Here is a 113,631-nt window from a genome sequence, read left to right as displayed (position 1 = left end):
GCTGCGACTGGCCACGCGTGCGCCCGGTCTCGCGGATCCGCCATCCATGCGCAAGATCTATCGGTCAGGCAATGTCGAACCGGATCGGCTGACAGACGCGCGCAGGCGGGTTTTGGAGGTTTTGCGCGACTACGGTGGCCTCGCCTTTACGTTGAGGGAATTGGCAGAGATGGCCGGGGTGACATCTTCGGTTGTCAAAGGGCTGGTCAAACAGGGGGCAGTGCGCGAGGAGGACAGTCCTCGAGATTTGCCTTACCCGATGCTCGATCCAGATAAACCGGGCAAGGTGCTGACGGAAGACCAGACTTTCGCAGCACGGACATTGCAACGAGCAATTCTGACGGGCGATTACGGTACGACGTTACTGAAGGGTGTGACCGGGTCGGGCAAGACCGAAGTGTATCTTGAGGCCGTGGCCGAGTCGGTCCGACTAGGAAGACAGGCGTTGGTACTGTTGCCCGAGATCGCCTTGACCGCCGAGTTCCTTACCCGCGTCGAAGCGCGCTTTGGGACCCGCCCGGCGGAATGGCATTCCGGCGTGACACTGACAGAACGCCGCCGTGTCTGGCGTATGGTCGGTCAGGGCGATGCGCAACTCGTTGTGGGTGCGCGCTCGGCGCTGTTTCTACCTTTTCGCGATCTTGGGCTAGTCGTGGTCGATGAAGAACACGACACATCGTACAAGCAAGAGGACGGAGTACTCTACAATGCGCGTGACATGGCCGTTCTGCGCGCTGCAATCTGCGGGGCGCGGGTGGTGCTGGCCAGCGCGACTCCCTCTTTGGAAAGTTGGGCAAACGCTCAAGCAGGCAAGTATGATCGGCTGGACCTGACAGCGCGCTTTGGCGAGGCGGTCCTGCCCGAGATGAAATCTTTGGACATGCGGGACGAACGGCTGCAGCCGGGGACGTGGATTTCACCGTCGCTCAGGCAAGCGGTCATCAGACGGATCGAAAAGGGTGAACAGTCACTTTTGTTTATCAACCGGCGCGGTTACGCACCCGTTACTTTGTGCCGCGCTTGTGGCAATCAGATAGGATGTGATCATTGCGATGCGCGTATGGTCGAGCATCGCTTTCTCAAACGCCTGATGTGCCATCAATGCGGCGAAACCAAGCCGATGCCCGATGTCTGTCCTTCTTGCGGGGTGGACGGCAAGCTGGCACCGGTCGGGCCGGGAATAGAACGGTTGGCAGAAGAAGCCGCGGCGGCATTCCCCGATGCCCGGATCGCATTGCTGAGCTCCGATTTGTTCGGGTCCGCACGCGCGCTGAAGGAAAAGATCGAACAGATTGCCGAAGGGAACGCCGATATCATTATTGGTACGCAACTTGTGGCAAAAGGGCACAACTTTCCGAAATTGACACTCGTAGGCGTCATCGACGCTGATCTTGGCCTGCAGGGGTCTGACCTGAGAGCAGCGGAGAGGACCTTTCAATTGATGCGACAGGTCGCAGGTAGGGCCGGGCGGGCAGACAGGCCGGGCCAGGCACTGTTGCAGACCTTTCAACCCGAACACCCGGTGATCCGGGCAATTCTGGCGGGCGACGAAGAGGCATTCTGGAAGGCCGAGGCTGCAGGGCGACAGGCGGCGGGCGTACCGCCCTATGGGCGGATGGCGGGGATCATTCTGTCAGGTTCCGAGATTGGCCCGGTCTTCGATCTTGGAAATGATTTGGCCCGCAACGACTTTGCCATACGTCAGATCGGCGCTCAGGTCTTTGGCCCTGCACCCGCCCCGATTGCACGCATCAGGGGACGGCACAGGGTGAGATTGTTGGTCAAGGCCCCCAAAGGCGCATCGTTACAAGACGCAATTGCCAAATGGATTGCTCCGATACGGCTCAAGGGAGATATGCGGTTGGCAGTCGATATTGACCCGCAAAGTTTCTATTGACGATCAGATCGGCACCGTCCCGGATTTCTGATCGACAAGCATGTCGGTCGCCATGGCCCCGACCCACATGCAGAACAAGGCCAGCCATGCGGTTCCGGCAAAGATCGATCCCCCGGTAACGCCCGCACCGATGGCGCAGCCCCCGGCCAGCATTCCGCCAAAGCCCATCAAGGCGGCGCCGATCATCGCCTTGCGCATGGTCAAAGCGTCATCAAATGCCTGAAACCGCATTTCGCCAGCCAGCCATGCGGCCAGCATTGCACCGATGAAAACGCCAGGAACCAGGCCAACGTCGAATTCCAGGACCGCATCGCGTTCAAGAAAAAACATCAGCGTATGTGCCGAAGGTCCGGTGAATGTCGCACTTTCGATTTGCACGGGTTCAAATGCAACTTGCGCAAGCGAGTAGGTCAGTACCCAGCCCAGAGCAACTGAAAACCCTACTCCCGACGCAAAGATCAACCGGGACACACCGATCTTTTGCCGGATCGATAGCGCCAATGCGACAAGTGCAATTGCCACACCAAGCATCAATCCACCGTATTGCGGTAACCCCAGCGCGGTCAGCATGTCCATATTGCGACCGCCGTCAGTGATCCACAAACTGGCCAGCTGATCGCGGAGCGGGGAAAGTATGCCGGTCAGGGTCATTTGGGCGACAACCGCAAAGATCAGCCCTGAAACCACTGAACGCAAATTTCCTGTTGCGGCCAGAACCAGCAAACGACCCGAGCACCCACGAGCCAAAACCATCCCGGCGCCAAACAAAAGCCCGCCTATGATCGCTCCGGACCAACTGCCGGGAACGGCCATCATGCGCGCGTCGGCCGACTCCATCAAACCCAGTAATTGTGCGGATTGGACCCAGACGACCGCCGTCGAAAATGTAAGGAACCAGACTGCAATCTTGTCCTCAATCCGTCCTCTGGCGAATTCGACTGTTGCGGCTCGCAGGCAGAATCGCGAACGCTGCGCTGCGACACCAAAAGTTATTCCGGTAATCAGACCGAACAGAGCGGCGGTTGGGGCTTCGCCGATCCGCTCGACGACGCTGACAAGGTCCATGGCAAACTCCATCGCATGCTTGGATGAGAACTAAGTAGATATTCAATTCTCTGCATTGATGCAGATCAGATGTGCGCAACCAGGTTTTCTCTCGCCAAGGTGACATATTGGGCGTAGAGGACATCTCATGCTGCAACCCGTCCCCTTGTCAGATGCGCGCGATCTGCCTTTCTGGCGCCGCCCGGTCACCTTGTTGTTTGTCATGGCCATGACCATGCCGATCGCGTTTAACGCGTGGAGCGCACTGCTGAACAATTTTGTCATTGAGGCGGCGAATTTTGATGGTGCCGACATCGGGTTGTTGCACACGGTGCGTGAAATCCCGGGTTTTCTGGCCATCGGGGTAATCGCTGTGATCATGGTGATCCGCGAACAGGTGCTGGCGATGATCTCGCTTGTGCTTTTGGGTGCTGCAACTGCGGTGACGGCATGGTTCCCAAGCCTGGGAGGATTGCTGTTCGTAACGCTCTTCAGTTCGATCGGCTTTCACTATTACGAAACGGTCAACCAGTCGCTGCAACTGCAATGGTTGCCCAAAGACCGAGCTCCGCAGGTTTTGGGATGGCTGGTGGCGACAGGCTCCACCGCAACTTTGATCGTGTATGGCCTGATCGTTCTGACCTGGAATCGTTTCGATTTGTCCTACAATACGGTTTTCATGGCCGCGGGCGGGATGACCGCGATTATGGCGCTATTTTGTCTTGTGGCGTTTCCACAGTTCGACTCCCCCACTCCACAAACAAAAAAGCTGATACTACGCCGTCGGTACTGGCTGTACTACGCGTTGCAGTTCATGGCTGGAGCGCGGCGGCAGATATTCATCGTGTTCGCCGGGTTCATGATGGTCGAAAAATTCGGTTTCGACGTACATGAACTGACCGGGCTGTACCTAATCAACCTGCTGATCAATATCTCCGTCGCTCCGATGCTGGGAAAGGCTGTAGCGTTGTTCGGCGAACGCCGAACCTTGATTTTTGAATACCTGGGTTTGGCAACGGTCTTTGCAGCTTACGGCGGTATCTATTGGTTCGGTTGGGGTGTGGTTCTGGCTGCCGTCCTTTACGTGATCGACCATGTTTTGTTCGCTCTGGCGTTGGCGCTCAAGACCTACTTTCAGAAAATTGCCGACCCCGCCGATATAGCGCCAACTGCCGCAGTTGCCTTTACCATCAACCACATCGCAGCGGTGTTCCTGCCGGCGCTTCTGGGTCTTTTGTGGGTGGTGTCTCCGGGTGCGGTATTCGGATTGGCCGCTTTGATGGCGCTGGTATCGCTTGGCCTGTCGCTGTTGATCCCACGCCATCCCGAACCAGGTAACGAGACGGTTCTCTCAAAATATGCTCCGGCTCCGGCGGAGTGAGGCCTGATGTCTGACAAAAGGCGGTTCCTGAGCGGATCGACGTTGGGGCATGTGGCGCGCATGACTCTGGCAGGTGCCGCCGGGATCACATTTGTCTTTCTGGTAGATGCGGCCAATCTGTTTTGGATTTCCAAACTCGACCAGCCTCGTTTGATGGCCGCGATCGGCTTTGCTTTCGCAATCCAGTTTCTGTCAGTCAGCGTTGGTATCGGATTGATGATTGCGGCCACCGCGCTGATTTCGCGCCGGATCGGGCAGGGTCGGCGCGGGCTGGCGCGGCGTCAAGCTACCAGCACGATGGCCTTGGCATTCTTGATCCAGAGTGTCACAGGGTTCGGTATTCTGTTGTTCCGCCACCAGATCGTTGCCATGTCCGGGGCCGAAGGCGAAACAGCCGCACTGGCAGCGCGTTATCTGGCAATGACCGTGCCGTCTTTGGGCATCATGGCCGCGGGGATGATCGCCAATGGTGCGTTGCGGGCAGAGGGTGATGCCGTGCGTTCGATGTCTGTCACTCTGGCGTCCGGCGGCGTTGCGATGATCATCGACCCCATTCTGATCTATGGTCTGGGGTTGGGGTTGGATGGCGCTGCCGCCGGAGTGGTTCTGTTCCGGTTCGTAATGCTCGGCATGGCGCTCTATTTTGCGACCATTTCGAACGATCTTCTGGCACGTTTCAGGTGGCGTGATTGCCTAGGCACAACCCGCCCCTACCTTCTGATCGCCATACCTGCAATCCTGACCCAACTGGCGGCGCCGACCGGCAACTACATACTGACGTCGGTCATGGCCCAGTTCGGCGACCAGGCCATGGCCGGGTGGGCAGTTGTGGGTCGGCTTACGGTGGTCGCTTTCGGCGGCATCTTTTCTCTGGCAGGCGCGATCGGTGGCATCTTTGGTCAGAATTATGGGGCACGGTACTATGACCGGGTCTACAGTACCTATCGCGACTCGATCCTATTCGGTCTGGGGTATACGCTGGTGATGTGGGTTGTTTTGATTTCGGCAAGTCCGGTCATTGCCAGATGGTTTGAACTGCCTGCGGCTGCGCAGGGTGTTCTTCAGGCTTTCACCCATGTGGGAGCAGGTGGTTTCGTATTTGCTTCGATGTTGTTCGTCTCGAATGCGGCGTTCAACGTCCTGGGGCGACCCAGACGTGCAACTCTGACGAACTGGACAAGGGATATGGTGCTGACCTTGCCAGCCGCCCTTTGGCTGGCTTCGATCTATGGCTCGTCAGGGGTCATTTACGCACAGGCTTTGTGCAGTTTCTTGGTGGGAATCGGTGCTGCTGCATGGGGGTGGAGATTCACAGTGTCGCTGGGTCGGGAAAAATTGCCAAACCTTGACCTCGAACCACCACGGTCTTACGCGCATGCAGACAGATTCAGGAGACGCTGATGCCCACATATACCGCATTGACCACATTGATCGGCAAAACCGCAGCCGAAGAGCTTGGCGTGGCGATGGAGCGGCTGCAGCCCGAACCGACCGGTGTCGGTGTGTTCGAAGTCGAGGATGGATCGGGGCTTTGGGAGATTGGCGGGTATTTTACCGAAGAGCCAGATGTTGCTGCCTTGGCGCTTCTATCGGCTGCGTTCGGGGCAAATCCCTTTGTTGTTTCAGAGCTTCCCGAAACTGACTGGGTTGCACATGTCCGCCGGGAACTTGCCCCGGTCGAGGCAGGGCGGTTCTTTGTCTACGGCAGCCATGATGCCGACAAGGTGCCGGACGGCAGCATTCCGCTGTTGATCGAGGCGGCAATGGCCTTTGGAACCGGTCATCACGGAACAACCCTCGGTTGCTTGCGGGCGCTGGATCGCTTGGTCGAAAACGGCTTTGAAGCGTCAAAGGTCGCAGACATCGGATGCGGGACCGCTGTTCTGGCTATGGCCGCGGCACGTGTTTGGTCCGGAGATTTTCTTGCCAGCGATATTGATGAAGTCGCGGTTGATGTGGCCAAGGCGAATCTTCGCGCGAACGGGATGGAGGGAAGTGTTCGGTGCCTTGAGGCGGCCGGGTTTGACCATCCGGAACTCAAGGCAGTGGGGCCTTATGAGTTGATTTTTGCCAATATCCTCAAAGGTCCTCTAGTCGCGTTGGCGCCTGATCTTGTGGAGAACCTTCAGCCAGGAGGATACGCCATATTATCGGGTATTTTGAATGAACAGGCACAAGATGTGGCGTCCGTCTATATCGAAAATGGAACCAATTTAGTGGAAAAAGAAGAAATTGGTGAGTGGACGACGCTCACTTTAGCAAAAAATGGCGCAAAGTAGGCCTGTTTGCGGGGTTTTTTCGGTTTTCGCCATGCTTTCGGCGCATTTCGCGCCTAGCCTGACCTCTTAGAGGACAGGAGGGCGAAGTCCCGGAGGCTGCAATGGTTGATAAACCAATGGAGTTCGATCAACGAGTAAGGCGCTTGAATAAAAAGCACCAAGCCATGTCGCGCGGCTATTTTGCGAGAATGCGCTCGGATGGTTTGATTGTAATGAAACCGCACAGAGTCCGCTCGGCGCTGCCGCTTCGAGTGCTGGTGATGTTCGGGGTCGCTTTTTTCGTGTTCAAGGCTTTTCTTTTGGCCGCCTTGGGGCACGCATCATACAGCGACCGGGTCGAGCGTCTGAGCGAAGGTACTTCGGTGGAGAAGGCTGGTGCGTGGGTGATGCAGGTCGAGCCCATCACCGAATTGATTGCAACTCAATTGGGGTCGATTTTGCGCTAAATTCAGCGACCAGTAATGAAAAACGCCGCGTCTGGGAGAATACGCGGCGTTTTCGTTTTGCCCCCGAGGGAGAAGAATGGGGCGGGATGTGAGCGGCAGGCTTAGCGCTTACCATTGGCAACAAGATCAATGTCGCCACGGCACATGCCGATATCTTCCAATTCACGATCCGACAGCCCGGAAAGTGCGTCACGGGTGACGCGGGCGTCATTCCATTCGACAAAGGTGTTGATGACCATTGCGAAAAGCTCGCCGATACGGCCAACGAGGCCGAACGAGCCAGTGGTGGTGCGGGTGGTGTCCAGTGCAGCCATATCCTGTTTCCTTCTATCTAGAATGAATCGTACGTTGTTTCGATCTGCCGGGCATCTAGTGAGGTAAGAGTGTATCCACAAGCGCGAAAAATGCATGTGTCCTATGCAGTTTCTGCAATGGTCTGATGCTGTGAAACAGCCTTGAAACATTGGTGAATTTCGCCCTTTCAGTGTGTCGAAACCAGACCGCAAAAAGTCGAATTTGAGCACCGAAGTCGTGAGTGTGGCATCAATGTCGTTTTTGTGCGTGAACGCAAACTTCTTGGAGAATGTTCTTGTTTCGTGCTAGTGGGGTAAAAAGGCATCAATAACCCGAGCGGGCCGAGGCGGAATATGCGAATTCTGGGGATTGATCCGGGGCTGCGTACCCTGGGATGGGGCGTCATCGAATCACATGGCAGTCGTCTTAGCCACGTAGCGAATGGGCTGTGTCATTCCGACGGTGATGATCTGGGTGAAAGGCTGTTGTCGCTTCATAATCAGATCGTCGAGGTGATTGCGGCCCATGCACCCGATCAGGCCGCCATCGAACAGACTTTCGTGAACAAGGATGGGGCCGGAACGCTGAAGTTGGGTCAGGCGCGAGGTGTGGCATTGCTCACCTTGGCCCAAGCGGGGTTGCCGGTCGGGGAATATGCGCCGAACCGGGTGAAAAAGACCGTCGTGGGTGTCGGGCATGCTGAAAAGGAACAGGTCTTGCACATGGTCAAACTGCAACTGCCCGGATGCCAGCCCAAAGGTGCGGATGCAGCGGATGCGCTGGCTATTGCTATTTGTCACGCCTATTACGGCAAGACGCAACCGGTGCGGTTGAAAAAGGTGCGGGGATGATTGGAAAATTGACGGGGCGGCTGGGTTATCGGGCTGCGGATCACATTTTGATCGACGTGCGCGGTGTCGGATACATTGTCTACTGCTCCGACCGGACCATGGCGGCGCTGCCCGGAGCGGGTGAAGCGGTCGCTCTTTATACCGATATGGTGGTGCGGGAAGACCTGATGCAGCTTTATGGTTTCATGTCCTTGGTCGAAAAGGAATGGCATCGTTTGTTGTGTTCGGTTCAAGGCGTCGGCGCCAAGGTCTCGCTCGCCATTCTCGGAGCCTTGGGGCCGGATGGCGTCAGCCGGGCAATCGCACTTGGAGATTGGGCATCGGTCAAGGCGGCCAAGGGTGTCGGTCCGAAGACGGCGCAAAGGATCGTCTTGGACCTGAAAGACAAGGCCCCAGGTGTAATGGCTATGGGCGGGACCGTTGTTGATGCGATGGACGGACCCTTTGCTGAAGTAGTCGAGCCGACTATTGCCGAGCCTGCACCGGCAGGGAAAAAACTGCCAAAGCAGCCCGTTGGTGCCGCGGCAGCGACCGCTGGGGCATTGTCTGCCTTATCCAATCTCGGGTATGGACCGTCAGAAGCCGCCGCCGCCGTCGCTGAGGCTGCAGCGAACAATTCGGATGCAGGGGAGGCGGAACTGATCCGCGCTGCGCTGAAACTTCTGGCTCCGAAAGGGTGACTGATTGATGGTCGATGCTGATCCAACTCTTCGCCCAGAGCCTTTGCCCGAGGACAATGACCGCGCCCTTCGCCCGCAGGGATTGGATGAATTCATCGGTCAGGCCGAGGCGCGCGCCAATCTGCGCGTGTTCATTCAGTCCGCTCGCCAGCGGGGTGAGGCTATGGACCACACCCTGTTTCACGGCCCCCCAGGGCTGGGAAAGACGACACTAGCGCAGATCGTTGCGCGCGAATTGGGGGTGAATTTCCGCATGACCTCGGGGCCGGTTCTAGCCAAGGCGGGGGATCTGGCGGCAATCCTCACCAATCTGGAACAGCGCGACGTACTGTTCATTGACGAAATTCATCGCCTCAACCCGACGGTCGAAGAGGTGCTTTATCCCGCGATGGAGGACTTTGAACTCGATCTAGTGATCGGTGAAGGTCCAGCTGCGCGCACTGTGCGGATCGAGTTGCAGCCGTTTACACTGGTCGGGGCGACAACGCGGATGGGTTTGTTGACGACCCCCCTGCGCGACCGGTTCGGAATCCCCACGCGGCTGCAGTTTTACACGGTGGACGAGTTGCACGAAATCGTCACACGGAATGCCAGAAAACTGGGCGCACCTGCGGATCATGACGGCGCGCGCGAGATTGCGCGGCGGTCGCGCGGAACGCCCAGGATTGCTGGTCGCCTGCTGCGTCGCGTTGTGGATTTTGCCGTTGTCGAAGGCGACGGGCGGATCACTCGCGACCTGGCGGATGGGGCGTTGACCCGGCTTGGTGTGGATAATCTGGGTCTGGACGGAGCGGATCGAAGGTATCTCAAGCTGATAGCCGAGAATTATTCCGGCGGCCCGGTGGGTATTGAAACCCTATCAGCGGCGCTTTCGGAAAGCCGCGATTCGTTGGAAGAAGTGATCGAGCCATTCCTTTTGCAGCAAGGGCTGATCCAACGAACCCCGCGCGGGCGGATGTTGGCTCAAAAGGCCTGGGCGCATCTGGGGATGCCGATGCCAAAGCGGCAAAGCGACCTCTTTGGTTGAAGCATTGTGCCACAATGTATTATGCCTCCGGCGGGAGTAATTCCGAAAATAAGAAGTTGTACTTGTGACACCAGAAGACGTCGAAAACCTGTTCACGCGCGAAAGCGGTGAATTTCTGTTTGCCCGTTGGGGACGCCCGATCGTTCCGATCGTTTTTGGGATCGAGGCCCAGACCCTGTCGGTCGTAAAGGGTGCGTTCGAGGCTGTCGTGGCGTTGGCCGGTCACAAAATGGCCGAGACGGATCCGGAATTGGGTGCCAATTGCATGGTGTTCTTCTTCCGCGAGTGGGAAGAGTTGCTTGAAGTGCCGGATCTTGATCGGCTGATCCCCGATTTGAAACTGCTAATCGACCGGCTGGTTACGGCAGAGGCCAACCAATACCGGGTGTTTAGGTTCGAAGAAGACGGTGCAATCAAGGCTGCATTTGTATTTTTGCGTATGGACAAGAAATTGTCCGACATCCCTGCCGAAACACTTGCTTTGAACCAAGTGGTGCAGACGATTCTGTTGTGGTCCGACACAGCCTTTCGTGTGCAGTCCCCTCTGGCCATCGCGGGTGACGCAACGATCCTGAGGCCCGACGTTGCCGCGTTGATCCGGGCCGCTTATGATCCGGTCTTGCCGGGGGCGGCGCGGGACAGCTCCCATGCGCTGAGATTGTTTGCCCGCCTAGAGCAAACGCTATGACGCATGTCTTTCCTGTCCGGGTTTACTATGAAGATACCGACATGGGGGGCATTGTCTATCACGCCAACTATCTGCGGTTCATTGAACGGGCCCGCTCGGACTGGGTGCGTCAGTTGGGCAATGACCAGAATGCCATGCGGGATGCGGGCATTGTCTGGGTCGTGCGTCGGATCGAGGCTGACTATATTTCCACGGCGAAATTTGAGGATGAACTGGTTGTCGAGACCGAAATGATTTCGTTGTCCGGTGTCCGCTTGACCATGTCCCAATCGGTCAAGCGCGGCGAAACAGAGGTGTTCCGGGCCATGGTTACAGCGGTCTGCATGAATACGGCTGGAAAGCCCGTACGCCTACCGGCAGAGATTCGCGCATTGCTGTAACATTTTTTGCTACAGAGGTGGTATTGTTGGCATTTCATTCCGATCTACGCTAGCGTTCGCCAAAACAAGGCCGAACCAATGGCCCTTCAGGCAGAAAAAGAGCAGGTTCATGGAAGCTGAGACGCTGGCGCTGGCGCAGGAGATCGATTTCTCCATGTGGGGGCTGTTTGCCCGCGCAACTTTTGTCGTGAAACTGGTGATGTTGATGTTGATCTTCGCGTCCTTCTGGTCGTGGGCCATCATCATTCAGAAACTGATCAACTACCGAAAAGCTCGGGCGGAAGCAGAGGACTTCGACGAAGCCTTCTGGTCAGGCAATCCGCTCGACGAACTTTTTGATCAGACAGGACCGCAACCGGACGGCAGTTCAGAAAAGATATTTGCCGCCGGGATGATCGAATGGCGCCGCTCTCATCGCAATGATGGCGGGATGATAGCGGGCGCACAGGCGCGCATCGACCGATCAATGGATGTTGCGATCGCCAAGGAGTCAGAAACACTGCAAAAGGGGTTGCCAATTCTTGCCACTGTCGGTTCGACTGCTCCGTTTATCGGCCTGTTCGGAACTGTCTGGGGCATCATGAACGCCTTTATCGAGATTGCCGAACAGCAGAATACTAACCTGGCCGTGGTCGCGCCTGGGATTGCCGAAGCGCTGATGGCTACGGGTTTTGGCCTGCTGGCGGCCATTCCGGCGGTGATCTTCTATAACAAACTAAGCGCCGACAGCGACCGGATCGTTTCTGGCTACGAGGCCTTTGCTGACGAGTTCGCAACCATCCTGTCACGTCAGCTGGACACCTGAGCCATGGGAGCTGCTGTTCAGCAAAAAAGTGGCACAGGGCGTCGGCGTGGCCGCCGGCGCGGAAGTGTACGGCCGATGTCCGAGATTAACGTCACACCCTTCGTGGATGTGATGCTCGTGTTGCTTATAATTTTTATGGTGGCGGCGCCGCTGTTGACGGTCGGCGTGCCGGTAGATTTGCCGAAAACGGCAGCAACGGCACTGCCAAGCGACACCGAAGAGCCGCTGACTGTAACAATGACCGCAGATGGTAGTGTGCAGATTCAGACGACGGATGTCGTCCGCGAGGAATTGATTGGAAAACTGCGCGCTATTGCGGCAGAGCGGTCGAGCGACAAGGTGTTCTTGCGCGCGGATGGTGCCATTCCTTATGCGCAGGTGATGGAAGTCATGGGGGCGTTGAATGCGGGTGGTTTTTCGAATGTCGGCCTCGTGACGGATACCGGCGGGCCGACGCTGGATGACGGTTGAGAGTGAGGACGCGGTTTGCAAACCGGTACCAAGATCTCTGGCGTCGCTCATGTGATTCTGATCGGATGGGCCTTGTTCGGCGGCACCTTCCGTTCCGAGCCATTGCCATTCGAAGTTCAGGATGTTTCCGTGATCTCGGCTGAGGAGTTCGCGGCCTTGACCGCTCCACAAGAGGCACCTGAAGTGTCGGATTCACTTGCGGCCCTTCAACAGCCCGACGTGCCAGATGACAAACCTTCCGCTCCGGAGCAGGTCGAAGGCGAACTGCCCCGCCCTGAACCAGAAACGCCGCCGGAGCCCCAGGCAGAAACAGCGCCTGAGCCGGTTCTGCCGACACCTGATCCCGAAGTATCTGAGGAGCTTCCAACTTTGCAGCAGCCCGAGCCAGAGGTTGTCGCCCTACCAGTCCCGCCGGGGAAAAAGCCAAAGCCGCGCCCGGCCGACAAGGTCGCTCCACAGCCAGTTGCGCCGCCACTGCCGGACGTGACGCCTGACGATGTGGAAACCCCGCCTGTTGCGCAGGATGAAGGTGCGGAAGAACAGCAAGAGCAGCAGGAGCAAACCGCCCAGGAGGAGGCGACGGATCAAATCGTGACCGAAGCGGAGCAAAGCAAGGAGCTTGCCCCTGACCGGTCTCCGCGCCCGGCGTCGAGGCGCCCGCAAGCGCCCAAGCCCGAGCAGGTCGCTGAAGCGGAGCAAAAGCCCGAAGCCAAACCAGAGTCCTCGTCGACGAATACGGATTCAACTGCGAGCAGCGACTCTGCGGTCGAGGATGCATTGAAGGAAGCTTTGGCAAGCGGACAGGACGGTGCCCCTGCACCGAGCGGCCCGCCGCTGACCGGCGGAGAGAAGGATGCTCTGCGCATCGCGGTTTCGAATTGCTGGAACGTCGGGTCCCTGTCGACAGAAGCGCTGAAAACAACAGTGATTGTATCAGTGGCCATGCAACAGGATGGTAAACCTGTCGCCAACAGCATTCGCCTACTTGAAAGTTCCGGCGGATCGACCGGAGCCGCGCAGCAGGCTTTCGAGGCGGCGCGTCGCGCGATCATTCGATGCGGTGCAAAAGGTTACAACCTGCCTGCCGATAAATATGGCCAGTGGCAGAGTATCGAGATTACATTCAACCCCGAGAGGATGCGGATCAAATGATGAAATTCCTGACGAGCCTCCTACTGGGTGCGGCGGTGCTCGCCATGCCCGCACTTGCACAGAACCAGCCGTTGCGGATCGAGATCACGGAAGGTGTGATCGAACCATTGCCTTACGCGATTCCAGATTTTGTGCCCGACAACGCGGCGGCGGTGGAGTATGCGTCGCAGATTGCACGGGTCGTGGCTGCAGATCTCAGTGGAACAGGACTGTTTCGCGAAATTTCAGCGGACGCTTTTATCAGCCGGGTGAGCAGTTTCGAGGCCCCTGTCCAGTTCGCGGATTGGAAGGCGATCAACGCACAGGCGCTGGTAACCGGTGCGGTCAATGTCTCGGGGAATCGTCTGACCGTCCGGTTCCGGGTCTGGGATGTGTTTTCCGGTGCAGAACTCGGCGACGGTCTGCAATTCACCGGCACCTCGGACGGCTGGCGGCGTATGGCACACAAGGTCGCCGATCAGGTCTACAGCCGTATCACCGGTGAAGGGGCCTATTTTGACAGCCGCGTTGCCTTTGTTTCGGAAAGCGGCCCCAAAGACCAGCGCCGCAAGCGCTTGGCAATCATGGACTATGATGGCGCCAATGTTCAGTACCTGACCGATAGCGCCGCGATTGTTCTGGCCCCGCGATTTTCATCGTCTGGAGATCGGTTGTTATACACAAGTTATGAAAGCGGCGCACCGCGCATCTATGTGCTGGATATTGGCAGTGTGCAGCGAAGGGTGCTGCCAACTCAAGAAGGGACAATGAGCTTTGCCCCAAGGTTCTCTCCCGATGGCGGCACAGTTCTGTATTCTCTGTCCCAAGGCGGAAATACTGATCTTTGGAAGATGGACGTTGCCTCGGGTAACAGTGCCCGGCTCACCAGCGCTCCATCGATTGAAACCGCGCCCAGTTATTCTCCGGATGGCAGCCGGATCGTATTCGAAAGCGACCGCTCGGGTTCGCCGCAACTGTATATTATGTCAGCCGCTGGCGGCGATGCCACGCGGATCAGTTTCGGCCCAGGGCGCTATGGAACACCGGTATGGTCCCCGCGCGGTGACCTGATTGCCTTTACCAAGCAGAATGAAGGCCGTTTTCACATTGGGGTAATGCGAACCGACGGCAAGGAAGAACGCCTATTGACGGCCTCTTTTCTTGATGAAGGGCCGACATGGGCGCCGAATGGGCGAGTAATCATGTTCACGCGGGAAACGCAGGGTGCAGATGGGCGGTCAACGCTTTATTCAGTGGATATTTCGGGGCGCAACCTGAAGGCGGTTCGCACGCCGGATGGTGGCAGCGATCCAACGTGGTCACCCTTGCAGAAATAGCGGCATAACGACTGCGCGATCTCGTTCACAAGGGGCGGGCAGTGTGGTAAACAAAGACAAACAACAAACAAACCAAGAGGCGACTGGAAATGAACGTATTGAGCAAAATTGCCGCTCTAGGCGCGGTGGCGCTGCTTGCGGCGTGCAGCAACAACGACCCTTCAACATGGGGCAACGGTGGGGCAGGCGGGGCCGGTGGTGTATTGGCGCCGGGATCGGTCAGTGATCCGCACTCTCCAGCATATTTCCAGCAAGCCGTTGGTGATCGTGTACTGTTTGCGGTCGATCAATCGACTCTGTCGCCCGAGGCACAGGCGACGCTGCAAGCACAGGCGGAATGGCTGATGAGCAACCCTGACTATACCGCGATCATCGAAGGTCATGCGGACGAACAGGGCACACGTGAATACAACCTTGCTCTTGGTGCACGCCGTGCCAATGCGGCACGCGAGTTTTTGGTCTCGCGTGGTGTTGCGGGCAACCGCCTGACAACTATCAGCTATGGCAAGGAACGACCGATTGAGATTTGCAGCGACGAGGCGTGCTATTCCAAGAACCGCCGGGCTGTTACGGTCCTGACCGGCGCAACTACAGGATAATTTCGATGCGCATCGCGGCTTTGGTTCTGGCAGCAGTTGTTTCCACGGCGGGCGTCGCCCGAGGGCAGGATCAGCAGACACTTGCGGATATTCGGCAGGAACTTACGGTTCTCCATGTGGAAATCCAGCGGCTCAAGCGCGAGTTTTCCACCACCGGGTCACCCTCGCCCAATCTGGCGGGCAGTTCGGTGTTGGAGCGCGTGGATGCAATCGAGGCTGAGTTGCAGCGGATTACGAAGCAGACCGAACAGCTGAACGCTCGAATTGACCGCGTAGTTATCGATGGTACGAACCGCATAGGTGACTTGGAGTTCCGGCTGGTCGAACTGGAAGGTGGCGATCTGGGAGCTTTGGGTGAGACGACCACGCTGGGCGGTGATACGGGCGGAGAGACAGCACCCGTCATTGCACCTGCACCGCCAACCTCTGTGGGTGAGCAACTGGCAATTGGTGAACGGTCCGAATTTGATGCCGCTACTCAGGCTTTGGCCGAAGGCGATTTTCAGAAGGCGGCCGATCTCCTTACAGACTTCGATCTTAATTATCCGGGTAGCCCCCTGTCGTCCGAAGCGCACCTGCGCCGCGGTCAGGCGTTGGAAGGTCTCGGTGACACTCGGGAAGCTGCACGCGCCTATCTGGCCAGTTTCACCGGCGATTCTGAAGGGCCTTTCGCGCCAGAGGCGCTATATGAACTCGGCGCGGCGCTGGGGCGCTTGGGACAAACCGAACAGGCTTGCATCACGCTGGGTGAAGTCAACGTGCGGTTTCCGACATCGATCTCGGTGGCGGACGCCAGCCAGGAGATGGCGGCGCTGGGCTGTTCTTGACGCAGAGCAGCCATACATTTTCTAAAGAAATCCGGGCCGCGCTGCCACTCGATTTGCCGACGCGCCTGGGCGTCGCGGTGTCCGGTGGCGGAGACTCGGTTGCGTTGCTGAACCTTTTGAGCGAGGCACTAAAAGCCGAGAATACCGAATTGCTTGCCGTCACTGTGGATCACGGCCTGCGCAAGGGTTCAGCCGCCGAGGCCGCTGGCGTGGCAGCCTTGGCCAAGACTATGGGGCTTGCCCATGACACCCTGCACTGGACAGGTTGGAATGGAACCGGGAATTTGCAGGACCAGGCGCGCCGGGCCCGTTACCGGCTGTTAGTCGATTGGGCCAAACGCAATGAGGTGACGGCGATTGCCTTGGGGCACACTGCGGACGATCAGGCGGAAACGGTTCTGATGCGGCTGGGGCGCGCATCGGGCGTTTCGGGATTGGCAGCCATGTCACGCGTCCGCGAGCAGGGCGGAGTACTGTTTTTGCGTCCTATGCTAGGGATCACACGGAACCGTTTGCGCCAGTATCTGTGCAGCAAAGATCTGGCATGGGTCGAGGACCCTTCGAATCGGGACGTTCAATTCGACCGGATCAAGGTGCGAAAATCGCTTCCAGAGTTTGAAACACTGGGGATCACGCCCCTGGTATTGGCCGAAGTTGCTCAAAACATGGCGCAGGCGCGCGACGCCTTGGACCATTATTTGCGCAAGGAAGCCGAAAAGCTCACAACAATTTCAGACAGGGATATTCTGGTCGACCGGCAAGGATTTGCAGCGTTGCCCGATGAAATTGCGCGGCGATTGATTGTCGCGATCGTGCGATGGATCGGCGGAGGAGATTATCCTCCACGCCGAGCTTCGGTGCGGCAGATTATGACGGCCATGGCAGAAGAAAAAACCGCTGTTCTAGGCGGTTGCCTACTTCTACCGGACGGCGGAAACATGCGTTTCTGTCGTGAATACAACGCAGTCCGTGATTGCGTTTGTTCAATTGATGCAATTTGGGATCGGCGCTGGCACATCACTGGTCCGCTGGAAGTTGGAATTGAAGTGCGTGCTTTGGGTGCCGAAGGACTGAAGCAGGTTCCTGACTGGAGGGCTGTTGGTCGCCCGTATTCCACCTTGCTTGCGACGCCATCCGTGTGGCGCGGTGAGGAATTGCGGTCGGCCCCGCTTGCCGGATTTGCCAACGGCTGGGAGGCGAAATTGCTTGCAAACGGCGAAGAGTTTTATGCATCGCTTTTATCGCATTGAACCTGCGGCAATCATCTCTATTTTAGTGGTCTAGCTGGCAACCTCCTTCAATGCCGAACGATTTGGGAGTATTTCCTTGGGCAACGCTCGTAATATCGCCTTTTGGGTCGTCCTTTTTCTGCTGATTCTGGCACTGTTCAACCTGTTCAGCGGGTCGGGCGGAACGCTCCAGAGCCATGAAAAGACCTATTCCGAATTTGTCTCTGCCGTGGACGCCGGTGACGTAAGCCGCGTGACGCTGGATGGCGAACAAATCCGATACCGGACCAATGACGGGCGCGACTATGTGACCATCAAACCGGGTGATGCCGAGGTGACCCAACTTTTGATCGGCAAGGACATTCCGGTTCGTGCGGAAAAACAGCAGCAATCCGGTTTCCAGTCATTCCTGATCACGCTTCTGCCCTTCCTGTTGCTGATCGGTGTCTGGGTCTATTTCATGAACCGGATGCAAGGTGGCGGCAAAGGTGGCGCGATGGGCTTTGGCAAATCCAAGGCCAAGATGCTGACCGAAAAGCATGGTCGCGTGACCTTTGACGATGTTGCCGGTATCGACGAGGCCAAGGAAGAGCTGGAAGAGATTGTCGAATTCCTGCGAAACCCGCAGAAATTCAGCCGCCTTGGTGGCAAGATCCCCAAGGGCGCGCTGCTTGTTGGCCCTCCGGGTACCGGTAAGACGCTTCTGGCCCGGGCCATTGCGGGTGAGGCGGGCGTGCCGTTCTTCACCATCTCGGGTTCGGATTTTGTCGAAATGTTCGTTGGTGTGGGTGCGTCTCGCGTGCGCGACATGTTCGAGCAGGCGAAAAAGAATGCGCCCTGTATCGTGTTTATCGATGAGATTGACGCTGTGGGCCGCCATCGTGGCGCCGGGTATGGCGGCGGCAATGACGAGCGCGAACAAACGCTCAACCAGTTGCTGGTCGAAATGGACGGGTTTGAGGCCAACGAAGGTGTGATCATTCTGGCAGCCACCAACCGCAAGGACGTTCTGGACCCTGCGCTGTTGCGTCCAGGCCGGTTCGACCGTCAGGTCACGGTTGGCAATCCCGACATCAAGGGCCGTGAAAAGATTCTTGGTGTGCACGCACGCAAGACGCCGCTGGGCCCCGATGTCGACTTGCGCATCATCGCGCGCGGTACGCCAGGCTTCTCGGGTGCGGATCTGGCCAACCTCGTGAACGAGGCTGCACTGATGGCCGCGCGCGTGGGTCGCCGCTTTGTCACCATGGAAGATTTTGAAAACGCCAAGGACAAGGTGATGATGGGGGCCGAGCGCCGCTCGATGGTGCTCACTCAAGATCAAAAGGAAAAGACCGCCTATCACGAAGCCGGTCACGCTGTTGTCGGTCTGTCTCTGCCGTTGTGCGATCCCGTTTACAAAGCGACGATCATACCACGTGGGGGCGCATTGGGCATGGTCGTATCCCTGCCTGAAATGGATCGGCTGAATTATCACCGGGACGAATGCAAGCAAAAGCTGGCCATGACGATGGCGGGCAAAGCCGCCGAAGTCATCAAATACGGCGAGGATCACGTTTCGAACGGCCCGGCTGGCGACATCATGCAGGCCAGTCAGTTGGCGCGCGCCATGGTAATGCGTTGGGGTATGTCCGACAAGGTCGGGAATATCGACTATGCAGAGGCACATGAGGGATACCAAGGCAACACAGCCGGATTCTCGGTGTCGGCTCATACCAAGGAGCTGATCGAGGAAGAGGTGAAGCGCTTTATCCAAGAAGGCTATGAAAAGGCTCATGAGATCCTCAGTGAACGGAAAGAGGATTGGGAGAGACTGGCGCAAGGTCTGCTGGAATATGAAACGCTGACCGGTGACGAGATCAAGCGGGTCATGAATGGTGATTCCCCGCACGAGGGCGACGATGAAAGCGATGATTCGGATAAGGGGAACGCGCCCAGCGTCACGGCCATCCCCAAGACCAAGCCCAAAAAGACTCCGCCAGAGGGCGGAATGGAGCCGGAACCTACAACTTGATCAATGAGAGAGACCCGGGGATAATCCCGGGTTTTTTTCTACCGTCCTTGACCCCACGAATCGTTTGGAAGCGAATTTTGGTTTTGCCTGATTTATGGGAAACCAACTACTCTACTGTTTCGATCGGAATGGAGCTGCAACTCACACCGTTCGAAGAAAACTGAACGATCAGAAACTGATCACGTTTCCGATTTGAAACCTCAGATTTTAGCATACGCCGCTTCATAGCGTGATTATGTCGGAATCCATATCTTGCGCAATTGTACACAACGGTATGGGTTGTCCAGCGCCGACGCTTGGCGTCGGTTTTGCACGGACTTCAATCAGGGATCACGCCCAATGGCTTATAAATCCGATATCGAAATTGCCCGCGAGGCGAACAAGAAGCCGATTCAAGAGATCGGTGCGAAGCTGGGGATATCCAGCGATGACCTTCTGCCTTATGGCCACGACAAGGCGAAGGTGAGTCAGGACTTCATCAACTCGGTTCAGGGCCGCGAAAACGGCAAGCTGATCCTTGTGACTGCGATCAACCCGACGCCGGCGGGCGAGGGCAAGACCACCACGACCGTTGGTCTTGGCGATGGTCTGAACCGCATCGGCAAGAACGCGATGATCTGTATCCGCGAAGCGTCCTTGGGTCCGAACTTTGGCATGAAGGGCGGCGCTGCTGGCGGCGGATATGCGCAGGTTGTTCCGATGGAGGAGATGAACCTGCATTTCACCGGCGACTTCCATGCCATCACCTCGGCGCATTCGCTGCTGTCTGCAATGATTGACAACCACATCTACTGGGGCAACGAGCAGGCCATTGACATGCGCCGCGTTGTCTGGCGCCGCGTTGTCGACATGAACGACCGTGCTTTGCGTCAGATCACTTGTTCGCTGGGCGGCGTGTCGAACGGCTTCCCGCGGGAAGCGGGTTATGACATCACCGTGGCCTCCGAGGTCATGGCGATCCTGTGCCTGGCAAACGATCTGCAGGATCTGGAAAAGCGCCTGGGTGACATCATCGTGGCCTATCGCCGCGACAAGACGCCGGTTTATTGCCGCGATATCAAGGCCGAAGGCGCGATGACCGTTCTGCTGAAGGACGCGATGCAGCCGAACCTGGTGCAGACGCTGGAAAACAACCCCGCCTTCGTGCATGGTGGCCCGTTTGCCAACATCGCGCATGGCTGCAACTCGGTCATCGCCACCAAGACCGCACTGAAAGTGGCCGACTATGTCGTGACCGAGGCAGGCTTCGGGGCCGATCTGGGTGCCGAGAAGTTCATGAACATCAAATGCCGCAAGGCGGGTATCGCTCCGTCTGCGGTTGTGGTTGTTGCCACCGTGCGTGCGATGAAGATGAACGGCGGCGTGGCCAAGGCCGACCTGGGCGCGGAAAACGTCGATGCGGTCAAGAAAGGCTGTGCGAACCTCGGCCGTCACATCGAGAACGTCAAATCATTTGGCGTCCCGGTTGTGGTTGCCATCAACCACTTCGTCACCGACACCGATGCCGAGGTTGAGGCGGTCAAGGCTTATGTGGCCGAGCATGGATCCGAGGCGATTGTGTCGCGTCACTGGGAACTGGGTTCCGAAGGATCCGAGGCGTTGGCCCGCCGGGTGGCGGAAATTGCCGACGCCGATATGGCCAACTTTGCGCCTATCTATCCCGACAACATGCCACTGTTCGAAAAGATCGAAACCATCGCCAAGCGCATCTATCGCGCTGACGAGGTTCTGGCTGACAAGTCGATCCGCAACCAGTTGAAGGATTGGGAAGAGGCTGGCTATGGCAATCTGCCGGTCTGTATGGCGAAAACCCAGTATTCATTCTCGACCGATCCTAACCTGCGCGGCGCGCCCACGGGCCATTCGGTTCCGGTTCGCGAAGTGCGGTTGAGCGCCGGTGCTGGGTTCATCGTGGTTGTCTGCGGTGAGATCATGACCATGCCAGGCCTGCCGCGCAAGCCGGCGGCCGAGACGATCCGTCTCAATGACGCAGGTCAGATCGAGGGCTTGTTCTAAGCGTCGAAATACGCCAATCCGTGGCCCGGGACATCCCGGGCCACAGGAGATTCCAATGCCCCCTTTGACACCGCCGCAGGATTGCACAACGATGCGCGAGTTGCGGGTTCAGATCGACCGGATTGATCGGGACTTGATCGGAATGCTGGTGGCTCGCACGCGCTATATCGACCGTGCGACCGAACTGAAGCCGACTGAGGCCATGCCCGCCCGCATTCCGGCCCGCGTCGAAGAGGTGGTTCATAACGTCCGCGCTACCGCTGCCGTTTCTGGAATGGATCCGGATCTAGCCGAGCGTCTTTGGCGCATATTGATTGATTGGTCGATCGCCCGTGAAGAGCAGGTGATCGGCGCTGACTGAAAAGCGGCCTGCGCCGAGTTGCGCCCCGGGCCGAAGCTGATGGAAGGGATCGAAAATGGTCGCGCAAGTAATCGACGGAAAAGCCTTTGCCGCCACGGTACGCGAACAGGTGGCCGGTCAGGTTGCAAAACTGAAGGCAGAACACGGTATCACCCCCGGCCTGGCCGTGGTGCTGGTGGGTGAAGACCCGGCCAGCCAGGTCTATGTCCGCTCCAAGGGCAAGATGACCGTCGAGGTCGGAATGAACAGCTATGAGCACAAGCTGGATGTGGATACCTCCGAGGCGGACCTGCTGGCGCTGATCGACAAGCTGAACAATGATCCGGCCGTTCATGGCATTCTGGTGCAACTGCCGCTGCCCAAGCACCTGAACGAAGATCTGGTGATCAATTCAATCGACCCGGCCAAGGATGTGGACGGGTTCCACATCTCGAACGTGGGTCTGCTAGGCACCGGCCAGAAGTCGATGGTTCCCTGCACACCGCTGGGCTGCCTGATGATGCTGCGCGATCACCACGGATCTCTGTCGGGTATGGATGCGGTTGTCATCGGTCGCTCGAACATCGTGGGCAAGCCGATGGCGCAGCTGCTGCTGGGTGACAGCTGCACCGTGACCATCGCGCATTCGCGCACCAAGGACCTGCCGGATGTGGTGCGCCGCGCCGATATCGTTGTAGCCGCCGTTGGCCGCCCCGAGATGGTGCCCGGCGACTGGATCAAGGAAGGCGCCACCGTGATCGACGTGGGCATCAACCGCATCGAGCGGGATGGCAAGACCAAGCTGGTCGGCGACGTACATTATGAAAGCGCATCACAAGTCGCGGGCGCCATCACCCCGGTCCCCGGCGGCGTCGGCCCCATGACCATCGCTTGCCTGCTCGCAAACACCCTCACCGCCTGCTGCCGCGCAAACAAACTCCCCGAACCAGAAGGCCTAACCGCGTAATTCTGACCGGCCGGGCCGCCTAGAGAGTTTGCTCGCCGCACCACAGATTCGAATGAAATCTCGAGAACCGCCGCTGACGCCCTGTCGGCGGCGGTATTCGTTTTCTCAGGATTGGATATTAAATTATTCACATCTGAATGATCTACGGTTATGGAACCTGCATATCCCCCAGCAGGTTGAAATCGTTGAATTTGGGTGAACGAGAAGATGCTTCGGAGTGCATATCGGAAACTACGGCACGGCCTGTATGGCGTGGTCGTTCCCGCAATTGCCCTTGTTCTGGTCTTGGCCTTTTCCTTTGAGAATTTGGGTGGCGTCGATTTATCGATCTCCCGCAGGCTCGCTTTTTGGTTTGCATTGGTGGCGGCCTCGCTCATGATTGCACGCATTTCAATCCGATACGTCGAGAATGCGCGCGTTTTGTCCGGGCGGGCAATCAAAGATGTCGCTGTTGTCTTGATGTTCATGGTTTTATTTACGCCGTGGCTTTGGATTTCGGCCAGTTTGGTTTTTTCATACGCCGATGGCACTGATCCCATGTTTACAACAGTGACGAAATTCGGGGCTTTGTTCGCGATCGGCCTGGTGGTGGTGCGGCGCGGGCTTGTGGAAGCTCAGACTATGCCTGACGAAACCCCTGAACCTGCTAAGCCCAGATTGTATCGGCGTTTGCCAGAGGCGTTTGGCGGCGACATTCTTCGGCTGACGGCCACAGACCATTGTGTCGAGGTTGTCACGAGTGAGGGAACGCACACCATTAGAATCCGGTTTGGTGATGCCATCGATGAGATGGATCCGGTTCCGGGGTATTGTGCCCACCGATCTCATTGGGTCACCTCTGCTGCTATCCAGAGTTCGGAACGACGGAATGGCAAGATTGTATTGCGCTTGACGAACGGAGATCTGGTGCCGGTCGGCCGAAAATACCGCCCAAATCTGGAAGCAGCAGGAATCCTTTAGCGGGGCATTGGCACTGGTCTGGGTTGAGGGCCAGTGAGAATTGCGATTGCGTCCAGGGCAAAAAGCGAGGTCAAAGCGCTTGTGTCGCTGCGCAGCCCTCCAGTATAGGTGCCATATGCGGGCAGGATCAGGCGCACCGCATCCACAAGGAAAGCAGGCCTTGACACGCTTCGTCCACGGACACGAAGGGTGACTTTGGGATGAAAATGACCGGAAATCTCAGCCTTACTGCCAGAAGCCGCGATGTGTCGGAAGGTCAGTGGCCCGCATGCCCAATCGGACAGATGCGCACCGCCCATGTCGACGGGTCCAGGATCGTGGTTTCCTTCGATCCAGATCCAACGGCGGCCGGCTTGCAATGCCGCAATCTGCGCCCTTTCGGCTGCCGGCATTTTTTTGGCTGCATCGAGGTCGTCGAAACTGTCTCCAAGGCAGACAACAGTGGACGCGCGAGACAGCGCAATATCGGCGGCAAGCCTGTCGACCGTATCCCGTGTTTCGTAAGGCGGCAAAAAAGCCCCGTAGCGGCGAGCAGCGCGTTCAGATTTTCCGAAATGAAGGTCTGAGACACAGAGCAATTTCTGTTCCGGCCACCATAGAGCACCGGACCCAAGGGCCACCAGTTTTTGCCCGAAAAATGAAAACTCAAACCCGTTCATGGTACGTTGCTATGCCTGACTGAAGTGAGTTTTCAACCCGAAATCGATCGCCCTCAAGGGGCGAGGCCCGCGTGCCGCAGAAGCATTTGACTTTCCTCGGCCAGCAGCCGCTCTTCGGCCTCGCCCCTAATTGCCACTTTCCCGACTTCCAGAAACAATGGAGCCGCCAGTGGAGAAATGTGGTTCAGGCGGATGAGATCAATCCTGCCGTCGACGCGTTCCAGCATCTCTTCGATCCGCGCGAAATCGACCAGTCCGCGCATGGCCTCCTCACGTGTGATCTGCAACAGCAAATGTTCGGGGTCATATTTGACCAAAGTGTCATAAAGGATATCTGATGAGAATGTGGCCTGCCGACCGGTCTTGCGTTGCCCCGCTATGTTGCGCTCGATCAGCCCTGCAATTGTTGCGCTGGTTCGAAATGTGCGTTTCATCAACTGATTGCCGGAGAACCATCGTTCCAAGCCGTTGCGCAGCACCTCTACTTCAAGCAAAGATCGAGGATCGGAAACTTTATCCAATCCCCAGATCAGAGTTGCATAGTCGTTAGCGACAAAGCCAAGTGGCGCCAATCCCTGTTCCTCCATCTGCTTCGTCAACAGCAAGCCCAAGGTTTGTTGTCCGTTTCGACCGGCAAAACCAAAAACGCAGATATGTTCGCGCCCTTCGCTGGGAAAGCTTTCTATCAGCAGTCGACCTTGCCGGGGTAACTGCGAAACCTCGCGTTGCAGTGCCAGCCATTCGGCCGTGTGCGCGGGGAGTTGTGGCCAGTCGGGCTGCGCAAAGATGTCAAGAATGCGCGAACACAGTTGGGTGGATGTCGAGAATTTGCTTCCGGAAAACACTGCGATCTTTGGCTTTCGACTAGCCTGCCGGCTGACTTCGACGACCATTTCACGCAACCCCTCGTACCGCACGATCTGGCCGCCGATCAGAAATGTGTCACCGGGTGTCAGTGAGGCGGCAAAGCCTTCCTCCACTTCTCCCAACGGTTTTCCGCCTCTGTTTCGTTTCAGGCGGACCTTGAGCATGTCGGCGTCCTGAATCGTTCCGATGTTCATGCGTATCCGCTGTGCTGCGCGAGGGTCGCGCAGCTGCCACATACCGTTTGGTTGCTCCTGCAATCGCTGCCAACGGTCGTAAGCCTGTAAGGCGTAGCCGCCTGTCGCGCAGAAATCGAGACAGGCATCGAACTCTGTTCTACTCAAGTCGGAAAATGGCCCAGCTGCCGACATCTCGGTATAAAGCGCCTCGGAATCAAAGGGGCCCGATGCGGCTGCGATCAGAATATGCTGGCACAAGACATCGCGAGGACCACGGCCGCGTGGCTCGCCATCCAGATCGCGCGCTCGCACCGCCTCCAAAGCGGCAACGCATTCCACCACTTCAAAGCGGTTTGCGGGCACCAGCAACGCCTTGGAGGGTGCATTGTAGCGATGGTTCGCCCGTCCGATCCGTTGGACCAGCCGCTTGACGTTCTTGGGAGCGCCGATCTGGATCACCAGATCCACGTCGCCCCAATCGATCCCCAGATCCAATGAGCCAGTGCAGACGATGGCACGCAACTCTCCCCGCACCATCGCGGCTTCGACCCGTTCACGTTGTTGCCGGTCAAGGCTGCCGTGGTGTATACCAATCGGTAGCCGGTCATCGTTCGCCAACCACAGATTGTGAAAGAAGATTTCGGCCTGCGCTCTCGTATTGTGAAAGATCAGCGTGGTCTTGTGTTTCCTGACCTGTTCCAGAACGGCAGGGATCGCATAAGCCGCTCCTCCGCCGGACCACGGCGGTGCCTGACCGATTTCAAGCATCGAAATATCCGGGTCCGGCCCCGGGTCGGCCAGAACGATTTCGCAAGGATCGGGGTGGTGGGCAAGATAGGACGCGATCGATTGCGGATCCTCGACCGTGGCTGACAGGCCCACACGGCGCAGGTTTGGGCGCATGGATTGAAGCCTGGCCAGCGCCAGCATCAATTGGTCCCCGCGCTTGCTTTCTGCCAAGGCATGGATTTCATCGACGATCACCCGTTCCAAACCAGCAAAAACTCTTGGTGCGTCCTCATATGACGTCAGCAGAGCCAAGCTTTCAGGGGTCGTCAGCAGGACATGCGGCGGATCGGCGCGCTGACGTTTCTTCTGCGTCACCGAAGTGTCGCCGGTTCGGTCTTCGACACGGATCGGCAGGCCGATTTCGTCCACTGGCGCGCGCAAGTTCCGTTTTATGTCCGCAGCCAAAGCCTTGAGTGGCGAGACATAAAGCGTGTGCAGCCCATAATGTGACCCATCGGCTAGTTCCGCGAGAGTCGGCAGAAAGCCGGCCATGGTCTTGCCTCCGCCAGTGGGCGCGACGAGCAATGCTCCAGGTTTCGCGGCTTTCTCGAAGAGTGCGATCTGATGCGGATGGATCGCCCAACCTTTCGACCTGAACCAGTTCAAGATAGGAGCGGGAATCATTACCATAAGATCAGACTATCCCGCACGGCCAACCGACTGAAACAACAGTCTCAAATTCTCGCTAGCCAGTGGTGCGCAAGAGCACAGTGACTGCGGCGTTTGTGCGATCTGCACCAATCCCTTTCGCGTGTTTTCGAATTGTTGGAAACATTCTCGGGACACTACATTTCCCTCTTGACCCTTCTTGGCCCCTCCCTTAAATGCCCTCTCACTTGTGGCGGAGTAGCTCAGTTGGTTAGAGCAGCGGAATCATAATCCGCGTGTCGGGGGTTCAAGTCCCTCCTCCGCTACCAAATACCCTGAAAACATTGTACGCTTTCAGATGGCTTTGCTCGCGCAGAGCCGCCGACCCATGCCTTGTCATGCAATCTCAAGGCCGGATCAGACTGACGCATTGATCTGATCGAGTGACGGGCGTGGCAAAGTGTCCAGAAAACGAAACACGTCTCTTCGGCACGTGGTTCCAGACCAATCCGGCGGGAAGAAGACAGCGGGCAGTTCCGGGTGTCTAAGGACCACGCGGCGCCATCGATGCACGATCAGAGTTCGCAGGGTTGCGGCCTGTAACGGCGTGGGTCGCCAGTTCGCAGGGCGAGCCTCAAGCACAGTCCGAATGGAGTGTTGTAGGCTGTTGCACGCCTCTCGCAGGTCCGGAGGACAGAGGCGGTTTTGGAGCCAGACCGGTGCGGCGTGCGCCGAAACCTCAAAAACGGCCAGGTCTTCGCAATTCCTTGGAGCAGGGCCGGCGCCAAGCGCAACAGTTCGACCTAAGGCGGTATAGTCACTCGCCATCATCAGGTCATCCAGCGTGTGGACGCCAGGCCCATCTTCGGCGATCAACAGGTGCCATCGGTCTGGAATCTGAAGGTCGCGGGCGTAAATGCGCGGTGTGACCTGCGCCGATTGGGTTCTGCCAAATTCGCTGAGAAAGTGTTTGGATTCGCGCCCTGAGCGGACGCTTTCAATCCAGCCGTCCTTTCGAAGTCGATGCAATGCGACGCGTATAGCTTCGGGCTTGATACCCATCGGTTCGATGATCCGGCTTAGTGCGCCGCCAGAGATCCGTGCGTCGCGCTCCTGCGCCAAATCGCCGAAAAGGGACACGATAATGGACCAGACCCTCTGGTTCTGAGGGTCCGCCAATTCGGCTGCAGCATCTTCGAACCAGGTATTCCCATTCGTCATGAAGACAGATTAAACCTGTGCGACCGATAAGAAAATCCGATTATTTGTCGCCAAACAACGCGGGTCAGATTCGCGGGCAAGCGGGTCAGGCCCGCCGATCAATACGCGTTCATCGTAAGCAACTCGTATTCCGCCACCAACTCGTCATCCTGATTGGTCAGGGTGACATGCCAGCGTATTTCGCCATAATCGTCAGTGCGGCGGGTCTTTTTCTTGACAGTTAAGCGTACCTTTATGCTGTCGCCAGCGCTGACGGGTTTCATGAAGCGCAGACCGTCAAGCCCGGTATTGGCCAGAACCGGCCCTTCGTTCGGTTCCACGAACAGGCCGGCAGCAAAGGATAGCAGCAGATAGCCATGTGCCACGCGGCCGGGAAAGAAGGGGTTCCGACCAGCGGCTTCCTCGTCCATGTGGGCATAGAATGTATCACCGGTGAATTGCGCGAAATGTTCGATGTCGTCCATCGTGATGGTGCGCGATGGAGTGTGCAGAGTTTCGCCCAAGGCCAGTTCCCCGAACTTTCGGGTGAAGGGGTGGGCTGGCCCCTTGATTTCCGCTGCTCCGGGTACCCATTTCTCCCCAATGGTGGCCAGCATTTCGGGCGAACCCTGCACCGCGGTGCGCTGCATATAATGTTTCACACCGCGCACACCACCCATTTCCTCACCGCCGCCGGCGCGGCCGGGACCGCCATGAACCATGTGAGGCAGGGGAGAGCCGTGGCCGGTCGCTTCCTTCATCGAGTCCCGATTGTTTATGTAGATCCGTCCATGATAGGCTCCCGCGCCCAGCACGATGTCTCGGGCAACCTGCGGGTCGTGGGTGATGACAGACGTTACCAGCGAACCCTGACCGCGATTTGCGAGGGCGACCGCATGATCCAGATCACGATACCCCATGATCGTCGAGACAGGGCCAAAGGCTTCGGTGTCATGCACCCGGGCGGCGTTGTCAGGATCGGCGCAATGGTACAGCATCGGCGGCACAAACGCTCCCTTGGCCGCATCTGCCCCTACCACCTCGAATGCGTCGGGGTCGCCAAATACGCGCTCGGCTTCTTGACCAATGATCGCAGCCTTGGCCAGAACATCCGCTTTTTGCCCGTTCGATACCAACGCACCCATCCGTGTGCCTTCCAGCCGGGGATCTCCGATCACGGTTTTCGACAGTCGTGCGGAAAGAGCGTCGATCACGGCTTCAACTCGCGCTTGCGGTGCGATGATGCGGCGGATGGCAGTGCACTTTTGCCCCGCCTTGGTGGTCATCTCGCGCGCGACTTCCTTGACGAACAGGTCGAACTCGGTTGAGCCGGGTTCGGCGTCCGGCCCCAAAATCGAAGCGTTGAGGCTGTCCTGCTCGGCCACGAACCTCACGGAGCTTTCAAGAATAACGGGGTTCTGACGCAGTTTCAGTGCGGTGATGGCCGAGCCGGTGAAACTGATCACATCCTGACAGTCCAAACGATCCAGCGTGTCACCCAGACCGCCGGAAACCAGTTGCAACGCGCCCGCTGGCAGAATGCCACTGTCAAGCATGATCCGAACTGCCAGTTCGGTGACATAGCAGCTGTTTGTGGCGGGCTTTACGATGGCCGGAACGCCCGCCAACATGGTGGGGGCCAGCTTTTCCAGCATCCCCCAGACCGGGAAGTTGAAGGCGTTGATGTGAATGGCAACACCTTGTAGCGGGGTACAGACGTGCTGGCCGAGAAAGGTGCCGTTGCGAGAAAGCTGTTCCACGTCGCCGTCAAGATAGACGTGCCCATCAGGCATCTCACGGCGGCCCTTGGAGGCGAAAACGAACATCGTGCCGATTCCGCCGTCGATATCGATCAGATGGTCGGACTGGGTCGCGCCAGTGTTGAAGCTCAACTCATACAGCTCCTGCTTTCGCGCGTTCAGAGCCTGCGCAAGAGCCTTGAGCATCTTGGCGCGCTCGTGGAAGGTCATCTTTCGTAGGGCCGGGCCACCCTTGCTGCGGGCGTAGTCCAGCATTGCCTGCACATCCAGGGCCGAGTTTCCTGCAGTTGCGATTGGTTCACCAGTGATGGCCGAAGCGATGATGCGTGCGCCCGCACCGGGAGCCACCCAATCTCCGGCGGCAAAACTGGAAATCTGTTGCAAGCTCATGGGACTCTCCTGTTCCTGTCACGCGGCTACGGCGGCGTATTGATTACTATATAATTAACCGAACGATCGGTCAATAAATTGTTGTTTGTACCATACCCGAATGGCGTAGGCGAAAGCTCCGGCCAACGGAAATGTCAGTGACCTAGTGCGCCCATCTGCTGAGGCAGATACAGAACCACGATGGGGACCAGAACGATCAGGGCCAGACGAAAGATATCCGCCACCCAAAAAGGCGTCACGCCACGGAAAATCGTGCCGGTCGAGACGTCGCCGACAACCCCTTTCAGGATGAAAACGTTCAGTCCGACCGGTGGGGTGATCAGTGATATCTCGGTCACAACCACAACGACAATGCCAAACCAGATTGGATCATAACCCAGCGAAGTCACCAGTGGAAAAAAGATAGGCACGGTCAGCAACAACATCGACAGGGATTCAAACACGCAGCCCAGGATGATGTATATGCCCAGGATCATCAGGATCACGACGAAAGGCGATACGTCATAGGCAGTAACTAACCCTATGAGGGCTTCAGGAAGACCCGCGAGGTTGATGAAGTTTGAGAAGATCTGCGCCCCGATCAGAACCGAAAACAGGGCCGCCGCTGTGAAGGTGGTTTCTTTCAACACCTCAAATGTGGAGCCGACGGTCAAACCGCCACGGAACAAGGCGATCAGAAATGCTCCTGCGGCCCCCATTCCCGCCGCTTCGGTCGGCGAAAAAGTCAGGTTCAGGGGGTGGAAGTCAAAGGCCCCGTACAAGCCGCCAATAACAAGGAAGAACAGCAGCAAGACAGCCCAGACAGACCCAAGCGCGCGGAGCCGTTCGCCCCAGCCGGCGCGTTCGCCTGCGGGGCCGGCCTCGGGGTTGCGCCACACGGTCCAACGCACGGCAAACAGGTAGAACAGGATGCCCAGAAGCCCCGGAATGATCCCTGCCATGAACAGTTTTCCTATCGAGGTTTCGGTCAGAAGCCCATAGATCACAAGGATGACCGAGGGCGGTATCAGGATACCCAAGGTGCCGCCCGCCGCGATGGAGGCGGTGCTCAATTCATCCGAATAACCATAGCGGCGCATCTGCGGCATGGCGACCTTGGACATGGTGGCTGCGGTGGCCAGTGATGATCCGCAGATGGCCGAAAAGCCACCACAGGCCGCAACGGTTGCCATGGCGATACCGCCGCGCATGTGGCCAAGAAAAGCATTGGACACTGCGTAGAGCTCGCGCGCCATTCCGCCCTTGTTCACGAAAAGACCCATGAGGATGAACAATGGAACCACAGAAAGACCATAGTCCTGGGCGGTGTCCGTGATCTGACGACCAACCATCGACATCGCGGCCTTGAGGCCGCGTTCGTCAAAGATCGAGCCGCCGCGCTCGTAAGCGAAGCCCAGCGTCCCGACCAAACCCATCGCGAAAACAATAGGCAGGCGCACGAGCACCAGAATCAGGACCAGTGCAAATCCGATCAGTGCTGCGGTCATTGGGTGTGCTCCGAGAGGTAGTGAGGTGCGAAGAAGTGCAGAAGGCCGGTAACGATCATCACAACTCCGGTGATTGCCACCGAGATCGTGATGAACCAGCCAACGATGTAGGTCGGAATGGCCAGGTATTCGGTCACATCCCCATAGTCGCGCGCGCGCTCGGCCAGAATCCAGACACGTTGCGCGGGCCAGTACATCATGATGCCGCTCGCCAGATAGATGATGCCATCACGTATGCGATCAAGCCGGAACCGGTGAAAAAAACTGTCTGTCAGATCCACGGCGATCTGGCCGTTGGTTACCGAGATGATTGGCAACACGGAAAACACCAGAACAGCCATAAAGATGCGGGTAAGTTCAGTGGCGGCTTCGATGGGCGAATTGAACACCGAGCGCAGGATCACGTCGCAGAAGGTCATCACCATCAGGATGAACAGGGCGATGCTGGCCACTATCACCGGCAGGATGCTGGCTCGGCGCACAAGGTGAATAAGGGATGTCATGAATGGTCTCCCGGAGGTTCAGGGGCGGCCGACTGCCGCCCCCGGTGATGGGCTTAGTTGCCCGCCATTTCCGACTTGATCATGTCATAGGCGGCCTGCGCATCTACGCCGGTTGCGTCGACTTCGGCGATGACCTTTGCGCGGATGTCTTCGGCAATCGCCGCGAATTTCTCAAGGTCTGCATCCGAGGCAGCGTTGATTGCATTGCCCTCGGCAGCTTCGGTTTCCTCGCGGCCAATGGCGTCGATCTCATCCCAGATCTTGCCGATCTCGCGGCTCAGCGGCTCGCCGAACACCTTCTCTTCCAATACGGCCTGAATATCTTCAGGCAGATCTGCAAAAGTGTCTTCGTTCATGATGAAGGCGAAGGAACCACGGTAAAGTCCGCCGGGCATTTCATAGACGTTTTGCGCGACTTCGGTCAGCTTGAAACCTTTGCGGGATTCGAAGGGCATAACAACGCCATCGGCCGCTTTCGATGCAAGTGTTTCATAGACCTTTGGGGCCGGAACCTGAATGCCGGTCGCGCCTAACGCCGTACCGACATCGCCACCGACACCGCCGGGAATACGGACCTTGAGGCCCGAGAACTGGTCAAGGCCGGTCACGGACGAGTTGGAATGGAGTTGGGCGGGACCATGCGTGTGCAGGGCGATCACCTTGACGCCGCGATGCTCGTCTGCGGCCTTCAAGTACTTGTCATATGTGCGCCAATAGGCAACCGAAGCCGCCTCGGCCGAGCCTTCGTATCCGGGCAGTTCGATCAGCTTGGTGACGACAAAACGCCCCGGCTGATAACCGTGGAAAATGATCGAGGCATCGGCGGCGCCATCCTGGATCAGGTCCATCTGCGCGGGCGGTGGTGCGATGCCAAGCTTCAGCTCGGCGGTCACCTTGCCGTCGGTTGCCTCTTCGACCATCTCGACAAACTTGGGCCACATCATTGCGTTGATGCCGTGGGTCGGCGGCGCCCAGCTGGAAATGGTCAGCGTATAGTCCGCCGCCATCGCCACGGTGCCGCTTACTGCCAGCGCGGCCGAAGCCAACAGGGATGAGAGCTTGGTGAATTTCATGACTGGATTTCCTCCTCCAAAACGTGAGTCATAAATGCGTTAATGGTCCTTTTTGTAACCATCAACAGGTTAAGTTATTCTGCATCGGATCGGCGAGTTGCCACGAATTCGGGCTTTCGATTTCGAGCTTTCGCATGATTGCGGCCATGTGTTCCGGGCCATTCTTCGCGGCCAGATGCATCGGCCCGCCGCGCCAGCGCGGAAAGCCGTAGCCGTGCAATTGAACCATATCCACGTCTTCCGGGCGTTCGGCGATTCCTTCCTGCACGATCAGCGCGCCCTCGTTGGCCAGCACAGCCAGAAGCCGATCTGCAATGTCTTTTGGGGTGAACTTTCGGCGAGTGATGCCACGCTGTGTTGAATTGGCTTCGATCAGGGTTTCAACCTCAGGGTCGCGTTGGGGGAAACGTGACCCATCGTCATATTTGTACCACCCTTCACCGGTTCTTTGGCCAAACCGCCCCATCTCGCAAAGCGTATCAGCGATGGTCTCATAGCGCTCACGCGGGTTACGGGCGGGGGCTTGCCGTTTCCGATTGGCCCAGGCGATTTGCAATCCCGTCAGATCCTGCAACTCGAATGGCCCCATCGGCAGGCCCTCCGCCCGCATGGCAGCGTCGACCTCGTGAGGCAGGGCACCATCGGCCAGCAGGTATTCAGCCTCGCGCCGGTATGCGGCAAGCATTCGGTTCCCGATGAAGCCGTCGCAGATATCAGAAAGGACCGCAATCTTGCGCAGTTTCTTGGCAAATGCAAAACCAGTTGCAAGTACCTCTGATGCGGTATCAGGCGTCTTGACGATTTCCAGCAGTTTCATCACATGCGCAGGGCTGAAGAAATGCAGCCCCAAACAGCGGGCCGGGTTGGCGACGCTGTCGAAGATCAGGGTCGGATCAAGGTAGGACGTATTGGTAGCCAGAATGGCGTCTTTCGACATCGCCATTGAGAGTTGCGAGAACACGCCGCGTTTTGTGTCGAGATCTTCGAACACTGCCTCTATCGCTAGATCGGCGTCGGCTGCATCGGTATAATCACTGGTCGTGTTCAGTTTCCCGAGCATTTCTTGATACTGTTCGGAACTGGTTTTCCCCCGTTTGACGCCCCCTTCGATCAGGCCGGATACGCGATCGCGGGCGGCCAGGGCAGCCTCTGTATCGCGCTCGATCAGGGTGACCGAATACCCGCCACTTAGGCAGGCAGTGGCGATACCAGCGCCCATCAAACCGCCGCCGACAATTGCGATCTGGTTCAGGTCACGTGGGGTAACGCCGTCGATCGCTTTGGGTTTGCTGACAATCCTTTCGGCAAAAAAAACGTACCGAAGTGCACGGCTCTCATCGGATTGGCGAAGTCTGAGATGCAGCGCCCGTTCCTTAGGCTGACCTTCGGAAAAAGGCCGCGCGACCCACTGCAGCGCTTCCAGGTTCAGGACGGGTGACTTCTGCCCCTTGGCGGCTTTTGAAAGACTGGCGACGGTCGCCTCATAGGTGTCGCGATCCAATGTGTCGGATTTACGCAGGCTGACAATTTCGGGCCGGTTCTGAAGGGTTCGGGTGAACTCCACAGCAGCTTGACGCAGGTCTCCCGACACAATCTGGTCAATTCCGCCCAAAGCGAGCATCTCTTCCGCGTCAAATATTTTACCCCTGCACGCCATGTCGGTCGCAGCCTGCATCCCGATCAGGCGCGGGGTGCGCTGGGTACCGCCTGCACCGGGGATGAGGCCGACATTAACTTCCGGCAAGCCAAACTTCGTGCCCTCGGAAGCGATACGCCATGCGCAGGCCATTGCTATCTCAAAGCCGCCTCCAAGGACGTTTCCGTGCATGACGGCGACAAATGGGGTTTTACTGTCCTCAAATAACTGGACTACATCGGGCAAATGCGGTTCCTCTGCAGGGCGATCGAATTCCGACATGTCGCCCCCGGCGATGAATGTGCGGCCCGCGCAGATCAAAATGGCCACGCGCGCGCCCTGCACGTCAGCAACCGCTTTCTTCAATCCCGCTCGAACGGCGGTCGAAGTGGCATTCACCGGCGGATTGTCAATTTCCACCCAAGCGATGTCACCTTTGCGTTCTACCGAGATCACCGGTTTGTCAGACATATCCTTGCCCCGATTGGCTGGGAATCGTTTCGTGAAGAATTTATTGACCAACCGTTCGGTTTATGCAAGAACATTGTTGAAATAATCGCAAAGCGAGCTGGTGATGACCGATACGATTCTTACCCAAAGCCATGGGAATTGGGTTGAAATCACTCTCAACCGTCCCGACAGGCTGAACAGTTTTACCGATGAGATGCACAATGCGCTTCGATCCGCATTAGAAACGTCGCGCGACGATGGTGCGCGTGCGATACTGTTGACTGGGGCGGGGCGCGGGTTTTGCGCAGGGCAGGATCTGGGGGATCGTGATCCTTCGAAAATGGATGGTCCTCCCGATCTTGGCAACACGGTTCGCACGTTCTATGCGCCGCTGGTCCGCCTGATCCGGGCGCTGGATTTTCCGGTCATCTGCGCGGTGAACGGGGTAGCCGCGGGGGCTGGCGCCAATATCGCGCTTGCCTGCGACATTGTTATGGCAGCTGAAAGTGCAAAATTCATCCAGTCGTTTTCTAAGGTCGGCCTGATCCCTGACACCGGCGGTTCTTGGCACCTACCTCGCCTGTTGGGCGAAGCTCGAGCTAAGGGGTTGGCGCTGACGGCGCAACCGTTACCGGCAAAGCAAGCCGAAGATTGGGGCTTGATCTGGAAGGCATTGCCGGACGATCAACTCATGACCGAAGCACGTGCAATGGCCGAGCAGTTCGCTAATGGTCCGACCCTTGGTTTGGGGTTGACAAAACAGTCGATCCAGGCCGCTGCGGTAAATACGTTGACGGACCATCTTGAGCTGGAAGCGGATGCCATGAAAACCTGCGGTGAAAGCGCCGATTATGCCGAGGGCGTCACAGCTTTCCTCGAAAAACGCGCGCCGAGATTTCAAGGTAGGTGAATATGACTCCCAAAGAACGCGCAGAAGAATCGGCAGCGATGATGTGGGCCGAAGATAATGCCTCGAAATGGGCAGGGATAGAAATCACTCATATCGATGAAGGTACCGCGACGGCGGAATTGACGGTCGAGGCGCATCACTGCAACGGGCATAAGATATGTCATGGTGGCGTGACGTTTCTGCTGGCGGACAGCGCGTTTGCGTTCGCCTGCAACAGCCGAAATCAGTCCACCGTCGCGCAGCACAACGTGATCAGCTACATCGCGCCGGGGCGATTGGGCGACCGGCTGACAGCGATCGCAACCGAAGTGAGCCTGACAGGGCGTAACGGAATTTATGACATCACTGTGACAAATCAGGACGGCCGAAAGATTGCGGAGTTTCGAGGTATGTCCCGCGCGATCAACGGCACTTTGTTTGACGAAGAGTAAGGCGAGGAGGATACCATGAAGGACCTGACCCCCAACAAGGCTGATCTAGACCCGATCGAGATTGCCTCGATCGATGAAATCCGTGCCCTGCAGCTGGACCGGTTGAAATGGTCCGTCCGCCACGCCTATGACAACGTGCCGATGTACAAGAATCGGTTCGACGAGGCCGGGGTGCATCCGGATGACCTGCAAAGCCTGAGCGACTTGGCCAAGTTCCCGTTCACATACAAGAACGATCTGCGCGACAACTATCCGTTTGGCCTGTTCGCCGTGCCGCGCGAACAAATCATCCGGTTGCACGCGTCATCGGGTACGACGGGCAAGCCGACCGTCGTGGGCTATACGCAGAATGACATCGACAACTGGGCAGATCTGGTGGCTCGGTCCTTGCGGGCCAGCGGTCTGCGTCGCGGTGACATGGTGCACAACGCTTACGGCTATGGCCTGTTCACAGGCGGTCTGGGCGCGCATTACGGGATCGAGCGTCTGGGAGCGACGGTGGTTCCGATGTCGGGCGGGCAGACCGAGAAACAGGTTGGCCTGATCACTGATTTCAAGCCCGACGGGATCATGGTGACGCCGTCCTATATGCTCAACATTCTCGAACAATACAGGAAGGTTGGCATGGATCCCCGCGAAAGCTCGCTGAAGGTGGGTGTGTTCGGGGCCGAACCTTGGACTGACGCGATGCGCAAAGAGGTTGAACAGGCCTTCGACATGCATGCGGTCGATATTTACGGCCTGTCCGAGATCATGGGTCCGGGAGTGGCGAATGAATGCGTAGAGACCAAGGACGGTCCCGTGATCTGGGAAGATCACTTCTTTCCAGAAATCATCAACCCCGAAACCGGCGAGGTTTGTGACGATGGCGAGATGGGAGAACTGGTGTTCACAACGCTGACCAAGGAAGGTCTGCCGATGATCCGCTATCGCACCCGCGATCTGACCCGGCTTTTGCCGGGGACCGCACGGTCGATGCGGCGGATGGAAAAGATCACCGGTCGCTCCGACGACATGATCATTCTACGCGGGGTCAACGTGTTCCCCAGCCAGGTCGAAGAACAGGTGATGGCCACCGGCGGGATCTCTCCGCATTACCAGATCGAGCTTTACAAGGCCGGTCGCATGGACGCGATGCGCGTTTTTGTCGAAGCGTTGCCCGGAGCTGCGGACGAGTTGAGCAAGACCGCCGCCGCCCGCATGCTGACCAAGCGGATCAAGGACATTGTTGGCGTTTCCACCGAGATTATTGTAGGGGAACCCGGTGATGTCGAACGCTCTCAGGGCAAGGCCAAGCGCGTTGTCGACAACCGCGACAAGGAGTGAGGTTTGGCCCGTACAATAGCGAAAGACCACGATCAGAAGCGCGAGCAGATCTTGAAATCTGCCGCGCGTGTCTTTGCGCGCGAAGGATTCGACCGCGCTTCGATGACCCAGCTTGCGCGCGAATGCGGAATATCTAAGGCGAATATCTATCACTACTACGACAGCAAGGATGCGATCCTGTTCGACATTCTTGAGACCTACCTGCGCGAGTTGCGCGACCTGATCTGCGGGATCGAGTTGGACGGGTTGAGCAAGCCGGATCGGCTGCACAGGGTGGTTCGTGAAATACTGCTGGCCTATCAGGGCGTCGATGACGAGCACAGGGTTCAGACCAGCGGAATGTCAGCCTTGCCCATCGAGCAGCAGAAGTTGCTGCGCGGCTATCAGCGCGACATGATTGTCTTCGTGAGCAACATCATCAGTGACATCGCGCCTGAAGTTTTCAATGGCGATCCGGGCAAGCTGCGGTCTGCGACGATGTCTGTGTTTGGCATGCTGAACTGGTACTACATGTGGAACTCGGGTGCGGATAGCTCCGCTCGGGAAGATTATGCGCACATGGTCAGCACGCTGACTCTGCATGGCTTGCAGGGCCTCTGATACATCACATTGGTATGAACAGTGCCTAAAGAGGTTTGGGTTTTGGCGCGTTTCCTGCTTTGTTCGGGGCAGGAGAAACACCATGCAGAAACCGGAAAGCTTCGAAAAATTCTATTTCGCCAAAGTCGGAATGGGAGAGGCCTGCGGTTGCGCCGAACGCATAATCGATGTCTACGAGTTCAACCGTCAGGGTGGAACCGCGCTGAAGCCAGAGCGTCTTGCGGCACGGCGCAAACGCTGGTCATTCAGATCGTTCGCATTGAAATATGGCTTGATCGGTCGACCGGCCAAGTAACCACGGCGGTGCCCAAGAACGCGGTGTGGCCGGCAGGTTTGCCGCCGACCGAACTGTTATCAGGGGCGGTTGAGGCCAAGCGTTTCAAGGATGCTCGCCGCCTCGGCTTCCCAACGCGTACGCAGTTCCGCGTTAGTGGATTTGCGCAAACCCATATCCTTTAGGCTGCTGGCTTTCTGAGAGGTGCCAGTACCAAAGCTGGCTGCAACCCGAGGCCACCAATAGTCGGCCGATGCCTGCATCTCCGAGGCGTGGCCGTCTTCGATCAGTTTCACCGTGCCTTCCATCGCCAACTCGCCATGATGCGCCTCGATGGGTGCGATCACGCGGAACGCTTCGGCCAGTGGCTGATAAGAGATCAGCGAAAACTCGGCAAGCTGAACGGCCACCGCGCGGCTCATCAGCAGGTTCATCATCACGGCGTCCACCCAGCCTTCGATGGGATAGTTGAACACAGCCAGACGCATGTCGTGCTCGGACCGTGTTGCACCGATGTCTGCTGCCCGGTCCAGCCGCGCCGTCCATGGGTGATGGTTGGCATAGCGCTCGGCATCGGCCCCGAACTCGCCCATGATCCGCAAAACACGGTCGGCATTGTCAGTCTTTTCCAGAACGATCTTTGCAGCCGCAATCCGTTCCTTGATCCCCGGTCCCCGGTTTATCACGTCGGCAAAACCTGCAGCCCCCGCCAGTTCGCTGTCCACGAATGTCGCCATCAGTTTCATCAACTCAGCGCGGTAGCGTGGCGGCACGTTGGTCGGGTTGGTCAGCACTCCGCCAGCCGCGAGATAGCTTTCAATCGTCATGTCTTCGGCCATTGTCTCTCTCCCTCACTGGTCATAGTCGACGACGACGCTGTCTGTCAGCGGATAGGCCTGGCAACTCAGAACATACCCTTTCTCGACTTCGTAATCTTCGAGCGCGTGGTTTGCGATCATCTCGACCTCGCCTTCGATCACGCGGCAGCGGCAGGTCGAACAGACGCCGGCCTTGCAGGCATATGGCGCGTCCATCCGGTTTTCCAGTGCCGCGTCAAGGATCGACAGATCCTTGGGCATGGTGATGGTCTGGGTCGCGCCATCCAGCGTTATGGCGGCTTTGGTCTGGTTCGCGCTGGTTGCGGCCTCGGCGGAAACCACCTTGCGCCTGGCGCGACCGGGCTGGGCGCTGGCGAACAGTTCGAACTTGATCTGACCGTCGGTCAGCCCGTGCGCCCGCAGCGCGGCTGCGATGCCCAGCATCATCGGCTCGGGACCGCAGATATAAGCCATGTCGGTGTTTTCGATGTCGATCCAATGCTTGAACAGCTCGGCGCATTTCTCTTGCGTTACCAGGCCAGTGAACAGATCGATTTCCTGTGCGTCCGATTCGAGAATGTGGATCACGTTCAGACGACCCATATAGAGGTTTTTGAGATCCTCCAGTTCTTCTCGAAACATAATCGTGTTCACACCCTTGTTGGCATAGACCAGCGTGAACTGCGATCTGGGTTCCCGCGCCAGAGTGGTCTTGAGAATTGACAGCACCGGCGTGATGCCCGAGCCACCGGCAAAGCCGACATATTGCCTCTCGGCAGCGGCATCGAGTGGCGTAAAGAACCCGCCCATCGGAGGCATTGCCTGCAGCGTGTCGCCAACCTTCATTTCTTCATTGGCCCAGGTCGAAAACGCCCCACCATCGACGCGCTTGATGCCCACTTGAAGGATGCCTTCATCCTTGCCCGCACAGATCGAGTACGACCGGCGCAGTTCCTCGCCATCGAAATCCCGGCGGAAGGTCAGGTATTGGCCTTGGGTAAAATCGAACTCCTCCGCCGAGCCGTTCACCGGTTTCAGCGTTACCACGACAGCGTCGCGGATGGTCTTGTGGATGTCTGTGACTTCCAGATCGTGAAAGCGCGCCATCGGCTCCTCCTCAGATGCACTTGAAATAGTCAAAGGGTTCCAGGCAGTCTGTGCAGCGCCAATGCGCCTTGCACGGGGTCGAGCCGAACTGGCTGACCTTTTCCACCGCCTTGCTGCCGCAATGGGGACAGCGTTCCGGCCCCCCCGCCGGTTGCGGCGGGGCAATGCCATATTCTTCAAGCTTGGCACGACCCTTGTCGGTCAGCCAATCAGTTGTCCACGCGGGCGAAATTCTGGTTTGCAACCTGATTTTGTCGATGCCGTGGTCACGCAGGGTGGTTTCGATGTCCATGCTGATCACGGATGTCGCCGGGCAACCCGAGTAGGTGGGCGTCACGGAAACGGTCAGCGTGTCGCCGTCCCATTCAACATCGCGCACGATGCCCAGATCGACGACCGAGATCACCGGAATTTCAGGGTCGGGAACGGCATCAAGCCATTCCCACACCTGTTCTGTCGAGGCCCGCACCATCGGCCTTTACCAGCTTGCGCCGGGATAGGCGCGTTGCAGCCACTGCATCTCGGTCAGTAAGTGGCCCAAATGCTCGGTATGCATACGCCCGTCGCGTCCACCCTTTCGGGCAAAGCGGCTATCCGGGATTGTCAGGGTCGCTTCGCCCAATACGCGCTCAACCAGCGCATCGAATTCTTCGCGCAGGCTGGCGGGGTCGGGTGCAATACCCGCAGCTACCATCTCGGCATCCACGTCATCGCTGGCGAACATCTCGCCGACATAAGGCCAGAGGTAATCCAGCGCCTCCTGCATCCGGGCGTGACTTTCTTCGGTACCGTCGCCAAGACCGACAACCGTGTCGCCCGAGCGTTCGAGGTGATAGGCAACCTCTTTGCTAGCCTTTGCGGCGATTGCCGCGACACGTTCGTCCGACGATGTCATCAGACGGCCCAGAATGATCGAGTGCCACGCATCGAACAGGAACTGGCGCATCAGGGTGCGACCGAAATCACCGTTTGACACCTCGACCATCAGGACATTTCGGAAGTCCCAGGCGTCGCGCAGAAAGGCCAGATTGTCGGCAGTCTTTCCCTCGCCCTGAATCTCGCCCGCAAGGCCCAGCCACATCTGGGTCTGGCCGATCAGGTCCAGCGCGGTATTGGCCAGCGCGATGTCTTCTTCCAGTACCGGTGCGTGGCCACACCACTCGCTGACGCGGTGGCCAAGGATCAGGGTATTGTCCCCCATCCTCAGCAGGAATTGCAGAAAGGCTTCGTCGCGGGTCATCACATCGCCCCCACTTCATCGGGGATGTCAAAGAAAGTCGGGTGGCGATAAATCTTCGATTCCGACGGCTCGAACAGCGGACCCTTGTCGCCGGGCGCAGTGGCGCTGATATGCCGAGCCTCGACCACCCAGATCGAAACGCCTTCGTTACGGCGAGTATAGACGTCGCGGGCGTTCTTGATTGCCATTTCTGCGTCCGGCGCGTGCAGGCTGCCTACGTGACGGTGGCTCATGCCGTGCTGGCCGCGAATGAAGATTTCCCACAGGGGCCATTCGTTTTTCATGATCAGTTCTCCTCCTGGCTGGGCGCGGGGTGTGAAACCGGTGGCTGAAAACCGGGCGCCTCGCGCTGCAGATCGTCCATTTCGTTACTCGGCTGCCACCTTGGCGGCAGCTTTCTTGCGGGCATGTGCCAGCAACCCATCGCGGACCCACTCGCCATCGTCCCAGGCCTTACGGCGCGCAGCCATGCGATCGACGTTGCAGGGGCCGTTGCCCTTGAGCACGTCGAAGAATTCGGACCAGTCGGGGTCAGAAAAATCGTAGTGGCCACGTTCTTCGTTCCACTTGATGTTCGAATCCGGCAGGTCGAGGCCCAGATATTCGATCTGGGGAACGGTCTGATCCACGAACTGTTGGCGCAACTCGTCGTTGGTCTTGACCTTGATCTTCCAGGCCATCGATTGCTCGGAATGCACCGACTCCTTGTCGGAGGGACCGAACATCATCAGTGCCGGGAACCACAGACGGTTGACCGCGTCCTGCGCCATCTTCTTTTGCTCGGGCGTACCAAAAGCCATCGCCATGATCGCGGAATACCCCTGACGCGCGTGAAAGCTCTCTTCCTTGCAGATGCGGACCATCGCGCGGCTGTAGGGGCCATAGGACGTGCGCTGCAGCGCCACCTGATTGATGATCGCCGCGCCGTCGACAAGCCAGCCCACAGCGCCGATATCGGCCCAGTTCAGTGTGGGGTAATTAAAGATCGACGAGTATTTCATCCGACCCTCGTGCAGCAGTCGGATCAGTTCGTCCCGGCTTTCGCCCAGGGTCTCGGCGGCGGAGTAGAGGTAGAGGCCGTGGCCCGCCTCGTCCTGCACCTTGGCCAACAGGATCGCCTTGCGCTCCAGCGTTGGCGCGCGGGTGATCCAGTTGCCTTCTGGCAACTGGCCCACGACCTCGGAATGAGCGTGCTGGCCAATCTGACGGATCAGAGTACGGCGGTAATCATCCGGCATCCAATCCCGCGGTTCGATCTTGATGTCGTTGTCGATCTTGTCCTGAAAGGCGCGTTCCTGTTCGGACATTTCCTCGCGCGATTTCACCCCTGACGAGGCGGTCTTGATCATCTGTGCATACATCTGGGCTCTCCTCCCTTACACACGTTCAAGTATCAGGGCCGCGCCCTGACCAACTCCGACGCACATGGTGCACAGCGCATAGCGCCCGCCGGTGCGTTTCAACTGATAGGCGGCGGTCATCACCAAACGCGCGCCTGACATGCCCAAAGGGTGACCGATTGCAATGGCCCCGCCGTTGGGATTGACATGGGGTGCGTCATCGGCCACGCCAAGCGCCCGCAAGGTGGCAAGACCTTGCGATGCAAAGGCTTCATTCAATTCTATCACATCCATCTGCTCGATGGTGAGTCCTGCGCGGGCCAGAATCTTACGGCTTGCAGGTACTGGGCCGATGCCCATGACACGCGGTTCCACACCCGCTACCGACATGCCGACGACACGCGCGATCGGGGTCAGTCCGTTCTTGGTCGCTGTGGCTTCGTTGGCCAGCAGGATCGCCGCGGCACCATCGTTGACACCCGAGGCGTTGCCAGCCGTTACCGTCTTGTCGGGGCCGTTGACGCCCTTGAGGCCGGACAGTTTTTCCGCGCTCGTACCGGGGCGGGGATGTTCGTCGGTATCCACAACGATCAGTTCACCCTTGCGCTGCGGAATGGTGACCGGGGTGATTTCCTCCCGGAACACCCCGGCCTCATGCGCCGCGGCCCAGCGGGCCTGGCTGCGTGCGGCAAATTCATCCTGATCTGCACGGCTGATCTGATAATCTTCGGCAACGTTGTCGGCGGTTTGCGGCATCGAGTCGGTTCCGTACATCTCGTGCATCTTCCGGTTCACGAACCGCCAGCCGATAGTGGTGTCGTAGACCGCGTTTGACCGGGTAAAGGCGCTGGTCGCCTTTGGCATGACGAATGGAGCGCGCGACATGCTTTCGACACCGCCGGCCACCGCCATGTCATAGTCGCCTGCCTTGATCGCACGGGCCGCCATGCCAACCGCGTCCATACCGCTGGCGCACAAGCGGTTGATCGTGGTGCCGGGTACATCGACAGGAAGCCCCGCCAGCAGCGCCGCCATGCGGGCGACGTTGCGATTGCTTTCACCGGCCTGGTTGGCATCGCCATAGATCACGTCATCAAGGCTGGCCCAATCCACCTGCGGGTTGCGCGCCTTCAGGGCTGCCAGTGGGATGGCGGCCAGATCGTCGGTGCGAACCTGGGACAGAGCGCCACCATAGCGCCCGATCGGGGTACGTTGAGCGTCGCAGATGAAAGCGTCCATGCGTCAGAAACTCCAGTCTTACGTAGGTCGTCATTAAGTGACCGCTTGGTCGGGTAATACGCCTGGAAATGATTCGCGGCAAGAGAAATGTAACGTGTTTACAGCTTTTTTGAGAATTCGGTAACATGTCAGTGGAGGCAAACAGAAAAGGCCTGCCTGACGGCAGGCCTTGTGAATCTTGGGTATTCCCTTGACTTCAAAGCATTTCGGCTTCGCCCAGCACTTTGCGTGCCACACGGAAACATTCCAAGGCCTGTGGGACACCACAGTATATGCCTACGACATGGATGATTGCCCGAATCTCGTCCCTGGTGACGCCGTTGTTGATCGCGCCTTTGCAGTGGATTTCCCATTCGTGCATCTTGCCCAAGGCTCCGATCATGGACAGGTTCATCATTGACCGGGTCTTGGCGTCGATGACATCGTCACCCCAGCCAAAGCCCCAGCACCACGCGGTCATCGCTTCCTGAAAGGGGCGGGTGAAGTCATCTGCGGCGGCGAGGTTCTTTTCCACATACTCCGCGCCCAGCGTCGCTTTGCGTTGTTCCAACCCCTTCAGGAACAGGTCTTCGTCAAACATGTCATTCATTCGTCGTCTCCGTATTGTGCAACATGGTCTCGGCAAACCGGCCCGTGCGGGTGCGGTGTTCGGCACCATGTTCCTCGGCTTCACTCCCGGCGTCCAGAGTGTCGATGCGCAGGCCGGCGTGGCGATAGACCGGCACGTCGGCCTTGCTCATTCCGCGCAGACGGGCGGCAATCGCGTGTTTTTTACTGACTTGATGGGGTTGAAAGTTGTCGAAGTCGCGTGGTGTAAGGCGTTGATATTTAACAAGATCACCATCCGTAATCGCAGCATCGAACAGGTCTTGTCCACGCTCGGTCCTGCAGATCACACCGTTGAAACCGGCATCCTCTCCGGTTGGAGACCCTCCGGGCCAGATATCGGCAGCAGCCAAGTCGGCTGCTTCGCCAATGGCGTCTGGGCACAGTTTGCAGCGGGTCTGAATGCCCCATCCGGCTTCGTCCGCCCACATATCCAGATAGGTTTTCTCGAACGCGCGTCCGTCCTTGGTTTCGATCCGGGTCGGCCCCGGATTGCCATAGCCGCGATAGCGGAACAGGGTCAGGTCGTCTTCGGTCAATCCGTATTCGTTCAGTAGGGTTTGGCTTTTTCTCAGATCCGAGGCGCCGCCGCAGACCATGACCAGCATCGCGACCAGCATTTTGTCAATTCTCGGGTCGGTTTTCACACGCTCCCGGATAGCACCCGCGTCACAAGGTTTTGCAATGATTGCAAATGGTTGCTGCCTGTCCAGTGCGATATTCAAGCCGGCCAGAGTGTCGCTGGGACCATAGCGGGAACCGGCGCGTGCGACGACGGCTTCGGGCGTCTCGCTGATCACCCATTTGCTGCGCATCGGGGCGTCTGGGTCGGCGGCGCAATGCAGGATGAACCGGGCGCGTCCTGTTCGCAAAAGCCATGAACCAAGGGCGGTTAGTACACCCCCCGTGGCGGCGCGAAACCTTGTGTCAGGATTACCGGCCCATGCGCGGGTCATAGAGGTATAACCGCCCCAGATCGCGTCCTGATATGGCGCGTCAGAACCGTCTGCGCTGCAGGTTGCGCCGGGGCAGGCGGCGAGAATTTCATGATCTTTTTCAATATCTTCCGCCATCTGTACAGGCCGCAATCTGCCTTCTGGTGTCATCGTCATGACCCACCGTTCCGGTGCGATGGACTGGCACAGGCCGCAGCCGATGCAGAGGCCGGTTTCGACTACTTCGCGGATGGATTTTGGGTGTCGCATCAGGCGGTTAGCCGGTGATTGTACAAGTGGTCATAGTGCGGCTTCATCCGGCGATGCACCTGTTTGACCCGGTCGGGGGCGTCGTTGATGGAGATATGCTTGCGGGGTTGCGGTGTCAGGCCGGTGGACTTGGCCAGATTGCCGTGGAACGAGCCGCCGTCCCACCAGCTGTGAGCCGAGGGATCGCCGCCCGCCTTCCATGTCAGGGCTTTTTCGATGAATGGTATCCCCATGGAATTACATAATTTTTCTGTAATCGCATGTGGGTTTTCCAGCAGGTCGTCGCTGTCGATCACCGGGGGCGGGGCGCCGTTCAGGGCGGTCAGAAGATCGAACAGGGCGCGCTGTTCGGGAAAACCGACCTCGCCCTCGGCAAAGTCCGGCCATTGCTTGTACATCGAGGTGATCGTCTTGGCCGGGTCACGGATCAGGAAGGCGTGAGTGAAGTGCGAGAGAAACTCGGCGTCCCACATGTGATTGATATAGTGAGGAAAATCCTTGATGAAAACCGGACCTTTGCGGGCGCGGCCCTGAACGTCTTCCCAGACGCTTTCGAGGGTCAGGCCCCGTGTCGTCTTGTCGCCGGGCTGGAAGCGGTGCCACAAAGGTTCGTCGCCCTGATACCATGCTTCGCCAAACGGTTCGTGCAGGCAATCCAGATCGCCGCGTTGGCGCATCATCCATTCAAAGGCGGTCGAGGTTGAGCGGGGGACGGCCCAGAGGGCAATTATTTTGTGCATTTTGTACCGGTTCCAAAGGCTATGGTGAGCGAAATGTACAAGTCGTTCTGGCGGTCAAAGCCGCCTGAGCAACCGCCCGCGCGGCGTCTCGGGCGCGATTCCGAGCGACTTGAAGATGCGCCAGTAAAGCGCGATGTCGTGGCCGATCACCGGTTTGCCGAGCGCCGATTCCAGCTTGTCCGCCAGATGCAGCGGGCGTTGCGGCAAACCGCCAGGGCCCGTTCGGAAATTGCACATTCCGTTAATCAGGATCGCGTCTGCCTGCGGGGCCTTGTCGGCGACATATTCGAAACTTTTGAGGGCCAGATCACCGTCGAACACCCAGCGGTATGAATTGACCTCTTCCTGACTGGCGAACCAGCCCTGATCGTGAAAATTGCCGGCCCAGTGGACATCGAACCCGGCCTCGCGCAGGAACCCGACGGTACCCTGCCACCATTCCGGCCAGTGATAGGCGGCGTTCAGCGCCACCTTTTCCACGTTCATCTCGCGCAGCGCCTCGACCATGGCGTATCCGGCCATGTGAAAGCGGGTGCCGTATTTGTCGGAGAGGTCCTGACAATGCTGGCGCACGCCTTCGACGCCCAGACCGCAGGCATGCACCCAGTTTGAACCCACCTGGCCGCAGACATCGGCGCCGTTGCGGGACATGCAGTGGACGAAATCTTCCATCATGCCGAAGTTCCGTTTGCGTTGGTCCAGCCCGTGCACATAGTCGGGGACATGCAGCATCCAGCCATGCACGCCGACAGTTTCGGGGCACATGCGCAGGAAGTCCGAGGGTGCCGCGTCATAGTCGAAGGGCGGGCTGGTGAAGCCCACCTGATGTGGGAACAGTTTGTGTTCGGGCTGCCACTCGGCGGGCATCAGCATGGGGTCTACTCCTGGTCGGCGGGCTCGGCCTGAAAGCTCTGGTGCTTGGGGATGTTATCGGCCAGATGCAGCCATGGAACGGCGCTGGCCATGACGACATGGGCGTCGGGGGCGTAGCCGGAGGCGTCAGTCAACGTCGCCGCGTGGATGTGGATCTCTCCGGGCCATTTGTCGGACCGGAAATAGAGGCGGGTGCCGCATTTCGGGCAGAACCCACGATGGGTGCCGGGCGAGCTTTCATAGTGATTGATCGCACCGGTCCATTCGACGGTGTCCGGGGGCAGGCCGACGAATGCGGTGAACGGGGATGAGGTGGCTTTCTGGCAGTCGCCGCAATGGCAGGACAGGCGGCGGGTGATCTGGCCGGACGAGGACCAGTTGACCGCGCCGCACATGCATTTGCCACTGAAGTCAGCCATCCACGGCCTCGCGCATCCATTGTTGCAGGCGGGCGATGGAGTGTTCCGACATCACGCCGCAAGCCGGGTCAAGGACCAGCGGGCCGGGGCGGTATCCCTTGGATTTCAGGCCCCTATGCACTGATTCCACCAGTCGGATGTCTTCTTCGACCGTGGTTTGGCGATCCTGTATCGCCAGCCGCCGGATCACCTCGCTGTCGATGCCGCCTTCGGTGTACCAGCCGCGCCAGACGGTGCAGTGATCCACGTCTGTCGCGCGCCAGTGATAGGTGTTCAGCACGTTGCCGGGATAGCATTGAAACGAGAACATCGGCCACAGGAACCACGACCGGTAGTCGCCCGCATGCGGCACGCTGAGGTCGATGGGATAGGTCATCGCCTCGAGGCTTTGGCATTCGGTGGTGTGGCGCAGGACATAGCCGGTTTCGGTCGGCTGGATGTCATAGGTTTCGGGTTTGATCACACCGGTGGCGAAGGTCGGGTGGTTGGTGGGGCAATGGTAGCATTCGGAATAGTTTTCGACCGAGACCTTCCAGTTGCAGTTTTCGGGGATTTCCACCCATTCCAGCGGGGCAAGCGCATCCACCTGGGGGACGAATTCGCGCAGTTCCTCGCGCACGCCGGGATACCAGTCGTCCATCGGTGCGGCGTCGTTGTCGAGATTGACGAAGATGAAGCCGTTGAAATCCTCGGTGCGTACCGATGTCAGGCAGATCTTTTCCCTGTCGAACCCCGGCACCGCCTTGGTGTTGGGGCCTGCGCGCAGCTCGCCGGTCAGCTCGTAAGTCCAGGCGTGATAGGGGCAGACGACGACGCGGGTGGTGCCGGTGCCGGTCACCATCTCGTGCGCGCGGTGCTGGCAGACATTGTAGAAAGTGCGGATTTCCCCGTCGCGTCCACGGATGCAGAACAGGCTTTGCCGGGCGATTTCAAAGGTGAAATAGTCGCCCGGATTGGGAATGTCGCTGACATGCCCGGCATATTGCCAGGTGCGTGCCAGCAGGCCGTTCATTTCCTGCTCGAATATGGCCGGGTCGGTGTAATAATGCGCCGCCAGCGAGTGGGTCAGGGGGGCGTTCATTCGGGCTCCTCCGCGTAGATGCCGAGTTGATGTCTGCGTTTGTGAAAGCGTTCGACGCGTTCGACGATTTCGTCGCTGGAGACCGCGATCACGAAGGACAGAAGCGTTTCCAGCAGCGCGATGGTCGAGACGGACGAGGGGAAGAATTGCGGCGTGTCGGCGGCCACGACAAAGCCGTGATGGGCGTTCAGGACAACGGGGCTGGCCGGGCTGTCGGAAATGCCCACGACGGTCATGCCCTGTTCGCGGGCCAGCTTCACCGCCTCGATCACCTCGGTGCGGTAGGGTTTGCAGGTCATCGCGATCAGCACGTCCTGTTCGTCCGCCCAGGCCAGATCGTCGACCGGGGTCGAGCCGGGCCGGGGAATGGCGTGAAACTGTTTCATGCCGGTCGAGGCGAGGTAGGTGAAGTTGCGGGCATTGGCGTTGTTGACGCCGACGCCGAGGGTGAAGACCTGCCGGCAGTTCCAGATGGTTTCGGCGGCGGTGTGCAGGCGTTCGGCGCTGATGCCGGCAAAGGTTTCCTCGATATTGCGGATCGCCGCGCCGATCATGTCGGCGTAAAGGCCGCCCAACTCGCCCGACTTGCCGATGTCCTGCAGCCAGCGGGCGCGGTCGGGGAATGTCGCGGTGCCCCGGCGAATCGCCTCGCGGAACGGGGCGCGGAAATCTTCGTAGCCGTCAAAGCCCACCTGGCGGGCCATGCGCACGAATGTGTTGGGTTTGACATTGGCGGCTTCGGCGATCTCGCGCACCGTCGAAACCCCAACGTCTGAGGGGTTTTCCAGGACGTAACGCGCCGCTTTCTGCGCCTCGGGTGTCAGGGTGTCCCACTCTTCGGTGAGGCGGTCCAGGACAGAAGATGATACATTTGTGTCATTCATGATTGACGATGGTACATTTGTGGAATTAGCCTGTCGAGCAGAAACGCGACTCGTGAAGTGGAAAAATCATGTCTCAGCAAACCCTGCCTGCCCATGCGCGCGTGGTGATCGTCGGCGGCGGTGTCATGGGGGTCGGTCTGGCCTATCATTTGGCGCATGAAGGATGGACCGATGTTGTCCTGCTGGAAAAGGCCGAGCTGACCAGCGGCAGTACCTGGCATGCGGCGGGGCAGATCACCCATTCGACCAGTTCCTTTGGTCTGGGAAAATGCGTCGACTACAATATCGGGCTTTACTCCGGAAAGCTGGAGGCCGAGACGGGTCAGGCGGTGACATGGCATGGCTGCGGCTCGTTCCGGCTGGCCTACACGCAGGACGAGATGGACTGGCTGCGCCACACCCTGTCGGTGGGCCGTTCGCTGGGCTTCAACATCGAACTGGTGGGGCCGGAGCGGGTGGCCGAACTGCACCCGTTCTACAATCTTGACGGGGTTCTGGGTGCGCTGCACACGCCCGATGACGGTCATGTGGACCCGACAAATGTCACCATGGCGATGGCGGCGGGGGCGCGGCAGTTGGGTGCCCGGATCGTCCGCCATTGCCGCGCCACCAACATCACGCAGGACCGGAACGGCGAGTGGGTGGTCGAGACCGAGAAGGGGACCATCCGCTGCGAGCATGTGGTCAATGCCGGTGGCACCTATGCCCGGCAGATGGGTGAATGGTCGGGGCTGCAACTGCCGATGACCTCGATGACGCACCATTATTTCGTGACCGAGCCGGTGCCGGAATTCGAGAACCTCGACCACGAACTGCCGGTGATCCGCGATGACAGGAAGGTCTCGGGCTATATCCGGATGGAGCAGAAACGCGGGCTGATCGGGATCTACGAAAAGGAGAACTCGAACTCGGTCTGGCATGACCATTGCCCGTGGGACTATGAAAACTGGCTGTTCGATGCCGATTACGACCGGGTGATGCCGTGGCTTGAGGAAAGCCTGAACCGGATGCCGATCTTTGCCAATCTGGGCATTCAGCGCGAGGTGCATGGCGCGATTTCCCACCCACCCGATGGCAACCCACTGATCGGGCCTGCGCCGGGCGTCAGGAACTACTGGTGCTGCTGCGGCACTCAGATTGGCATCGGCTGGGGTCCGGGGCTGAGCCGCGAACTGGCGCGGTGGATGGTGCATGGCGCGGCCGATATCTCGATGCGCGACTATGACCCGCGCCGTTTTGGGTCCTACGCCACCAAGGAGTGGCAGGTGACCAAGGCGCATGAGGATTACAAGCTGCGCCACGAGATCCCGTTCCCGCATTTCAACCGGTTGGCAGGGCGTCCGATCAAACCCTCGCCCCTGTACCAGCGGCTGAAGGAAAAAGGCGCGGTTTACGAGGAGGTCTATGGTCACGAGCGTCCACGCTGGTTCGCGCGCGACGGGGTGGAACAGCGCGATCATTACTCGTTCTGCCGAACCGTGGTGCACGACATGGTTGCCGCTGAATGCAAAGCGGTGCGCGAGGCGGTGGGGATCATGGATATTTCGGCCTTTACCAAGGTCGAGGTGACGGGGCCCGACGCCGAGGCACTGCTGGACCGGCTGGTTGCCAACCGCCTGCCACAGAAGACGGGCGGCATCGCCCTGACCCATATGCTGAACCGCCGGGGCCGGATCGAGCTGGAAACCACGGTCGTCAAGTTGGGCGAGGGGCGGTACTATCTGGTTTGCGCGGCGTTCTTCGAGCAGCGCCTGCTGGATCATCTGAACCATCAGCGCGCGAAGGAAGACGTCGATATCATCCTGCGCTCGAACGATTGGGCCGCGCTGACGCTCAACGGGCCGCGCGCCCGTCAGGTACTGGCCGCCTGCACCGATGCCGACCTGTCCAATGCGGGCTTCAAATGGCTGACCGCGCAGGAAATCACTGTTGCCGGGCACCGGCTCTGGGCTTTCCGCATGTCCTATGCCGGGGAGCTGGGTTGGGAGTTGCACATCCCCCGTGACAGCGCACTGGCGGTTTACGATGCGCTTTGGGCGGCAGGCGGGCCGCATGACATTGCCGATTACGGGTCTTTCGCGATGAACGCGCTGAGGATGGAAAAGGCGTTCAAGGGTGCGGGCGAGTTGACCAACGAGGTAACGCTGGCCGAGGCCGACGTGTTGCGGTTTGCGCGTGCCGACAAGAACTATCTGGGCAGGGACAGGACCCTGAACACCGACCTGCCCTGGGTCTGCGCCTATCTCGAGATCGAGCCGAACGGCATTGAGGACGGTCATGGCGGCGAGGCGGTGCTGCTGGACGGCAAGGTTGTTGGCTCGACCGCTTCGGTTGCCTTCGGCCATACGGTCGGCAAGATCCTGGCCTTTGCCTATGTCAAGCCGCACGCCAACGTGCCGGGCACGGACGTACAGGTCGTGATTGCCGGCAAGCCCCGTCAGGGTCGCATCCTGGGCGAACCCGCCTATGACCCGCAAAGCCTGCGCCCCCGCGCCGATGCCGTGATGGAGCATGCGGGATGACCCCGTCGTTTCATCTTTTTGCAGATACTCCGGGGGGTGACCGGGAACGGGACGGGGGCCAGCGCCCCCCTCTGCCCGCCACAAGAGCGCTGCGATGACCATCCCGGCAACGATGAAAGCCATGGTGCTTACCGGGCACGGAGGCCTTGACAGATACGAATGGCACGAGGACTGGCCCACGCCGGAGCCGGGGCCGATGGAGGTGCTGATCAGGGTCGGGGCCTGCGGGCTGAACAATACCGACGTCAACACCCGCACCGGCTGGTACTCCAAGGCGGTGGACGAGGCCACCACGGGCGGCGCCTATGCCGAGGTGGACGATGACGACAGCACCTGGGGCGGCGCGCCGCTGGCCTTTCCACGCATCCAGGGCGCGGACGCGGTCGGCACCGTAGTGGCCACCGGCGCAGGGGCCGATCCCGGCCTGATCGGCAGGCGAGTCATGGTCGCTGGCTGGCTGCGCGACTGGGACGACCCGATGAACCGCGACAAGGCGGGTTATTTCGGCTCGGAATGCGATGGCGGGTTCGCGGAATACACCAAGGCGGATATGCGTGGCGTTGCCCCGATCGCGTCGGATCTGAGCGATGCGGAACTGGCGACCTTCATCTGTTCCTATGTCACCGCCGAGGGCATGATCGACCGGGCAGGGGTGGGGGCGGGCGATACCGTGCTGATCCCCGGCGCGTCCGGAGGGGTTGGCGGCGCGCTGATCCAGCTGTCGAAACTGCGTGGCGCGCGGGTGATCGCCATGGCCTCGGAGGCCAAGCACGGCGAGGTGGCCCTGCTGGGGCCGGACCGCATCCTGCCCCGCAGCCCCGACAACCTGAAGGCCGCCCTGGCGGGGGAAAAGGTGACTGTGGTCGCAGATGTGGTCGGTGGCCCGATCTGGCCCAGGCTGATCGACGTGCTGGCGCGCGGCGGGCGTTATACCTGTTCCGGCGCGATTGCCGGGCCGCTGGTCGAACTGGACTTGCGGACATTCTATCTGCGTGACCTGACCTTTACCGGATCGACCGTGAACCGGCCCGAGAACTTCACCGACGTGGTGAGATATATCGAGCAGGGCAGGATCAGGCCCGTGCTGGCCGCCACCTATGCGTTGCGCGATCTGCGCGCGGCGCAACAGGCCTTTATCGACAAGACCCATACCGGCAACATCGTGGTGATCCCATGACATCGCTTGACGACGTGCTCGAAGCCGCCCGCCTGCTGTATCAGAACCATCCCGCCCTTGCCGCCTATGCGCCCTGGCCTGATGACCTGATCCCCAGCGGATTGCAGCCGCGCCATATTCCGGCGGTGCCTCTGGTGTCGGAATTTCCCCGGTCCGGCGCGCCACAGACGCAGGCGCTGGTCGATGCGGTGAAAGGTGCCGCGCATCTGGCGCATTGGAAGCGGGTCTATACCGAGGCGGAGGTCGGTGCCGACTTTCGCAACCGGTACGGTTTTTACGAACTGTTCGGTCCGACCGGGCATTTCCACAGCCAGAGCCTGTGCGGCTACATCGCGTTCTGGGGCGAGGGGCTGCACTATGACTGGCACAGCCACGAGGCAGAGGAACTGTACCTGGTTCTGGGCGGCGAGGCGCTGTTCAAGGTCGAAGGTGACGAGGCGGTGACCGGGCCGGGGCAGACACGGTTTCACCAAAGCTGGCAAAGCCATGCGATGATCACGACCGACCATCCGATCCTGACCTTTGTGCTATGGCGCGGCGAGGGCATGGCCGGGCCGCTGAGGATGGACGTGGCATGAAGATCACCCGCATCCGCGTCTATCAGACCGGCCTGCCCTTTGTGGGCGGGGCCTATGTCTGGGGTGCGGGCAATGCGATCGAAACCGCCGTGGCCTCGGTCGTGGTGATCGACACCGATGCCGGCCTGCAGGGCTGCGGCGAATTCACCCCCTGCGGCGAGAATTACATGGTCGCCCATTCTCAGGGCGTTCCCGCGCTGGCCCGTCTGGTGGCGGCGAACCTGCTGGGGCAAAACCCGTGCAACGTGGCGGGGATCGAGCGGCGGATGGATCATCTGGTGCAGGGGCATGGCTATGCCAAGGCGCCCTTTGACGCGGCGTGCTGGGACATCCTGGCGCAATCGCTGAATGCGCCGCTGCATGCGGTCTGGGGGGGCAGGCTGACCGACGGTGCGCCGATGTACCGCGTCGCGCCGCAAAAGGGCACCCGGGACACCATTGCCGAGATGGAACGCTACCGCGCGCAGGGATACCGCCAGTTCCAGATCAAGGTGGGCGGCGACTGGGCCGCCGACATCGACCGCATCCGCGCGACCGTGCCGCTGCTGGAACCGGGTGAAAAGGCCATGGCCGATGCCAATCAGGGCTGGCGGGTGGATGACGCGCTGCGTGTGGCGCGGGCGACGCGCGATCTGGACTACATCTTCGAGCAGCCCTGCCGAACCTATGAGGAATGTCTGCAGGTCCGGGCCCGGATCGACCTGCCGATGAAGCTGGATGAATGCGTGACCGGCATGGCCGTCGCACAGCGCATCGTGGCCGACCGCGCCGCCGAGCTGGTCTGCCTGAAGATCTCGAACCTGGGTGGTCTCAGCAAGGCGCGCCGCGTGCGCGACTATCTGGTTGAAAACCGAATTCCCGTTGTGGCCGAGGATACCTGGGGTGGCGAGATCGCCAGCGCCGCGCTTGCGCATTTCGCCGCCACCACACCGCCCGAGTATCTGCACAACACCACCGACCTGATGAACTACAACACCCGCTCGACCGGCATCGGCGGCCCAGAGGCGCGCGACGGCAAACTCTACGCGACAGACGAGCCGGGGCTGGGAGTCGTGCCCGATTTCGACGCGCTTGGTGCGCCCATCGCCGATTTCCATGCGCCATGATGCTTCATCTTTTCAGAAATACTCCGGGGGTGAATGGCCCGGAACGGACCAGAAGGGGCAGCGCCCCGATGTCCCGCCAACCAGAGAGACCGGCATGAAGATTACCCGCATCACCGTCTATCACGTCAATCTGCCGCTCGAGCATCCCTATTGGCTCTCCGGCGGGCGGCTGAAATTCGAGGTGCTGGACGCCACCCTGGTCAAACTCGAAACCGACGAGGGCCTCACCGGCTGGGGCGAAGGAACGCCTTGGGGGCACACCTATGTGCCGGCGCACGGGCCTGGCATCCGGGCAGGGATCGAGACGATGGCGCCATTCCTTCTCGGGCTTGATCCGCGCCGCGTGCTCGAGGTCGAGCGGGCGATGGATCTGGCCCTGCCCGGGCATCTGTATGCAAAATCGCCGATCGACATGGCCTGCTGGGACATTGCCGGGCAGGCGGCGGGGTTGCCGATTGCCGATCTGATGGGCGGCGGGTCGCGGACGCCCGCACCGATTGCCTCGTCGGTGGGCGCCAAGACCGTCGAGGAAACCCGCGAGGTCATGGACCGTTACCGGCAGCGCGGCTACCATGTGCATTCGGTCAAGGTGGGCGGCGACGCCGAACGCGATATCGAACGCATCCGCGACGTCGAGGCGCACCGCCCGCGCGGCGAGCGCATCCTCTATGACGTCAACCGCGCCTGGAGCCGGCAACAGGCGCTGCGTGTGATGAAGGCAACCGAGGATCTGGGCGTGATGTTCGAACAGCCCGGCGAGACGCTGGACGATATCGCCGCCATCCGCAGCAAACATGCGGCCCCGGTCAGCGTGGATGAATGCCTTGTCACCCTGCAGGACGCCGCCCGTGTCGCGCGTGATGGTCTGGCCGAGGTGTTCGGCATCAAGCTCAACCGTGTCGGCGGGCTGACCAAAGCCGCCCGCATCCGGGATATCGCGCTGGCCCATGGCATCGACATGTTCGTGATGGCGACGGGGGGGTCGGTTCTGGCCGATACCGAGGCGCTGCACCTGGCCGCCACCATCCCCGACCACAACCTGCTGGGCATCTGGGCCTGCCAGGACATGCTGACGCTGGACATTGCAGGCGGGCGCGGCCCGCGCAATATCGACGGACACCTGCACCTGCCCGAGATCCCGGGTCTGGGCGTTCACCCCGACGAAAAGACGCTTGGCCGTCCCCTCGCCGTTTTTGAGGAAAAACCATGATCCGCGGCTTCATCTGGCCCCAAATATCCTGGGGGGTGAATTGGCCGCAGGCCAAGAGGGGGGCAAAGCCCCCCTTTCCCCCGGCGGCGCGCATCGCGCGGCGCAAAACCTGCAAGGTTCTGTCATGAAGCTTACACGCATATCCCTGTGGCATGTGCCGCTCACCAGTCATCAGGCTTATTACATGGCCGATGGCAAGACCTGCGACACCGTCGAAACCGTGGTGCTGGCGCTGGATACCGATACCGGCCTGACCGGCTGGGGCGAGGTCTGCCCGATCCCGCATTACCTGCCGGCTTACGCGCGCGGCGTGGCGCCCGTGGTTCAGGAAATGGCGGAGGTGTTGCTGGGGGCCGACCCGGTGGGGCCCGAGGCGCTGATGGCGCGGCTCGACAAACACCTGCAAGGCCACGCCTATGCCAAATCGGCGCTGGACATTGCGCTGTGGGATCTGACCGGGCAGGCGGCGGGGCTGCCGCTTTTTGCTCTGCTGGGCGGGCGGTGGGCGGATACCATGCCGCTTTATCATTCGATCACCTGCGTCGCGCCCGAGGAGATGGCGAGGATCGCGCAAGAGGCGCAATCGCAGGGGATGGCCCAGTTTCAGGTCAAGCTGGGCGCCGACAAGGACTGGCAGACCGATGTGGCGCGGCTGCGGCTGGTGCGCGAGGCGGTGGGCGGCGGCCCGCTGGTCTATGGTGACTGGAATTGCGGTGCGACCTCGCTGGACGCGTCGCGCGTGGGCCGGGCGGTGGCGGATCTGGACGTGATGCTGGAACAGCCCTGCGCCACCATCGAGGATTGCGCGCGGGTGCGCGCGGCGACGGGCCTGCCGATGAAGCTCGACGAAAGTGCTCATGACACCGCAAGCCTGCTGGCGGGACATGCGCAGGGCTGCATGGATGCGGTGGCAATCAAGCTGAGCAAATTCGGCGGTCTGTCGGCATCGCGTCGCGCGCGCGATCTATGCCTGCATCTGGGCGCAAAGATGTGTATTGAGGACACTTGGGGCTCGGACATCACCACGGCCGCCTTGTTGCATCTTGGGGCGGCAACCGATCCGGGCCGGTTGATGAATGTCTGCGACCTGTCGGGCTATGTCGCGCCGAGGCTTGCCCCCGAAGGGCCGGTGCGAATGGCCGGGCGCATTGCCCCGCCCGCGGGCATCGGCCTGGGGGTGGCGCCGGACCGGGTGGCGCTAGGTGAACCGGATATGATTTTGGACTAAGGAGGCCACCATGCTTACGAAACTCAGCCAGGCCGACTGGATCGAACGCGCAAAGGCCGTATTGCCGGGCGGGGGGTTTGGCAATTTCGACCCTTCGAAATTCATTCGCGAGGGCAAGGGCAGTCGCGTCTGGGACGAGGATGGCACCGAATATGTCGATTTCCTGATCGGGTCCGGCCCGATGTTGTTGGGGCATGGGCACGAGGAGGTCATGGAGGCCGTTCTGGAACAATTGCCCAAGGGCATGACGTTTTTTGCCAACAACGCCAAGGGGGTGGAGCTGGCCGAGGAAATCTGTTCCGCCGTTGCCTGCGCCGATCAGGTGCGGTACGTGTCCTCGGGTGGCGAGGCGGACATGTATGCGATCCGGCTGGCGCGCGCCTTTACGGGTCGCGACCGGATCGTGAAGTTCGAAGGCGGCTATCACGGCATGAGCGCCGAGGCGCAGATGAGCCTGGCGCCGACGCGGCTGGTGAATTTTCCGCAGGCGGTGCCGGACAGCGCCGGTATCCCCGAAAGCGTGCGCGCCGAGATGCTGATCGCGCCGTTCAATGACCCGGACTATATCCGCTCGCTTTTGGCCGAGCATGGGGAACAAGTGGCGGCGATCATCGTCGAGCCGTTGCAGCGCATCATCCCGCCCGCGCCGGGGTTCCTGCAATTGCTGCGCACGGAGGCCGACAAATATGGCATCGTGCTGATCTTCGACGAGGTCGTCACGGGGTTCCGCTTTGCCTATGGCGGCGCGCAGGAGCTTTATGGTGTGACGCCGGATATCGCCACGCTGGGCAAGATCATCGGCGGCGGCTTCCCGTTGGCCGCGATTGCAGGGCGGGCCGATATCATGGCGCATTTCGACAAGGCCACAGTAGGGGCCGAGAAATGGCTGATGCAGCTGGGCACGCTGTCGGGCAACCCGGTTGCGGCGGCGGCGGGTCTCAAGACGATGGAGGTGCTGCGCCGCGAGGGGCAGTATGACAGGTTGCGCGCGAACGGGCGGCGGCTGATGGAGATGGCGGCGGCCGCGCTGGAGGCCCACGGCATCGCGCACCGGATCGTGGGTGACCCGACCCTGTTCGAGATCGTGTTCACGGGCGGAGAGGTTCGCGACTATCGCGACGTTATGGCGGCGAATGCGGGCAGAGCGACGGTATTCAACGCGGTTCTGATGCAGAACGGCATGTTCAAGTCGGCCGGAAAGACCTATCCGTCGCTGGCCCTGACCGAAGCGGATTTCGAGCTGTGCGAAGTGGCCTATGCCAAGGCTGCCGAGGCGATTGCCAAAGCGTGAAGGCGATCAGATCACGTCGGCCAGAACGAGGCGGATGATATCCTCGCGCCGGATGCCGCGCGCTTCCAGCTCGGCATCGGACATGGCGTAATAGGCGTCGATCTGGCGGACCTTGGAATTCGCCTCGCCGATGCGCATCAGGGCATTCCAGATGCCGACAAAGATGTCGCCCAGAATCGAGGCCAGTGCGGGCAGGCTGGTGGCGTTGGCCGAGGAATGCGCCATGGCGGGTCGTCCTTTCGAAAGAATTCCGGTTTGGTGACCTAAGCCAGTTTGCCTGGATTCGATAGGGACGGAATGGAATGGCAGATTTGCGTTTGGTGCAAATCTGTGTTTTCGATGCCTGTTTTCGCTCCGCCCCGGCCGGCAGGGACTCGTTGACAAAAACGTGATCTGAAGATACATATTAAAATTGCAATGTATTGAAGTTGCGGGTTTTTGTCGCGTGAAACCGGCGTGGCGAAAGCAGGGGGGAAATAAAATGATCAAGCTGTCGCATGTTGTTGCGACGCTGGGGATGTGCGCGGGTATGGCCGTGGCAGAACCAAGCGTGGAACGTGGCGAATATCTGGTTCAGGGGCCGATGGGCTGTGGCAACTGTCACACGCCATTCGGAGAGCAGGGGCTGGATTTCAGCCGCGATCTGGCCGGGCGTGTTGTCGAAGAGACCGAGCATTTCACGGCGATCTCGGCCAATATCACACCGGCCGGGCGGGTTGCGGACTGGAGCGACGAGGAGTTGGGTCGCGCCATTCGCGAGTGTCTGCGCCCTGACGGGTCGCTGATCGGGCCGCCGATGCCCTGTGCCGTCTATCGCGGGATCGGCGATGACGATCTGGCGTCCATCGTGAAGTACCTGCGCACGGTAAACCCGGTCGATCACGACGCGGGCAAGTCCATCTACAATATCCCGCTGCCACCTGCTTATGGACCGCCGGTCGAAAGCGTGACCGCGCCAAACCGTGCGGCGACGGCAGAGTATGGGGAATACCTGGCATGGGCGGTTGCCCATTGCGTCGAGTGCCACTCGCCGATCGGCCCGGAAGGCCCGGTCATGGATGCCGGACATCTTGGGATCGGGACCTATGAGTTCATCGGACCATGGGGCAGCGTCACGGCACCCAACATCACCAGCCATGCCGACGGGCTGGCGGGCTATTCGGATGACGAGATCAAGACGATGGTCACACAGGGCGTCCGACCGGACGGCAGCGCCATGGTGCCGCCCATGCCCTATCCTTATTTTGCCCGGATGAACGATACGGATCTGGATGCGCTGGTGGCCTATTTGCGGGTCATGCCGCCCTTGCCGGACCCATGAGAACGCCCGGTTTCAGGCCTTGAAGGCGTCGTCGACCGGAACCTGCAACCCGGTCACGATGCCGTTGGTCTGCATCGCCATGCCGATGACGGTAAGCAACTCGCCATACTGTGCGGGGGTCATGCCCTTGGCCTTTGCCGCCGCCGTGTGGGAATGGACGCAATATTCGCAGCCATTGGCGGTCGAGACCGCGACATAGATCATTTCCTTGACCAGCGGGTCCAGCGACCCCGGCCCCATGACCTGTTTCAACCGGTCCCAGGTGGCTTGCAGCAGTGCCGGGTCATGCGCCAGCGCGCGCCAGAAGTTGTTGACGTAATCGGTGTTGCGGGTCTTGCGGATATCATCGAAAACGGCCAGCGCCTCGGCGCTGGCCTCTTCGTCCGACAACAGGCGAACGGTTGCCATGGGTTACACGAGCGCCAGAATACGCGCCGGGCCGCCAGAGCCGCCGCGATGGGTGGGCGCGCCCACGATCAGGGTGGCGCCACTGGCGGGCACTTTCGCGAGGTTGGCCATGTTCTCGATGCCATAGCGGTTGGTCGGCAGCCATGCGTAATGGGTGGCGAAATCGGCCGATGGCCCATGATCCAGCGACAGCGTGTCGACGCCCATCGCCACTGCGCCGGTTTCCTCGATCAGCATTTGCGCGGCTTCGACGTGGAAACCGGGGAAGTGCATCTTGCCTTCGTCATCGGCGTTGCGGAATTCCGGGCCGCCGGTTTTGCCTTCCCAACCGGAATGCATCGCCACGCAGGCGCCATCCGGGATCGGACCGTTGGTGCTGATCCAGGCTTTGATGTCGTCCGGTGTCACCTGCGCATCGGCGTCCTGCGCGGCCTTTTCGTGGATGTGCACCACGCAAAGCGGGCAGACCAGGTTCGACACGGGGATTTCGTCGATCGACTGGCCGTCCGCCGAGAAATGCAGCGGCGCGTCGATATGGGTGCCGGTGTGTTCGTTGACCGCAAGATTGAACAGGTTGAACCCGTGTTCCTTGAAGTTGAAGGCCTGCGTCGCTTCGATGCCGGGCGTGCCGAAATAGGTCGGGAAGTCGGCGTCGTATATATGCGTCATGTCGACGACGTCACTGTGGCTCATCGCGCGGACCGGGCTTGCGGTGGCGGTTCCCAGCGCCGCGCCGGCTGTTGCCACGGCACCGGCCTTGAAGAAGGATCGCCGCGACAGCATCCGGTCCTTGACGGCGTTCATCACACAAATATCGCACATTTCATTGCTCCCTGTTGAGTTTTCTGCTGCGACAAGCCGGAGTCACCTGCCCCGGCGTGAGCTTAGCACATTTTCCACAAAGTCAATGTTTTACAGAGGGGGGGTCAGGTGTCGGCGGCGCGAGCCTGCTGAAAAAAACGCGCGATGCTTTCCGCATAGCCTTGTTGATGCACAGGTTGGCTGAGCGAGGTCAGGGCCTTGTCGCATAAGGTCTGACCGATCAGGGGACGCATTTCCTCGGTCAGGGCGATGACAAAACCCTTGTCCATTTCCGGGTGCTGCTGGGTGGTATAGATGTGCGTGCCGATGAAGAAGCCCGAGCTTTCGCAGGCATCCGATGTGGTCATGTTGCAGGCGCCGGGCGGCAGTTGCGTGACCTGTTCCTGATGGCAGCCATATAGGTTGATGTCCTCGGGCAGCTCCTTTGCCCAGTCCGGGCGGGTGAGCAGGCGGTTCCGGGTCACGCCATAGACCCAGCCGGCGGGATTGAACCCTACCTTGCCGCCCAGAGCCACCGCGATGGCCTGATGCCCGAAACAGGCGCCAAAGAGGGGCTGGCGTCGGTCATGCATGTCACGGATCAGTGTGAGCAGCCTGCCGACCCAATCCTCGCTATCGCGCACCGAGGCGGGGCTGCCGGTGATCAATGCCCCGTCGAACCGGGTGATGTCGTCGGGAAAGATGCCGTCCTTGACCGAAAAGACCTCGACCGTCCAGTCCGGGCGGGCGAGATGGACCAGACGTGCGAACGTCTCGCCGTCTTTCGGATGCGCCTGCGCGAAATCGCTTTCATCCGTGTTGGTCATCAAGATTGCCAGATGCATGCCTGTTGGTCCCGAACCTGTCTGTTGCCCCTTCTATGCAGGCTGCATCCCAAGGGGGCCAGCGAAAAATCCGGGTCTTGGCACCAGGTGCAGCCGGTTGCACCGTGGCCGGTTCGACGCTGCGTCGGTTTCCGGAATGCGGCTTGATCCGGGATCGCCAAAGACGCACTCTTTTTCGAAATGGAGATCCCCTGCCTATCCCGCACAACGGTTTTGCCGTCCTTGCGCCGGATCGTTGGCAGGCAACAGGAGGAGTGGCCGGATGTCCGAGGCCGTCGAATACGAACGTGTTGGGGAAATCGCGGTTCTGGGGGCCGACAACCCGCCGGTGAACGCGCTGGGCGTGGATGTGCGCCGGGGTCTTCTGGCCGGGATTGAACGTGCCGAGTCAGACGGGGCCAGGGCGGTTCTGATCTATGGCAAGGGGCGCACCTATTTTGCGGGGGCGGATATTCGCGAGTTCGGCAAGCCGCCGCAGGACCCGTGGTTGCCCGAGCTGTGCGCGCGGATCGAGGCATCGCCCTTGTTGGTGGTGTCCGCGATCCACGGTACGGCGCTGGGCGGCGGGCTGGAGGTGGCGCTGTCGACCCATTACCGGATTGCCGTTCCCTCGGCCAAGGTGGGCTTGCCCGAAGTGCATCTGGGCATATTGCCCGGCGCGGGCGGCACCCAGCGCCTGCCGCGTGTGGCGGGGGTCGAAGCGGCCCTGGACATGATCACGACGGGCCGGCATGTCCCCGCGACCGAGGCGCTGCAACTGGGGGTGATCGACAAGGTCGAGGACGGAGACCCGCGTGAGGTCGGGCTGGCCTATGCACAGGCATTGCTGGATGCCGGCGCGCCGCGCCGCGCGGTGTGTGACATGCCGGCACCATCGCCGGTCGATTTCGATGCGGTTTACCAGCAGGTCCTGAAGAAGGGGCGCGGGCAGCTGTCCCCGGCCACTGCGGTGCGGGCGGTTCAGGCGGCCTGTGAGGCGGACAGTTTCGAGGCGGGCATGAAGCGGGAACGTGAGTTGTTCAGCGAGCTGATGAACTCGGACCAGCGCGAGGGGCTGATCCACGCCTTTTTTGCCGAGCGCGCGGTGGGCAAGCTGCCGGAGCTCAAGGGGGTCGAGCCGCGCATGTTGCACGAGATCGGCGTGATCGGCGGCGGCACCATGGGGGCAGGGATCGCCACCGCGGCACTGCTGTCGGGCCTGCCGGTGGTGATGCTGGAGATGTCGGCAGAGGCCGCCCATGCCGCCAAGGGCCGTATTGAGGCCAATCTTTCGGGCGCGCTGAAGCGGGGCAAGCTGAGCCAGGAGAAGTTCGATCACCTGTTGCAGGACGCTTTGACGCTGGCGACGGATTACGACGCTTTGAGCAATGTCGATCTGGTGATCGAGGCGGTTTTCGAGGACATGGAGGTCAAGAAACAGGTCTTCACCCGGCTTGATGCGGTGTGCAGGCAGGGGGCGGTTCTGGCCTCGAACACCTCGTATCTGGATATCAACGAGATCGCAGCGATGACGAAGCGGCCCGGCGATGTGATCGGGTTGCATTTCTTTTCACCCGCCCATGTCATGAAGCTTCTGGAGGTGGTGGTTGCCGACAAGACCGCTCGGGACGTGGCGGCAACAGGATTTGCGCTGGGCAAGCGGCTGGGCAAGGTGTCGGTGCGCGCGGGTGTTTGCGACGGGTTCATAGGCAACCGTATCCTGAGCACTTATCGCGCCTGCGCCGATCACATGATCCTGGACGGGGCCAACCCCTATCAGATCGACAAGGCGCTGACCGATTTCGGCTTTGCCATGGGACCCTTCGCGGTGGCCGATCTGGCCGGGCTGGACATCGGCTGGGCCGTGCGCAAGCGCAAGCGGGCCGAGGGGATGGACCCGCGTGCGCGTGACAGTTCCTACGCCGACAAGCTGTGCGAGGCGGGGCATTTCGGGCAGAAGACCGGCAAGGGATATTATGTTTACGAGGCCGGCAGACGGGGCGGCGTGCCCAACCCGGATGTGCCGCCGCTGATCGAGGCGGAACGTGCCGCGCAGGGGATCGCCCCGCGTGAGTTCAGCGACGCTGAGATTGTCCGCCGTTACATGGCGGCGATGGTCAACGAGGCGGCCAAGGTCGTGGGCGAGGGCATTGCGCGCCGCCCGCTCGATGTGGATGTGACGCTGCTCTATGGTTATGGCTTCCCGCGTTATCGCGGCGGTCCGTTGAAATGGGCCGACCTGCAGGGGCTGCCCGAGCTTTTGGCCGATATCCGGCGCTATGCCCAGGAGGATGCCTTTTTCTGGCAACCCGCGCCGCTTTTGGAACAACTGGTGGCCGAGGGCCGCACATTCGATGATCTGAACAAGGAAGCTCAGTGATGAAACAAGCCGTAATCGTATCGACCGCCCGGACCGGGCTGGCCAAGTCCTTTCGAGGGTCGTTCAACGTCACCCACGGCGCCACGATGGGTGGTCATGCAGTTGAGGCGGCTGTCGGGCGCGCCGGGCTGGAGGGTTCGGAAATCGAGGATTGCATCATCGGCTGCGGCTTTCCCGAAGGCGAGACCGGCAACAACATCGCGCGGCAGATCGCGATCCGGGCAGGACTGCCGGTGACGGCCTCGGGGATGACAGTGAACCGGTTCTGTTCGTCGGGGCTGCAGACCGTGGCGCTGGCGGCGCAGGCGATCACCGAAGGCGGCTCGGGGCCGATGGTGGCGGGCGGCGTCGAAAGCATCTCGATGGTGCAGCCCAAGATTCGCCCGGTGCCCGAGGCCTGGATTGCCGAGCACAAACCCGCGATCTATATGGCGATGATCGAGACCGCGGATATCGTGGCGGATCGCTATGGCGTCAGCCGCGAGTATCAGGACGAATACTCCCTGCAAAGCCAGCAGCGTATTGCCGCCGCGCAAGCCGCGGGCAAGTTCGCCGACGAGATCGTGCCGATGACCACGACGATGGCGGTCAAGGACAAGGACAGCGGTGAGGTGTCCATGCGCGAGGTCACGGTCGATCGTGACGAGTGCAACCGCCCCAACACGACGCTGGAGGGGTTGGCCAGCCTGGAACCGGTGCGGGGGCCGGGCAACTTTATCACCGCCGGCAACGCCTCGCAGCTCAGCGACGGGGCGGCGGCGGTTGTTCTGATGGAAGCCAGGGAAGCCGAGAGGCGCGGGCTGGAGCCCCTGGGCGCCTTCAAGGGGTTTGCCGTGGCGGGGTGTGAGCCCGATGAGATGGGCATTGGCCCGGTTTTTGCGGTGCCGCGCCTGCTGGAACGGCACGGGTTGAAGATCGACGATATCGATCTGTGGGAGCTGAACGAGGCCTTTGCCAGCCAGTGTCTTTACAGCCGCGACCGGCTGGGCATCGATCCCGAGAAATACAACGTCAATGGGGGCTCGATCGCCATTGGTCACCCCTTTGGCATGACCGGGGCGCGGATGACCGGGCATATCCTGCTGGAAGGCAAGCGGCGCGGCGCCAAGTTGGGTGTCGTGACCATGTGTATCGGCGGCGGCATGGGCGCGGCCGGGTTGTTCGAGATATTCTGAAGCGGAGCGGCAAATGGCGCGGCCCGCCGAGGGCCGGGCGGCATCGCCGGAACGGGCGTCGCAGGAGGAGAGCGGGGATGGATCTGAACTATACCGATGAGGAACAGGCCTTTCGCGCCGAGGTGCGCGCCTTTCTGGCCGAAAAGCTGCCGCCCGAAATTTCGGCCAAGGTGCGTGCGGGAAAGAGCCTGGGCAAGGAAGGTCATGACTGGTGGCATGCGACGCTGAACGAGAAGGGGTGGCTGAACTTCAACTGGCCCGTGGAATTTGGCGGAGCGGAATGGAACGCGGTGCAGCGCCATGTTTTCGAGGAAGAATGCGCAGCAGCCTATGCGCCGCGCATCGTGCCCTTTGGTCTGTCGATGCTGGGGCCGGTGCTGCAGAAATTCGGCTCGAAGGCGCAGCAGGACTATTTCCTGCCGCGTATCCTGAATGGTGAGCATTGGTGGTGTCAGGGGTATTCCGAGCCGGGGGCGGGGTCGGATCTGGCCTCGCTCAAGACCCGCGCGGTGCGCGACGGCGATCATTACGTGGTCAACGGGCAGAAAACCTGGACGACGCTTGGGCAATATGCCAACTGGATCTTCTGCCTTGTGCGCACCGATCCCGAGGCCAAGCAACAGGAGGGGATCTCGTTCCTGCTGATCGACATGGCGACGCCGGGGATCGAGGTGCGACCCATCGTGCTGCTGGATGGGTCTCCGGAAGTGAACGAAGTGTTTTTCGATGATGTCCGGGTGCCGGTGGGAAACCTTGTGGGGGAAGAGAACAAGGGCTGGACCTATGCCAAGTACCTACTGACGCATGAGCGCACCAATATCGCGGGCGTGGGTTTCAGTCAGGCGGGGCTGGATGCGGTCAAGCGCATCGCGCGTCAGGAATGTGCGGGCGGGCGTCCGCTGATCGAAAATCCGCATTTTGCCGCCCGGCTGGCGCGGGTCGAGATCGACCTGATGGCGATGGCGACGACCAATATGCGGATCATCAGCCGGGCGGCTGCAGGGCAGGCACCGGGGGTCGAAAGCTCGATGCTTAAGGTGAAAGGGACGGTCATCCGTCAGGAGATCAATGACCTGACCCGCCGCGCGGTGGGGCCATATGCGATGCCCTTCCCGTCGGAGGCGGTGGCGGGTGCCAACGATCCCGTGGGGCCGGATTATGCCGGGCCGGTGGCGGCGCAGTATTTCAACAACCGCAAGCTGTCGATCTTTGGCGGCTCGAACGAGATACAGCGCGGGATCATCGCCAAGGTCAAGATGGGGGGCTGAGCGTCATGGATTTCAACCTGACACCAGAACGGCGGATGCTGCAGGAGACGATGCGGCGGTATCTGTCGGACAAGTACACCACTGCCACCCGCAACCGGATCATTGACAGCGACGCAGGCATGAGCGCGGAGGTCTGGGCCGGACTGGCGGAACTGGGCGTGATCGGTGCGCTGTTTTCCGAGGCCGAGGGCGGCTTTGGCGGTGCTGGATTTGATATCGCTACCGTGTTCGAAGAGCTGGGCCGCGCCGGGGTAGTCGAGCCGGTGCTGGATACCGCCCTGCTGGGTGGCGGGCTGATCGCGGCGCTGGGCAACGACGAACAGAAGGCGCTGTTGGGGGATGTCATCGCGGGCGGGCTGCATCTGGCTTTGGCACATGGCGAACCGTCCAGCCGCTATGATCTGAGCCGGGTCGAGACCTTGGCCCGGGAGGATGGTGACGATGTGGTTCTCAGTGGCCGCAAGGCCGTCGCGATCAATGCCGAGGCTGCCGGGTATATGATCGTTTCCGCACGCGAAAGCGGTGGGTTCTTCGATCTGGACGGGATATCGTTGTTCCTGGTGCCCGCCGGGACCAAGGGTTTGAGCCTGACCGGCTACCCGATGTTCGCGGGTGGTCGCGCCGCCGATGTGACGCTGGACGATGTGCGTCTGCCGCAGACAGCGCGTCTGGGTGCCGCGGGGCAGGGGTGGGCGCCGCTGGTGCGGGCCGTGGCCTCGGCCAATGTGGCACTGGCTGCTGAAACGCTGGGCGCGATGGAAACGGCTGTAGATCTGACGCGGCAATATCTGTTGACGCGGCACCAGTTCGGCCGACCCATCGGGACGTTTCAGGCGTTGCAGCATCGCTTTGCCGACATGCTGATCGAGCTGGAGCAGGCGCGCTCGGCCGTCATCAATGCGGCGGGGCATCTGGAGGCCGAAGATCGCGACCGCCAGGTTGCCGCCGCGCGCAATCTGATTTCCCGTGTCGGGCGGCTGGTGGCCGAAGAGACCATCCAGATGCACGGGGGCATCGCAATTACGCAGGAATACGAGCTGGCCCATATCGCCAAGCGTATTGTCATGGCCGATCACCGGTTTGGCGACGAGGATTATCATCTGGAGCGATTCATTGCACTCAGCGCGGCATGACGGAGGGCGCCCGAACGTCAGGCGTTCGGGATGCCAGAACGCAATCGGGTTCGAGATTGATCTGAGCGATGCGGAAGGTCATGCGCGGTGCCATCTGGATATCCGGCCTGACCACCTGAACAGTCAGAACGTCCTGCATGGCGGGATCATCGCCATGCTGCTGGACGTGGCCTGCGGAAACACGGCCTCGGCCTGGTTCGACCGGGCGGAGCATCCGATGGTGCTGACCATTTCGTTGAACACCAGCTATGTCGCAGCCGTGAACCATGGGCGGGTGACGGCGGTTGGGCGGCCTGCGGGGGGTGGGCGCAAGCTGGCCTATGTCAATGGCGAGTTGCGTTGCGAGGATGGGCAACTGATCGCAACCGCGCAGGGGGTGTTCAAGCGTCACGCGCTGGCCAAGTGACGGTGAGCGCATTGCCGAAGGGGGCAGACAGCGATGGAAAAATGGCACGATTTTCCCGACGCGCAGGCGAAGCAGCGCCCGGACGCCCCTGCATTCGAAGATAATGGCGGCGCGTTCTGGACCTATCGGCAGCTGGATGACGCCATCGCCGATGCGGCGGAGTTGCTGAAGGATCGCAAGGTCAGGCCCAACGACCGGGTGATGATCCTGGCCGAAAACTGTTGCGCGGCGGTGGCGGCGTTGTTTGCCTGTTCACGGGTCGGGGCCTGTGCGGTCCCGATCAACGCGCGGCAGACCGGTTCGGAGGTGCAGCGGGTGGTGGAGCATGCGCGCCCGGCCGTCACGCTCATGACTTCGGCGGCGTCCCCGGACGCGATGAGCCACGCCAACCGATTGGGGGCGCAGGCGGTGACAGGGGCGTTCGGGACCCTGCACGTGACAAACCAGTTCCCAAGCCAGCCCGATGCGGAGCTTGAGGGCGTGGCGACCATGCTGTTCACGACCGGTACCACCGGCGTGCCAAAAGGCGTGATGCTGACCCATGACAACCTGATGTTTGCCGGTCGGACGGCGGCCCGGTTTCGGGGCATGACCGAAAGGGACATTGTTTATGGTGTGCTGCCTTTGACGCATGTATTCGGTCTGGCCTCGGTGGTCACGGCGGCGACTCTGGCCGGGGCGTTGGTGCGGCTGGAGGCGCGGTTCACGGCGGCCCGGACCTATGAGGTGCTCAATTCGGGGATCACACAGTTTTCCGCCGTACCGCAGATGCATGCGTTGCTGATGCAATATGCAAAGGAACAGGGTTTCGACCATCTGCCCCGCAACACGCTGCAATATGTCTCGTCCGGTGCGGCTCCGCTGGACCCGGCGTGGAAGCGCAAGGCCGAGGCGTTTTACGGGGTTGCGATCCAGAACGGCTATGGGTTGACCGAAAGCACGGCGGCGGTGTGTGCCTCGCGTAACGAAATCGGCGATCCGGATATCTCGGTCGGCCCGCCGCTGGCCGGGATCGAGGTGCGGCTGGACGAAGTCGTTGCAGGCGCCAGAGACGGTGTGGGCGAAGTTCTGACGCGCGGACCAAATGTGATGAAGGGATATTTTTGCAATCCCGAGGCAACAGAGGCTGTGCTGGAGGATGGGTGGCTGCGGACGGGCGATCTGGGGGTTCTCGACGACCGGGGGCATCTGCACATAGTGGGACGGTGCAAGGAGCTGATCATTCATGGCGGGTTCAACGTTTATCCACCCGAGGTCGAAGCCGCGCTGAACGATCACCCCAGGGTCATCCAGTCCGCCGTGGTGGGCCGCGTCGTGGAGGGCGACGAAATGGTGGTGGCCTTTGTACAGGTCGCGCCAGGGGATGCCCCGACACCGGAAGAATTGCTGACTTTCGCGGCAGGCCGACTGGCGGGATACAAGTGTCCGTCTCAGATCGTCATCACGGAGGCCCTGCCGGCGGCCCCGACCGGAAAGATCCTCAAATACAAACTGCTGGACGTCTTCGCGGATCGACTGAGCTGAGGCCAAAGTGACGGATGCTGCCAAGCCGACTTGAGCTTGACCCTACGCCGCTCTGCAACTCATCTGAACGGATGCCACAATGACAACAAGATCAGTTGGCAAACCATCCACAACGTGAACTTCGGCCGTGGGATGGAAACGCAACATGAAGCGAAAATTCATTGGATATATTGTCGGGATGATCGTTTCGACCACGCCTGTTTTTGCTCAAGAAACTGAAGTCAACGAGCTTTGCGTGGATTACTTTGGCGTCGGCGCCCTCGTTGAGGAAACGTGCCGTCCCTTGTCGGGGCCAAAACGAAAAATCGGACCATCTGAATTGAATTCGGCGCTGTCGGATGGTGTCGCCAACCTCAGGATTGTCTCAGACGACAACCCTGAAGAACCCTACGATCTTGCGCCGCTTTCGAGCGCAGGAAGCGTACATAGTCTTGAGCTTTTTCGCGTTGGTCCGGTCGATCTAACGCCGCTTCAGGACATGAAAGGTTTACTTCGCCTTGACCTGTCAGCCGATGCGGCGGTTGCTTTGGACCAATTGACAACCGAGCTGCCGGAACTGGCAGAGCTCAGAATCTATGCCCCACGCCGCACAATCGACCTAGGCGCGTTGTCCAACATGCCCGCATTGCGGGTATTGTATGTCAAGGCAGCTGCGATCACCGGACAACAAAATCTGAGCGATCTCACCCGGCTTGAGCGCGCGACTTTCGAACTCGCGGAAAACACGGAATTCTCTTCACTTGCTGAGCTTGACCAACTGAAGTGGCTCGAAATCTCCGGCACGCTCGGTCGCACAGTGCTGCATGATATCGAATTCGTTGCGCCACTTCGTTCACTGACGCATCTCGATCTGTCTACCAACGATATCGAAGATTTGCGCCCGCTTTCAGGGCTGGAAGACCTCAAACTTTTGATTTTAAGCTACAATAAAGAGCTGTCCGATATCAGCCCACTTTCAAGTCTGACGGGTTTGACCGTACTTCAACTTCGAGATACGCAAGTGTCTGATCTCGGTGCTTTGCGAAACATGAGCAAACTCGGTGTTCTTTGGCTGGACCGCACACCAGTGTCAGATATCAGCGCTCTTGCAGGTTTGAAGAGCTTGTCTGGCTTGGAGCTTAGCCGTACGCAAGTGACCGATATTGCCCCGCTGAGCCAGTTGCCTCTTCGTCATCTTAGTTTGCGGGGCACAGGTGTAACCGATTTCTCAGCAGTTCCGGCAGGAGTTAAGCTCAAAAAGTGAGAAACGAGACATCGCTGTCGGGATTGGTCGCGTGCAGGAACCAGTTCTTTTGTGGTATTCATTGGGTTGAGTTCGCCGACGCAACCATTGGCGCGAATGCAGCGAACGACAGGCTTGTCCGCATCTTTCCAGTCCGGTTCCGGCGCAGTGAATGACGGTAACGGAAACGGCGGCGGCTCGTGTCCGCCAATGACCGGTTCGGGGACTCCTGTGGGCTGGCGAACTGTTGGCACTGCGGACGTGCAGTCCGCTAGCGACCTTCTGCGTTCGAAGACGCGGTACCTGCACGCCTCTCCTTCGTCCGCTTGGCCGAAATCCGGTCAGGACTGCTTAACGCTTGGGGTAGAATTGCCAGAAGTTCCCGCCTTGGCTCGGCGCCCGGCCTCACCGGGCGACATTTCTCGCAAGAGGGACTGCGACGTGCGGGAGCGCTCCGGGTTCCCGTGATCCTTCGAATTAGGCCCCGACGCCCTCGGCGGCCGCGCGGATGGCGCGGATGTTGGTGCCGTAGACCTCAGGGGCCGAAACCGAGCCGCCCTTGAACACCGCGGATCCGGCGACCAGAACGTCGGCCCCGGCCTGTGCCACCAGCGGTGCGGTCTTCGGGTCGACGCCGCCGTCTATCTCGATATGAACCGGGCGGTCGCCGATCATTCCGCGCAGGCGGCGGATCTTGGTCGTCATGTCGATGAATTTCTGCCCGCCGAAGCCGGGATTTACGGTCATTACGCAGATCAGATCGGTGAGATCCAGCAGGTGTTCGACCGCGTCTGCCGGGGTGCCCGGGTTCAGCGCCACGCCCGCTTTCATGCCTGCGCCACGGATGGCCTGGAGGGTGCGGTGGGTGTGCGGCCCGGCCTCGACATGTGCGGTCAGCACGTCTGCCCCGGCATCGGCATAGGCCTGGATGTAAGGATCGACCGGCGAGATCATCAGGTGCACATCCATCACCGTTTTCACATGCGGGCGGAACGCCTTGACCGCGGGTGGGCCGAAAGTCAGGTTCGGAACGAAATGGCCGTCCATCACGTCGACGTGGACCCAATCGGCCCCCTGCGCCTCGATAGCCTGAATTTCCTGTCCGAAATTGGCGAAATCGGCGGAGAGGATCGACGGGGCGATCTTGATCTTGCGGTCAAAGCTCATCGGAGACCTCGTGAGTGGTAAGAGTCGCAGCGCATATACAAGCGATCAGGCGCGAGGGATAGACCTTGTCCGAAATCACCGACCGCGACGCGATTGCGTGGAGCCTGCGGCAAGAGTAAGGATGGATCATCCCCGTGGTTTCGCGAGGCTGGCAGGAGGTGTGGGTCAGATGGATTACATTGAATGAGCAGCGGGCTGTCGCATGTGACATTCATCGTGTCCGACCTCGACCGGATGCAGGAAATTCTGGAAACGGTGTTCGAGGCGCGCTGCGTCTATGACAGCGGCGTGGCGCAGTTTTCACTGGCAGAAGAGCGGTTTTTTCTGATCGGGGACGTCTGGGTCGCGATCATGAAGGGCGATCCGTTGCCCGAGCGCAGCTATAACCACGTGGCCTTTGCCATTGCCGAGGACCAGTTCGAGGAACGCCGCAGGCGGATCGAGGCGCTGGGGCTGGACCTGCGCCCGCCGCGCCCCCGTGTCGAGGGCGAGGGGCGGTCGCTGTATTTCCACGGGCCGGACAATCATCTGTTCGAATTGCACACCGGCACGTTGCAGGAGCGGCTGCAACGGTATGCCAAGGGGAGGGAGGCCGGAGCATGACCGGATTTGTTTTTGCGGTGGTCCTGCTGGCGGCGCTGCTGCATGCGACATGGAACGCGCTGGTCAAGGGGGGAGCGGACAAGACCGCCAGCATGGCGGCGGTGGTCATGGGGCAGGGGGTGTTCGGCCTGTTGCTGCTGCCCTTTGCCGCGCCCATCGACTGGAGCTGCTGGCCTTATCTGCTGGCCGGGGTGGCATTGCATCTGGGATATCAGTTGTTTCTGATCCAGGCCTACAAGATCGGTGATCTGACACAGGTCTATCCGATTGCCCGCGGGGCCTCGCCGCTGCTGGTGGCGCTGGGAACGGCGTTGTTTTTCGGAGCGGTTTTCAGCCAGGCCGAGCTTGCCGCGATGGCGATGATTTCGATCGGTATCGCCTCGATCGCGCTGGTGCGGCGGCAGGACGGAAATTTCAACATGCGGGCTGCAGGGCTGGCGCTGGTCACCGGGTTGTTCATCGCCTCGTATTCCATTGTCGACGGGCAGGGCGCGCGGATTGCGGGCACTGCGCTGGGCTTTTTCGGTACCCTGACAGTGGCGAATGCGGTCGGGTTTGCGGTGGTCGCCCGCGTGGCGCGGCCCGGTCTTCTGAGGCGTGCGCGCAAAATCTGGCGCCTGGCCGCCTTTGGCGGGGCGGCTTCGTTCACGGCCTACGTTCTGGTGGTCTGGGCCTTCACACAGGCGCCGATTGCATTGGTAACGGCGCTGCGTGAGACCTCGATCATCTTTGCGCTGGTTCTGGGGGTGACGTTCCTGAACGAAAAGCTGGACCTGAAGAAAGTGCTGTCGACGGCGCTGACATTGTCGGGCGCGATCCTGTTGCGCATCAGCCGGATATGATGGCGTCCAGACGGGAAACGTCTGCACTCAGCCTGAGAGGGGAAAGCGTTTGATCAGGCGAAACAACCCGTCCTCGGCCTCGCCGACCAGAGCGATGTCCCGGAGGCGGAATGGGCTGGGCAGCGCCGACCCGATCCGGCTTTGCAATTCGGCCTGAACCGGAGAGAGCAGCGCCTTGGGCAGTTTCCCCGTGAGTGTGATATGAAACCGGAATGCGCCCATTACATACGGATAGCCCCAGGTTTCGAGGTTTGCTTGCAGCGCGGGTTTTAGGCCTTCGCCGCGCCTTTGGCGTTCGGCTCCGCCAAGGGGCGCGCGAAAGCGGTCGAGGTCGCGCACGCAGGCAGCGGCGAGAGCGTTCAGATCAGCGGTGTCCCCAACCGGGCACAGGGCCAGAAAGCGGCCCATCCGCACAAGTTCCAACCCTTGTGCACTGACCGTGGGCCGGGTTGCCGCGAAGTGGGCGCAAGCCTCCTGCAACTCGGATGCACTGTGGGGTGACGCCAGTCGAAACGGGGGTTTCAGCGTCGCGTGAAGCCCGTATTTACGCGGAGTTTCCGTGATGTCGGCGATATCGATGCCGTCAACGTACGGACGCGCGACCTGCGCTCCGCTCGTGATGTCCCGGCCGAGCCAGGCGGTGGCGGCGCTGGACCATTCCTCGCCCGAGGGTGGCAGGTAGTAGATTGCGTAGCGACTGAATGTCATGCCGCGTCCTTGTCAGGTGCGATAGAACATATACCTGCCCGGTGCGATGGTCGTGGGGCCTGTGATCTGATCGAACCCGACCAGAGGTTGCCCCGAGATCAGCAGGCCGCCGGGGACCATCACTTGCGCGATCAGCGGGCTGAGGCGGGCGGCTTCGGCCACGTCGTCCTGTTTGATGCCCATGCCGAAATCGTAATGGGCCAACGCGATCCGCCGACCTTCGGTGGCGAGGCGCTGCAGCATCGGTTCGGCCTCGCCCTGCAGGAAATCCTGTTCCGGCGGCACGCAGGAGGGGTGGCACTGCAGCACCCGGTCCATCACCCAGATCCGGCGGTCGGGCAGGATTTCGCGCAGGTGATCATAGGTGCGCCCGTTCCCCAGCCCCATGTCCAGAACGTCGCCCTCAAGATCGCGGATCTGCCCTGCGGCCCAGTTCAGCCCGTCGCGCTGGGCGGTCAGGCGGCGCAGCATGGAATCCAGTCGGCTCATCAAGGTCTCCTTGGCGTTTCAGTCGCGTGGCGCGGTCCAGATCCGGACCGGTCCCTGCATCAGGCGTTCGATCAGGCCCTGGGTAAAGGCCCAGATGTCTTGATCATGCACGAGGTGGTGGGTCAACAGGCCGAAGGGTTCGGTATTGTCCACAGTCCCCGTGCGCCGGGCCTGAAGCAGGCTCACAAGTTGGGCGATCAGCGTGTCGGGATCGGCCAGGCTGCGTGTCCCGTGCCAGTCGATCGGGTCGAGATGGGTGTTGACCTGCTCCAGTCCCGGCGCGGGATGTGTGGCCGTGCGCGGGGTGGACGTGGACAGAAAGCAGTATCCCAGTGCGGGAAGCTGTTTGACGACCTGGGGCGCGATGCGGTTCCAGGGCGGCACGAACATCGGCATCAGGGCCGGGCCGAAGAGCGTGCGCAATCGGGTCAGCCCGCGTTCTGCATCCGCAACGATGTCCGAGGTTGGGCGGTGCAGGCGGAACTCGGCCTTCTTTTCGGTCTGCGGGGCGTGGTTTATGTGCGCCCAGCCGTGCACGACCGGGATCAACGCCGGTTGCTCGGCAAGGGTGGATGCCAAAGTGTCTTGCGCCGTATGGGGGATGACGGCCAGATGTACCGGCAGGCCATATTGAGCCGACAGATCTGCAAGCCGGTCCAGTTGCGGGGTGGGCGCGGTGGCGTCGTCATCGCGCCACCACAGCGGCAGGGTCAGGCCGTCGCCGTGCCAGCGGGCAAATTCGCTATCCAGAGGTGTCCAATCCGGGGTCATCGTGTCACCTTTGCCAGATCTTCGGCGATGGCGACAGTGCGCGCAGCGCCATCGAAGGACAAGCCGAGATCGGGGCGGGGGCCGGAGGCGATCACCTTTTCGACCGAGCTGGCCAGCAGGTCGCCGGACAGGGCGGCGCTTTTGATCACCTCGACTGCGGGCAGATGTGACAGGCTTTGCGCGCGCAGCCCCTGTTCGACTTCCTTGCCGTCGTCGAAGGGGATGAAAACCGCGGGCACGCCGCATTGCAGGACATCGAGTGTGGTGTTGTAGCCGCACATGCTGACCGATGCCGCGGCGTGGCACAGCATCTGGCGGAAATCGGGTCGGGCAGGTTCGATCAGGATTGGTATTTCGCCTGCCAATGCTTCAAGATCGGCAATCCTCTGGCCTGTATCGCGCCCACCAACCAACAGGCGCCAGCGCCTGTTGGTCATCTTTCGGGCGGCCTCGATGGCGGCCTGAAAGATCGGCTGCCCGACCGGGCCGCCGCCCGCGCTGACAATGATTTCGCCTGCGCCCGCCGTTTGCGGGTGCTGCTTCGCCGGGGCCGGAGCGACGTAGCCTGTGTAGTGCAGGCGTTGGGACAAAGCTTTGGACACGGGCCAACTGGCCTCCAGCCGGGTGGATCGGGGATCGGAGTGGACCAGTACACCGTCGTAGTAACGTTGAATCACCGCATCGGCGCGTTCTGCCTTTGAGGGTTTGGACGGTGGCGCCAGGATGTCCCGGATCGAGGCGAGGATGGCGGGACGCGGCGAGAGTTCATTCGCGGTTTGCAATAACGCCTCGAACTCCGGCGCCAGCGACCTGCGGCCAAAGGGATAAAGTTCGGTGATCAGGATGTCGGGGGCAAAGCGGCTGACGGCGGCCATCAGCGCCTGAATGCGGGCCTTCAAATAGCTTTCGTCGGCGCGCGTTCCGACTTCGGTCAGAAGGCGGGTGAAGTCCGTCCCGTCCGACCGCAGTGGCGGCAGATTGAGCAGGTCCAGCCCGGCACTGTCGAGTTGCGGCGCGGGCATCCCGCCGGAGACGACAAAGACCTTATGGTTTGCCTTGCGAAAAGCATGACCGAGGGTAAGCGCACGGCTCAGGTGCCCGGTACCCAGAAGATGGGTAACGGCGATCATCACTTTCATGCTGCGCCTCCGGCTTGCAGCAGGCGGACCGGTTCCGGCTCGGGCCGCATATCGCCCAGATGAACGATAAAAAGACGGTTGCGCTTGATCTTGAAGGGGGCGGGACCGCGAAAGTTCCAGCCCCACGCACGCGCCAGAATCACACGCATGATGCCAATATGACAAACCGCAACGGTGTCGCCGGTGAGGCGCGCCAGCCAGGGTTGCAGACGATCGCCGACCTCGGCAGGGCTTTCGCCGGAGGGCGGGCGGAAATCCCAGCTCCACTCCTCGATATGGCGATAGCCGCTTTGTGGGTCGGCTATCAGGTCGGCGCCGCGTTTGCCTTCGAACGCGCCCCAGTTCATTTCGATCAGTTCGGGGGCGAGGCGCGGTTCCTTTCCTGAAACGATGCTTGCGGTTTCGCGGGCGCGCGACAGAGGGCTGGACCACAGATCCGCCTCTGCCCACTCTTCGGGCAGGCGGTACCCGGCCAGTTCCTGCCGCGCCTGAGCGTCGAGCGGGATGTCGCTGCGGCCTTGAATGCGACCCGCGCGGTTCCATTCGGTATGGCCGTGGCGGAGGAGGGCTAGGCGCGTCATCCCTGCGCCCCCAACAAGGGCCGGACGGCGGACCAGAAGGTTTCCGTGGCGGCGGGCATCAGGTGGTGGGCTTGGACATGGGCGCGGGACTTGGCGCCTGTCTCGCGCCGCAGGTCGGCATTGCGAAGAAGGGTTTCAAGCGCGCGCACCAGTGCTTTCGGGCCGCCTTCGATCGTCGGGTATTCACCGGGCAGCAGCACGTCCCGCACACCGGGGCGATCCTGCGCCACCACGGGCAGAGCCGCAGCCTGCGCTTCGAGGTAGACCATGCCATAGGCTTCGTTCACGCCGGGCCAGAAAAATAGTGAAGCATTTGAGTAGGCGGCTTGCATGGCGGCCCTGTCCAACTGGCCCAGAAACCGCACCCGCCCCTCGAATGGCGCCATCAGCGCTTCGACCTCGGGCCGGGCCGGACCGTCGCCTGCGATGTGCAGCTGCCAGTCGCCTTGCAGCAGGGAAAGTGTTTGCGCAATGAGTTCGTAGGAGTGCAGCTTGTCACCATGGCGCATCATTCCGGTGGCCAGCATCGGCCCGACGCAGTCCGATCTCGGGGGGGCGGCGGCGTAGGGCAGAAAAGGCGGCAGCGACACCAGATCTTGCCCGGCGATCTGGTCCCGGTTCAGTGCAAAATGATCGTTTTCGGTGTGATAGAATATGATCCGCGCCGCGTCGCAGGCGTCATGCGCGGCCTTGGCGAATTCCGACCATGGTCCGGTCAGTCGTTTGTTGGCCCGTGTGCTTTCCAGCTGCACATAGGGGATGTTGCGCGCGCGACATACTTCGGGTCCGATGAGATCGGGGGACTTGTAGTAGTTGTGATAGGTCACCCAGAGGGAGACCTCGGGGGGCAGGGTTTGCGCGAGGCGAAGGGATTCGAGTTTGGCGGCCTGACGCAGCTCGTGCTGGACCATTGCGTTGCCGTGCTTGTCATGAATTTTCAGCTCGGACACCAGCTCGACCCGGGCACCGTTTGCGCCGATGGCCGCCATCAGATTGCGGGCCATTGCCCGGTCTCCGGAGGGCACCGGGCTGTTGGGAGATTTCAAGGGGGCATAGAACGCGACATGGGTCATGCCGGTACGGTCCCGCAGAGGGTGTGCAGACGCCGGGACAGGCGCGCGATACCGGGGGCCATCCCGAACTCGGCCACCAGCCGGGCGCGGGCGGCCTGTGCCATATGGGCCGCCTTTTGCGGCTCTGAGGCAAGTGACACCATCGCCGCGGCCAGCGCTTCGGGGGCGTCGTCGGACAGAGTGCCGTGTGTGCCGGAAACGATGAATTCCGGAATGGCGGACACGGGTGTGGCCAGAATGGGCAGCAGTTGCGATGCCGCCTCCATCAGCACGTTGGGCAGGCCGTCGCGGTCGCCATCCGCAGCGATCCGGCTGGGCAGCACGAACAGATCGGCCTGCCGCATCGCTTCGATGACTTCGGGCTGGTTGCAGGCCCCGCGCCAGTCGATGCGGCCGGTCAAGTCCAGTTCTCTGGCGCGGCGCTTGAATTTCTCACTTGATCCGCCGCCGCCGACATGGACCCAGCGCCAGTCGAGCGTATCGGGCAACAGGGAAAGGGCGGTAATCAGGCGGTCAAACCCCTTTTTCTCGACCAGGCGGCCGACCGACAGCATCGTGAACGGGGCATCGGGTGCGCGCTCTTGGCGCGTCGGGGGGGCGGGGAACCGCGACAGGTCAAGCCCGTGATAGATCAGATCGACCCGCCCCGGATCGTCGGCCAGACCGCGCAGGTGTCGGGCGCCGATTCCCGTGCAGGTGGCGCCGAAGGTGGCCCCAAAGCTGTCGGCATGGAGTTTTTCGCGCTTTTCCCAATCCGGCGAGGTCCAGATATCCTTGGCATGCGCGGAAAAGCTCCACGGGATATCGCGCATGATCGCGGCATATCGTGCAACCGAAGAGGGCGTGTGCAGAAAATGCGCATAAAGCGCCCCGGTTCCCGGGGATAGTTCGGCGGCCAGAACACAGGCCTGCCCGAAGCGGCGTATGCGGTTATGAGTCGGATCACGAACCAGATCCTTGCGCCAGATTTCATATGCCGTCGCATAGCCGGGCAATCGTTGGGCGATCGCGCGGGCTTTCCACACGCGCTCAGGCTCTTCGTAGAGGTATTCGGGCAGGTAGTGGACCGGGGCCTTGAGGGCTTCGTGCAGTGGGTGACGTTTGATGTCAGTGGGGTGGCGAAGCGACCAGATGGCAAACTGGTGTCCGGCCTGTTCCAGCGCGACCAGTTCCTGAGCGATGAACGTTTCCGAAAGGCGGGGCCAGCCTTTGACCAGCACCGCCAATTTGGGCTGTGGGCCGGTCATCCCGTGGCTCGTTCCCTGACTCGGCCCAGCATCACATTCACGCGGTGCGTGACATAGTCGAGCCCGTCAAGCAGCCCGTCACCGATGGCCTCGGAGGGTAACGGCAGGGATGGCAGATTCCGGATGGCGTTGACCATCGACGCGGCGGACAGGCCGTCGCGGCTTTCGTCCAGCATCTGAACGAGCCCCAGTTCTTCGGCCCGCGAGGCGCGAATCCATTGTTCAAGACGGGGCACGGTGCGCGGCACGATAACGGCGCGCTTGTCAAAGGACAGAACCTCGCAAAAGGTGTTGTAGCCCCCCATGCAGACAACGCCGGCTGCACCGGCAAACAGCGTTTCGATCTGGGATTCGAAGCCGACGGCGGTCACGCGCCCGTTCAGCCGGGCAACCCGCGCTTCGAACTCGGCCCGCAATTCGCCCGACAGGAACGGGCCATAGACGAGTATCGCGCGGGGTTCGAGCGTGGTGTCCTTTTCATAGGCGGACAGGACGAGATCGACCATCGCCCGGCCATCGCCGCCGCCGCCGGGCGTGATCAGGATGTAGGGTTGCGGCGGGGGCGGGCCGATCGGACCGAGATCGCGGCGCAGATAGCCTGTCCAGTGCATGCGCGATTGCGCGCGCGCGCTCAGCGGCAGGCCCGCAGTAGGGTCATAAATCGACCGGAGCCCGTAGACCCAGATCTCGTCATAGTATGTCTCGGTGGCCTCGACGGCTTCCTTGCGCGCCCATTCGGCGGCCAGAACGGCGGGTTCGTCCAGGACATCGCGCAGCCCGAGAACCATTTTCGCGGTTCCCTGCTGTTGTAGCATGCCGAGTGTGGGCAGCAGTTCACCGCGAAACCCGGTGGGTTCCTTGTCGACGACCAGAACGTCGGGCTGATACTGTTTGACGGCGGTCCGGATCAGGCTGGAGCGCAGCTCGGTCACGTCGTCGATGCCCATGCCGATGGTTTGCGACGCATAGGACCCGTCGGCAAGCTTGGTAACGCCGGGCAGGCGCACGTGGTCGACGCGGCGAGGGAAGGTAAATCGCCCGGCCACCGGTGAGCCGGTCAGGATCAAGGCCGAAGCCTGACTGTCGGATGCGGTGATGGCGGATGCAAGCGCGCGTGAGCGCCGCAGATGCCCAAGCCCGAACGTATCGTGGCTGTAGAACATGATGCGTGGGGCGCGGCAGGCTGGGTATGCGTTACTTTTCTTGTTCATACCATGTAACAGGTTTCGAGTTCCGATCCGGGGGCCGCGCGCCTGTCCCTCATAGCGCAGATTTTTCCGGAATTCCCGTGGCAGGCTTGCCGGGAAATGTCCGTTTTGACCGACCATTGCGAAAAGGCAACAGAGTTGCGCCTTTGAAGGGTCGAAACGTCGAAAAAACGCAAGCGAACCGAGTGTCTTTGACCGGCCATCCTGAGATTTGCGATGTCGCGCATTCTGATCAAGCGTCCATACCCCGTTGCCGCAATCCTTTGATACATGCAGATTTGTTTTGCCGCCAGTGTCGGAACAGTGTTTCTGCTATGGTCATATTCAAATCATGCGACGTTGAAAACACGATTGTCAAAAGCATGATTTCAAAGGCACATGACGACACGATTGCGCGAAATCATCACCTAGCCATTTGAACGCCGAAGCCGTGTCCTGTAGCGTACCGCGAACACTAGGAACTGGATGCAAATCCCAATGAGACCACTGTTTCTTCTCAACCTGATCCTGACAATCTGGGTCACGGTCGCGGCATTTATCGGCGCTGCTGCGGCGCAAACGTCGCTATTGCCGGGTTATGGCGGTTCAGAAGACACAACCAGCCAGTCGGATACGGAAGGCGACATCGCCGCCGCCATCCGGGCAGCAACAGAGGCCGGAGCAAGCGTCATCGTCATTGACAGTGCCGGCAAAGTGGTTTCATCGGCCGCAGAAACACCGACCGACGCAGCCGCGAGCAACCCGATGGGCGACGGATCGCAGTTGATGAAGGCGCAGGCGCGGTTTTCAGAGTTCCGTGCCTCCTTGGAATCCCGGCTGGAAGCGTTGCCCTATTCCGTGTTCGAGGTGCAGTACATCCTGCGCGAGACCAGCCCCGACGGGCGCATTCTGACCTATGTCGAGGTTCTGGCCTGGAACCTGTTGTTCCTGCTGATCGGCCGGTGGTTGTCGATCGAGATTTACGGCAAACGCATCGCGCGCCGAATTGTCGTCGCGCGGATCAAGGACAATCCGGTCGGGTACAAGGAAAAAATGCCGTTCCTGGTCTTCCGTTTTGTCATGGGAGTGGGGGCCACCGTCTTTGCCATGGTGATGGCACTGATCGTGGGATATCTGGTGTTTGGCCGGGCCGAGGACATTTCGGTCCAGTTTACCGTGACGGCGATCTTCACCGCGTTCTTCCTGGCGCGCACGGTATCCGATCTGTGGCGCATGGTGCTGTCGCCGTTCCTCAGCCAGTATCGTTTGCCGCCGTTTTCCGACCGGGATGCCAAGCGACTCTATATCTGGGCGTCGACGCTTGCGACCTATGACATCGCGGTGGTTCTGTTTTCGACCTGGGTCGCGGATTTCGGGCTCAACTACAACGTCTATGCGATGGTCTATGGCAGCCTGACGGCGGTTGGCGCGCTGGGCAATATCCTTATGGTGCTGTTCAATGCGCGCGCCATCTCGAACGCGATCCGGGGCGGGCGCGGCCCCGATCAGGTGTCGTGGCTGTTGCGGTTCGTCTCCTTTGGCTGGGCGCCGGTCGTGGTGCTTTACATCCTCTTCAGCTGGTTCGAACTGGCGGTTGACCTTGTGCTTGAACATCCCGTGTCGATCCCGCTGGTGGCCGGTACCTATGCGGTCTTCATGTCGGTGGTGATCGTTTACGGGGCGATGAACTATTTTCTGGAACGGTATTTCGACCGGTCGCGCCAGATCGACGTGATGAAGGCCACTCCGGATGATGAGGAGGACGCCGCGGCGGAGGTATACGAAAGGGTAGAGCCCGAACGACACGTCATCGCGACATATGAAGATCTGGCGCGCCGCGTGGCAGGTATTCTTGCCTTTGTCGTGGGTATCTATGCACTGGCTTCGATCTGGTATCCCGAGGGGCATTGGGCGGATGACTTGCCGGTGGGACGCGCGCTGGACGTGATGGTGATCCTGTTCATCGGTTATGTTCTGTTCCATTTCTTCCGTATCTGGATCGACAGCAAGATCGCCGAAGAAGTTGAAGACGGTGCGCAGGAGGTGGCGCCCGGAGACGAGGGCGGTGAGGCGGGGCAAAGCCGGCTGGCGACGTTGCTGCCCCTGTTCCGTGGTGCGATCCTGGCGGTTGTGGTCGTGACCATCGCGCTTATTGCGTTGATGGAGCTTGGCATCAATGTCAGCCCGCTGTTCGCGGGCGCCGGTGTGGTCGGTCTGGCTGTTGGTTTCGGCGCACAGACGCTGGTACGCGACATCTTTTCCGGCGCGTTCTTCCTGATCGACGATGCGTTCCGCAAGGGTGAATACATCGATATCGGAGACGTGAAGGGGACAGTCGAGAAGATCTCGGTGCGCTCGTTCCAGCTGCGCCACCATCTGGGCGCGCTCAACACCATTCCCTTTGGCGAGATCAAGGTGCTGACCAACTATTCGCGCGACTGGGTGATCATGAAACTGCCGTTGCGCGTGACCTATGACACCGATGTCGAGAAGGTGCGCAAGCTGATCAAGAAACTGGGGGTTCAGTTGCTGGACGATCCGGTGATCGGCGAGAACTTCATCCAGCCGCTGAAATCCCAGGGCGTGATCGAGATGCAGGATTCGGCGATGATCATCCGGGTCAAGTTCATGACCAAACCGGGCGACCAGTGGCTGGTGCGTAAGAGGGTTTATCAAGAGATTCGCGAGTTGTTCGCGCGTGAGGGGATCAGATTTGCCCATCGTGAGGTGACTGTGCGGCTAGCCGATGACAAGAGCCCCGAGGACCTGACCCCGAAACAGCGCGAGGCGGTGACCGGCGCGGTGCAGGCGGCGATCGACGAGGATTATCTGGACGATATCGGCCCCGGCGGCAGCGGCGACGACCGCTAGTGGCGGGCGCTCCCGCGCCCCGATCCGGTCAGTCCCAGTCGGGGGTGGCGGTGCCGAGCTTGGGCGCGGGCAGGGCCCAGCACATTTTCGCCGGGCCGATGGCAAGAGCGGGAGACAGGCGAAAGCCGTTGCCCCAGCCGGTCTGTTCCGGCGCAGGCGCGAAATCCGTTTTGAGCGGATTGGCGATACCCAAGCCAGACGCGGTTTTCCTTAGGCTGACCAAAAGCTCTGCCGTGCGGGCGAGCGACAGGCGGGCATCGGATATTGGCCTGCCTTCAACCGCCTCGGCCAGCGCCGACAGAACGGCAGCGGCCATCAAATAGCCTGTTGCGTGATCAAGTGCCTGAACCGGCAAGGGTGTCGGCTTGTCTGCCTTTGCCCATACCTGACCGGCATGAGCAATGCCCGCGCTCATCTGCACGAGGCTGTCAAAGCCGCGCCGCTTGGCCCAGGGGCCGTGCCAGCCATAGGCGTCAAGCGCCACCTCGACCCGGTTCGGCGCGATCCGGTTGCGGGTCGCGACGTTGAGCCCCAGCCCGTCCAATGCGCCCGGCCTGTAGCCGTGGACAAACACGTCGGCCTGTTCCAGCAGGTCCTTCAGCCGGGCAAGCCCGTTGGACGATTTCAGGTCCAGATAGGCGCAGCGCTTGCCGAGTGAGATGTCGGGGATCACCCCCGGTTCGTCCCATTCGGGGGGATCGATCCGCAATACCTCGGCCCCGAAACCGGCCAGCGTGCGGGTTGAAACCGGCCCCGCCAACACGCGGGTGAGGTCGAGAACCCGCAGGCCCGCCAGAGGGCGTTCGGGTGTTGCCTGTGGCCTTTGGCGCAGGTTTGCACGCCTCGGTCCGGTCCAGGCCACCAGAGGTTCGGAGGCGACCGCGCGGCCCTGTGGGTGGGCCAGCCAGTCTTGCCGGCTGCGCATTGCGGCGGCAACGCCGCCCTGGGCGACGATGGCTGCTTCGAGCTCGTCCGCGTTCCAGCCAGACACGGCTTGGCTCACGGCCTCGCGGTCGGGCGGTGTTGCCATCACTTTCAGAGCCGCCGCGCGATGGGGAGCGAGATTGGTGTGCAGCCGGATCCAGCCATCGGCGGTCCGGTAGTCGCCGGCGACCGGGTCCCAGGCGCTTGGCATGGTCCAGCCATCCGGGCGCAGGGACCAGCCGTACCAGAGCGAGGCCAGACGGTGATCGACGGTGACCGGTGGTTGTCCGGCTGTCAGGTTCTGCGCGCGCATCAGCCGCGCCAGTTCCTGCCCGACCGCCGCAAAGGATGCGGTGGCCAGTTCCGACACCGCAAAGACGCTGGGCAGCGCGCCGCTGCCAGTGACCTTGTAGGTATCAGGCGCGGGCAGGGCGGAAAGCAGGGTCATTGCTGGTAGGGGTCGAGACTGTCGCGCAGTCCGTCACCCAGGAAGTTGAAGGCGAGTACCACAACGATGATCGGCAGCATCGGAATGGCCGTCCAAGGATAAATCTCGATCGAAGCGAGGTTTTGCGCGTCGTTCAGCATCACGCCCCAACTGACCGCAGGTGCCCGCAAGCCAAGGCCGAGGAAACTGAGCGCGGTTTCGCCGAGGATCATTGCCGGGATCGACAAGGTCGCGGAGGCGATGAGGTGTGATGCGAAATTCGGCAACAGGTGCTTGCGGATCACGCGGCCCGACGAGGCGCCCATCATTTCGGCGGCGCGCACGTATTCCTCTTCGCGTAGTGACAGGAATTTGGCGCGTACCGAGCGAGCCAGGCCGGGCCAGTCGAGGATACCAAGGATCACCGAGATGATGAAGAACACGGCAACCGGGCTCCAGTTCGAGGGCACGGCAGCGGACAGGGCAAGCCAAAGCGGCAGTTCGGGCAGTGAGCGCAGGATCTCGATCACACGGTTGATCAGCCAATCGGTCTTGCCGCCAAAATATCCCGCCATCGAACCGAACAGGATGCCAAGAAAGAAAGACACCGAAATGCCGATGAGGCCGACGGTCAGCGACAGCTGTGCGCCATAGAGAATACGGCTGAACACATCACGACCCAGCCTGTCCGACCCCCACAGGAACACCGTTGCGCCATCGGATGGGCAGAACAGGTGGGTATCCGAAGGGATCAGCCCTGCAAGACGATATTCGTCGCCCTTGCAGAAGAAGCGGATCGGGGCGGGGTTGTCGGTGTCGGGGACGAATTTCCACTGGAATGTTTCCAGATCCGCCTCGGCCACGATGGGATAGACGTATGGCCCGACGAACTCGCCCTCGTGGAACCAGTTGATCGATTGCGGCGGGGCATAGAGGTGCTCGCCATTGCGTTCATTCGGTGTGTAGGGTGCGATGAAGCCGGCAAACGGCAGCATCAGGTAGCTGAGCAACAGGAAAATGCCGGATACAAGGCCCAGCTTGTGGGTTTTGAACTTGCGCCAGACCAGCACCCAATTCGGCGCATCCAGGTCGCGGCGCTCCAATTGCTGGATCGAGACCTGCGGATCATAGGGGGCGTCGTCGACATAACGACCGTCGGGAAGCTGGGTCATGTATCTCGCCCCTCATATCGGATGCGCGGATCAAGCATGACCAGGAGCACGTCCGAGATCATTGTACCCACCAGCGTCAGCAAAGCCACGAACATCAGAATGAAGCCGGACAGAAACTGATCCTGCGTCTTGAGCGCAGTCAGGAGCGTGGGGCCGATGGTTTGCAGGCCCAGCACGACCGAGACCAGAACCGAGCCGGAGACCATCGAGGGCAGCAGGTTGCCGATATCGGCGACAAAGGGGTTGAAGGCCACGCGCAGGGGATATTTCGTCAGCATCCGCGAGGGCGACATGCCCTTGGCAATCGCCGTCTCGACATAGGGTTTGCCCAACTCGTCCAGCATATTGGCGCGCAGACGCTGCATCATTGCCGAGGCGCCAGAGGTGCCGATGACAAAGGTTGGCACGATGAGATGAAGAAGAATCGATTTCATCTTGTCCCAGCTCATCGGCAAACCCTCATAGGCGGGGTCCATCAGGCCGCCGATGGGCAGGTTGAAATAGCGGTGGCCATAGTAGAACAGGATCAGCGCCAGCAGGAAGTTCGGTGTGGCAAGTCCCAGATAGCCGACAAAGGCCGAGGTATAGTCGACCCATGTCCGCGACCGGGCCGCAGCGAGAACACCCAGCGGCAGAGCCACTGCATATACGAACAGGACGGCGGCCAGATTGACGACGACCGTCAGCCAGAGGCTGTCGCCCACGATCTCGGACACGGGTCGGTCGAACTCGAACGACCAGCCGTAGTTGCCCTGAATCAGGCCAGAGAACCCGTGCGGACCGGGCATGAAGCCCATCCAGATCATGTATTGTTCCCACAAGGGACGGTCGAGCGCGTATTCCTTGCGAAGGAATTCGGCCTTGTCGACACCCGCAGATTGTCCTGACGCCTGCAGCTCGGCAATCTGGTTGCTCAGATAGTCGCCGGGCGGCAGGTTGATGATGATGAAGATCATCGCCGACACCACCAGCAGCGTCAGCAGCATGGTGAAAAAGCGATAGACTGCGTAGCGCAGCAAAAGCATTCAGCTGCCCCCGTTACTGGTCCAGAAAGAACTCGTCCATGCGATGCACGCCGAAATGCGCGCCCGGGTCCCAGGCCCACATCCCTTTTTCGGGCACGTTGTGCAGGCGGTTCGAAACGACGATCGGTTGCGGTGTGCCGGCCAGAATGCCGATGCCGTAGACTTGATCGGCATGGATTTCCAGCATCTCCTTCCAGGCGGCGGAGCGCTGTTCATCCGTGGTCGCGGTATCCCAGACCTTGGACAGTTCCATCAACCGCTGTGCTTCGGGCATGTCGGGCGCTTCGCCCGCATCGCCGCCGGTCTGATAGAACTGGCCCCATTTGGGCCAGGCCAGGAATACCTGATCGGTAGGAGCGAGATAGGCGGGGGAGGTATAGACCTGCGGGATGCCGTTGTCCCAGCCGTACCAGACCGATGCCATCGTGTTTCCTGCAAAGACGCGGTTGCGCAGGATGTCGCGATCCAGCGGGCGCATGATCAGCTTGACGCCGATGTCGCGCCAGTTGTCGGTGACGATCTGCATGGCATTTTCGACCTCTTGCCGCTCGCCCGCGGTTTCGATGATCAACTCCATCGGGCGGCCATCGGGCAACAGACGGATACCACTGCCGTCGCGCTTGTCGAGCCCGGCCTCGTCAAGCAGTTTGTTGGCCTGTTCGGGGTCGTAGGCGGCCCAGGCTTGCAGGTTCTTTTCGTCGAAGAAAGGGGAGTAAGGCAGAACGGTCATGGCGCCCGGTTTGCCGAGCTTGAAATAGAGCGCCTGGTTGATCGTATTCCGGTCGATCCCCAGCGACAGCGCGCGGCGCACGCGTACGTCCCGCATCAGGTTGCGCCATGTATCATCGGCATAATTGAGGTTGGGATAGATCGCGATCTGCGAGGCCACGCCGGTATCCCACAAATAAGTTTTGTAATTACCCCCGGCTTCGCCCTTCTTGAGGATCGAGGCATCGCGGAAATCAAGCCCGCGTCCCTGAAGGTCGGTTTCGCCCGCGTTGGTCTTGGCAGCGACCAGACCGGGCGCCACGATTTCCATCTCGATAACGTCGATATAGGGCAGTTGCACACCCTTGGCATCGATGCGGTGATAATAGGGATTGCGCACGAAGTTGTGGCGGATCTTCTTGCCCGAGCTTGCATTCAGCCACGGTTGCAGGGTGGGCAGTTCGTGGTTGTCGTATTTGTACATGTTGTCGAGCTTGTTGTGCAGCGCGGCCCAGCTTTTGACCCGCGCGTCGTCAACCTCGGCGGCGAGTTCGTCGGGGTCGGCATAGGCTTCGTGGTATTTCTTGAGGAAATGCGAGGGCCGGTAGATGAAGGGCGGGCGTGCCTGTGCGAGGCTTTGCAGGAAGTTGGGATTGGGTTCTTCCCATTCGAACACCACAGTGATTTCGTCAGGGAAGGTGACGACCGGTGGTTTGCCGTTGACCCGCAGGAAATCCGGGGGGCCGGAGGGGCTGAGCAATTCGTTGTTGGCGACGTCTTTCCACCAGTATTCGAAATCGGCAGAGGTGAAGGGGGTGCCATCCGACCACTTGTGCCCTTTGCGAAGTTTCAGGGTGAACTTGCGGTTCCCATCGTTCTCGAAACTCGCCAGAAGGTCCGGAACCAGCTCGTATTTCTCGTTGTAGCCGACAAGGCGGGCGTAGCCATAGACCACCATCTGCCGGATATCCTTGGACCGCGTGACCATTGTGCGCAACGTGCCGCCTTGATGGCCGTATTCCCGCCCCTTGGCCTCCGGATCGACCACGACCGGCTCTTCGGGAATGCGCTCGGCCACCGGGGGCAGATTGCCCATTTCGACTTCCTGTTTCCAGAATTCGCTTTCCTGCAGGGGTGGAAGCGTATCCGAGCCGGCCTGTACCGCGCCGGCAAGCGCCAAGGCGGCGGCAAAGAAAATCGACCTGCGAGTGGTTTCAAACATGACAACGTACCTTATGGCCGGGTTCCAGCTCTTTCAACGAGGGTACCACGGAGTTCGAGAAACGAAAGGCTTCGTCCCAGCTGTCCGGCGATCCTGCGCCCAATGCTACCAGTTTCAGGTCGATTGGGCGATTGATATCGGGTTCGGGCTGGGCCGCGATCAGCGCTTTCGTGTAAGGGTGACGGGGGTTGTAGAAAAGCGTTTCCGGCGGGGCCTGTTCGATCACCAGACCTTGCCGCATGACCGCGACTTCGTCGGCGATCCGTGCCACCACGGCGAGATCGTGCGAGATGAACAGATAGGACAGGCCCAAACCTTCCTGAAGGTCTTCGAGCAGGGTGAGGATCTGTTCCTGCACCGATACATCAAGGGCCGAGGTCGGTTCGTCGCAGACAATGAATGACGGGTCCAGCATCAGCGCGCGCGCAACCGACAGCCGCTGACGCTGCCCGCCGGAAAACGCGTGCGGATAGCGTTTCAGCATGTCCTCGTTCAAACCCACGCGCTTCAGCATCGCGGCGGCCTTGTCGCGCTGTTCGGCCGTGGTTCCGATGCGGTGAATCTCAAGCGGCTCGGTCATCGCGTCCTGTACCCGCATGCGTGGGCTGAGCGAGCTGTAGGGATCCTGAAAGATCATCTGTGCCTGACGCTGAAATGCGGTGCGCTCGGTTCGGCTCATCTTGTGCACGGTGATCGGCTCGGCCCTTGGTTGCGCGCGAAACAGAACCTCGCCACCCGGATCGGGCGGTTCAGCCCCCAAAGCGATTCGCGCCGCTGTGGTTTTGCCCGACCCGCTTTCACCGACAATCGCCAGGGTTTTGCCACGCGCCAGTTTCAGGTCGACGCCGCGGCAGGCGTGAATCAGCGCCCCGGCCTTCCATCCCTTGCCGGACCGCATGGAATAGGTCTTGGATATCTCCTTCATCTCGAGGATCAGATCCTCGTCGGGCATCGGGATACCGACGGCTTCCTGATCGGGGATTTCCGGGGCGGCGTCGAAGAGTTGTTTGGTATAGGGATGAGCCGGTTCGCGAAGGATCAGTTCTGCAGACCCCGATTCCATGACGCGTCCCTTATGCATGACCACCACCTGTTCGGCCATGTTCGCCACCACGCCCAGATCATGGGTGACGAGAATCAGGGCCATACCGGTTTCCTGCTGCAACTCCTTGATCAGGCCCAGCACCTGCGCCTGTGTCGTCACGTCGAGCGCGGTGGTCGGTTCGTCGGCGATCAGAAGGTCGGGTTTGGCAACCATCGCCATGGCGATCATCGCGCGCTGGCGCATTCCGCCGGAGAGTTCGAACGGATAGGAATTGTAGGCACGCTCCGGATCGGGAAAGCCGACGCGGTCGAACTGTTCCAGCACCGTTCGCTTGGCTTCGCGTTCCGAGGCGCTGCGATGCAGCCACAACACTTCGCTGACCTGATTTCCGATCGTGTGGAGAGGCGACAGGGACCGCATCGGTTCCTGAAAGATCATCGAGACCTGATTGCCCCGGATGCCACGCATCTGTCTCTCGGTGAGATCGGACAAAATTTGAGCGCCATCGGGGCCTTGTAAGGTGATTTTGCCGCTTCTGAGTTGTGCGGCCTTGGGCAGAATGCGCAACACGGCGCGGCAGGTGATCGTTTTGCCGGACCCGGATTCGCCAACCAACGCCACGGTCTGGCCCGGCTGGACGTCGAAGTTTACGCCCTGAACCACAGGATCGGCAGTACCAAAACCGATGCTAAGATCTCTGACGGACAACAGCGGAGTCATCGGGGTTTTCCACCCGCCTGGCCGTGGATCGACATCAACTTCAAGAACTCCCTGATTTTTTCGTGCAGTTTCACCCGCCGGACCCTGACTAGTCAAATACGTTCTTGACGATAAACGGAGTGACGGTGGGAAAAAATCTTTCCGATGGACATCACGAATTCTTGAGATTGCTGGATTTTTGGTGTTCGCGAAGAATTCATCGCCTGAGCGAAGCCCGTCGGACTGATTTAGCCAATGCTATCCGTCGCGCCCCGGCTCGTCGGGATCGTCGGAGAAGAGAGCAATTTTGTTTCCTTGTGGGTCGCGAAGGTAGCCAACGTAGAAGTGTGGCCCATATGCGGCACGAAAGCCCGGCTGTCCCTCATCGGACCCGCCTGCGGCAAGCGCAGCGGCGTGCAGGTCACGAACCTGCTTTTGATTGCGCGCCTCGAACGCGACCATGGATCCGTTGCCGGCCGAGGCCGGACACCCATCGAAGGTTGGTTTGACGTAGAAATCAGGCGGAACGGGAGATTGCCCCGATTGTACGGGCAATACGTAGCTTAGGCCCTCGGGGCCCTCATCCAGTTCGTATCCAAGGGCCGTCAGGAATGCTGAGTAGAACTGTTTGGCGCGAGCGATGTCATCGGCACCGACGGTGACGTAAGCAATCATTCAATGTGTTCCCTTCGGTGTTTTTAATACTGTAGCAATTCTCCTGAATTGCGGTAGGCCTCGGGACATCATACGCATTGAGACAAAGTTCTGTGCTGAGCCACACTATGTGCAGACGTGCCGGTCAGTGGAACGGCCTGCGGCATTTCACCGGTTGTCGTTTCACTTTGACGGCTCCTACAGTCCGAAAGGACAGCCGGAGAGATGGAATGAGTGCGATCCTGACACTGAACGCGGGCAGTTCGTCGATCAAGTTCGGGGTATATCTGGCCGCAAAGGAGCCTACGCTGCTACACCGGGGGCAGGTCGAGAATCTGGGGCCGGTCGCGCAACTCGTGCTAAAGCGCGACAAGCGGCAAGCCACCCAGATCGGACCGGCCGATCATGCGGCGGCGGTGCGCGCAATTCTAGAGCACGTCGACCAACTGCTGGGGGACATGGAGATTACCGGCATCGGTCACCGGGTCGTGCATGGTGGGCGCACTTTTGACGGCCCTGCCTTGTTGACTGATACGGTTATCGAGCAACTTCAGGCGCTTGAACCGCTTGCGCCCCTGCATCAGCCGCATAATCTTGCGGCGATACTTGCTTCAAGAACGGCCTATCCGGGCGCGGTTCAGGTCGGGTGTTTCGACACTTCGTTTCATTTCGGCCATCCATTTGTGAACGACGCCTTTGCGATCCCGCGCCGGTTTTATGAAAAGGGCGTGCGACGCTATGGGTTTCACGGGCTGTCCTATGATTATATCACCGGCAAGCTGAAACGGGACTATCCGCATCTGTCGGTTGGACGGGTTGCCATTTGCCATTTGGGTAATGGCGCGTCGATGTGCGCGGTCGTAAATGGAAAGAGCATCGGTTCGACCATGGGGTTTTCCGCGCTGGACGGGTTGCCGATGGGCACCCGGTGCGGCCAGCTTGATCCCGGCGTGCTGCTGTATCTTATGGCGCAGGGCCACGGGGTCGAGGCGATCACCCATATTCTTTACAAAAAAAGCGGCCTGCTGGGCCTCAGTGAAATCAGCCACGACATGCGCACTTTGCTGATGCATGACGATCCCCGGGCACAGGAGGCGATCGACTATTACGTGTTCCGCATCAAGCGTGAGTTGGGGGCAATGTCAGCAGTGATGGGCGGTCTTGACGCCGTCGTGTTCTGCGGTGGCATCGGTGAGAACGCCGCACTGATCCGGGAGCGGGTTCTGGAAGGCATGGAGTATCTCGGCCTCAAGGTGAATGCCGAGGCGAATGACAGCAATTCGACGGTGATATCATGCGGTGAAACGCCGGTTCTGGTGATCCCGACGGACGAAGAACGCGTCATCGCCCGCGCGGTTTTCAAGGCGATGGGTTGAACACCGGCCGACGGAATTGCACCCTGCCGGCGGTCAGCCGGTTTTTGCGGCTGGCAAACATTCAGACACGAAAGCCAGGTTCATGTTGTTCTACGATTGCTCGACCGCCCCCAATCCTCGCCGCGCGCGGATGTTCATCGCTGAAAAGGGATTGGATATTGAAACCCGCGATATCTCCATCGCCAAGGGCGAGCAGTTGAGTGACGCGTTCAAAGCGGTCAATCCAAGGGCGACAGTACCGGTTCTGGTGACGGACGATGGCACGGTTCTGACCGAGAACCTGGGAATTGCGGCCTATCTGGAAGCCCGGTTTCCGGAACTGCCATTGATGGGGCGCACTCCCGAGGAAAAGGGTCTGGTGCTGATGTGGAATGCACTGGTTGAACAGCAGGGCGGTTTGCCAATCGGCGAGGCATTGCGCAACTCGCATCCGGCGTTTGCTGATCGTGCGGTGCCCGGCCCCTGGAACTATGTGCAAATACCGGAGTTGGCGGAAAGAGGGTTGGACAGGGCCAGGCGCTTTTTCGACATCCTTGAAGAACGCCTGCAAGACAGCCCTTTCATTGCCTGCAGCCATTTTACTCTGGCCGATATCACGACCTTCGTTTTTGTGGACTTCGCACGAGTCATCAAACTGCGAATCCCCGAAGAAAACTTCGCCACATTGACGTGGTTCGAAAATATCAGGGGCCGCTCAAGCGCAAGTATCTAGTGTAATTAATTGAGTTGTAGTCATAAAATATCCGCCGTCAGAACTGTACATATTTGTCTAGACAGAAGTGAACAGTGCCATTAGCGTCCTCTGCGAGTTGTTCGAGGGGAAAAGGCGATGAAATCCCAGTATCGTGTCGTGGTCATCGGTGGCGGCGTCGTGGGCGCTTCGGTTCTGTATCATCTGGCCAAATTTGGCTGGTCGGATGTGGTTATGCTGGAAAGGCGGCGGCTGGCTTCGGGATCGTCATGGCACGCGGCAGGCGGCATCCATGCCCTGAACGCGGATCCAAACATGGCCTCCTTGCAGGCCTACACGATCGACCTGCTGAGTGAGATCGAAAAAGAATCGAGCCAGAATATCGGTTTGCACATGACTGGCGGCCTGACGCTGGCCGGTACGCCTGAACGCTGGGAGTGGTTGCAGGCCAACTACCGCATCTTCCAGTCCATCGGCATTGACGACTGCGAGCTTTTGACCCCGCAAGAGGCGCAGCGGCGTTGCCCGATCATGTCAACCGACGGCGTTCTGGGCGCGATGTGGGCGGATCGTGAAGGTTACATTGATACAACTGGCACTGTTCAGGCTTATGCGACAGCCGCCAGGAAACGTGGTGCCGAATATTTCGAGGAAACCAAGGTCGAAGAGCTGATCCAGACCGATGACGGCTGGCAGGTTGTGACCGATAAGGGCACGATCACCTGTGAACATGTGGTCAACGCGGCCGGGCTCTGGGCCAAGCAGGTTGGTCGCATGGCCGGGGTAGAGCTGCCAGTCTCACCGTTGAAGCACCACTATCTGATCACGGACACGGTGCCAGAAGTTGCGCAGGCGGATTTCGAGATGCCGATGACCGTGGACCTCGAAGGATTCACCTATATGCGGCAGGACCAGAAGGGTGTTCTGGTCGGCATTTACGAGGTCGATCACGAACACTGGGCGATGGATGGTGCGCCGTGGAACTATGGCGAGGAACTGTTTCAGGAACAGCTTGACCGGATCGAGAACGAACTGACATTGGGCTTTGAGCGGTATCCGTCTATCCAGAACGTGGGCATCAAGACATGGGTAAATGGTGCGTTCACGTTCTCGCCGGATGGTAACCCGCTGGTTGGTCCGGTTCCGGGCAAGCGCGGCTATTGGACCGCCTGCGCGGTGATGGCCGGGTTCCTGCAAGGTGGTGGCGTTGGGAAAACACTGGCCGAATGGATGATCCACGGCGAGCCCGAAGCGGACGCCTGGCCGATGGATGTGGCGCGCTATGGTGATTTCGCACAGAACAAGCGGTATATCCGTGAAACCACTGGCCAGTTCTATTCGCGCCGCTTCGTGATGACCTACCCGAACGAGCAATTGCCTGCGGGTCGCCCGCTGAAGATGGCTCCGGCGCATGACGCGATGACCGAGGCCGGATGTAAATGGGGTGTCAGCTGGGATCTGGAGGTGCCGCTGTATTTCGCGCCCAAAGGGTTCGAGGAAACGCCAACTCTCAAACGTTCGAACGCGCATGACATCGTGGCCGCTGAATGCAGGACCATCCGGGAGGGCGTGGGCCTGCTGGATATCTCGGGCTTTTCCCGCTTTGAGGTTTCCGGCCCAAATGCCGAAGCGTGGCTGGATAACATGATGGCCTCGAAACTGCCCGCCCCGGGACGTGCCAAACTGGCGCCGATGCTGGGTGAGAACGGGCGTCTCAAAGGCGACCTGACCGTGCTGAACTGGGGCGATGGCACCTGGTGGATCATGGGCAGCTATTACCTGCGCGCCTGGCATATGCGCTGGTTCAACGATCATATGATGGACGGCGTGTCGATCCGTGATCTGGGGGAAGAGATTTGCGGGTTCGGCCTTGTGGGACCGAAATCGCAAGAGGTGATCGAGAAACTGGCGGAACAGGATATCTCGGGCCTGAAATTCATGGGATGCGGTGATTTCGACATCGGCCTTGTCCGGGCGCGTGTTGCACGTATGTCGGTGACCGGCGAGAAAGGATATGAGATCAACTGCCGCTATGGCGATCATATCAAACTGCGGCGGATGTTGCTGGACGCCGGTGCCGATGAGGGTATCCGCGAGTGCGGTTTCAACGCGATGCTCTCGACGCGATTGGAAAAGAGTTTTGGCATCTGGTCGGCGGAGTTTACCCAAGCCTATACGCCGGGCATGACCGGAATGGATCGCTGGATCGACTGGAACAAGGAATTCGTCGGCAAGGCCGCGGCCCAGGCCGAACGCGACGGCAATGGCCCGGCGCAGGTGCAGGTGACGCTGGAGATCGACGCGCTGGACGCCGATGCCAGCGGGTATGAGCCGGTTTGGTCGGCTGACGAGCGGGTCGGGTTCGTGACCTCGGGCGGCTATGGTCATTATCTTGGCAGGTCTCTGGCGATGGCCCTTGTCGATCCTGCCAAGGCTGAGCCGGGAACCGAGCTTTCGGTGCATGTTGTGGGTGTCGAACGTCCGGCGCGCGTGATTGCCCCGTCACCATATGATCCGCAAGGCAGGGCGATGCGGTCATGACCCGGCGCGGCAGGCGTGGGCGCGAAGCGGCGGCAGGTACGACGCGGCGGCAAGTGGACTATCGCAACCTGCGCAACCCGTTTCCGCCAATGGCCGCCTTTACCGAGGACCGGATCGAGGCGTTGCATCAGGCTTCGCTGACCGTGCTGGAGGATATCGGGATCAAGGTTCTGCTGCCCGAGGCCCGTACATTGTTCCGACAAGGCGGCGCGCGGGTCCGGGACGAAATGGTCTTTATAGGGCGCGACATGGTCGAGGCAGCGTTAGCCACCGCACCCAGATCTTTTGTCGTAAAGGGCGGGGTGGCCGAGCGGGATCTGACAATGGAGCTGGGGCGGCTGATCTTTCAGCCGGGCGCGGGTGCGCCGCATGCCACCGATCTGGTGCGCGGGCGAAGGCCCGGCACCTTGCGCGATTTCCGCGAGATGGTGCAGATCACCCAGAGCTTCGACGTGCTGCACATGGTCCCGCCACTGGTCGAGGCGCAGGATGTTCCGATGCACCTGCGCCACTATGCGATGACCCAGGCGGAACTGACGCTGAGTGACAAGGTGCCGTTCATCTATTCACGTGGCACTCCGCAGGTGAAGGACGGGTTCGAGATGGTCCGTTCTTTCCGGGGGCTGTCCGAGGAGGCATTCGCGGCCCAGCCCTGGTGTTATACGATCATCAACACCAACTCTCCGCGCGTAATAGATATGCCGATGGCGCAGGGGCTGATCGATTTTGCGCGCGCGGGCCAGATGTCGATCGTCACTCCGTTTACGCTGATGGGCGCAATGGCTCCGGTAACCGTGGCGGGGGCGATGACGCTGAGCCATGCCGAGGCGCTGGCAGCGATCACGCTGACACAGCTTGCCAGAACCGGTGCGCCGGTCTGTTACGGTACTTTCACCAGTAATGTGGATATGAAGTCGGGCGCGCCTGCGTTTGGAACGCCCGAGCATTTCACGGCATCACTGGTGGCCGGGCAACTGGCGCGCAAGATCGGCCTGCCGTGGCGTTGCGCCGGTGGAAGTGCGGCCAATACCAACGATGCACAGGCGGCAAATGAGACGCAGTTCGGGCTTTGGGGTTGCCTGATGGCAGGGGCGACGGTGGTGATCCACTCGGCAGGGTGGCTCGAAGGGGGGCTTACCGTGTCGTTCGAAAAGATCATCACCGATCTTGAAGTTCTGCAGATGGTGGCCGAGTTGTGCGCCGGAACGACGGCGACGGATGCCGATATTGCACTGGACGCGCTGCGCGAGGTGGGGCCATCGGGGCATTTCTTTGGTGCCGCGCACACGATGGAGCGGTATCAGACCCAGTTCTATGAACCGCTGGTGGGCGACTGGTCGAATTTCGGAACATGGACCGAGCGGGGTGCAATTGACGCCAATCACCGCGCGACAGGCATCTGGCAGAACATCGTCGACACATTTCGGGCACCGGCACATGATCAGGACCGGATTGCCGAGCTTGAGGAATTCATCGCGCGCCGAACCGCTGAAGGCGGCGCGCCACCGGAGAGTTGAATGAGCACCAAACCGATCCTGCACCGCGACGACCCGGATGCCGAACCGCTGGTCGGAAACATCAAGGTAACCCGCGACGACTGGCTGAACGTCGCGATGGATGTTCTCGTGTCTGACGGTGTCGAACAGGTCAAGGTGTTGAACCTGGCCGAAAGAATGGCGGTGTCGCGGTCCTCGTTCTACTGGTATTTCAAGTCCCGGCAGGAATTGCTGGATGCGCTGCTGGCGCGCTGGCAGGCGACCAATACCGCGGCCATGATCGCGCAGGCCGATACCCCGGCGGACACCATCACTGCGGCCGTCTGCAATGTGCATCGCTGTGTGGTCAATCCAAACCTGTTTGACACGGCGCTGGATTTTGCCGTGCGGGACTGGGCGCGGCGGTCGGGAAAGGTACGCCGCATACTGGATCAGTCCGACGCGCGGCGGCTGGCGGCGCTGCAGGCGATGTTCGCGCGGTTCGGCTATGAGGACATGGAGGCCAAGACACGCGCCCGGGTTCTGTACTACATGCAATTGGGATACGATCTGGCGCAGTTGAACGAACCGCACGAGGCCCGGCTGGCGCTAGTGCCGCACTATCTTTTTGCCTTCACCGGGGTTGAGGCAAGGCCGGACGAGATCAAGGAATTCAGCGCTTATGCCCGCAGAATTTGGGAGGGACAGGACAATGAACAATCCTGACGCAATCATCATCGGGACTGGTGTCATCGGCGCGGCGGTCGCGTTCGAGCTGGCCAAACGAGGCTGGAAAACGCTGTCGCTGGACCGTAATACTCAGGTCGGCCACGGGTCGACTGCAGGGTCCTGTGCCATCATCCGGATGCACTATTCCACCTTCGACGGCACGGCATTCGCCTGGGAGGGGTATCACTATTGGCGCGACTGGGCCGACTATCTGGGTCTTCCGGAAGGAGCCGATCTGGCGCAGTTTCGTCAGACCGGGTGTCTGGTGATGAAGACCGAGGCCAACGGGCATCTGGCCAGGCATATGCAGTTCAGTGCCGAACTAGGCTGTCCGTTCGAAGAACTTGATGCCGCCGGCATACAGGACAAGCTGCCCATCTATGATCTGAACAGCTATGCGCCTGCGCGCCGCCTGGACGACCCGCAGTTCGGGCAGCCCAATGGCGAGCGTCTTGGGGGGGCGGTTCTTTGGCCGCAGGCGGGGTATGTCACCGACCCTGCGCTGAGCGCGCAAAACCTGATGGAGGCTGCGAAACTGCACGGGGCGCAGGTGCAGACGGGAGTCGAAGTGACCGAGGTTTTGCAGGCAGCAGGCCGCGTTGCAGGTATCAGGCTGGCAACCGGGGCCGAGATACATGCACCGGTAGTAATCAACGTGGCCGGACCCGGGTCGTCGATCATCAACCAGATGGCGGGCGTGATCGACGACATGACAATTGAAACCCGCCCCCTGCGGCAGGAAGTGGTGCATGTTCCCGCGCCCGAAGGGTACGATTTCCAAGAGCAGGGCATGATCGTATCCGACAGCGACATCGCCTGTTATGCCCGGCCCGAGCATGGAAACCACATCCTCGTCGGCTCGGAAGATCCGGAATGCGACCCGCACCAATGGTGCGATGATGACAAACACTATGACCGCGATTTTACCGAACAGTGGCGGACGCAGGCGATGCGGTATGCGCAAAGGGTGCCGTCTTTGGGCATTCCGTCGCGAATGCGGGGGGTAGTCGACCTTTATGATGCATCCACTGACTGGATACCGATTTATGACAGGTCGAGCCTGCCTGGGTTCTATATGGCCTGCGGAACCAGTGGAAACCAGTACAAGAACGCGCCCATCGCGGGCAAGATGATGGCGGCGCTGGTCGAGTATTGCGAAGGAGGAGGCGATCACGACGCCCAGCCGTTGCAATTTGTACTGCCGTATATTGGCCGGACCATTGACGTTGGGTTCTATTCCCGCAAGCGCCCGATCAACGAGGACAGCAGTTTCTCTGTCCTGGGCTGACAGTTTGTCCCGAGCAGGGGGTTAGAATCCGGCCAGCGCCGCGTCGGCTGCCACGTGCGCCTTTCGGATGGCAACTTCGCGTACCGGGCCATATCCACGGATCTCATCGGCGCAAGTCAGAACTGCGGTCCAATCCTCGGCCCGCTCCGGCGAATAACCGGCCTGCGCCCGGTCGAGCAGGTCAAGATACCATGCCAGCGTTTCACGGTGCATCCGGGCCTCGGAATGATAGCGGAACGGGTTGAGAGGCGTCGGCCGCAGCGGTTTCATGCGGCCCAGTACACCCAGAGCAGCCTTCAGCCACGGCCCATAGCAGCGTTTTGCGGGCCGCCCGCGATTGTCGGTGCGCCGGTTCAGGAAAGGCGGGGCCATGTGGTATCGGAGTTTGAAGTCACCCTCGAACTGTTCGCCGAGTTCGCGAGCGAAAGCCTGACCCGACATCAGACGGGCCACTTCAAATTCGTCCTTATAGGCCATGAAGCGAAAAAGGTTGTGCACAGCGGCGCGGATCAGGGGATCAGGCGCGTCAGAGAGGGCGGCGCGTAAATCCGTGATACGGGCAGTGTATTTTCTTGCGTAGGCGGCGTCTTGATAATCGGTGAGAAATTCGGCGCGGCGGGCGATCATCTGATCCAGTGTATCCGGTTCGGGCTGAGGATCGGAATAGCCGTTCAGCCGCGTGGGATCGGTGGCCATGCAACGACCGATTGCAAAGGCAAGCCGGTTCTTTTCGACCGCGACCCCGTTCAACAGGATGGCCTGCGACAGCGCCACTTCGGTCACCGGCACCAGCCCTTTCTGCCAGGCAAAGCCCAACATCATTACGTTGGCAAAAACCGCATCTCCCAGCAGCGTTTCGGCTGCGGCGTTGGCGTCAAATCCAGTGACGTGATCTGCGCCAACCGCTGCGCGGATGGCGGCCTCGCGCTGGCCGACGTTGAGCTGCGCATCGCGGCGCAAGACCAGATCGCCTGTCGGCATCTCGGCGCGGTTCAGCACCACCTGCGTACCCGGACGGCAATGCGCCGAGGCCTTTGGGGCGGAACTGACCACGATATCGCAACCGATAACCGCGTCGGCCGCACCCTGATCAATGCGAACCTGATTGAGCGCATCGGGTGTCGTGCCCAAGCGGATATAGCTGAGTACGGTTCCGAATTTCTGCGCAAACCCGGTGAAGTCGAGAACGGATGAACCTTTGGCTTCGAGATGCGCGGCCATGGTGATCAAGGCGCCGACAGTGACCACTCCTGTTCCGCCGACACCGGTGACAAGCAGGTCAAAGGGTTGGGCGAGGGAAGGCAGGTCGGGGGTTGGCAAGCCGGTTTCCAGCGCCGCGAGATCTAGCGAAACCGTACGTTTCCGACGCGTGGCGCCTTCGACGGTTACAAAGCTGGGGCAGAACCCGTTCAGGCACGAGAAATCCTTGTTGCAGGTGCTGAGGTTGATCTTGCGCTTGCGACCAAAGGGGGTTTCGCGCGGCTCGACGCTCAGGCAGTTCGACTCGACTGAACAATCGCCGCAGCCCTCGCAGACCAAATCGTTGATATACGCGAACCTCCTGGGATCTTCCATCGTGCCGCGCTTGCGGCGGCGACGTTTTTCGGTGGCGCAGGTCTGTTCATAGATCAGGACAGTAACGCCGGGGATGTCGCGCAACTCGCGTTGCAACCGGTCCAGATCGGAGCGGTCGTGAAACGAGGTTTGCGACGGGAAATCGGCGTGGTGGAACTTGGAAATGTCATCCGAAACGATGGCGATCCGTTCCACACCTTCGGCCCGGCAGGTCTGAGCGATGCCATGCACACTGACTGGCCCGTCGACCGGCTGACCTCCGGTCATGGCGACGGCGTCATTGAACAGGATCTTGTAGGTGATGTTGGTGCCTGCGGCGACCGCTTGCCGGATGGCGAGGCTGCCGGAGTGATACCATGTACCCTCGCCGAGATTCTGGAAGATGTGCTTGCCGCCGTTGAATTTCGACGCCACCACATGCGGCACCCCTTCGCCGCCCATTTGCGCATAGCCCACGGTCTGGCGGTCCATCCAAGACGCCATGACGTGACAACCGATGCCGCTGGCAGCCGTCGATCCTTCGGGCACCTTGGTCGAGCTGTTATGCGGGCAGCCCGAACAGAAATAGGGCGTTCGGGTTGCGCCAGGGATGTTAACTAGTTGTGGGGGCTGAGCTGTCAGCGCATTGGCTTTGGCCGGCAGGCCTTCCTCGGGGAAGAAGGTGTGCAGGCGCGCGGCGACGATGGGGGCCAGCATCAGAGGGCTGAGTTCACCGGTCCAGGGGATCAGTGGTTCGCCATGGCTGTCGTACTTGCCGACCATCTTGTGCGGCTTGTCACCCGGCCAGTCATAGAAATACTCCTTGAACTGGCTTTCGATGATGCCACGCTTTTCCTCGACCACCAGAACTTCGGCCTTGCCCCTGACAAAGCGCAGCGCATTGCGACGGGCGAGCGGCCAGACCATGCCGACCTTATAGATGTCTATTCCCAGTTCCCGGCATTTTGCTTCATCAAGGCCCAGTAGTCGCAATGCCTCCATCAGGTCGAGATGGCCTTTGCCGGTGGTGACAAAGCCGAACTTGGCGTTCTTGATGCCATAGATGCTCCGGTCGATCGGATTGGCCTCGGCAAAGGCGCGCACGGCGCGCAGTTTTGCTTGAATACGGGTCTCGATCTCGGGGCTGGGCAGGTCGGCAGAACGCACGTGCAAGCCTTTTGCGGGCAACTCGATCTCAGGCAGGGTGAACTGCCGATCCGGCCGGAGTTCGACCGAACGGGCACTTTCGACCGTTTCTGAAACGGCCTTGAAACCGACCCATGTGCCGGAAAAACGTGACAGGGCCAGCCCGTATTCGCCGAATTCCAGGTATTCCTCGACCGAGGCCGGGTTCAGCGTCGGCATGAACCAGGCCATGAACGCCACGTCGGATTGATGGGGCATAGAGGAACTGACGCAGCCATGGTCGTCACCTGCAACTACAAGCACACCGCCTTTGGGGGCCGAGCCATAGGCGTTGCCATGTTTCAGCGCGTCGCCGGAACGGTCCACGCCGGGGCCTTTGCCATACCACATGGAAAACACGCCCTCGACCTCGCACTGCGGATCCAGGCTGGCCTGCTGCGCGCCCAATACCGCGGTGGCGCCCAGATCTTCGTTAACGGCTGGCATGAAGGTGATGCGGTCGTGTTTCAGCCGTTCCTTGGCGCGCCACATTTCCAGATCCAATGCGCCAAGCGGTGAGCCCCGATATCCGGACACGAAACCGGCAGTTTCCAGCCCTGCCTCCCGATCCCGGCGGGCCTGATCCATCATGATCCGGACAAGCGCCTGGGTGCCGGTCAGAAAGACGCGGCCTTTTGTGAGGTCATAGCGGTCCTGGAGTCGATATGTTTGGAACTCGGGAATGTGGCGAGTCATCCATGAAGTCCTGTCAATTTTCGCGCGTTCTGGAAATTTTATCCCGATTGCAATGGAAATTTGATCCAGAAACAGTCAACTATGGACAGGTATTCGGAGGAAATAATCGAAAAATGATGAAAGTTCGAACAAAATGACCGTTTCATTTCAGCTCGATGAAAGAGACAGCCGCATTTTGACATTGTTGCAGAAGGACAGTCGAATCTCGAACGCGGATCTGGCCGAAGCGGTCGGTATGTCTGCATCTGCGCTTTGGCGGCGGGTGCGAATGCTGGAGGAAGCCGGGATCATCGAACGCTACGGTGCCGTCGTTAATCCGTCGGCAATGGGTTTGTCATTCGAAGCGATTGTGCATGTGCACCTGACGCGGCATGACCCGGAAAGAATCGTCGAATTCATTCGGGCGATCGAAAACAGCCCCGAAGTTCAGGAATGTTATGCAACCACGGGGCAGGCGGATTATCATCTGAGGGTGCTGTGTGCCGATCTGGCTGCCTACAACAAGTTTCTGGAGGGGTTTCTGTTCCGGCTTCCCGCCGTCGCCAGTGCCCAGACCAATGTCGTATTGCGCACAATCAAGCGCAACAAACCGGTTCAGAAATAGCGGAGGGGCCTTAGCACGCGCAGACGATCCAGGCCCAGGCCATGGCGATATAGGTCAGGTTGTGCATGCACTGATCCAGACCCGCAGCGCGCCAGAACGCGGCCTGATTGGGTTGCAGTTCTTTCTTGTCCGAGTAATAGGCCTTGGCAAAATCGATGTTGAAATGGATGAACCATTCGAGAGCGGATATCGCTATCGCAAAGATAATAGGTGCGCCGAGAAGAAGAAAAATCGCAGCAGACAAGATGGCATGTACACCCGCATGTTGCGCACGACCCGAATGCAAATACTCTGCCCGGCCCTCCAGCATCTTGGGGGTTTGTAGATAATAATCAGCAAACATATGCTTGATCTGCAATAGGCAGAGTAACAAAAGTACCGTGCCAGTCATTTCAGGCAAGGCGGTCCTCCTAATATCAATCTGCACCCAAGCTTAAGACGTTAATACGTATCGCGCAAACACTCTCGTGCAAATGGTGCGTGTATTGGAATGGGGGGATTCCATTTGCGTTGCGGCGTTCGGTTGCGATAGCGTGAATATGTGAACGGTTGGCGACCGTCTCACTGGGTGGTTTCAATAGGTTTGTCATCGGGGGCAGGACCCATAGAACGTACGCTATTTCGGTTCATCTGGAAGTATTCGAAGCGGGATCAGCTGATTTTGCTGGCCGTGACGTCCACGTTGTTCCCGCTGCTTTATCTGACACTCGAATTGCCCAAACGGATAATCAACGACGCGATCGGGGCGGCCAGTTCCACCGTCGAGTATTTTGGGATCACCTTCGATCAGACAACGTTTCTGATGATCCTGTGTTTTGCCTTTCTGCTGTCGGTGTTGGCGCATGGTCTGATGAAAATGCGGATCAACACGATGAAGGGCGTGTTGAGCGAGCGCATGCTGAGGCGGTTCCGCTATCAGCTCATCAGCCGGATTTTGAGGTTTCCGCAACCCTATTTCGAACGCGTGAGCCAAGGTGAACTTGTGTCCATGGTCACCGCCGAAAGCGAGCCGATGGGCGGTCTGATGGGTGATGCGATCAGCCAGCCAGTGCTGCAGGCCGGGCAGATGCTGACCATCCTGTCCTTTCTGTTTCTGCAAAGCTTCTGGTTCGGGCTTGCGGCCATTGCGCTGATCCCGTTGCAGGCCTGGCTGATCCCCAAGCTGCAACGCCAGATCAACCTGCTCAACAAGAAGCGCATACAGGAGGTGCGGGTTCTGGCAGCCCAGATCGGAGAGAACGCGGCCGGTGCATCGACCCTGCGCGGCAATGCGGGCTGGCGGTATCGACGGGCCATGATTTCGGACCAGCTTGGGCGGCTGTTCAGCATACGGTTCGACATCTATCAGAAAAAATTCTTCATGAAGTTTCTCAATAACTTCATTTCGCAATTGACCCCGTTCCTGTTCTACTCGGTAGGCGGTTTTCTGGTATTGCAGGGCCAGGTGTCGCTGGGGGCGCTGGTCGCGGCACTGGCGGCTTACAAGGATCTGTCCAGCCCGTGGAAGGAGTTGCTGACCTATTACAACCAGACGCAGGACATGGCGATACGCTGGGAAGTTGTGATCGAACGTTTCGCCCCCGCAGGCATGATTGACGAGGAATTGTTCGAGGACGAACCTAAGGAGAGCGTGCGCCTGAATGGCGATATCGTGCTTGACCATGTCTCGGTACGGGATGCGGACGGCAATCACGTGCTGGATGATATGAATGCGGTACTGCCGGGGGCTGGCGTGATTGGCATATCGGCCCCCAGCGAGGAGGACCGTCTGGCCCTCAGCGAATTGTTGACGCGTGAGGTTCTGCCGGGATCGGGCAAGGTCATGATCGGCGGACACGAACTGTCCAAGGTGCATCAGGTGGATGTGGCGGCGCGCATCGGCTATGCCAGTTCGCGCCCGGTCATGTTTCAGGGCACGTTCGGCGATAACGTGATGATGCCGATGCGGTTTCAGCCGACCGAACCCGCGCCAGAGAATCCGGACTTTGCTGAAACACTACGGGCGGGCAACAGCGCCGATCCGTTTCACGCCGAATGGCTGGACCCGGCGCGCGCCGGTTTCCAGGACGAAGCGAGCCTTCGCGCGTGGTGGTTGCGACTGGTCGAGGGGATGGGGTCGGGGGGGGCCTTGTTCAGACGGGGTGCAGACCAGGTCTTTGACCAGGGCGCGCATCCGGAACTGGCGGCAAAGCTGGTCGAGTTGCGCCCGATCGTAAGACGGGAAATCGGCAAATCCGGGCTGGATCAACAGGCGTTTATCTTTGACCGCGACGCCTATAACCCCGCATTGCCGGTTGCCGAGAACTTGCTGTTTGCAACGCCGCGCGTGCCTGTCACACAGGAACTTCTGGCGCGCCAGGCGGTGTTTCTGGCACAGTTGCGGGATCTGGGGCTGGACGAAATACTTGTCGATCTGACCCGCGATGTGATCGACATGTTGCGTCAGATCTTTGGATTGGACGGCACCGACCATCCCCTGTTCCGAAAGCTGGGGTTGGAGGTGAACACTTATGAGACGGCGTTGGATCTGGTCGAAAAGACGCGCAGCGCCGGGGCGCGGGCCCTGGACGATACCGAGTTGGCCAGCCTGCTGGCCGTTCCGTTCCGAATTTCGGCGGAACAGATAGGGCCGGCCTTTTCGGACGGTTTGAAATCCCGGATTCTGGAATTGCGGCACAGCCATTCCGACAAGCTTCTGGAAAGCTTGCGCGATGTCTTTGTGCCGTTACGGGTGGATGAGTTTGCGCCCGGATTGACCGTGCTGGAAAACGCCATGTTCGGCAAGGTCAGCCAGGTGGGTGGCGCGCGCACCGACGAATTGCGCAAACTGATCACCGACGTGCTTTCGGTTAACGGAGCGCGCCCGCTGGTGGTTGAGCTGATCTATGACATGCCGGTGAGCCTTGGGGGGCAGAACCTGCCCGCCGCCTTTGCCGAACCTTTGGCCTTTACACGTGCGGCAATCAAAAAGCCCGACATTCTGGTTCTGAACAGCGCGTTGGCGAGTTTCGACATGGATACGCAGGTATCGGTATACAAAAACCTGCGCGAGTTGCTGCCTGATACCACTGTGATCTACATCAACGACCATTTCAAATCGCCCGAGGCGTTTGATTTGCACATTGAGATTCGGCAAGGCCGGATCATCAGCGAGGAGGCTCCGATGGATGTTGAAGAGGATGGTGCCGCCTCGGCCGACCTGACGCGCAAGCTAAGGGCATTGGAGCAGACCCCGCTGTTTTCCGAGCTTGACCGGCGACAGCTGCGCCTGCTGGCCTTTGGTGCGCGCTGGTTCGAGGCCAAGGCGGGCGAGGTCGTTTTCCTGAAGGACGACGACCCGACCGACGGTGCCTATATGATCATCGAAGGCGAGGCAGGTCTGTACCTGCCCCAGAAATCCGGCGACGATCAGCTGATCACGCGCGTCGGGCCTGGAACGCTGGTCGGAGAGCTGGGACTGATCCGCAAAGAGCCGCGCGCGCTCAGCATGGTGGCCGAAACCAATCTGACCTGTCTGCGGATCGGTGAGGAGGAGTTTCTGGCCGTGGTCGAAAACGACGCGGCAACCGCGTTCAAGCTTTTGCAGGTTGTGGCGGGTTACGTTTCGAACTGACGAACAGAGCGAAAAATCACGTTTTGCAGAACAGTTTGTATAGCAGTTCGATCACCTGCGCGGTGTTTCCATCGCTGAGTGAATAGTGGATGGTTTTGCCATCCCGTCGTGTCGATACCAGCCCCTCTTCCCGCAGTCGGGCCAGCATCTGGCTGACGGCAGCCTGACGGATACCCAACAGGGTTTCCAGTTGCCCAACCGACTTTTCGCCGTCGCCGAGATGGCACAGGATCATCAGCCGACCCTCGTGGGCAAGCGTCTTGAGAAAGTTTGCGGCATCCGAAGCGCTTTGCTTCATGTCGACGGCGGTTTCGGGCTGAAATGCCTGATCTGATGTATTCTGAACTGTCACGGGTTGCTCGTAATCCTTTTGTCCAAACTACAACACAGCGTTGTGGCATGCAATCTCATGCATCCTGTGCTGGTGCACCACCCTGAAACGCGTTGCCGTTGACATAGTCACATGGTTCTTCCTGCATCTGCAAATGAAGCCCATCGCCGGTATAAGGATGGGCTCGCGCCAGATCTTCGTCAACTTCAATGCCCAAACCGGGCGCCTCGGGTGGCGTGACAAAGCCTAATTCGACTTTGATCGATCCTTTGATCAACTTGTCGTGAAAAGGTGTCTCTATGCTTTCAAGCAACAGGATATTGGGGATTGAGGCGGCGAGATGAATGTTGGCGGCCCACTCGATCGGTCCTGCGTACAGGTGGGGGGCCATCTGGGCGTTGAATATTTCTGCCATCGCGGCCACTTTCTTCATCTCCCAGATGCCGCCGGCACGCCCCAATGCGGGTTGCAGGATTTCCGCCGCGCCTGCCCGCAGGACTGTGCCGAACTCTGCCTTGGTGGTCATCCGCTCGCCGGTTGCGACCGGAATGCGGACGTTGCGGGCGACGCGCGCCATATCTTCGATATTGTCAGGAGGCGTCGGTTCCTCGAACCAGAGCGGCGAATAGGGCTCCAATGCCTGACCCAGACGGATCGCCCCTGCGGTGTTGAACTGACCGTGGGTTCCGAAAAGCAGGTCGGCCTTGTCGCCGACCGCTTCGCGGATCGCTTTGCAGAAAGCGACCGACATCGAGATATCGCTCATCGCAGGCATGTGGCCGCCCCGGATCGTGTAGGGGCCTGCGGGATCGAACTTGACCGCAGTATAGCCCCGCCCGACCATCGCAGCGGCGCATTCGGCCGCCTGTTCCGGTGAGGTCCAGAAATCGGTCAGGTCATGCTGCGGCAGCGGGTAGAGATAGGTGTAGGCGCGAATGCGGTCATTCATTCGCCCGCCGATCAGGGCGTGAACCGGTCGGTCGCGATCCTTGCCCAGAATGTCCCAGCAAGCGATTTCCAGCCCGGAAAACGCGCCCATGACGCTCAGATCGGGGCGCTGTGTGAAGCCGCTGGAATACACCCGGCGAAACATCAGCTCTATGTTTTCGGGGTTTTCATCCGCCATATGCCGCTTGAACACGTCGTGGATGATGTGTTTCATCGCCTCGGGACCGACCGACGAGGCATAGCATTCGCCCCAACCGGTGATGCCCGTGTCGGTGGTGAGCTTGACCAGTATCCAGTATCGCCCGCCCCAACCCGGTGCAGGCGGCGCGGTCACGATGATATCGAGATCCTGAAGCTTCATCGCATGTCCTCCTGTTCGGGTTATTCCACCGATTTGCGGTCAAACACGATCACGTTGCGCTTGGCGCCACCGGTCTTGGTGTCGGCGATTGCCTCGTTGATCTGGTCAAGCGACCAGCGCCCCGAAATCAGCTCGTCGAGCTTGAGACGCCCTTGCTGATAAAGATCGATCATCCAGGGGATGTCACGCTGAATGACCACGTCGCCCATCTTGGAGCCGATCAGACCCTGTCCGACAGCAGCAAGGATGACCGGTTCGTAACTGGCCATCGCCCCCGAATGGGGCATCCCGATCATAATGGCCTTGCCGCCGCGCCCCAGATAACGAGGAGCCTGTTCATAGGCCGGTATCGCGCCGACAGTGATCAGAACCGCGTCGGCTCCGCGCCCGCCAAGAGCCTTGTATGCGGCTTTCCAGGGCGTATCCAACGTGGCAAGAACCCCATGAGTTGCGCCAAACTCCTTGGCGATCTCCAGCTTTTCCTCGGTCATGTCGACCGCCACGATTCTGCGGGCCCCCGCAATGCGCGCGCCCTGGATTGCGTTCAGGCCCACACCGCCCGCGCCGATCACGACGACATCCTGACCGGGGCGCAGCCCGGCGGCATTGACGGCCGCGCCGACGCCAGTGATCACGCCACAGCTGAGCAGGCTGGCGACATCCTTGGCCATGGTGTCGGGGATCTTGACGATCTGGCGGTGGCTGACGACCACCTTTTCGGCAAAGGCACCGCAGGCCATCGCCTGTTCCAGGGGGCCGCCATCGGCGGTTTTCAGCGGACCCTTGACCGTGTCATAAGGTGTTTCGCAGATCGTCGGCTTGCCGCTGGCGCAGGACGGGCAAGATCCGCAGGCGCGGATCAGCGTGGCCACAACGGATTCACCCACCTTGAAATCGCCTGCAGCGTCGCCGACTGCGGTTATGACACCGGCGGCTTCGTGGCCGTAAACAGCGGGCAGAAACCCACCCCAGGCTCCGCTGGCATAGGTGATGTCGGAATGACAGATCGCCACCGCATCCAGCGTGACTTCGACCTCGCCCATCCCCGGGGGAGCGATCTGGATGTCTTCGATAACAAGTGGCTTGTCGAACTCGCGGCATACGGCCGCCTTGATGGTTTGCATGGTCTCCTCCCCTTGATTGCCGGGCACGGTGGCCCGGCAGATCGCCGTCTGCAAGGTGGAAACCGGCAAAACAATGTCGTTCTTACGTCACGATACGATTTAAGCACAGGTTGAAAACCTATCCGTTCGCGAAATGGGGAGGCGCGATGGCGCGTCAGTCGCTCAGGAATTCGGTCGTACTGCGCGCAAAGGCTTCGGCTTCGGACGGGGCAAGTCCAAGCTGATGCATAGGGTCAAACAGTTTGTGCGTGTCCAGTTGCGGCCAGGTCCGGGCAACGATTTCCTTCAGAGGGGTGCCTGTTGAGGCGGATTCCCGGCACAGTTCCTTGGTTGCGGCCTGTGCCTTGGGGCGCGGTAAGTGTTCGGCCAGCGCGAAACTCAGCGCTTCGGCATGGATCATGCCGAGATGTGATTCCAGCGCTGTGCGCATCGCGTCAAGTTCGGGCGAAATCTTCTGAGCCATGGACGAGGCGACCCGGGAAGAAGAACCCGCCCCCAAAACGATTTGTGGCAGGCACATCCATTCGGTGAACCACGCGGCGCCGTCGCGCTGATGGCGATGCATCGCCGCCCCCTGCAAAACACTCATCAACCCGGTCTGCTGGCGGGCCAGCGCCACCAGAACCGACGGAGCCACAGGGTTCTGCTTTTGCGGCATGGTCGAAGATGACCCGGCCCCGCCCAAGCCAATCTCGGCTATCCCGGTTTGGGTTAGCTCCACGCCGTCCTCTCCGATCTTGCCTAAGGCCAGCACAAGGCGGGTGAACCAATCGCAAAGGCGTAGAACGGGGGTACGGTCGGTATGCCAGCTTCGCCCCGGGTCGTGCAGGTTCAAGAGTTTTGCAAGTTCTGCGCGGGTTGTGGCTGATTGCGCCCCCAGGGCTGCGCTGGTGCCAGCCGCGCCGGACAGGGACACAAGCAGGCAGTCTTGCCGCAGCGCAGGCAATTCCTGCATAAGCCCTAACAGGGGCCAGCCCCATGACGCGACCACGGCGCCAAAGCTGGTTGGGGTCGCGTGCTGCCCATAGGTGCGGGCTGGCATTGGCAGGCGGGCATGATCAAGGGCCAGCCGCGCAAGGTGGCCAAGAGTATCTTTAACATCGGCTTCGATCAGACCGATCGCCTGCCGCAGCCGCAGCATCAGCCCGGTGTCGATAATGTCCTGTGAAGTCGCGCCCCAATGAACATAGGCGGCATGTTCGGGGGCCTGCATCTCGGCCCGGAAGGCCGAGACCAGCGCCGGGACGCTGACGCCGTTTTCGCCGGTCGCGGCGGACAAGGCACCGGGATCAAGCTGAATCTCCATCGCGGCGCGCGAAATGGCCTGTGCGCTTTCCAATGGTATGATGCCCTGATCGCCCTGAACTTTGGCCAGCATCCCCTCGACCAGCAGCATTGCCCTCAACTCGGCACTGTCAGTGAAGAGGCGACCAACATCGCCAGACGGGAACAGCCTGGAAAACAGCACGCTGTCGAAAACGGATCCAGCCATCAGAATTTTCTTTCGATCTGCGACAGCATCAGCGCCAGTTCCTTGGGATGGGAAAAGAACGGAGAATGGGAGCTGTCGATTGTGAATTTCATATCTTGCGGAAAACCACTGCACATCTCGGCCTGATATTCGGTGGGTACAGTTCGGTCGTCGAGCGTTCGGATATAGGCCTTGGGCAAATTGGCAAAACCTTCATCAAGTACCAAGGGCGTTTCCTGCGGCCTGATTGCTTGCGGGCAAAGGCGTTTGGCGGCGAATTCGGCGACCTCTTCGGCGCAGTCGTGATAGAACAGCGCCCTGACCTGATCCGGAACTACGGTATAGGAGAGGCCGTCGGGCGATTTCTGGACGGACGAAATCAGGGGCTGGCGGGCCGCGCGCTTGCGCATCTGTGCCATGCTCTTGCCCGAAATGGGGACATAGGCGCAGAGATAGATCAGGGCGCGCATCTTGCCCGGAGCTGTCCCGGCCGCTGCGGAGATTGGATAGCCGCCCCAGGAATGACCTACAACTACAGTATCGGGGGTCGATGCCGACAAGACGGCATCGCGGCACCTAACCAGAGTGACATCGGCGACAGGAGTTTGGTCATCCCCGTGGCTGGGCATATCTATGGCGCGGGCAGAATGCCCCAGAGCGGTCAGTTCAGGGATCAGATCACGCCAACACCACGCCCCATGGCATGAGCCGTGAACCAGAAGGAAATCAGCCATTCCCGCCCTCCTTACCATGCCCTATACCGCGCAGGAATTCTGAAAGGATGGCAGCGTATTCTTCGGGTTTTTCAACGCATGGCAGATGGCCTGCCCTGCGGATGAGTTCAAATTTTGAGCCGGGGATCAGGTCGACCGTTTCGCGCACCAGATCGGGTGGCGTCGCCCCGTCCTCGCTGCCCGCGATGCCCAGCGTTGGAAGTCGCAGGCCACTTGTCGGAGTATAGAAATCGGTGCCGGAAATGGCCGCGCAACATCCCGCATAACCTTCGACCGATTGCCGGACCAGCATGTTACGCCACAGGGTGAGGTTGGGCGAGGCGCGGAAATCCTTGGAAAACCAGCGTTCCATGATGTTGTCGGCCAGCGCTTCTATTCCACCGGCATTGACGGCGGCAATGCGCTTGTCCCACATGTCAGCGGTGCCGATCTTGGCACCAGTGTTTGA

At 60.2% G+C, this 113,631-nt stretch carries 104 protein-coding genes and 1 tRNA gene (2 of these 105 running past the window's edge); 54 read left to right on the top strand and 51 right to left on the bottom strand.

Annotation, left to right across the window (positions count from 1 at the left end):
* Positions 1–1,897, top strand: partial view of a primosomal protein N' gene (locus ACR0LZ_RS01615; RefSeq protein ID WP_480748016.1) — the 3' portion only. Its footprint begins 299 nt before the window's first position; only the last 1,897 of its 2,196 coding nucleotides appear in the window; its start codon lies beyond the left edge, outside the window; its stop codon occupies positions 1,895–1,897.
* Between the two features lie 3 nt (positions 1,898–1,900).
* On the opposite strand, the gene ACR0LZ_RS01610 is transcribed toward ACR0LZ_RS01615, so the two are convergent.
* Positions 1,901–2,962, bottom strand: a complete 1,062-nt coding sequence (locus ACR0LZ_RS01610; protein WP_480748015.1) for a YeeE/YedE family protein — start codon at positions 2,960–2,962, stop codon at positions 1,901–1,903.
* Between the two features lie 127 nt (positions 2,963–3,089).
* On the opposite strand from ACR0LZ_RS01610, the gene ACR0LZ_RS01605 reads away from it, so the two are divergent.
* The 4 genes from ACR0LZ_RS01605 (at position 3,090) to ACR0LZ_RS01590 (ending at position 7,047) form a co-directional block, all read left to right on the top strand.
* The gene (locus tag ACR0LZ_RS01605) at positions 3,090–4,322 is read left to right on the top strand and encodes an MFS transporter (RefSeq protein ID WP_480748014.1); all 1,233 of its coding nucleotides are present in this window, start codon (positions 3,090–3,092) and stop codon (positions 4,320–4,322) included.
* Between the two features lie 6 nt (positions 4,323–4,328).
* Positions 4,329–5,723: an MATE family efflux transporter gene (locus tag ACR0LZ_RS01600; protein WP_480748013.1), complete on the top strand. Its 1,395-nt coding sequence runs from the start codon at positions 4,329–4,331 to the stop codon at positions 5,721–5,723.
* Positions 5,723–6,601, top strand: a complete 879-nt coding sequence (locus ACR0LZ_RS01595; RefSeq protein ID WP_480748012.1) for a 50S ribosomal protein L11 methyltransferase — start codon at positions 5,723–5,725, stop codon at positions 6,599–6,601. The genes ACR0LZ_RS01600 and ACR0LZ_RS01595 overlap by 1 nt, the downstream gene beginning before the upstream one ends.
* A 101-nt stretch (positions 6,602–6,702) precedes the next feature.
* Entirely contained in the window at positions 6,703–7,047 is a 345-nt protein-coding gene (locus ACR0LZ_RS01590; RefSeq protein ID WP_480748011.1) for a hypothetical protein, read from the top strand.
* 101 nt (positions 7,048–7,148) lie between these two features.
* On the opposite strand, the gene ACR0LZ_RS01585 is transcribed toward ACR0LZ_RS01590, so the two are convergent.
* Positions 7,149–7,361 (bottom strand): DUF1127 domain-containing protein, encoded by a 213-nt coding sequence (locus ACR0LZ_RS01585; RefSeq protein ID WP_480748010.1) that lies wholly within the window; start codon positions 7,359–7,361, stop codon positions 7,149–7,151.
* Between the two features lie 333 nt (positions 7,362–7,694).
* Between ACR0LZ_RS01585 and ruvC the strand changes: the two genes are divergently transcribed.
* From ruvC to ACR0LZ_RS01500, 17 genes are all read left to right on the top strand, one after another.
* Positions 7,695–8,192, top strand: a complete 498-nt coding sequence (ruvC, locus tag ACR0LZ_RS01580; protein ID WP_480748009.1) for a crossover junction endodeoxyribonuclease RuvC — start codon at positions 7,695–7,697, stop codon at positions 8,190–8,192.
* Positions 8,189–8,872: a Holliday junction branch migration protein RuvA gene (gene ruvA / locus ACR0LZ_RS01575; protein WP_480748008.1), complete on the top strand. Its 684-nt coding sequence runs from the start codon at positions 8,189–8,191 to the stop codon at positions 8,870–8,872. The genes ruvC and ruvA overlap by 4 nt, the downstream gene beginning before the upstream one ends.
* 7 nt (positions 8,873–8,879) lie before the next feature.
* A complete protein-coding gene (ruvB, locus tag ACR0LZ_RS01570) occupies positions 8,880–9,899 on the top strand; it encodes a Holliday junction branch migration DNA helicase RuvB (RefSeq protein WP_480748007.1) in 1,020 nt (339 codons plus the stop codon).
* A 64-nt stretch (positions 9,900–9,963) separates the two neighbouring features.
* Positions 9,964–10,587 carry a hypothetical protein gene (locus ACR0LZ_RS01565; protein WP_480748006.1) on the top strand — a complete coding sequence of 208 codons (624 nt, stop codon included), beginning with the start codon at positions 9,964–9,966 and terminating at the stop codon, positions 10,585–10,587.
* A complete protein-coding gene (ybgC, locus tag ACR0LZ_RS01560) occupies positions 10,584–10,967 on the top strand; it encodes a tol-pal system-associated acyl-CoA thioesterase (RefSeq protein ID WP_480748005.1) in 384 nt (127 codons plus the stop codon). The genes ACR0LZ_RS01565 and ybgC overlap by 4 nt, the downstream gene beginning before the upstream one ends.
* Before the next feature lie 109 nt (positions 10,968–11,076).
* Positions 11,077–11,772 carry a protein TolQ gene (tolQ, locus tag ACR0LZ_RS01555; RefSeq protein WP_480748004.1) on the top strand — a complete coding sequence of 232 codons (696 nt, stop codon included), beginning with the start codon at positions 11,077–11,079 and terminating at the stop codon, positions 11,770–11,772.
* Positions 11,773–11,775: 3 nt separating this feature from the next.
* Positions 11,776–12,243 (top strand): protein TolR, encoded by a 468-nt coding sequence (tolR, locus tag ACR0LZ_RS01550; protein ID WP_480748003.1) that lies wholly within the window; start codon positions 11,776–11,778, stop codon positions 12,241–12,243.
* A gap of 15 nt (positions 12,244–12,258) precedes the next feature.
* Positions 12,259–13,395, top strand: coding sequence for an energy transducer TonB (locus ACR0LZ_RS01545; RefSeq protein ID WP_480748002.1), 1,137 nt, complete (start codon positions 12,259–12,261; stop codon positions 13,393–13,395).
* Positions 13,392–14,711, top strand: a complete 1,320-nt coding sequence (tolB, locus tag ACR0LZ_RS01540) for a Tol-Pal system beta propeller repeat protein TolB (RefSeq protein ID WP_480748001.1) — start codon at positions 13,392–13,394, stop codon at positions 14,709–14,711. Before ACR0LZ_RS01545 ends, tolB begins: the two co-directional genes overlap by 4 nt.
* A gap of 89 nt (positions 14,712–14,800) precedes the next feature.
* Entirely contained in the window at positions 14,801–15,310 is a 510-nt protein-coding gene (gene pal, locus ACR0LZ_RS01535; protein WP_480748000.1) for a peptidoglycan-associated lipoprotein Pal, read from the top strand.
* A 5-nt stretch (positions 15,311–15,315) separates the two neighbouring features.
* Complete coding sequence (gene ybgF, locus ACR0LZ_RS01530) at positions 15,316–16,137, top strand: tol-pal system protein YbgF (RefSeq protein ID WP_480747999.1); 822 nt, start codon at positions 15,316–15,318, stop codon at positions 16,135–16,137.
* Positions 16,134–17,387, top strand: coding sequence for a tRNA lysidine(34) synthetase TilS (gene tilS / locus ACR0LZ_RS01525; protein WP_480747998.1), 1,254 nt, complete (start codon positions 16,134–16,136; stop codon positions 17,385–17,387). The genes ybgF and tilS overlap by 4 nt, the downstream gene beginning before the upstream one ends.
* 76 nt (positions 17,388–17,463) lie before the next feature.
* A complete protein-coding gene (gene ftsH, locus ACR0LZ_RS01520; RefSeq protein ID WP_480747997.1) occupies positions 17,464–19,380 on the top strand; it encodes an ATP-dependent zinc metalloprotease FtsH in 1,917 nt (638 codons plus the stop codon).
* Positions 19,381–19,719: 339 nt separating this feature from the next.
* Entirely contained in the window at positions 19,720–21,396 is a 1,677-nt protein-coding gene (locus tag ACR0LZ_RS01515) for a formate--tetrahydrofolate ligase (RefSeq protein WP_480747996.1), read from the top strand.
* 55 nt (positions 21,397–21,451) lie between these two features.
* Entirely contained in the window at positions 21,452–21,757 is a 306-nt protein-coding gene (locus ACR0LZ_RS01510; RefSeq protein ID WP_480747995.1) for a chorismate mutase, read from the top strand.
* A 55-nt stretch (positions 21,758–21,812) separates the two neighbouring features.
* Positions 21,813–22,703, top strand: coding sequence for a bifunctional methylenetetrahydrofolate dehydrogenase/methenyltetrahydrofolate cyclohydrolase FolD (folD, locus tag ACR0LZ_RS01505; protein WP_480747994.1), 891 nt, complete (start codon positions 21,813–21,815; stop codon positions 22,701–22,703).
* 195 nt (positions 22,704–22,898) lie between these two features.
* Positions 22,899–23,663, top strand: coding sequence for a LytTR family DNA-binding domain-containing protein (locus tag ACR0LZ_RS01500; RefSeq protein WP_480747993.1), 765 nt, complete (start codon positions 22,899–22,901; stop codon positions 23,661–23,663).
* On the opposite strand, the gene pdeM is transcribed toward ACR0LZ_RS01500, so the two are convergent.
* A complete protein-coding gene (gene pdeM / locus ACR0LZ_RS01495) occupies positions 23,660–24,322 on the bottom strand; it encodes a ligase-associated DNA damage response endonuclease PdeM (protein ID WP_480747992.1) in 663 nt (220 codons plus the stop codon). The genes ACR0LZ_RS01500 and pdeM overlap by 4 nt on opposite strands.
* A gap of 53 nt (positions 24,323–24,375) precedes the next feature.
* Complete coding sequence (locus ACR0LZ_RS01490) at positions 24,376–26,784, bottom strand: ligase-associated DNA damage response DEXH box helicase (protein ID WP_480747991.1); 2,409 nt, start codon at positions 26,782–26,784, stop codon at positions 24,376–24,378.
* A 210-nt stretch (positions 26,785–26,994) separates the two neighbouring features.
* On the opposite strand from ACR0LZ_RS01490, the gene ACR0LZ_RS01485 reads away from it, so the two are divergent.
* Positions 26,995–27,071 (top strand) — tRNA-Met (locus ACR0LZ_RS01485).
* A gap of 88 nt (positions 27,072–27,159) precedes the next feature.
* Here ACR0LZ_RS01485 and ACR0LZ_RS01480 read toward each other — a convergent pair.
* From ACR0LZ_RS01480 to ACR0LZ_RS01455, 6 genes are all read right to left on the bottom strand, one after another.
* A complete protein-coding gene (locus ACR0LZ_RS01480) occupies positions 27,160–27,963 on the bottom strand; it encodes a PaaX family transcriptional regulator C-terminal domain-containing protein (RefSeq protein WP_480747990.1) in 804 nt (267 codons plus the stop codon).
* Positions 27,964–28,061: 98 nt separating this feature from the next.
* Positions 28,062–30,092, bottom strand: a complete 2,031-nt coding sequence (gene paaZ, locus ACR0LZ_RS01475) for a phenylacetic acid degradation bifunctional protein PaaZ (protein WP_480747989.1) — start codon at positions 30,090–30,092, stop codon at positions 28,062–28,064.
* Between the two features lie 134 nt (positions 30,093–30,226).
* Positions 30,227–31,579, bottom strand: a complete 1,353-nt coding sequence (locus tag ACR0LZ_RS01470; RefSeq protein ID WP_480747988.1) for a TRAP transporter large permease — start codon at positions 31,577–31,579, stop codon at positions 30,227–30,229.
* Positions 31,576–32,082, bottom strand: coding sequence for a TRAP transporter small permease (locus ACR0LZ_RS01465; protein WP_480747987.1), 507 nt, complete (start codon positions 32,080–32,082; stop codon positions 31,576–31,578). The genes ACR0LZ_RS01470 and ACR0LZ_RS01465 overlap by 4 nt, the downstream gene beginning before the upstream one ends.
* Positions 32,083–32,135: 53 nt before the next feature.
* On the bottom strand, positions 32,136–33,155 hold the full coding sequence (locus ACR0LZ_RS01460) for a TRAP transporter substrate-binding protein (RefSeq protein WP_480747986.1): 1,020 nt from the start codon (positions 33,153–33,155) through the stop codon (positions 32,136–32,138).
* Positions 33,156–33,216: 61 nt separating this feature from the next.
* Positions 33,217–35,262, bottom strand: a complete 2,046-nt coding sequence (locus ACR0LZ_RS01455) for an FAD-dependent oxidoreductase (protein ID WP_480747985.1) — start codon at positions 35,260–35,262, stop codon at positions 33,217–33,219.
* A gap of 103 nt (positions 35,263–35,365) precedes the next feature.
* Here ACR0LZ_RS01455 and paaG point away from each other — a divergent pair, with 103 nt between their 5' ends.
* From paaG to ACR0LZ_RS01430, 5 genes are all read left to right on the top strand, one after another.
* A complete protein-coding gene (paaG, locus tag ACR0LZ_RS01450) occupies positions 35,366–36,151 on the top strand; it encodes a 2-(1,2-epoxy-1,2-dihydrophenyl)acetyl-CoA isomerase PaaG (RefSeq protein WP_480747984.1) in 786 nt (261 codons plus the stop codon).
* 2 nt (positions 36,152–36,153) lie between these two features.
* A complete protein-coding gene (paaI, locus tag ACR0LZ_RS01445) occupies positions 36,154–36,582 on the top strand; it encodes a hydroxyphenylacetyl-CoA thioesterase PaaI (protein ID WP_480747983.1) in 429 nt (142 codons plus the stop codon).
* A 15-nt stretch (positions 36,583–36,597) separates the two neighbouring features.
* The gene (gene paaK / locus ACR0LZ_RS01440) at positions 36,598–37,908 is read left to right on the top strand and encodes a phenylacetate--CoA ligase PaaK (RefSeq protein ID WP_480747982.1); all 1,311 of its coding nucleotides are present in this window, start codon (positions 36,598–36,600) and stop codon (positions 37,906–37,908) included.
* Positions 37,909–37,911: 3 nt separating this feature from the next.
* Complete coding sequence (locus ACR0LZ_RS01435) at positions 37,912–38,508, top strand: TetR/AcrR family transcriptional regulator (protein WP_480747981.1); 597 nt, start codon at positions 37,912–37,914, stop codon at positions 38,506–38,508.
* An 82-nt stretch (positions 38,509–38,590) separates the two neighbouring features.
* Positions 38,591–38,803 carry a hypothetical protein gene (locus ACR0LZ_RS01430; RefSeq protein ID WP_480747980.1) on the top strand — a complete coding sequence of 71 codons (213 nt, stop codon included), beginning with the start codon at positions 38,591–38,593 and terminating at the stop codon, positions 38,801–38,803.
* 59 nt (positions 38,804–38,862) lie between these two features.
* On the opposite strand, the gene ACR0LZ_RS01425 is transcribed toward ACR0LZ_RS01430, so the two are convergent.
* The 14 genes from ACR0LZ_RS01425 to ACR0LZ_RS01360 form a co-directional block, all read right to left on the bottom strand.
* Positions 38,863–39,621 carry a Phenylacetic acid catabolic protein gene (locus tag ACR0LZ_RS01425; RefSeq protein ID WP_480747979.1) on the bottom strand — a complete coding sequence of 253 codons (759 nt, stop codon included), beginning with the start codon at positions 39,619–39,621 and terminating at the stop codon, positions 38,863–38,865.
* A gap of 12 nt (positions 39,622–39,633) precedes the next feature.
* Positions 39,634–40,707 (bottom strand): 1,2-phenylacetyl-CoA epoxidase subunit PaaE, encoded by a 1,074-nt coding sequence (gene paaE / locus ACR0LZ_RS01420; RefSeq protein ID WP_480747978.1) that lies wholly within the window; start codon positions 40,705–40,707, stop codon positions 39,634–39,636.
* 10 nt (positions 40,708–40,717) lie between these two features.
* Positions 40,718–41,179, bottom strand: coding sequence for a 1,2-phenylacetyl-CoA epoxidase subunit PaaD (gene paaD / locus ACR0LZ_RS01415; protein WP_480747977.1), 462 nt, complete (start codon positions 41,177–41,179; stop codon positions 40,718–40,720).
* Positions 41,180–41,185: 6 nt separating this feature from the next.
* Positions 41,186–41,947 (bottom strand): 1,2-phenylacetyl-CoA epoxidase subunit PaaC, encoded by a 762-nt coding sequence (gene paaC / locus ACR0LZ_RS01410; RefSeq protein ID WP_480747976.1) that lies wholly within the window; start codon positions 41,945–41,947, stop codon positions 41,186–41,188.
* Complete coding sequence (gene paaB, locus ACR0LZ_RS01405; RefSeq protein WP_480747975.1) at positions 41,947–42,231, bottom strand: 1,2-phenylacetyl-CoA epoxidase subunit PaaB; 285 nt, start codon at positions 42,229–42,231, stop codon at positions 41,947–41,949. Before paaB ends, paaC begins: the two co-directional genes overlap by 1 nt.
* Positions 42,232–42,315: 84 nt before the next feature.
* Positions 42,316–43,308, bottom strand: a complete 993-nt coding sequence (gene paaA, locus ACR0LZ_RS01400) for a 1,2-phenylacetyl-CoA epoxidase subunit PaaA (protein WP_480747974.1) — start codon at positions 43,306–43,308, stop codon at positions 42,316–42,318.
* A 15-nt stretch (positions 43,309–43,323) separates the two neighbouring features.
* A complete protein-coding gene (gene pcaF / locus ACR0LZ_RS01395) occupies positions 43,324–44,526 on the bottom strand; it encodes a 3-oxoadipyl-CoA thiolase (RefSeq protein ID WP_480747973.1) in 1,203 nt (400 codons plus the stop codon).
* 196 nt (positions 44,527–44,722) lie between these two features.
* Entirely contained in the window at positions 44,723–45,115 is a 393-nt protein-coding gene (locus ACR0LZ_RS01390) for a carboxymuconolactone decarboxylase family protein (RefSeq protein ID WP_480747972.1), read from the bottom strand.
* On the bottom strand, positions 45,108–46,337 hold the full coding sequence (locus ACR0LZ_RS01385) for a Coenzyme F420 hydrogenase/dehydrogenase, beta subunit C-terminal domain (protein ID WP_480747971.1): 1,230 nt from the start codon (positions 46,335–46,337) through the stop codon (positions 45,108–45,110). The genes ACR0LZ_RS01390 and ACR0LZ_RS01385 overlap by 8 nt, the downstream gene beginning before the upstream one ends.
* Positions 46,337–47,077: a sulfotransferase-like domain-containing protein gene (locus tag ACR0LZ_RS01380; protein WP_480747970.1), complete on the bottom strand. Its 741-nt coding sequence runs from the start codon at positions 47,075–47,077 to the stop codon at positions 46,337–46,339. Before ACR0LZ_RS01380 ends, ACR0LZ_RS01385 begins: the two co-directional genes overlap by 1 nt.
* Before the next feature lie 54 nt (positions 47,078–47,131).
* Positions 47,132–47,950 carry an aspartate racemase/maleate isomerase family protein gene (locus ACR0LZ_RS01375; RefSeq protein ID WP_480747969.1) on the bottom strand — a complete coding sequence of 273 codons (819 nt, stop codon included), beginning with the start codon at positions 47,948–47,950 and terminating at the stop codon, positions 47,132–47,134.
* 5 nt (positions 47,951–47,955) lie between these two features.
* The gene (locus ACR0LZ_RS01370) at positions 47,956–48,369 is read right to left on the bottom strand and encodes a GFA family protein (protein ID WP_480747968.1); all 414 of its coding nucleotides are present in this window, start codon (positions 48,367–48,369) and stop codon (positions 47,956–47,958) included.
* Positions 48,362–49,450, bottom strand: coding sequence for an aromatic ring-hydroxylating oxygenase subunit alpha (locus ACR0LZ_RS01365; protein ID WP_480747967.1), 1,089 nt, complete (start codon positions 49,448–49,450; stop codon positions 48,362–48,364). Before ACR0LZ_RS01365 ends, ACR0LZ_RS01370 begins: the two co-directional genes overlap by 8 nt.
* Positions 49,447–50,334: a MurR/RpiR family transcriptional regulator gene (locus ACR0LZ_RS01360; protein ID WP_480747966.1), complete on the bottom strand. Its 888-nt coding sequence runs from the start codon at positions 50,332–50,334 to the stop codon at positions 49,447–49,449. The genes ACR0LZ_RS01365 and ACR0LZ_RS01360 overlap by 4 nt, the downstream gene beginning before the upstream one ends.
* A gap of 68 nt (positions 50,335–50,402) precedes the next feature.
* Here ACR0LZ_RS01360 and ACR0LZ_RS01355 point away from each other — a divergent pair, with 68 nt between their 5' ends.
* The 7 genes from ACR0LZ_RS01355 (at position 50,403) to ACR0LZ_RS01325 (ending at position 59,446) form a co-directional block, all read left to right on the top strand.
* Positions 50,403–52,856 carry an FAD-dependent oxidoreductase gene (locus tag ACR0LZ_RS01355; RefSeq protein ID WP_480747965.1) on the top strand — a complete coding sequence of 818 codons (2,454 nt, stop codon included), beginning with the start codon at positions 50,403–50,405 and terminating at the stop codon, positions 52,854–52,856.
* A gap of 94 nt (positions 52,857–52,950) precedes the next feature.
* Entirely contained in the window at positions 52,951–54,033 is a 1,083-nt protein-coding gene (locus ACR0LZ_RS01350) for an alcohol dehydrogenase family protein (protein WP_480747964.1), read from the top strand.
* A complete protein-coding gene (locus ACR0LZ_RS01345) occupies positions 54,030–54,611 on the top strand; it encodes a dimethylsulfonioproprionate lyase family protein (protein WP_480747963.1) in 582 nt (193 codons plus the stop codon). The genes ACR0LZ_RS01350 and ACR0LZ_RS01345 overlap by 4 nt, the downstream gene beginning before the upstream one ends.
* The gene (locus ACR0LZ_RS01340) at positions 54,608–55,717 is read left to right on the top strand and encodes a mandelate racemase/muconate lactonizing enzyme family protein (protein ID WP_480747962.1); all 1,110 of its coding nucleotides are present in this window, start codon (positions 54,608–54,610) and stop codon (positions 55,715–55,717) included. Before ACR0LZ_RS01345 ends, ACR0LZ_RS01340 begins: the two co-directional genes overlap by 4 nt.
* A 94-nt stretch (positions 55,718–55,811) precedes the next feature.
* Positions 55,812–56,927 carry a mandelate racemase/muconate lactonizing enzyme family protein gene (locus ACR0LZ_RS01335; RefSeq protein WP_480747961.1) on the top strand — a complete coding sequence of 372 codons (1,116 nt, stop codon included), beginning with the start codon at positions 55,812–55,814 and terminating at the stop codon, positions 56,925–56,927.
* Between the two features lie 124 nt (positions 56,928–57,051).
* Positions 57,052–58,155 (top strand): mandelate racemase/muconate lactonizing enzyme family protein, encoded by a 1,104-nt coding sequence (locus ACR0LZ_RS01330; protein WP_480747960.1) that lies wholly within the window; start codon positions 57,052–57,054, stop codon positions 58,153–58,155.
* Between the two features lie 10 nt (positions 58,156–58,165).
* A complete protein-coding gene (locus ACR0LZ_RS01325; RefSeq protein ID WP_480747959.1) occupies positions 58,166–59,446 on the top strand; it encodes an aspartate aminotransferase family protein in 1,281 nt (426 codons plus the stop codon).
* A 6-nt stretch (positions 59,447–59,452) separates the two neighbouring features.
* On the opposite strand, the gene ACR0LZ_RS01320 is transcribed toward ACR0LZ_RS01325, so the two are convergent.
* Positions 59,453–59,671 (bottom strand): DUF1127 domain-containing protein, encoded by a 219-nt coding sequence (locus ACR0LZ_RS01320; protein ID WP_480747958.1) that lies wholly within the window; start codon positions 59,669–59,671, stop codon positions 59,453–59,455.
* A 256-nt stretch (positions 59,672–59,927) separates the two neighbouring features.
* On the opposite strand from ACR0LZ_RS01320, the gene ACR0LZ_RS01315 reads away from it, so the two are divergent.
* Complete coding sequence (locus ACR0LZ_RS01315) at positions 59,928–60,767, top strand: c-type cytochrome (protein ID WP_480747957.1); 840 nt, start codon at positions 59,928–59,930, stop codon at positions 60,765–60,767.
* Positions 60,768–60,779: 12 nt separating this feature from the next.
* Here ACR0LZ_RS01315 and ACR0LZ_RS01310 read toward each other — a convergent pair whose 3' ends face one another.
* The 3 genes from ACR0LZ_RS01310 to ACR0LZ_RS01300 form a co-directional block, all read right to left on the bottom strand.
* Complete coding sequence (locus tag ACR0LZ_RS01310) at positions 60,780–61,175, bottom strand: carboxymuconolactone decarboxylase family protein (RefSeq protein ID WP_480747956.1); 396 nt, start codon at positions 61,173–61,175, stop codon at positions 60,780–60,782.
* Positions 61,176–61,178: 3 nt separating this feature from the next.
* Positions 61,179–61,997 carry a cyclase family protein gene (locus ACR0LZ_RS01305; protein ID WP_480747955.1) on the bottom strand — a complete coding sequence of 273 codons (819 nt, stop codon included), beginning with the start codon at positions 61,995–61,997 and terminating at the stop codon, positions 61,179–61,181.
* Between the two features lie 104 nt (positions 61,998–62,101).
* A complete protein-coding gene (locus ACR0LZ_RS01300) occupies positions 62,102–62,821 on the bottom strand; it encodes a type 1 glutamine amidotransferase (protein WP_480747954.1) in 720 nt (239 codons plus the stop codon).
* Between the two features lie 262 nt (positions 62,822–63,083).
* Between ACR0LZ_RS01300 and ACR0LZ_RS01295 the strand changes: the two genes are divergently transcribed.
* The 7 genes from ACR0LZ_RS01295 to ACR0LZ_RS01265 all read left to right on the top strand — a co-directional run bounded on the left by ACR0LZ_RS01295 (position 63,084) and on the right by ACR0LZ_RS01265 (position 71,929).
* Positions 63,084–65,180 (top strand): 3-hydroxyacyl-CoA dehydrogenase NAD-binding domain-containing protein, encoded by a 2,097-nt coding sequence (locus tag ACR0LZ_RS01295; RefSeq protein WP_480747953.1) that lies wholly within the window; start codon positions 63,084–63,086, stop codon positions 65,178–65,180.
* Complete coding sequence (locus ACR0LZ_RS01290) at positions 65,180–66,355, top strand: acetyl-CoA C-acyltransferase (RefSeq protein ID WP_480747952.1); 1,176 nt, start codon at positions 65,180–65,182, stop codon at positions 66,353–66,355. The genes ACR0LZ_RS01295 and ACR0LZ_RS01290 overlap by 1 nt, the downstream gene beginning before the upstream one ends.
* A 77-nt stretch (positions 66,356–66,432) precedes the next feature.
* The gene (locus ACR0LZ_RS01285; protein ID WP_480747951.1) at positions 66,433–67,623 is read left to right on the top strand and encodes an acyl-CoA dehydrogenase family protein; all 1,191 of its coding nucleotides are present in this window, start codon (positions 66,433–66,435) and stop codon (positions 67,621–67,623) included.
* 5 nt (positions 67,624–67,628) lie between these two features.
* On the top strand, positions 67,629–68,756 hold the full coding sequence (locus ACR0LZ_RS01280; RefSeq protein ID WP_480747950.1) for an acyl-CoA dehydrogenase family protein: 1,128 nt from the start codon (positions 67,629–67,631) through the stop codon (positions 68,754–68,756).
* Complete coding sequence (locus tag ACR0LZ_RS01275; protein WP_480747949.1) at positions 68,737–69,162, top strand: PaaI family thioesterase; 426 nt, start codon at positions 68,737–68,739, stop codon at positions 69,160–69,162. The genes ACR0LZ_RS01280 and ACR0LZ_RS01275 overlap by 20 nt, the downstream gene beginning before the upstream one ends.
* Before the next feature lie 33 nt (positions 69,163–69,195).
* The gene (locus tag ACR0LZ_RS01270) at positions 69,196–70,686 is read left to right on the top strand and encodes a class I adenylate-forming enzyme family protein (protein ID WP_480747948.1); all 1,491 of its coding nucleotides are present in this window, start codon (positions 69,196–69,198) and stop codon (positions 70,684–70,686) included.
* A gap of 145 nt (positions 70,687–70,831) precedes the next feature.
* A complete protein-coding gene (locus tag ACR0LZ_RS01265) occupies positions 70,832–71,929 on the top strand; it encodes a leucine-rich repeat domain-containing protein (RefSeq protein WP_480747947.1) in 1,098 nt (365 codons plus the stop codon).
* Between the two features lie 456 nt (positions 71,930–72,385).
* Here ACR0LZ_RS01265 and rpe read toward each other — a convergent pair whose 3' ends face one another.
* Complete coding sequence (gene rpe / locus ACR0LZ_RS01260) at positions 72,386–73,075, bottom strand: ribulose-phosphate 3-epimerase (protein WP_480747946.1); 690 nt, start codon at positions 73,073–73,075, stop codon at positions 72,386–72,388.
* Positions 73,076–73,258: 183 nt separating this feature from the next.
* On the opposite strand from rpe, the gene fosX reads away from it, so the two are divergent.
* Both fosX and ACR0LZ_RS01250 read left to right on the top strand, forming a co-directional pair.
* Entirely contained in the window at positions 73,259–73,678 is a 420-nt protein-coding gene (gene fosX, locus ACR0LZ_RS01255) for a FosX/FosE/FosI family fosfomycin resistance hydrolase (protein WP_480747945.1), read from the top strand.
* Positions 73,675–74,520 (top strand): EamA family transporter, encoded by an 846-nt coding sequence (locus ACR0LZ_RS01250; protein ID WP_480747944.1) that lies wholly within the window; start codon positions 73,675–73,677, stop codon positions 74,518–74,520. Before fosX ends, ACR0LZ_RS01250 begins: the two co-directional genes overlap by 4 nt.
* A gap of 27 nt (positions 74,521–74,547) precedes the next feature.
* Here ACR0LZ_RS01250 and ACR0LZ_RS01245 read toward each other — a convergent pair whose 3' ends face one another.
* From ACR0LZ_RS01245 to ACR0LZ_RS01210, 8 genes are read right to left on the bottom strand one after another with little or no spacing between them, the layout of a single operon-like run.
* Positions 74,548–75,228, bottom strand: a complete 681-nt coding sequence (locus tag ACR0LZ_RS01245; protein WP_480747943.1) for a DUF1045 domain-containing protein — start codon at positions 75,226–75,228, stop codon at positions 74,548–74,550.
* 12 nt (positions 75,229–75,240) lie between these two features.
* Positions 75,241–75,717, bottom strand: coding sequence for a class I SAM-dependent methyltransferase (locus ACR0LZ_RS01240; RefSeq protein WP_480747942.1), 477 nt, complete (start codon positions 75,715–75,717; stop codon positions 75,241–75,243).
* Between the two features lie 18 nt (positions 75,718–75,735).
* The gene (locus tag ACR0LZ_RS01235; RefSeq protein WP_480747941.1) at positions 75,736–76,488 is read right to left on the bottom strand and encodes a polysaccharide deacetylase family protein; all 753 of its coding nucleotides are present in this window, start codon (positions 76,486–76,488) and stop codon (positions 75,736–75,738) included.
* Entirely contained in the window at positions 76,485–77,627 is a 1,143-nt protein-coding gene (locus tag ACR0LZ_RS01230; protein WP_480747940.1) for a glycosyltransferase family protein, read from the bottom strand. The genes ACR0LZ_RS01235 and ACR0LZ_RS01230 overlap by 4 nt, the downstream gene beginning before the upstream one ends.
* Positions 77,624–78,208 carry a histidine phosphatase family protein gene (locus ACR0LZ_RS01225; RefSeq protein ID WP_480747939.1) on the bottom strand — a complete coding sequence of 195 codons (585 nt, stop codon included), beginning with the start codon at positions 78,206–78,208 and terminating at the stop codon, positions 77,624–77,626. Before ACR0LZ_RS01225 ends, ACR0LZ_RS01230 begins: the two co-directional genes overlap by 4 nt.
* Entirely contained in the window at positions 78,205–79,281 is a 1,077-nt protein-coding gene (locus ACR0LZ_RS01220; RefSeq protein WP_480747938.1) for a glycosyltransferase family 4 protein, read from the bottom strand. The genes ACR0LZ_RS01225 and ACR0LZ_RS01220 overlap by 4 nt, the downstream gene beginning before the upstream one ends.
* Positions 79,278–80,528 (bottom strand): glycosyltransferase family 4 protein, encoded by a 1,251-nt coding sequence (locus ACR0LZ_RS01215; protein ID WP_480747937.1) that lies wholly within the window; start codon positions 80,526–80,528, stop codon positions 79,278–79,280. Before ACR0LZ_RS01215 ends, ACR0LZ_RS01220 begins: the two co-directional genes overlap by 4 nt.
* The gene (locus ACR0LZ_RS01210; RefSeq protein ID WP_480747936.1) at positions 80,525–81,739 is read right to left on the bottom strand and encodes a glycosyltransferase family protein; all 1,215 of its coding nucleotides are present in this window, start codon (positions 81,737–81,739) and stop codon (positions 80,525–80,527) included. The genes ACR0LZ_RS01215 and ACR0LZ_RS01210 overlap by 4 nt, the downstream gene beginning before the upstream one ends.
* Positions 81,740–82,213: 474 nt before the next feature.
* On the opposite strand from ACR0LZ_RS01210, the gene ACR0LZ_RS01205 reads away from it, so the two are divergent.
* Positions 82,214–84,586, top strand: coding sequence for a mechanosensitive ion channel family protein (locus tag ACR0LZ_RS01205; RefSeq protein ID WP_480747935.1), 2,373 nt, complete (start codon positions 82,214–82,216; stop codon positions 84,584–84,586).
* A 28-nt stretch (positions 84,587–84,614) separates the two neighbouring features.
* Here ACR0LZ_RS01205 and ACR0LZ_RS01200 read toward each other — a convergent pair whose 3' ends face one another.
* From ACR0LZ_RS01200 to ACR0LZ_RS01175, 6 genes are all read right to left on the bottom strand, one after another.
* Complete coding sequence (locus tag ACR0LZ_RS01200) at positions 84,615–85,958, bottom strand: CoA transferase (RefSeq protein WP_480747934.1); 1,344 nt, start codon at positions 85,956–85,958, stop codon at positions 84,615–84,617.
* On the bottom strand, positions 85,955–87,109 hold the full coding sequence (locus tag ACR0LZ_RS01195; protein WP_480747933.1) for an ABC transporter permease: 1,155 nt from the start codon (positions 87,107–87,109) through the stop codon (positions 85,955–85,957). The genes ACR0LZ_RS01200 and ACR0LZ_RS01195 overlap by 4 nt, the downstream gene beginning before the upstream one ends.
* On the bottom strand, positions 87,106–88,134 hold the full coding sequence (locus tag ACR0LZ_RS01190) for an ABC transporter permease (protein WP_480747932.1): 1,029 nt from the start codon (positions 88,132–88,134) through the stop codon (positions 87,106–87,108). The genes ACR0LZ_RS01195 and ACR0LZ_RS01190 overlap by 4 nt, the downstream gene beginning before the upstream one ends.
* Positions 88,135–88,147: 13 nt before the next feature.
* Positions 88,148–90,064, bottom strand: coding sequence for an ABC transporter substrate-binding protein (locus ACR0LZ_RS01185; RefSeq protein ID WP_480747931.1), 1,917 nt, complete (start codon positions 90,062–90,064; stop codon positions 88,148–88,150).
* A complete protein-coding gene (locus ACR0LZ_RS01180; RefSeq protein ID WP_480747930.1) occupies positions 90,057–91,829 on the bottom strand; it encodes an ABC transporter ATP-binding protein in 1,773 nt (590 codons plus the stop codon). Before ACR0LZ_RS01180 ends, ACR0LZ_RS01185 begins: the two co-directional genes overlap by 8 nt.
* A 237-nt stretch (positions 91,830–92,066) precedes the next feature.
* Positions 92,067–92,483, bottom strand: coding sequence for a VOC family protein (locus ACR0LZ_RS01175; protein ID WP_480747929.1), 417 nt, complete (start codon positions 92,481–92,483; stop codon positions 92,067–92,069).
* Positions 92,484–92,692: 209 nt separating this feature from the next.
* On the opposite strand from ACR0LZ_RS01175, the gene ACR0LZ_RS01170 reads away from it, so the two are divergent.
* From ACR0LZ_RS01170 to ACR0LZ_RS01145, 6 genes are all read left to right on the top strand, one after another.
* A complete protein-coding gene (locus tag ACR0LZ_RS01170; protein ID WP_480747928.1) occupies positions 92,693–93,838 on the top strand; it encodes an acetate/propionate family kinase in 1,146 nt (381 codons plus the stop codon).
* A gap of 82 nt (positions 93,839–93,920) precedes the next feature.
* Positions 93,921–94,550 (top strand): glutathione S-transferase, encoded by a 630-nt coding sequence (locus tag ACR0LZ_RS01165; protein ID WP_480747927.1) that lies wholly within the window; start codon positions 93,921–93,923, stop codon positions 94,548–94,550.
* A gap of 117 nt (positions 94,551–94,667) precedes the next feature.
* Positions 94,668–97,070, top strand: a complete 2,403-nt coding sequence (locus tag ACR0LZ_RS01160; protein WP_480747926.1) for a GcvT family protein — start codon at positions 94,668–94,670, stop codon at positions 97,068–97,070.
* The gene (locus ACR0LZ_RS01155) at positions 97,067–98,587 is read left to right on the top strand and encodes a trimethylamine methyltransferase family protein (RefSeq protein WP_480747925.1); all 1,521 of its coding nucleotides are present in this window, start codon (positions 97,067–97,069) and stop codon (positions 98,585–98,587) included. The genes ACR0LZ_RS01160 and ACR0LZ_RS01155 overlap by 4 nt, the downstream gene beginning before the upstream one ends.
* Positions 98,588–99,271, top strand: coding sequence for a TetR/AcrR family transcriptional regulator (locus ACR0LZ_RS01150; protein WP_480747924.1), 684 nt, complete (start codon positions 98,588–98,590; stop codon positions 99,269–99,271).
* Positions 99,258–100,562 (top strand): NAD(P)/FAD-dependent oxidoreductase, encoded by a 1,305-nt coding sequence (locus tag ACR0LZ_RS01145; RefSeq protein ID WP_480747923.1) that lies wholly within the window; start codon positions 99,258–99,260, stop codon positions 100,560–100,562. The genes ACR0LZ_RS01150 and ACR0LZ_RS01145 overlap by 14 nt, the downstream gene beginning before the upstream one ends.
* 21 nt (positions 100,563–100,583) lie before the next feature.
* Here the strand turns inward: ACR0LZ_RS01145 and ACR0LZ_RS01140 are convergent, their stop codons facing one another.
* A complete protein-coding gene (locus ACR0LZ_RS01140) occupies positions 100,584–103,997 on the bottom strand; it encodes an indolepyruvate ferredoxin oxidoreductase family protein (protein WP_480747922.1) in 3,414 nt (1,137 codons plus the stop codon).
* A gap of 133 nt (positions 103,998–104,130) precedes the next feature.
* Here ACR0LZ_RS01140 and ACR0LZ_RS01135 point away from each other — a divergent pair, with 133 nt between their 5' ends.
* The gene (locus ACR0LZ_RS01135) at positions 104,131–104,601 is read left to right on the top strand and encodes an Lrp/AsnC family transcriptional regulator (protein WP_480747921.1); all 471 of its coding nucleotides are present in this window, start codon (positions 104,131–104,133) and stop codon (positions 104,599–104,601) included.
* A gap of 10 nt (positions 104,602–104,611) precedes the next feature.
* On the opposite strand, the gene ACR0LZ_RS01130 is transcribed toward ACR0LZ_RS01135, so the two are convergent.
* Positions 104,612–104,992: a DUF3307 domain-containing protein gene (locus tag ACR0LZ_RS01130; protein ID WP_480748089.1), complete on the bottom strand. Its 381-nt coding sequence runs from the start codon at positions 104,990–104,992 to the stop codon at positions 104,612–104,614.
* A 177-nt stretch (positions 104,993–105,169) separates the two neighbouring features.
* On the opposite strand from ACR0LZ_RS01130, the gene ACR0LZ_RS01125 reads away from it, so the two are divergent.
* A complete protein-coding gene (locus tag ACR0LZ_RS01125) occupies positions 105,170–108,214 on the top strand; it encodes a cyclic nucleotide-binding domain-containing protein (RefSeq protein WP_480748088.1) in 3,045 nt (1,014 codons plus the stop codon).
* Between the two features lie 16 nt (positions 108,215–108,230).
* Here ACR0LZ_RS01125 and ACR0LZ_RS01120 read toward each other — a convergent pair whose 3' ends face one another.
* From ACR0LZ_RS01120 to pcaD, 6 genes are all read right to left on the bottom strand, one after another.
* Positions 108,231–108,512 (bottom strand): ArsR/SmtB family transcription factor, encoded by a 282-nt coding sequence (locus tag ACR0LZ_RS01120; RefSeq protein ID WP_480748087.1) that lies wholly within the window; start codon positions 108,510–108,512, stop codon positions 108,231–108,233.
* A gap of 109 nt (positions 108,513–108,621) precedes the next feature.
* Positions 108,622–109,854 (bottom strand): mandelate racemase/muconate lactonizing enzyme family protein, encoded by a 1,233-nt coding sequence (locus ACR0LZ_RS01115; protein ID WP_480747920.1) that lies wholly within the window; start codon positions 109,852–109,854, stop codon positions 108,622–108,624.
* A gap of 20 nt (positions 109,855–109,874) precedes the next feature.
* Positions 109,875–110,978 (bottom strand): Zn-dependent alcohol dehydrogenase, encoded by a 1,104-nt coding sequence (locus tag ACR0LZ_RS01110; protein ID WP_480747919.1) that lies wholly within the window; start codon positions 110,976–110,978, stop codon positions 109,875–109,877.
* Between the two features lie 154 nt (positions 110,979–111,132).
* A complete protein-coding gene (locus tag ACR0LZ_RS01105; protein WP_480747918.1) occupies positions 111,133–112,470 on the bottom strand; it encodes a class-II fumarase/aspartase family protein in 1,338 nt (445 codons plus the stop codon).
* Complete coding sequence (locus ACR0LZ_RS01100) at positions 112,470–113,183, bottom strand: alpha/beta fold hydrolase (protein WP_480747917.1); 714 nt, start codon at positions 113,181–113,183, stop codon at positions 112,470–112,472. The genes ACR0LZ_RS01105 and ACR0LZ_RS01100 overlap by 1 nt, the downstream gene beginning before the upstream one ends.
* On the bottom strand, positions 113,176–113,631 hold the 3' portion of the coding sequence (gene pcaD, locus ACR0LZ_RS01095) for a 3-oxoadipate enol-lactonase (protein ID WP_480747916.1). It continues 351 nt past the right edge of the window; the window shows 456 of its 807 coding nt (coding positions 352–807); its start codon lies off the right edge, out of view; it ends in the stop codon at positions 113,176–113,178. The genes ACR0LZ_RS01100 and pcaD overlap by 8 nt, the downstream gene beginning before the upstream one ends.

This window comes from Ruegeria sp. CI1 (assembly GCF_056536925.1).
The sequence above is the reverse complement of the archived record's forward strand: the minus strand, read 5'-3'. Positions and strand labels throughout refer to the sequence as shown.

Bases quoted from the DNA above. Each gene is read 5' to 3' on its own strand.
- ACR0LZ_RS01610 (WP_480748015.1), bottom strand. From the start codon at position 2,962: ATGGACCTTGTCAGCGTCGTCGAGCGGATCGGCGAAGCCCCAACCGCC.
- ACR0LZ_RS01605 (WP_480748014.1), top strand. From the start codon at position 3,090: ATGCTGCAACCCGTCCCCTTGTCAGATGCGCGCGATCTGCCTTTCTGG.
- ACR0LZ_RS01600 (WP_480748013.1), top strand. From the start codon at position 4,329: ATGTCTGACAAAAGGCGGTTCCTGAGCGGATCGACGTTGGGGCATGTG.
- ACR0LZ_RS01595 (WP_480748012.1), top strand. From the start codon at position 5,723: ATGCCCACATATACCGCATTGACCACATTGATCGGCAAAACCGCAGCC.
- ACR0LZ_RS01590 (WP_480748011.1), top strand. From the start codon at position 6,703: ATGGTTGATAAACCAATGGAGTTCGATCAACGAGTAAGGCGCTTGAAT.
- ACR0LZ_RS01585 (WP_480748010.1), bottom strand. From the start codon at position 7,361: ATGGCTGCACTGGACACCACCCGCACCACCACTGGCTCGTTCGGCCTC.
- ruvC (WP_480748009.1), top strand. From the start codon at position 7,695: ATGCGAATTCTGGGGATTGATCCGGGGCTGCGTACCCTGGGATGGGGC.
- ruvA (WP_480748008.1), top strand. From the start codon at position 8,189: ATGATTGGAAAATTGACGGGGCGGCTGGGTTATCGGGCTGCGGATCAC.
- ruvB (WP_480748007.1), top strand. From the start codon at position 8,880: ATGGTCGATGCTGATCCAACTCTTCGCCCAGAGCCTTTGCCCGAGGAC.
- ybgC (WP_480748005.1), top strand. From the start codon at position 10,584: ATGACGCATGTCTTTCCTGTCCGGGTTTACTATGAAGATACCGACATG.
- tolQ (WP_480748004.1), top strand. From the start codon at position 11,077: ATGGAAGCTGAGACGCTGGCGCTGGCGCAGGAGATCGATTTCTCCATG.
- tolR (WP_480748003.1), top strand. From the start codon at position 11,776: ATGGGAGCTGCTGTTCAGCAAAAAAGTGGCACAGGGCGTCGGCGTGGC.
- tolB (WP_480748001.1), top strand. From the start codon at position 13,392: ATGATGAAATTCCTGACGAGCCTCCTACTGGGTGCGGCGGTGCTCGCC.
- pal (WP_480748000.1), top strand. From the start codon at position 14,801: ATGAACGTATTGAGCAAAATTGCCGCTCTAGGCGCGGTGGCGCTGCTT.
- ybgF (WP_480747999.1), top strand. From the start codon at position 15,316: ATGCGCATCGCGGCTTTGGTTCTGGCAGCAGTTGTTTCCACGGCGGGC.
- ACR0LZ_RS01515 (WP_480747996.1), top strand. From the start codon at position 19,720: ATGGCTTATAAATCCGATATCGAAATTGCCCGCGAGGCGAACAAGAAG.
- ACR0LZ_RS01510 (WP_480747995.1), top strand. From the start codon at position 21,452: ATGCCCCCTTTGACACCGCCGCAGGATTGCACAACGATGCGCGAGTTG.
- folD (WP_480747994.1), top strand. From the start codon at position 21,813: ATGGTCGCGCAAGTAATCGACGGAAAAGCCTTTGCCGCCACGGTACGC.
- pdeM (WP_480747992.1), bottom strand. From the start codon at position 24,322: ATGAACGGGTTTGAGTTTTCATTTTTCGGGCAAAAACTGGTGGCCCTT.
- ACR0LZ_RS01490 (WP_480747991.1), bottom strand. From the start codon at position 26,784: ATGGTAATGATTCCCGCTCCTATCTTGAACTGGTTCAGGTCGAAAGGT.
- ACR0LZ_RS01480 (WP_480747990.1), bottom strand. From the start codon at position 27,963: ATGACGAATGGGAATACCTGGTTCGAAGATGCTGCAGCCGAATTGGCG.
- paaZ (WP_480747989.1), bottom strand. From the start codon at position 30,092: ATGAGCTTGCAACAGATTTCCAGTTTTGCCGCCGGAGATTGGGTGGCT.
- ACR0LZ_RS01470 (WP_480747988.1), bottom strand. From the start codon at position 31,579: ATGACCGCAGCACTGATCGGATTTGCACTGGTCCTGATTCTGGTGCTC.
- ACR0LZ_RS01465 (WP_480747987.1), bottom strand. From the start codon at position 32,082: ATGACATCCCTTATTCACCTTGTGCGCCGAGCCAGCATCCTGCCGGTG.
- ACR0LZ_RS01460 (WP_480747986.1), bottom strand. From the start codon at position 33,155: ATGAAATTCACCAAGCTCTCATCCCTGTTGGCTTCGGCCGCGCTGGCA.
- ACR0LZ_RS01455 (WP_480747985.1), bottom strand. From the start codon at position 35,262: ATGTCTGACAAACCGGTGATCTCGGTAGAACGCAAAGGTGACATCGCT.
- paaG (WP_480747984.1), top strand. From the start codon at position 35,366: ATGACCGATACGATTCTTACCCAAAGCCATGGGAATTGGGTTGAAATC.
- paaI (WP_480747983.1), top strand. From the start codon at position 36,154: ATGACTCCCAAAGAACGCGCAGAAGAATCGGCAGCGATGATGTGGGCC.
- paaK (WP_480747982.1), top strand. From the start codon at position 36,598: ATGAAGGACCTGACCCCCAACAAGGCTGATCTAGACCCGATCGAGATT.
- ACR0LZ_RS01430 (WP_480747980.1), top strand. From the start codon at position 38,591: ATGCAGAAACCGGAAAGCTTCGAAAAATTCTATTTCGCCAAAGTCGGA.
- ACR0LZ_RS01425 (WP_480747979.1), bottom strand. From the start codon at position 39,621: ATGGCCGAAGACATGACGATTGAAAGCTATCTCGCGGCTGGCGGAGTG.
- paaE (WP_480747978.1), bottom strand. From the start codon at position 40,707: ATGGCGCGCTTTCACGATCTGGAAGTCACAGACATCCACAAGACCATC.
- paaD (WP_480747977.1), bottom strand. From the start codon at position 41,179: ATGGTGCGGGCCTCGACAGAACAGGTGTGGGAATGGCTTGATGCCGTT.
- paaC (WP_480747976.1), bottom strand. From the start codon at position 41,947: ATGACCCGCGACGAAGCCTTTCTGCAATTCCTGCTGAGGATGGGGGAC.
- paaB (WP_480747975.1), bottom strand. From the start codon at position 42,231: ATGAAAAACGAATGGCCCCTGTGGGAAATCTTCATTCGCGGCCAGCAC.
- paaA (WP_480747974.1), bottom strand. From the start codon at position 43,308: ATGTATGCACAGATGATCAAGACCGCCTCGTCAGGGGTGAAATCGCGC.
- pcaF (WP_480747973.1), bottom strand. From the start codon at position 44,526: ATGGACGCTTTCATCTGCGACGCTCAACGTACCCCGATCGGGCGCTAT.
- ACR0LZ_RS01390 (WP_480747972.1), bottom strand. From the start codon at position 45,115: ATGAATGACATGTTTGACGAAGACCTGTTCCTGAAGGGGTTGGAACAA.
- ACR0LZ_RS01385 (WP_480747971.1), bottom strand. From the start codon at position 46,337: ATGCGACACCCAAAATCCATCCGCGAAGTAGTCGAAACCGGCCTCTGC.
- ACR0LZ_RS01380 (WP_480747970.1), bottom strand. From the start codon at position 47,077: ATGCACAAAATAATTGCCCTCTGGGCCGTCCCCCGCTCAACCTCGACC.
- ACR0LZ_RS01375 (WP_480747969.1), bottom strand. From the start codon at position 47,950: ATGCTGATGCCCGCCGAGTGGCAGCCCGAACACAAACTGTTCCCACAT.
- ACR0LZ_RS01370 (WP_480747968.1), bottom strand. From the start codon at position 48,369: ATGGCTGACTTCAGTGGCAAATGCATGTGCGGCGCGGTCAACTGGTCC.
- ACR0LZ_RS01365 (WP_480747967.1), bottom strand. From the start codon at position 49,450: ATGAACGCCCCCCTGACCCACTCGCTGGCGGCGCATTATTACACCGAC.
- ACR0LZ_RS01360 (WP_480747966.1), bottom strand. From the start codon at position 50,334: ATGAATGACACAAATGTATCATCTTCTGTCCTGGACCGCCTCACCGAA.
- ACR0LZ_RS01355 (WP_480747965.1), top strand. From the start codon at position 50,403: ATGTCTCAGCAAACCCTGCCTGCCCATGCGCGCGTGGTGATCGTCGGC.
- ACR0LZ_RS01350 (WP_480747964.1), top strand. From the start codon at position 52,951: ATGACCATCCCGGCAACGATGAAAGCCATGGTGCTTACCGGGCACGGA.
- ACR0LZ_RS01345 (WP_480747963.1), top strand. From the start codon at position 54,030: ATGACATCGCTTGACGACGTGCTCGAAGCCGCCCGCCTGCTGTATCAG.
- ACR0LZ_RS01340 (WP_480747962.1), top strand. From the start codon at position 54,608: ATGAAGATCACCCGCATCCGCGTCTATCAGACCGGCCTGCCCTTTGTG.
- ACR0LZ_RS01335 (WP_480747961.1), top strand. From the start codon at position 55,812: ATGAAGATTACCCGCATCACCGTCTATCACGTCAATCTGCCGCTCGAG.
- ACR0LZ_RS01330 (WP_480747960.1), top strand. From the start codon at position 57,052: ATGAAGCTTACACGCATATCCCTGTGGCATGTGCCGCTCACCAGTCAT.
- ACR0LZ_RS01325 (WP_480747959.1), top strand. From the start codon at position 58,166: ATGCTTACGAAACTCAGCCAGGCCGACTGGATCGAACGCGCAAAGGCC.
- ACR0LZ_RS01320 (WP_480747958.1), bottom strand. From the start codon at position 59,671: ATGGCGCATTCCTCGGCCAACGCCACCAGCCTGCCCGCACTGGCCTCG.
- ACR0LZ_RS01315 (WP_480747957.1), top strand. From the start codon at position 59,928: ATGATCAAGCTGTCGCATGTTGTTGCGACGCTGGGGATGTGCGCGGGT.
- ACR0LZ_RS01310 (WP_480747956.1), bottom strand. From the start codon at position 61,175: ATGGCAACCGTTCGCCTGTTGTCGGACGAAGAGGCCAGCGCCGAGGCG.
- ACR0LZ_RS01305 (WP_480747955.1), bottom strand. From the start codon at position 61,997: ATGTGCGATATTTGTGTGATGAACGCCGTCAAGGACCGGATGCTGTCG.
- ACR0LZ_RS01300 (WP_480747954.1), bottom strand. From the start codon at position 62,821: ATGCATCTGGCAATCTTGATGACCAACACGGATGAAAGCGATTTCGCG.
- ACR0LZ_RS01295 (WP_480747953.1), top strand. From the start codon at position 63,084: ATGTCCGAGGCCGTCGAATACGAACGTGTTGGGGAAATCGCGGTTCTG.
- ACR0LZ_RS01290 (WP_480747952.1), top strand. From the start codon at position 65,180: ATGAAACAAGCCGTAATCGTATCGACCGCCCGGACCGGGCTGGCCAAG.
- ACR0LZ_RS01285 (WP_480747951.1), top strand. From the start codon at position 66,433: ATGGATCTGAACTATACCGATGAGGAACAGGCCTTTCGCGCCGAGGTG.
- ACR0LZ_RS01280 (WP_480747950.1), top strand. From the start codon at position 67,629: ATGGATTTCAACCTGACACCAGAACGGCGGATGCTGCAGGAGACGATG.
- ACR0LZ_RS01270 (WP_480747948.1), top strand. From the start codon at position 69,196: ATGGAAAAATGGCACGATTTTCCCGACGCGCAGGCGAAGCAGCGCCCG.
- ACR0LZ_RS01265 (WP_480747947.1), top strand. From the start codon at position 70,832: ATGAAGCGAAAATTCATTGGATATATTGTCGGGATGATCGTTTCGACC.
- rpe (WP_480747946.1), bottom strand. From the start codon at position 73,075: ATGAGCTTTGACCGCAAGATCAAGATCGCCCCGTCGATCCTCTCCGCC.
- fosX (WP_480747945.1), top strand. From the start codon at position 73,259: ATGAGCAGCGGGCTGTCGCATGTGACATTCATCGTGTCCGACCTCGAC.
- ACR0LZ_RS01250 (WP_480747944.1), top strand. From the start codon at position 73,675: ATGACCGGATTTGTTTTTGCGGTGGTCCTGCTGGCGGCGCTGCTGCAT.
- ACR0LZ_RS01245 (WP_480747943.1), bottom strand. From the start codon at position 75,228: ATGACATTCAGTCGCTACGCAATCTACTACCTGCCACCCTCGGGCGAG.
- ACR0LZ_RS01240 (WP_480747942.1), bottom strand. From the start codon at position 75,717: ATGAGCCGACTGGATTCCATGCTGCGCCGCCTGACCGCCCAGCGCGAC.
- ACR0LZ_RS01235 (WP_480747941.1), bottom strand. From the start codon at position 76,488: ATGACCCCGGATTGGACACCTCTGGATAGCGAATTTGCCCGCTGGCAC.
- ACR0LZ_RS01230 (WP_480747940.1), bottom strand. From the start codon at position 77,627: ATGAAAGTGATGATCGCCGTTACCCATCTTCTGGGTACCGGGCACCTG.
- ACR0LZ_RS01225 (WP_480747939.1), bottom strand. From the start codon at position 78,208: ATGACGCGCCTAGCCCTCCTCCGCCACGGCCATACCGAATGGAACCGC.
- ACR0LZ_RS01220 (WP_480747938.1), bottom strand. From the start codon at position 79,281: ATGACCCATGTCGCGTTCTATGCCCCCTTGAAATCTCCCAACAGCCCG.
- ACR0LZ_RS01215 (WP_480747937.1), bottom strand. From the start codon at position 80,528: ATGACCGGCCCACAGCCCAAATTGGCGGTGCTGGTCAAAGGCTGGCCC.
- ACR0LZ_RS01210 (WP_480747936.1), bottom strand. From the start codon at position 81,739: ATGAACAAGAAAAGTAACGCATACCCAGCCTGCCGCGCCCCACGCATC.
- ACR0LZ_RS01205 (WP_480747935.1), top strand. From the start codon at position 82,214: ATGAGACCACTGTTTCTTCTCAACCTGATCCTGACAATCTGGGTCACG.
- ACR0LZ_RS01200 (WP_480747934.1), bottom strand. From the start codon at position 85,958: ATGACCCTGCTTTCCGCCCTGCCCGCGCCTGATACCTACAAGGTCACT.
- ACR0LZ_RS01195 (WP_480747933.1), bottom strand. From the start codon at position 87,109: ATGACCCAGCTTCCCGACGGTCGTTATGTCGACGACGCCCCCTATGAT.
- ACR0LZ_RS01190 (WP_480747932.1), bottom strand. From the start codon at position 88,134: ATGCTTTTGCTGCGCTACGCAGTCTATCGCTTTTTCACCATGCTGCTG.
- ACR0LZ_RS01185 (WP_480747931.1), bottom strand. From the start codon at position 90,064: ATGTTTGAAACCACTCGCAGGTCGATTTTCTTTGCCGCCGCCTTGGCG.
- ACR0LZ_RS01180 (WP_480747930.1), bottom strand. From the start codon at position 91,829: ATGACTCCGCTGTTGTCCGTCAGAGATCTTAGCATCGGTTTTGGTACT.
- ACR0LZ_RS01175 (WP_480747929.1), bottom strand. From the start codon at position 92,483: ATGATTGCTTACGTCACCGTCGGTGCCGATGACATCGCTCGCGCCAAA.
- ACR0LZ_RS01170 (WP_480747928.1), top strand. From the start codon at position 92,693: ATGAGTGCGATCCTGACACTGAACGCGGGCAGTTCGTCGATCAAGTTC.
- ACR0LZ_RS01165 (WP_480747927.1), top strand. From the start codon at position 93,921: ATGTTGTTCTACGATTGCTCGACCGCCCCCAATCCTCGCCGCGCGCGG.
- ACR0LZ_RS01160 (WP_480747926.1), top strand. From the start codon at position 94,668: ATGAAATCCCAGTATCGTGTCGTGGTCATCGGTGGCGGCGTCGTGGGC.
- ACR0LZ_RS01155 (WP_480747925.1), top strand. From the start codon at position 97,067: ATGACCCGGCGCGGCAGGCGTGGGCGCGAAGCGGCGGCAGGTACGACG.
- ACR0LZ_RS01150 (WP_480747924.1), top strand. From the start codon at position 98,588: ATGAGCACCAAACCGATCCTGCACCGCGACGACCCGGATGCCGAACCG.
- ACR0LZ_RS01145 (WP_480747923.1), top strand. From the start codon at position 99,258: ATGAACAATCCTGACGCAATCATCATCGGGACTGGTGTCATCGGCGCG.
- ACR0LZ_RS01140 (WP_480747922.1), bottom strand. From the start codon at position 103,997: ATGACTCGCCACATTCCCGAGTTCCAAACATATCGACTCCAGGACCGC.
- ACR0LZ_RS01135 (WP_480747921.1), top strand. From the start codon at position 104,131: ATGACCGTTTCATTTCAGCTCGATGAAAGAGACAGCCGCATTTTGACA.
- ACR0LZ_RS01130 (WP_480748089.1), bottom strand. From the start codon at position 104,992: ATGACTGGCACGGTACTTTTGTTACTCTGCCTATTGCAGATCAAGCAT.
- ACR0LZ_RS01120 (WP_480748087.1), bottom strand. From the start codon at position 108,512: ATGAAGCAAAGCGCTTCGGATGCCGCAAACTTTCTCAAGACGCTTGCC.
- ACR0LZ_RS01115 (WP_480747920.1), bottom strand. From the start codon at position 109,854: ATGAAGCTTCAGGATCTCGATATCATCGTGACCGCGCCGCCTGCACCG.
- ACR0LZ_RS01110 (WP_480747919.1), bottom strand. From the start codon at position 110,978: ATGCAAACCATCAAGGCGGCCGTATGCCGCGAGTTCGACAAGCCACTT.
- ACR0LZ_RS01105 (WP_480747918.1), bottom strand. From the start codon at position 112,470: ATGGCTGGATCCGTTTTCGACAGCGTGCTGTTTTCCAGGCTGTTCCCG.
- ACR0LZ_RS01100 (WP_480747917.1), bottom strand. From the start codon at position 113,183: ATGGCTGATTTCCTTCTGGTTCACGGCTCATGCCATGGGGCGTGGTGT.